97 protein-coding genes, 17 tRNA genes, 2 rRNA genes and 1 riboswitch (1 of these 117 only partly in view) are annotated in these 115,343 nt (G+C 52.5%); of the genes, 26 read left to right on the forward strand and 90 right to left on the reverse strand.

What is annotated here, in order from left to right; genetic code table 11:
- Nucleotides 1-97: 97 nt before the first annotated feature.
- From DVH26_RS31650 to DVH26_RS31660, 3 genes are all read right to left on the reverse strand, one after another.
- Nucleotides 98-1,489, reverse strand: a complete 1,392-nt coding sequence (locus DVH26_RS31650; protein ID WP_239629281.1) for a rhamnogalacturonan lyase family protein — start codon at nt 1,487-1,489, stop codon at nt 98-100.
- A 55-nt stretch (nt 1,490-1,544) separates the two neighbouring features.
- Nucleotides 1,545-3,077, reverse strand: a complete 1,533-nt coding sequence (locus DVH26_RS31655) for an extracellular solute-binding protein (RefSeq protein ID WP_239629284.1) — start codon at nt 3,075-3,077, stop codon at nt 1,545-1,547.
- Nucleotides 3,078-3,209: 132 nt separating this feature from the next.
- Complete coding sequence (locus DVH26_RS31660) at nt 3,210-5,342, reverse strand: helix-turn-helix domain-containing protein (RefSeq protein ID WP_239629286.1); 2,133 nt, start codon at nt 5,340-5,342, stop codon at nt 3,210-3,212.
- Between the two features lie 235 nt (nt 5,343-5,577).
- On the opposite strand from DVH26_RS31660, the gene DVH26_RS31665 reads away from it, so the two are divergent.
- From DVH26_RS31665 to DVH26_RS31675, 3 genes are all read left to right on the forward strand, one after another.
- On the forward strand, nt 5,578-6,537 hold the full coding sequence (locus DVH26_RS31665) for an ABC transporter permease (protein WP_239629288.1): 960 nt from the start codon (nt 5,578-5,580) through the stop codon (nt 6,535-6,537).
- Between the two features lie 20 nt (nt 6,538-6,557).
- Nucleotides 6,558-7,412, forward strand: coding sequence for a carbohydrate ABC transporter permease (locus tag DVH26_RS31670; protein WP_239629290.1), 855 nt, complete (start codon nt 6,558-6,560; stop codon nt 7,410-7,412).
- 614 nt (nt 7,413-8,026) lie between these two features.
- Nucleotides 8,027-9,397 carry a rhamnogalacturonan lyase family protein gene (locus tag DVH26_RS31675; protein ID WP_239629292.1) on the forward strand — a complete coding sequence of 457 codons (1,371 nt, stop codon included), beginning with the start codon at nt 8,027-8,029 and terminating at the stop codon, nt 9,395-9,397.
- A gap of 687 nt (nt 9,398-10,084) precedes the next feature.
- Here the strand turns inward: DVH26_RS31675 and pflA are convergent.
- From pflA to adhE, 3 genes are all read right to left on the reverse strand, one after another.
- On the reverse strand, nt 10,085-10,822 hold the full coding sequence (pflA, locus tag DVH26_RS31680) for a pyruvate formate-lyase-activating protein (RefSeq protein WP_239629294.1): 738 nt from the start codon (nt 10,820-10,822) through the stop codon (nt 10,085-10,087).
- 540 nt (nt 10,823-11,362) lie between these two features.
- Entirely contained in the window at nt 11,363-13,633 is a 2,271-nt protein-coding gene (pflB, locus tag DVH26_RS31685) for a formate C-acetyltransferase (RefSeq protein ID WP_239629296.1), read from the reverse strand.
- Nucleotides 13,634-13,853: 220 nt separating this feature from the next.
- Nucleotides 13,854-16,469: a bifunctional acetaldehyde-CoA/alcohol dehydrogenase gene (gene adhE / locus DVH26_RS31690; protein WP_239629298.1), complete on the reverse strand. Its 2,616-nt coding sequence runs from the start codon at nt 16,467-16,469 to the stop codon at nt 13,854-13,856.
- A gap of 814 nt (nt 16,470-17,283) precedes the next feature.
- Here adhE and DVH26_RS31695 point away from each other — a divergent pair.
- The gene (locus DVH26_RS31695; protein ID WP_239629300.1) at nt 17,284-18,297 is read left to right on the forward strand and encodes an acyltransferase family protein; all 1,014 of its coding nucleotides are present in this window, start codon (nt 17,284-17,286) and stop codon (nt 18,295-18,297) included.
- A gap of 986 nt (nt 18,298-19,283) precedes the next feature.
- Here DVH26_RS31695 and DVH26_RS31700 read toward each other — a convergent pair.
- Both DVH26_RS31700 and DVH26_RS31705 read right to left on the reverse strand, forming a co-directional pair.
- Nucleotides 19,284-20,135, reverse strand: coding sequence for a formate/nitrite transporter family protein (locus tag DVH26_RS31700; RefSeq protein ID WP_239629303.1), 852 nt, complete (start codon nt 20,133-20,135; stop codon nt 19,284-19,286).
- A gap of 59 nt (nt 20,136-20,194) precedes the next feature.
- Nucleotides 20,195-20,719 carry a hemerythrin domain-containing protein gene (locus tag DVH26_RS31705; RefSeq protein WP_239629305.1) on the reverse strand — a complete coding sequence of 175 codons (525 nt, stop codon included), beginning with the start codon at nt 20,717-20,719 and terminating at the stop codon, nt 20,195-20,197.
- 331 nt (nt 20,720-21,050) lie between these two features.
- Between DVH26_RS31705 and DVH26_RS31710 the strand changes: the two genes are divergently transcribed.
- The 3 genes from DVH26_RS31710 (at nt 21,051) to DVH26_RS31720 (ending at nt 23,405) form a co-directional block, all read left to right on the forward strand.
- Complete coding sequence (locus DVH26_RS31710) at nt 21,051-22,556, forward strand: tagaturonate reductase (RefSeq protein WP_239629307.1); 1,506 nt, start codon at nt 21,051-21,053, stop codon at nt 22,554-22,556.
- 83 nt (nt 22,557-22,639) lie between these two features.
- The gene (locus DVH26_RS31715; RefSeq protein ID WP_239629309.1) at nt 22,640-22,957 is read left to right on the forward strand and encodes an ArsR/SmtB family transcription factor; all 318 of its coding nucleotides are present in this window, start codon (nt 22,640-22,642) and stop codon (nt 22,955-22,957) included.
- Complete coding sequence (locus DVH26_RS31720) at nt 22,950-23,405, forward strand: SRPBCC family protein (RefSeq protein WP_239629311.1); 456 nt, start codon at nt 22,950-22,952, stop codon at nt 23,403-23,405. Before DVH26_RS31715 ends, DVH26_RS31720 begins: the two co-directional genes overlap by 8 nt.
- A gap of 190 nt (nt 23,406-23,595) precedes the next feature.
- On the opposite strand, the gene DVH26_RS31725 is transcribed toward DVH26_RS31720, so the two are convergent.
- Nucleotides 23,596-24,105: a hemerythrin domain-containing protein gene (locus DVH26_RS31725; RefSeq protein WP_239629314.1), complete on the reverse strand. Its 510-nt coding sequence runs from the start codon at nt 24,103-24,105 to the stop codon at nt 23,596-23,598.
- A gap of 169 nt (nt 24,106-24,274) precedes the next feature.
- Nucleotides 24,275-24,727, reverse strand: coding sequence for a Fur family transcriptional regulator (locus tag DVH26_RS31730; RefSeq protein ID WP_239629316.1), 453 nt, complete (start codon nt 24,725-24,727; stop codon nt 24,275-24,277).
- Nucleotides 24,728-24,990: 263 nt separating this feature from the next.
- On the opposite strand from DVH26_RS31730, the gene DVH26_RS31735 reads away from it, so the two are divergent.
- Complete coding sequence (locus DVH26_RS31735) at nt 24,991-27,051, forward strand: methyl-accepting chemotaxis protein (protein ID WP_239629318.1); 2,061 nt, start codon at nt 24,991-24,993, stop codon at nt 27,049-27,051.
- Between the two features lie 63 nt (nt 27,052-27,114).
- Here DVH26_RS31735 and DVH26_RS31740 read toward each other — a convergent pair whose 3' ends face one another.
- From DVH26_RS31740 to DVH26_RS31765, 6 genes are all read right to left on the reverse strand, one after another.
- Nucleotides 27,115-29,490: a discoidin domain-containing protein gene (locus tag DVH26_RS31740; RefSeq protein ID WP_239629320.1), complete on the reverse strand. Its 2,376-nt coding sequence runs from the start codon at nt 29,488-29,490 to the stop codon at nt 27,115-27,117.
- A 366-nt stretch (nt 29,491-29,856) separates the two neighbouring features.
- Entirely contained in the window at nt 29,857-31,074 is a 1,218-nt protein-coding gene (locus DVH26_RS31745) for a M24 family metallopeptidase (protein WP_239629322.1), read from the reverse strand.
- Between the two features lie 41 nt (nt 31,075-31,115).
- Nucleotides 31,116-31,868 carry an amino acid ABC transporter ATP-binding protein gene (locus DVH26_RS31750; RefSeq protein ID WP_239629324.1) on the reverse strand — a complete coding sequence of 251 codons (753 nt, stop codon included), beginning with the start codon at nt 31,866-31,868 and terminating at the stop codon, nt 31,116-31,118.
- A gap of 12 nt (nt 31,869-31,880) precedes the next feature.
- Complete coding sequence (locus DVH26_RS31755; RefSeq protein WP_239629326.1) at nt 31,881-32,525, reverse strand: amino acid ABC transporter permease; 645 nt, start codon at nt 32,523-32,525, stop codon at nt 31,881-31,883.
- 27 nt (nt 32,526-32,552) lie between these two features.
- Complete coding sequence (locus DVH26_RS31760; RefSeq protein WP_239629328.1) at nt 32,553-33,422, reverse strand: transporter substrate-binding domain-containing protein; 870 nt, start codon at nt 33,420-33,422, stop codon at nt 32,553-32,555.
- 31 nt (nt 33,423-33,453) lie between these two features.
- Entirely contained in the window at nt 33,454-34,035 is a 582-nt protein-coding gene (locus DVH26_RS31765; protein ID WP_239635553.1) for a TetR/AcrR family transcriptional regulator, read from the reverse strand.
- A gap of 612 nt (nt 34,036-34,647) precedes the next feature.
- Here DVH26_RS31765 and DVH26_RS31770 point away from each other — a divergent pair.
- A complete protein-coding gene (locus DVH26_RS31770; RefSeq protein WP_239629330.1) occupies nt 34,648-35,673 on the forward strand; it encodes an alpha/beta hydrolase family protein in 1,026 nt (341 codons plus the stop codon).
- A 35-nt stretch (nt 35,674-35,708) separates the two neighbouring features.
- Here DVH26_RS31770 and DVH26_RS31775 read toward each other — a convergent pair whose 3' ends face one another.
- From DVH26_RS31775 to DVH26_RS31800, 6 genes are all read right to left on the reverse strand, one after another.
- A complete protein-coding gene (locus DVH26_RS31775; protein WP_239629332.1) occupies nt 35,709-38,018 on the reverse strand; it encodes a helix-turn-helix domain-containing protein in 2,310 nt (769 codons plus the stop codon).
- Between the two features lie 177 nt (nt 38,019-38,195).
- Nucleotides 38,196-39,701: an extracellular solute-binding protein gene (locus DVH26_RS31780; RefSeq protein WP_239629334.1), complete on the reverse strand. Its 1,506-nt coding sequence runs from the start codon at nt 39,699-39,701 to the stop codon at nt 38,196-38,198.
- 62 nt (nt 39,702-39,763) lie between these two features.
- Complete coding sequence (locus tag DVH26_RS31785) at nt 39,764-40,852, reverse strand: mandelate racemase/muconate lactonizing enzyme family protein (RefSeq protein WP_239629336.1); 1,089 nt, start codon at nt 40,850-40,852, stop codon at nt 39,764-39,766.
- 69 nt (nt 40,853-40,921) lie between these two features.
- Nucleotides 40,922-41,800: a carbohydrate ABC transporter permease gene (locus DVH26_RS31790; RefSeq protein WP_239629339.1), complete on the reverse strand. Its 879-nt coding sequence runs from the start codon at nt 41,798-41,800 to the stop codon at nt 40,922-40,924.
- A 21-nt stretch (nt 41,801-41,821) separates the two neighbouring features.
- Nucleotides 41,822-42,775: an ABC transporter permease gene (locus tag DVH26_RS31795; protein ID WP_481857563.1), complete on the reverse strand. Its 954-nt coding sequence runs from the start codon at nt 42,773-42,775 to the stop codon at nt 41,822-41,824.
- Nucleotides 42,776-42,790: 15 nt separating this feature from the next.
- The gene (locus DVH26_RS31800; RefSeq protein WP_239629341.1) at nt 42,791-44,101 is read right to left on the reverse strand and encodes a Gfo/Idh/MocA family protein; all 1,311 of its coding nucleotides are present in this window, start codon (nt 44,099-44,101) and stop codon (nt 42,791-42,793) included.
- A 351-nt stretch (nt 44,102-44,452) separates the two neighbouring features.
- On the opposite strand from DVH26_RS31800, the gene DVH26_RS31805 reads away from it, so the two are divergent.
- A complete protein-coding gene (locus tag DVH26_RS31805; protein WP_239629344.1) occupies nt 44,453-45,232 on the forward strand; it encodes a fumarylacetoacetate hydrolase family protein in 780 nt (259 codons plus the stop codon).
- A gap of 5 nt (nt 45,233-45,237) precedes the next feature.
- Entirely contained in the window at nt 45,238-46,671 is a 1,434-nt protein-coding gene (locus tag DVH26_RS31810; protein WP_275590434.1) for an NAD-dependent malic enzyme, read from the forward strand.
- A gap of 219 nt (nt 46,672-46,890) precedes the next feature.
- On the opposite strand, the gene DVH26_RS31815 is transcribed toward DVH26_RS31810, so the two are convergent.
- From DVH26_RS31815 to DVH26_RS31830, 4 genes are all read right to left on the reverse strand, one after another.
- Nucleotides 46,891-49,074 carry a malate synthase G gene (locus DVH26_RS31815; RefSeq protein WP_239629347.1) on the reverse strand — a complete coding sequence of 728 codons (2,184 nt, stop codon included), beginning with the start codon at nt 49,072-49,074 and terminating at the stop codon, nt 46,891-46,893.
- 253 nt (nt 49,075-49,327) lie between these two features.
- Nucleotides 49,328-50,071, reverse strand: coding sequence for an IclR family transcriptional regulator (locus DVH26_RS31820; RefSeq protein WP_239629350.1), 744 nt, complete (start codon nt 50,069-50,071; stop codon nt 49,328-49,330).
- Between the two features lie 338 nt (nt 50,072-50,409).
- Nucleotides 50,410-51,228 (reverse strand): TrmH family RNA methyltransferase, encoded by an 819-nt coding sequence (locus DVH26_RS31825; RefSeq protein WP_239629352.1) that lies wholly within the window; start codon nt 51,226-51,228, stop codon nt 50,410-50,412.
- A gap of 8 nt (nt 51,229-51,236) precedes the next feature.
- A complete protein-coding gene (locus tag DVH26_RS31830) occupies nt 51,237-51,896 on the reverse strand; it encodes a potassium channel family protein (protein ID WP_239629354.1) in 660 nt (219 codons plus the stop codon).
- 180 nt (nt 51,897-52,076) lie between these two features.
- On the opposite strand from DVH26_RS31830, the gene sspI reads away from it, so the two are divergent.
- Complete coding sequence (gene sspI / locus DVH26_RS31835) at nt 52,077-52,280, forward strand: small acid-soluble spore protein SspI (RefSeq protein ID WP_239629357.1); 204 nt, start codon at nt 52,077-52,079, stop codon at nt 52,278-52,280.
- 97 nt (nt 52,281-52,377) lie between these two features.
- Here sspI and DVH26_RS31840 read toward each other — a convergent pair whose 3' ends face one another.
- The 4 genes from DVH26_RS31840 to DVH26_RS31855 all read right to left on the reverse strand — a co-directional run bounded on the left by DVH26_RS31840 (nt 52,378) and on the right by DVH26_RS31855 (nt 56,567).
- Nucleotides 52,378-53,481, reverse strand: coding sequence for a Gfo/Idh/MocA family protein (locus DVH26_RS31840; protein ID WP_239629359.1), 1,104 nt, complete (start codon nt 53,479-53,481; stop codon nt 52,378-52,380).
- Between the two features lie 73 nt (nt 53,482-53,554).
- Nucleotides 53,555-54,274 carry a ThuA domain-containing protein gene (locus DVH26_RS31845; protein ID WP_239629361.1) on the reverse strand — a complete coding sequence of 240 codons (720 nt, stop codon included), beginning with the start codon at nt 54,272-54,274 and terminating at the stop codon, nt 53,555-53,557.
- Nucleotides 54,275-54,289: 15 nt separating this feature from the next.
- On the reverse strand, nt 54,290-55,450 hold the full coding sequence (locus DVH26_RS31850) for a Gfo/Idh/MocA family protein (protein ID WP_239629364.1): 1,161 nt from the start codon (nt 55,448-55,450) through the stop codon (nt 54,290-54,292).
- 43 nt (nt 55,451-55,493) lie between these two features.
- Nucleotides 55,494-56,567 carry a LacI family DNA-binding transcriptional regulator gene (locus tag DVH26_RS31855; RefSeq protein WP_239629366.1) on the reverse strand — a complete coding sequence of 358 codons (1,074 nt, stop codon included), beginning with the start codon at nt 56,565-56,567 and terminating at the stop codon, nt 55,494-55,496.
- Between the two features lie 148 nt (nt 56,568-56,715).
- Between DVH26_RS31855 and DVH26_RS31860 the strand changes: the two genes are divergently transcribed.
- Both DVH26_RS31860 and DVH26_RS31865 read left to right on the forward strand, forming a co-directional pair.
- Nucleotides 56,716-57,426, forward strand: coding sequence for a response regulator transcription factor (locus DVH26_RS31860; protein WP_239629368.1), 711 nt, complete (start codon nt 56,716-56,718; stop codon nt 57,424-57,426).
- Nucleotides 57,427-57,428: 2 nt separating this feature from the next.
- Nucleotides 57,429-58,889, forward strand: coding sequence for an ATP-binding protein (locus tag DVH26_RS31865; RefSeq protein WP_239629371.1), 1,461 nt, complete (start codon nt 57,429-57,431; stop codon nt 58,887-58,889).
- Between the two features lie 74 nt (nt 58,890-58,963).
- Here DVH26_RS31865 and DVH26_RS31870 read toward each other — a convergent pair whose 3' ends face one another.
- The 5 genes from DVH26_RS31870 to zwf form a co-directional block, all read right to left on the reverse strand.
- Nucleotides 58,964-59,731: a YheC/YheD family protein gene (locus DVH26_RS31870; RefSeq protein ID WP_239629373.1), complete on the reverse strand. Its 768-nt coding sequence runs from the start codon at nt 59,729-59,731 to the stop codon at nt 58,964-58,966.
- Nucleotides 59,732-60,133: 402 nt separating this feature from the next.
- Nucleotides 60,134-60,649: a CcdC protein domain-containing protein gene (locus DVH26_RS31875; protein WP_239635556.1), complete on the reverse strand. Its 516-nt coding sequence runs from the start codon at nt 60,647-60,649 to the stop codon at nt 60,134-60,136.
- A 65-nt stretch (nt 60,650-60,714) separates the two neighbouring features.
- Complete coding sequence (locus DVH26_RS31880) at nt 60,715-62,292, reverse strand: peptide chain release factor 3 (protein WP_379462851.1); 1,578 nt, start codon at nt 62,290-62,292, stop codon at nt 60,715-60,717.
- A gap of 31 nt (nt 62,293-62,323) precedes the next feature.
- Nucleotides 62,324-63,385: a metallophosphoesterase family protein gene (locus tag DVH26_RS31885; protein ID WP_239629377.1), complete on the reverse strand. Its 1,062-nt coding sequence runs from the start codon at nt 63,383-63,385 to the stop codon at nt 62,324-62,326.
- 214 nt (nt 63,386-63,599) lie between these two features.
- Nucleotides 63,600-65,120, reverse strand: a complete 1,521-nt coding sequence (zwf, locus tag DVH26_RS31890) for a glucose-6-phosphate dehydrogenase (RefSeq protein WP_239629380.1) — start codon at nt 65,118-65,120, stop codon at nt 63,600-63,602.
- 236 nt (nt 65,121-65,356) lie between these two features.
- On the opposite strand from zwf, the gene DVH26_RS31895 reads away from it, so the two are divergent.
- On the forward strand, nt 65,357-65,689 hold the full coding sequence (locus DVH26_RS31895; RefSeq protein ID WP_239629382.1) for a hypothetical protein: 333 nt from the start codon (nt 65,357-65,359) through the stop codon (nt 65,687-65,689).
- 120 nt (nt 65,690-65,809) lie between these two features.
- On the opposite strand, the gene DVH26_RS31900 is transcribed toward DVH26_RS31895, so the two are convergent.
- Nucleotides 65,810-66,259, reverse strand: coding sequence for a GNAT family N-acetyltransferase (locus DVH26_RS31900; protein ID WP_239629385.1), 450 nt, complete (start codon nt 66,257-66,259; stop codon nt 65,810-65,812).
- A 289-nt stretch (nt 66,260-66,548) separates the two neighbouring features.
- On the opposite strand from DVH26_RS31900, the gene DVH26_RS31905 reads away from it, so the two are divergent.
- Nucleotides 66,549-67,277 carry a hypothetical protein gene (locus DVH26_RS31905; RefSeq protein WP_239629387.1) on the forward strand — a complete coding sequence of 243 codons (729 nt, stop codon included), beginning with the start codon at nt 66,549-66,551 and terminating at the stop codon, nt 67,275-67,277.
- Here DVH26_RS31905 and DVH26_RS31910 read toward each other — a convergent pair.
- From DVH26_RS31910 to DVH26_RS31930, 5 genes are all read right to left on the reverse strand, one after another.
- Nucleotides 67,272-67,559: a hypothetical protein gene (locus tag DVH26_RS31910; RefSeq protein ID WP_239629390.1), complete on the reverse strand. Its 288-nt coding sequence runs from the start codon at nt 67,557-67,559 to the stop codon at nt 67,272-67,274. The genes DVH26_RS31905 and DVH26_RS31910 overlap by 6 nt on opposite strands.
- 285 nt (nt 67,560-67,844) lie before the next feature.
- Nucleotides 67,845-68,807 (reverse strand): ABC transporter permease, encoded by a 963-nt coding sequence (locus DVH26_RS31915; RefSeq protein ID WP_239629392.1) that lies wholly within the window; start codon nt 68,805-68,807, stop codon nt 67,845-67,847.
- 1 nt (nt 68,808) lies between these two features.
- Complete coding sequence (locus tag DVH26_RS31920) at nt 68,809-69,885, reverse strand: ABC transporter permease (protein WP_239629400.1); 1,077 nt, start codon at nt 69,883-69,885, stop codon at nt 68,809-68,811.
- Nucleotides 69,886-69,888: 3 nt separating this feature from the next.
- Nucleotides 69,889-71,430 carry an ABC transporter ATP-binding protein gene (locus DVH26_RS31925; protein WP_239629403.1) on the reverse strand — a complete coding sequence of 514 codons (1,542 nt, stop codon included), beginning with the start codon at nt 71,428-71,430 and terminating at the stop codon, nt 69,889-69,891.
- Between the two features lie 99 nt (nt 71,431-71,529).
- Nucleotides 71,530-72,591: a BMP family lipoprotein gene (locus DVH26_RS31930; RefSeq protein WP_239629405.1), complete on the reverse strand. Its 1,062-nt coding sequence runs from the start codon at nt 72,589-72,591 to the stop codon at nt 71,530-71,532.
- Between the two features lie 532 nt (nt 72,592-73,123).
- On the opposite strand from DVH26_RS31930, the gene DVH26_RS31935 reads away from it, so the two are divergent.
- A complete protein-coding gene (locus tag DVH26_RS31935) occupies nt 73,124-73,738 on the forward strand; it encodes a TetR/AcrR family transcriptional regulator (RefSeq protein WP_239629407.1) in 615 nt (204 codons plus the stop codon).
- Here DVH26_RS31935 and DVH26_RS31940 read toward each other — a convergent pair.
- The 7 genes from DVH26_RS31940 to DVH26_RS31970 all read right to left on the reverse strand — a co-directional run bounded on the left by DVH26_RS31940 (nt 73,716) and on the right by DVH26_RS31970 (nt 78,626).
- On the reverse strand, nt 73,716-74,318 hold the full coding sequence (locus DVH26_RS31940) for a response regulator (protein ID WP_239635557.1): 603 nt from the start codon (nt 74,316-74,318) through the stop codon (nt 73,716-73,718). The genes DVH26_RS31935 and DVH26_RS31940 overlap by 23 nt on opposite strands.
- A gap of 25 nt (nt 74,319-74,343) precedes the next feature.
- A complete protein-coding gene (locus tag DVH26_RS31945; RefSeq protein ID WP_239629417.1) occupies nt 74,344-75,438 on the reverse strand; it encodes a sensor histidine kinase in 1,095 nt (364 codons plus the stop codon).
- A gap of 71 nt (nt 75,439-75,509) precedes the next feature.
- Entirely contained in the window at nt 75,510-76,175 is a 666-nt protein-coding gene (gene liaF / locus DVH26_RS31950; RefSeq protein WP_239629437.1) for a cell wall-active antibiotics response protein LiaF, read from the reverse strand.
- A gap of 206 nt (nt 76,176-76,381) precedes the next feature.
- On the reverse strand, nt 76,382-77,080 hold the full coding sequence (locus DVH26_RS31955) for a PspA/IM30 family protein (RefSeq protein WP_239629439.1): 699 nt from the start codon (nt 77,078-77,080) through the stop codon (nt 76,382-76,384).
- A gap of 2 nt (nt 77,081-77,082) precedes the next feature.
- The gene (locus tag DVH26_RS31960) at nt 77,083-77,595 is read right to left on the reverse strand and encodes a PspC domain-containing protein (protein ID WP_239629441.1); all 513 of its coding nucleotides are present in this window, start codon (nt 77,593-77,595) and stop codon (nt 77,083-77,085) included.
- Nucleotides 77,592-78,281, reverse strand: coding sequence for a PspA/IM30 family protein (locus tag DVH26_RS31965; protein WP_239629444.1), 690 nt, complete (start codon nt 78,279-78,281; stop codon nt 77,592-77,594). The genes DVH26_RS31960 and DVH26_RS31965 overlap by 4 nt, the downstream gene beginning before the upstream one ends.
- A 42-nt stretch (nt 78,282-78,323) precedes the next feature.
- Entirely contained in the window at nt 78,324-78,626 is a 303-nt protein-coding gene (locus DVH26_RS31970) for a LiaF transmembrane domain-containing protein (protein WP_239629446.1), read from the reverse strand.
- A 254-nt stretch (nt 78,627-78,880) separates the two neighbouring features.
- Here DVH26_RS31970 and DVH26_RS31975 point away from each other — a divergent pair, with 254 nt between their 5' ends.
- Complete coding sequence (locus DVH26_RS31975) at nt 78,881-79,357, forward strand: hypothetical protein (RefSeq protein ID WP_239629455.1); 477 nt, start codon at nt 78,881-78,883, stop codon at nt 79,355-79,357.
- 4 nt (nt 79,358-79,361) lie between these two features.
- Here the strand turns inward: DVH26_RS31975 and DVH26_RS31980 are convergent, their stop codons facing one another.
- A complete protein-coding gene (locus DVH26_RS31980; RefSeq protein ID WP_239629457.1) occupies nt 79,362-80,561 on the reverse strand; it encodes a GNAT family N-acetyltransferase in 1,200 nt (399 codons plus the stop codon).
- Nucleotides 80,558-81,910: an ATP-binding protein gene (locus tag DVH26_RS31985; RefSeq protein WP_239629460.1), complete on the reverse strand. Its 1,353-nt coding sequence runs from the start codon at nt 81,908-81,910 to the stop codon at nt 80,558-80,560. The genes DVH26_RS31980 and DVH26_RS31985 overlap by 4 nt, the downstream gene beginning before the upstream one ends.
- 246 nt (nt 81,911-82,156) lie before the next feature.
- Here DVH26_RS31985 and DVH26_RS31990 point away from each other — a divergent pair, with 246 nt between their 5' ends.
- Nucleotides 82,157-82,249 carry a YjcZ family sporulation protein gene (locus DVH26_RS31990; protein ID WP_239629462.1) on the forward strand — a complete coding sequence of 31 codons (93 nt, stop codon included), beginning with the start codon at nt 82,157-82,159 and terminating at the stop codon, nt 82,247-82,249.
- 60 nt (nt 82,250-82,309) lie between these two features.
- Here the strand turns inward: DVH26_RS31990 and DVH26_RS31995 are convergent, their stop codons facing one another.
- From DVH26_RS31995 to DVH26_RS32010, 4 genes are all read right to left on the reverse strand, one after another.
- Complete coding sequence (locus tag DVH26_RS31995) at nt 82,310-83,560, reverse strand: molybdopterin molybdotransferase MoeA (RefSeq protein WP_239629465.1); 1,251 nt, start codon at nt 83,558-83,560, stop codon at nt 82,310-82,312.
- 6 nt (nt 83,561-83,566) lie between these two features.
- Complete coding sequence (moaA, locus tag DVH26_RS32000; protein ID WP_239629468.1) at nt 83,567-84,571, reverse strand: GTP 3',8-cyclase MoaA; 1,005 nt, start codon at nt 84,569-84,571, stop codon at nt 83,567-83,569.
- Between the two features lie 83 nt (nt 84,572-84,654).
- Nucleotides 84,655-85,317, reverse strand: coding sequence for a molybdenum cofactor guanylyltransferase (gene mobA, locus DVH26_RS32005; RefSeq protein WP_239635558.1), 663 nt, complete (start codon nt 85,315-85,317; stop codon nt 84,655-84,657).
- An 8-nt stretch (nt 85,318-85,325) separates the two neighbouring features.
- Nucleotides 85,326-85,970, reverse strand: a complete 645-nt coding sequence (locus DVH26_RS32010; protein ID WP_239629471.1) for an MOSC domain-containing protein — start codon at nt 85,968-85,970, stop codon at nt 85,326-85,328.
- A 184-nt stretch (nt 85,971-86,154) separates the two neighbouring features.
- Between DVH26_RS32010 and DVH26_RS32015 the strand changes: the two genes are divergently transcribed.
- A complete protein-coding gene (locus tag DVH26_RS32015; RefSeq protein ID WP_239629473.1) occupies nt 86,155-87,294 on the forward strand; it encodes a GerAB/ArcD/ProY family transporter in 1,140 nt (379 codons plus the stop codon).
- Between the two features lie 17 nt (nt 87,295-87,311).
- On the opposite strand, the gene DVH26_RS32020 is transcribed toward DVH26_RS32015, so the two are convergent.
- From DVH26_RS32020 to DVH26_RS32030, 3 genes are all read right to left on the reverse strand, one after another.
- Nucleotides 87,312-88,631: a molybdopterin-dependent oxidoreductase gene (locus DVH26_RS32020; protein ID WP_239629476.1), complete on the reverse strand. Its 1,320-nt coding sequence runs from the start codon at nt 88,629-88,631 to the stop codon at nt 87,312-87,314.
- A 213-nt stretch (nt 88,632-88,844) separates the two neighbouring features.
- Nucleotides 88,845-89,651 (reverse strand): pyruvate, water dikinase regulatory protein, encoded by an 807-nt coding sequence (locus DVH26_RS32025; protein WP_239629479.1) that lies wholly within the window; start codon nt 89,649-89,651, stop codon nt 88,845-88,847.
- A 39-nt stretch (nt 89,652-89,690) separates the two neighbouring features.
- Complete coding sequence (locus DVH26_RS32030) at nt 89,691-90,317, reverse strand: helix-turn-helix transcriptional regulator (RefSeq protein WP_239629482.1); 627 nt, start codon at nt 90,315-90,317, stop codon at nt 89,691-89,693.
- A gap of 259 nt (nt 90,318-90,576) precedes the next feature.
- Between DVH26_RS32030 and glpX the strand changes: the two genes are divergently transcribed.
- The 3 genes from glpX (at nt 90,577) to DVH26_RS32045 (ending at nt 93,554) form a co-directional block, all read left to right on the forward strand.
- Entirely contained in the window at nt 90,577-91,548 is a 972-nt protein-coding gene (glpX, locus tag DVH26_RS32035) for a class II fructose-bisphosphatase (RefSeq protein WP_239629485.1), read from the forward strand.
- A 66-nt stretch (nt 91,549-91,614) separates the two neighbouring features.
- Nucleotides 91,615-92,424 carry a sulfite exporter TauE/SafE family protein gene (locus DVH26_RS32040; RefSeq protein WP_239629487.1) on the forward strand — a complete coding sequence of 270 codons (810 nt, stop codon included), beginning with the start codon at nt 91,615-91,617 and terminating at the stop codon, nt 92,422-92,424.
- An 86-nt stretch (nt 92,425-92,510) separates the two neighbouring features.
- Nucleotides 92,511-93,554 (forward strand): polysaccharide deacetylase family protein, encoded by a 1,044-nt coding sequence (locus tag DVH26_RS32045; protein WP_239629489.1) that lies wholly within the window; start codon nt 92,511-92,513, stop codon nt 93,552-93,554.
- An 83-nt stretch (nt 93,555-93,637) separates the two neighbouring features.
- Here the strand turns inward: DVH26_RS32045 and DVH26_RS32050 are convergent, their stop codons facing one another.
- Nucleotides 93,638-93,931 carry an alpha/beta-type small acid-soluble spore protein gene (locus tag DVH26_RS32050; protein WP_239629491.1) on the reverse strand — a complete coding sequence of 98 codons (294 nt, stop codon included), beginning with the start codon at nt 93,929-93,931 and terminating at the stop codon, nt 93,638-93,640.
- Nucleotides 93,932-94,070: 139 nt separating this feature from the next.
- Between DVH26_RS32050 and DVH26_RS32055 the strand changes: the two genes are divergently transcribed.
- Nucleotides 94,071-94,292, forward strand: coding sequence for a hypothetical protein (locus DVH26_RS32055; RefSeq protein WP_239629494.1), 222 nt, complete (start codon nt 94,071-94,073; stop codon nt 94,290-94,292).
- An 86-nt stretch (nt 94,293-94,378) separates the two neighbouring features.
- Here DVH26_RS32055 and DVH26_RS32060 read toward each other — a convergent pair.
- The 22 genes from DVH26_RS32060 to DVH26_RS32165 all read right to left on the reverse strand — a co-directional run bounded on the left by DVH26_RS32060 (nt 94,379) and on the right by DVH26_RS32165 (nt 103,396).
- Nucleotides 94,379-94,458, reverse strand: a tRNA-Leu gene (locus tag DVH26_RS32060).
- A gap of 5 nt (nt 94,459-94,463) precedes the next feature.
- Nucleotides 94,464-94,540 (reverse strand) — tRNA-Arg (locus DVH26_RS32065).
- A gap of 20 nt (nt 94,541-94,560) precedes the next feature.
- Nucleotides 94,561-94,649 (reverse strand) — tRNA-Leu (locus tag DVH26_RS32070).
- Nucleotides 94,650-94,656: 7 nt separating this feature from the next.
- Nucleotides 94,657-94,730, reverse strand: a tRNA-Cys gene (locus DVH26_RS32075).
- A 9-nt stretch (nt 94,731-94,739) separates the two neighbouring features.
- A tRNA-Gly gene (locus DVH26_RS32080) sits at nt 94,740-94,814 on the reverse strand.
- A gap of 8 nt (nt 94,815-94,822) precedes the next feature.
- Nucleotides 94,823-94,894, reverse strand: a tRNA-Gln gene (locus tag DVH26_RS32085).
- Nucleotides 94,895-94,904: 10 nt separating this feature from the next.
- A tRNA-His gene (locus tag DVH26_RS32090) sits at nt 94,905-94,980 on the reverse strand.
- Between the two features lie 13 nt (nt 94,981-94,993).
- Nucleotides 94,994-95,067, reverse strand: a tRNA-Trp gene (locus tag DVH26_RS32095).
- Nucleotides 95,068-95,074: 7 nt separating this feature from the next.
- Nucleotides 95,075-95,160: transfer RNA gene (locus tag DVH26_RS32100), tRNA-Tyr, on the reverse strand.
- A 32-nt stretch (nt 95,161-95,192) separates the two neighbouring features.
- Nucleotides 95,193-95,268: transfer RNA gene (locus tag DVH26_RS32105), tRNA-Thr, on the reverse strand.
- A gap of 13 nt (nt 95,269-95,281) precedes the next feature.
- Nucleotides 95,282-95,357: transfer RNA gene (locus tag DVH26_RS32110), tRNA-Phe, on the reverse strand.
- A gap of 17 nt (nt 95,358-95,374) precedes the next feature.
- A tRNA-Asp gene (locus DVH26_RS32115) sits at nt 95,375-95,451 on the reverse strand.
- A gap of 15 nt (nt 95,452-95,466) precedes the next feature.
- Nucleotides 95,467-95,543, reverse strand: a tRNA-Met gene (locus DVH26_RS32120).
- Between the two features lie 13 nt (nt 95,544-95,556).
- A tRNA-Val gene (locus DVH26_RS32125) sits at nt 95,557-95,632 on the reverse strand.
- Between the two features lie 18 nt (nt 95,633-95,650).
- Nucleotides 95,651-95,725: transfer RNA gene (locus tag DVH26_RS32130), tRNA-Glu, on the reverse strand.
- A gap of 9 nt (nt 95,726-95,734) precedes the next feature.
- Nucleotides 95,735-95,823 (reverse strand) — tRNA-Ser (locus DVH26_RS32135).
- A gap of 3 nt (nt 95,824-95,826) precedes the next feature.
- Nucleotides 95,827-95,902, reverse strand: a tRNA-Asn gene (locus tag DVH26_RS32140).
- Nucleotides 95,903-96,002: 100 nt separating this feature from the next.
- Nucleotides 96,003-98,924: ribosomal RNA gene (locus tag DVH26_RS32145) — 23S ribosomal RNA — on the reverse strand.
- Nucleotides 98,925-99,241: 317 nt separating this feature from the next.
- Nucleotides 99,242-100,774 (reverse strand): 16S ribosomal RNA (locus DVH26_RS32150).
- Together the 16S and 23S rRNA genes with 17 tRNA genes alongside form the textbook arrangement of a ribosomal RNA operon.
- A gap of 433 nt (nt 100,775-101,207) precedes the next feature.
- Entirely contained in the window at nt 101,208-101,981 is a 774-nt protein-coding gene (locus DVH26_RS32155) for a thiazole synthase (protein ID WP_239629496.1), read from the reverse strand.
- Between the two features lie 53 nt (nt 101,982-102,034).
- Entirely contained in the window at nt 102,035-102,235 is a 201-nt protein-coding gene (gene thiS, locus DVH26_RS32160; protein WP_239629498.1) for a sulfur carrier protein ThiS, read from the reverse strand.
- Between the two features lie 109 nt (nt 102,236-102,344).
- Nucleotides 102,345-102,480: riboswitch (TPP riboswitch) on the reverse strand.
- A gap of 46 nt (nt 102,481-102,526) precedes the next feature.
- The gene (locus DVH26_RS32165; RefSeq protein WP_239629501.1) at nt 102,527-103,396 is read right to left on the reverse strand and encodes a nucleotidyltransferase-like protein; all 870 of its coding nucleotides are present in this window, start codon (nt 103,394-103,396) and stop codon (nt 102,527-102,529) included.
- Between the two features lie 120 nt (nt 103,397-103,516).
- Here DVH26_RS32165 and DVH26_RS32170 point away from each other — a divergent pair, with 120 nt between their 5' ends.
- Nucleotides 103,517-103,870, forward strand: a complete 354-nt coding sequence (locus DVH26_RS32170; RefSeq protein WP_239629504.1) for a DUF2614 family zinc ribbon-containing protein — start codon at nt 103,517-103,519, stop codon at nt 103,868-103,870.
- Between the two features lie 98 nt (nt 103,871-103,968).
- Here the strand turns inward: DVH26_RS32170 and DVH26_RS32175 are convergent, their stop codons facing one another.
- The 7 genes from DVH26_RS32175 to DVH26_RS32205 all read right to left on the reverse strand — a co-directional run bounded on the left by DVH26_RS32175 (nt 103,969) and on the right by DVH26_RS32205 (nt 110,250).
- Nucleotides 103,969-105,642: a glycosyl hydrolase family 18 protein gene (locus DVH26_RS32175; RefSeq protein ID WP_239629507.1), complete on the reverse strand. Its 1,674-nt coding sequence runs from the start codon at nt 105,640-105,642 to the stop codon at nt 103,969-103,971.
- Nucleotides 105,643-105,918: 276 nt separating this feature from the next.
- Nucleotides 105,919-106,356, reverse strand: coding sequence for a peroxide-responsive transcriptional repressor PerR (gene perR, locus DVH26_RS32180; protein ID WP_239629510.1), 438 nt, complete (start codon nt 106,354-106,356; stop codon nt 105,919-105,921).
- Nucleotides 106,357-106,460: 104 nt separating this feature from the next.
- Complete coding sequence (locus DVH26_RS32185; protein WP_239629513.1) at nt 106,461-107,714, reverse strand: DUF4097 family beta strand repeat-containing protein; 1,254 nt, start codon at nt 107,712-107,714, stop codon at nt 106,461-106,463.
- Between the two features lie 28 nt (nt 107,715-107,742).
- Complete coding sequence (locus DVH26_RS32190) at nt 107,743-108,378, reverse strand: DUF6677 family protein (protein WP_239629515.1); 636 nt, start codon at nt 108,376-108,378, stop codon at nt 107,743-107,745.
- A gap of 78 nt (nt 108,379-108,456) precedes the next feature.
- Entirely contained in the window at nt 108,457-108,930 is a 474-nt protein-coding gene (locus DVH26_RS32195) for an anti-sigma factor family protein (protein WP_239629518.1), read from the reverse strand.
- Nucleotides 108,875-109,483 carry an RNA polymerase sigma factor gene (locus DVH26_RS32200; RefSeq protein ID WP_239629520.1) on the reverse strand — a complete coding sequence of 203 codons (609 nt, stop codon included), beginning with the start codon at nt 109,481-109,483 and terminating at the stop codon, nt 108,875-108,877. Before DVH26_RS32200 ends, DVH26_RS32195 begins: the two co-directional genes overlap by 56 nt.
- 77 nt (nt 109,484-109,560) lie before the next feature.
- Nucleotides 109,561-110,250 carry an MgtC/SapB family protein gene (locus DVH26_RS32205; RefSeq protein WP_481857626.1) on the reverse strand — a complete coding sequence of 230 codons (690 nt, stop codon included), beginning with the start codon at nt 110,248-110,250 and terminating at the stop codon, nt 109,561-109,563.
- 216 nt (nt 110,251-110,466) lie between these two features.
- On the opposite strand from DVH26_RS32205, the gene DVH26_RS32210 reads away from it, so the two are divergent.
- On the forward strand, nt 110,467-112,173 hold the full coding sequence (locus DVH26_RS32210) for a hypothetical protein (RefSeq protein ID WP_239629526.1): 1,707 nt from the start codon (nt 110,467-110,469) through the stop codon (nt 112,171-112,173).
- 95 nt (nt 112,174-112,268) lie between these two features.
- Here DVH26_RS32210 and DVH26_RS32215 read toward each other — a convergent pair whose 3' ends face one another.
- The 3 genes from DVH26_RS32215 to gatA all read right to left on the reverse strand — a co-directional run.
- Entirely contained in the window at nt 112,269-112,763 is a 495-nt protein-coding gene (locus tag DVH26_RS32215; RefSeq protein WP_239629528.1) for a GNAT family N-acetyltransferase, read from the reverse strand.
- A 138-nt stretch (nt 112,764-112,901) separates the two neighbouring features.
- Nucleotides 112,902-114,347: an Asp-tRNA(Asn)/Glu-tRNA(Gln) amidotransferase subunit GatB gene (gene gatB, locus DVH26_RS32220; protein WP_239629531.1), complete on the reverse strand. Its 1,446-nt coding sequence runs from the start codon at nt 114,345-114,347 to the stop codon at nt 112,902-112,904.
- A gap of 27 nt (nt 114,348-114,374) precedes the next feature.
- Nucleotides 114,375-115,343: the 3' portion of an Asp-tRNA(Asn)/Glu-tRNA(Gln) amidotransferase subunit GatA gene (gatA, locus tag DVH26_RS32225; RefSeq protein WP_239629533.1), read on the reverse strand. The gene runs 489 nt beyond the window's last position; only the last 969 of its 1,458 coding nucleotides appear in the window; its start codon lies beyond the right edge, outside the window; the stop codon is at nt 114,375-114,377.

Raw genomic sequence — 115,343 nt, forward strand, 5'->3', positions numbered from 1 at the left:
ACTTTGCTGGGAGCCCCGATTACAAATGCTATATAGGATAAAAAGCCGAATGCCGCAGCATTCAGCTCTCCAGCCTACACATATAAACAAACACGTTCTACAATCCGCTGATAATGTACAAGTTATAACCTACGCCGTAGGCGCGCTGGCAGGCACGGTAGTAAGGATGGGCATACCGCTCTGCCGCTTCTGCGCCATCCTCCGCGTTCCGGTCCGCCCACATTTGCACGGTGCCGTCCGGGCGGAACGACAGCAATTGCTCGCCTGGCAAGTCTAAGAAGCGCGAAGCCATAGCGACCGTACCGCCAACATTGCCAAGCATGCGTCCATGCCGGTCAAACAGGCTGCCGTCCCCTCCGGGCATGCCCCTCACCAGCTCGTGATAACCGTCCCCGTTAATATCGACGGGGATCGTCCGGTATGCGCTGAAAGGGACAGCGTAAGTCCGGCCGGATCCGGCTTCATACGTGAACTCATCCATGTTCTGATGGAAGCGCCCGTCCGGACCGCACGTTTTGGCTCCGATGCGAATGGCCATCGTTGCATGCGACCGGTCGTCGAGTATTCGTGCCGCCCAGCCGATATCGATGTGGCCTTCATCCACATCGCCCCACAAGCGGCGGCCCTGATCGTCGAACATGACGACACGAGGGGTCGCCTGCGGGTCGGACTCGCGCACCGTGAAGATCGACCAGCGCCCGGTCGCCCGATCGAGAATCGGCTGGACGACATCGGAGTGGCCCCGATACACATCCCGGTCTGCACAAAACAGCTCCTTGCCCGTATCCAGCTCAATGCACCGTTCCCCCCACAGCAGCTCATCTACGCCGTCGCCGTTAATATCCAGGATCGGCGTAATATGGCTGCCGCGCGCGCCGGGATCGTCCTTCCCGATATCGATGCGCCAGCGCTCCGTCATATCCGGGCTCCACGCCTGCAAGTGCATGCTCCAATAAGTTCCTTGGGCGGTAATCAGCACAGGCTCACCGTGCGCGTAGCCTCCAAGGATAAAATTGCGGAACGTGCAGCTGAGAGGCTCCTCCTTGCCGCCGTCGTTGTTCCACGGCCATTGTCCCGTCGTTTGCCCCGTTATGGCGTCGATTCTCTCCAGCCGGTACTGCCCTACGCAGAACGGATGCGTTTCATTCAGGTTGTTCACGAACCACAGCTCATCAATCCCGTCCCCGTCCAGGTCGAACGGATATACCGGACAAAACCAGATGCCCGGCACGACAGCGCGGCCGAGGTCTCTTTTCCACAGCACTTCGCCTTGATCGGTGAAAAGCATCATCTTCAACGTATCGGAAGGATAGTAAAACATATTGACCGAAGGGTCCACATCGAAATCCGCCCCGTAAGTGGCCAAAAAAGCCCGATTCCCGCTCCCAAGCTGAACCGGGAAGCAGCGGAGCTGCCCCAGCTTCTGGCCAAGCGACAGCTCCAGGACGGTTTCCAATCTGATCTGTTTATCTGATCCGGTTATAGCCATAGCCTGCTGTACCTCCCATTATCGATTTTCGCTGCAAACACGATTACGCTCACACTTACTTCACTATGGACTTCCCTTCCTTGTTATACCAATCCGTCCAAAATTGAATCGCCTTATCCCCGCCCGCCGATCTCCAGCGGCTAACGTAGTCGTCCCATGTTTTATCGACGTCGGCGTTGCCCAATATCGCTTTGGTCGTGTATTCGTCGACGATTTTGGTCAAATTGAAGCCCGAGAGCTCAGGATAATAGGGCAGCGCCGATCTTAGCAGGTCCGGCTTGCCGATTTTGTTGGCAAGAGTCAGGTTGTCGACGGCTTCCTTCGGATAGACGACGCCGATATATTTCTTAATGTCCTCGTTCAGCTGGCCGGTCCGGACGAGCGAGAACGACCAGTGAATCGGGGCCAGCTGCTGGGCGGCTTCGATAGTGCCGTTCGTTTCCTTGTAATTGACATTCGGAATGCCCAGGAACGAAAATTTCATGCCTTCCGGCGAGACGGCCCAATCCATAAACTTCATCAGCCGGTCGATGTTTTTGGTATTTTTCGGTATGGCGATATAGTGCCGGTTCAAGCTGGCGTAAGAGAATACGGAGGGAGAGCCGTCCTTATGAGGCGGCAGCTCGACGGCGATGTATTTGTCCATGACCTCCTTCGGCAGCTCGAGCCCGGACGGGTAATGCCAGAAGCCGGAAATGACGCCGTATTTGAGCGACTTGAATTTTTGCTGGAAAATCGGTCCGGTCACCGTCGGAAACTCCGGATCCAATATTTTCTCGGAGACGAGCTTATTCATAAATTTCAGAAACTCTTTGTGCTCCGGAGTGATTTCCGGAGGCGTCACTTTGCCGTCGCGAATGCTGTAAGCTTCCGCATTGAACGCCGCTTTGAAAACGCGCGCCCCTTGATCGACGTTGTTGCCCGTCAATAATCCGAACGTATCCTGCTTCCCGTTGCCGTCAGGGTCCTGCTGTGCAAACGCCTTCATTACCTGGTAAAACTCGTCGATCGTCTTAGGCTCCTTCAGGTTCAGCTTCGTCAGCCATTCCTTGTTAATATAAACGACCTGGCTTAAGCCGTCCGGCCGGCTGTACGGGAACGCCCACACTTTGCCGTTTTCCGTTACGGGCAGCCAAGAGCTTTCCGGCATCACTTTTTTTATATTCGGATAGTTGGCCGTATCATTAATATAAGGCGACAAGTCGGCAAGCAGACCGTCCTTCGCATATTTCATAATCAAATCGCGGTCGGATACGGCGAACGCATCCGGATAGTTGCCCGAGGCCATCAAAACATTGATCTTGTCGATATACCCCGCCGATCCCGGCGAATTGAGCTGAATTTCTACACCCGTCTTTTCTTTTAGAAAACGGATGTATTCATTGTCCGTAAGCGACATCCCTTTCGGGTCGACGTTATAATCGAACAGTACTTTAAAGGTTACTGACCCCTCCTCCTTCTTCCCGTCCGTACCGTTCAGCGTCTCCGGCGGCGAAGTTCCGTTTCCTCCACTGCAGCCGGCCGCCATAGCCAAAGCCAATGCGACAATGGCCAGAGCTGCCGTTTTCCCCTTTTTGAACCAACTCATCCGTACAACCTCCTTAAGTTCGATTCGCTTTCCATTCCATTGTTAAGCGCTAAGGAAGGCACTGGCAATGAACATTATCCGCGATCGTGTAAAAAAACCGGGGCCATGCCATGTTCATTTTTTTGTACATCGTCACTTTTGCTGCAATTTGCTGCGGTATTCGGATGGGGTGAAGAAGTGGATTTTTTTGAAATTGCGGATAAACGAATGGACCGTATCATAGCCGCATTCTTCGGATATTTGTTTGATGGGCTTATGCTTGTTCTCAAGCAGCAGCAGCGCTTTCTTGATCCGAAGATGGTTCAAGTAATCTACGAAGCCGTAGCCGAGCTCATTTTTGATTAAGGAACTGATGTAGGAAGGGTTAATGCCGAGGCTGTCGGATACGACGGTTAGCGAGATCGCCTTGTCGAAATTGTCTTCGATATACTCTTTGATCATTTGGAACGTTTTGTTCTGGCCGGTTTTTCGAACGTGAACATGGTCGGATACCGTCTTGGCGATGTAGACGATGTATGTTTTTTTATCCTCAATGAATTCGTAGCTGTACAGCTTCATAAACATGTTCTCCTGCACCATGCCGGATATGTCTTGCCGCAATTCAAGCGCGAGCTTGACGATGCCGAACAGCAGATTCGACAGCGCCGCATTCAGCAGCTCCAAGGAAAACCTGCCTTCCGTCGTCATCGTCTTGATCATGCTGTCCAGATTGGCCTCGAATTGCACCATGTCGCCTTCTTTCATGCAGGCTATCAATTCATTGATGTCAAAAGTGGGGAACAGCCCGTCTTGCTGCTGCTTATGCGGAATGCTCTTCGAATGGATGACCGCATCTCTGCCGTAAATCACCTTGTATTCTATCGCCTGCAGCGCTTGAAAGTAGCCGTCGTGGACGGTTGCGATGGAAGGAACGACCTGGCTGACCCCGGCACAAACGGTCAAATTGCACGTATCGCGTATTTCCTTTTGCAAATAACGGACGGTTCCTTCCACGCTGGATATAAAGGAGTCTTCCTCCACATGCTCCGGCAAAGAAATAAGTATCGCCATTTTATCCGGCTCCGCTTTGACAGGATACGCCGCATATCTGGTCTTAAACATCCATTGAAAGGCGTTGTAGATCGTTTTATCCATAAAAAACCGTTCGTCCTTCTCCATATTGAGCAAATAACGGTAGTAGTCATCGATTTGAATTACCACCACCATATATTTGGAGGATGCGAGCTTCAGGTTCATTTCCCGCATGGGTCCGGCCATATCCTGTTCCTTAAGCTTCCCCGTCAGCAGGTTGAGAACGAAATGGGTTCGCAAATCTTCGAGATTCCGATGGTAGCGGTTCTCATATTGAACGATTTTCTGAAAATACGACTTGCGCATAAATACATACAGACCGATGCCGCTCGCCAAAATGACGGACATCAAAAGCAAAATCATTTGCTGGCGATGCCTGTATTCCGGCGTCAGTTCGATGCGCGGGACATAAGAAATCGTCTTCCACTCGCCCGGAGACTGATCGGAAACCATCGCCAGCACGTTATCGACAGGGTGAGGAGCTTCGGCGTCCATCCCTTCCTGCATGATTTGGTTCAGCTTCTGCGAATCCATCGGCACCGGCAGCCCGCTGCGGTACGTAATGACCTGACCGTCTCTGCTCACGAGCAGCATATGATGGCTTTCCGGAAAATCGGCGAACAGCTTCTGTTCGTCCACGTTGATCGCCACCCAGCCGAGACCTCTCAGATTTCCGACGAATGTAATAATCGTCTTGGCGTTGCCGTAGCTTGCCTTCTCCAGTCTTGCCTGCACCCACCGTCCGCTGCCTTCGGGCTTGCCGTCGAACAAGGCTTTGTCCGGAAACTGCTCCAGGCGGGTAAATTCATAATTGGTAGACAGCACCGTGTCGTTGGACTTGTTATACAAATAGATGGATACGATGAGCGGGTTGCTGTTAATTGTCTTGAGAAACTGCTGTTGAATCTCCCTCAGCATATACATGTTGTGGACACCCGATTCCGACTGCTGCAGCCATTCGAACAAGGGGTCGTCCAGCGACATCTGCATATAGACGGAATGAATCTGGTCCTGGAGCACGAACAAGACGGAGGAAAGCTTCTCGTGCGTTTGCCGGAACGAATTGGTGAACTGCTTCCCTTCATCATAGTGTGCCTTGGTCAAATAGACGAATCCGGTTAAAGCGCCTGCCATGATCAAAATTAAACAAAGCAACAAGAGCCTGCGTAACGTTTCGGGCTGCCATCTCCACATTCCCTCTCACCATCCCAATTTTGATCAAGCCTTACCCCTTAATTTCGAAAGCGCTATCATTCACCCTGACCAAATTATATCACCCTGCAAGAGCTAACCAATGTGCATTTTTGCGATTTTGTAAAATACACATCCTCCTTCCAAAGATTTGTACATCATCAAAAGCAATCGTCATTTCGTCTGCCCTGCCGCCCCCCTATAATAAGGGCAAAACAAACGAGGGGTGATGACCGAAATGAAAGCATCCGCTCATCAAGGGGAGCTGACGATGCCGAAATCCGCTTACCGGACCGGCTCCTTCCTGATGCAAATCCGCAAAAACAAATATTTGTACCTCCTGCTGTTTCCCGGTGTCTTATGGTATTTCGTGTATAAATATTTGCCCATGTACGGCGTTATTATCGCGTTCAAGGAGTACAACTTTTCCAAAGGTATTTGGGGCAGCCCATGGGTGGGGCTGAAGCATTTTCAGTTTTTGTTCCGCAACGACGATTTCCTCAACATTGTGAAAAATACGCTGCTCATCAACATTTACGAGCTGCTGTTCGCCTTTCCGGTCCCGATTGTTCTCGCCCTGCTGCTCAACGAGATGAAATCGATGCTGTTTAAAAGGACGATTCAGACCGTCGTTTATTTCCCCCACTTCTTGTCCTGGGTCGTCTTCGGGGGCATCATTATCCAGCTGCTGTCGCCCAATGAAGGGCTGGTCAACAACCTGCTGCGCTTTTTCGGGGTAGAGCCAATCTTCTTTCTGTCCAAGTCCGAATATTTCCGCCCGATCGTCATCGTGTCTTCCATTCTGAAGGAGGCCGGATGGGGAGCCATCATTTATTTGGCTGCGCTCAGCAGCATCGATGTCGATCAATACGAAGCGGCAACCATCGACGGGGCGAACCGTTGGGATAAGCTGATACACATTACGCTGCCGGGCATCCGGAATACGATCGTCCTCATGCTCATTTTGAAGGTCGGCTACTTGCTGGATGTCGGCTTCGAGCAAATTTATATTTTGTATAATCCTTCGGTTTACGATGTCGGCGATGTGCTCAGCACGTACATTTACCGGATCGGTCTGCAAGGCGCGCAGTTCAGCGTCACTTCGGCGATCGGCTTGTTCCAGTCCGCCATCGGCTTCCTGCTCATATGGGGCACGAACCGGATAGCCAAAAAATTCAGCGAGGTGTCGTTATGGTAAAAAGGGTGGGGACATTGGCTATGCTCAAGCAACCGAATATATGGATCGGCGGGATTCTTCTGCTGTTCGCGATCGTTACGTTTTTCCCGTTCTACTATGTCATTCTCGCCTCGGTCAGCGACGCCAATCTGATTAAAGAAGGCGAATTGCTGCTCACGCCCAAAGGCTTCAACCTGAGAGCTTACGCGATGATCTATGAAAATGAAAAATTCATCCATGCGTTCCTCGTCACTGTATCGCGTACACTGCTAGGGCTGTGTATCAGTCTAACGCTGCAGCTGACCGTCGCCTATGCCTTGTCTCGTGCTTATTTGCCCGGCAGGAAATTGTTCATGCTGTATATCATTGTCACCATGATGTTCAACGGCGGCATCGTGCCTACATTCCTGATCGTGAAGGCCACCGGGCTCATCGATACGATATGGGCGCTCGTCATTCCTTCCGCTATCAGCACGTGGAACGTCATTTTGCTGCGCAGCTTTTTCGAAGCTGTACCGGATAGTCTGGAGGAATCGGCCAAAATGGACGGGGCCAACGATATCGGTATTTTTCTAAGAATTTATTTGCCTTTATCGCTGCCTGCGATCATGACGATCGGACTGTTCATAGCGGTCAGCCATTGGAATGCATTCATGGATGCCGTCATCTATACGAATTCCGATAAGCTGCAGGTGCTGCAACTATTTTTGCGCGATATGGTCATTCATTTGGAGATGGCGACGCTCATGGGGGAAGTATCAAACTCAACCGAGGTATCTTCGCTGTCGCTGCGGGCCGCCTCCATCTTCCTCGCTTCGCTGCCCATTATTGCGGTGTATCCTTTCATCCAGCGCTTCTTTATAAAAGGAGTGATGATCGGTGCGGTCAAAGGCTGATCATTCGTGAGATGGCGGTTGACAATGGCCGCGTACCCGGATGGAATGTCGTTGCCGGATGACTGCAAGCATGAACAGAGTATCGTCATAGCCTGAGTCCTTGGATGTGGCGCCCTTGTCGGATGGTTACAAGCGAGAACAGAATGACGTCCAAAACCGAGTCCATGGATGTAACGCCCTTGTCGGATGGTTACAAGCGAGAACAGAATGACGTCCAAAACCGAGTCCATGGATGTAACGCCCTTGTCGGATGGTTACAAGCGAGAACAGAATGACGTCCAAAACCGAGTCCATGGATGTAACGCCTTCGTCGGATGGTTACAAGCGAGAACAGAATGACGTCCAAAACCGAGTCCCATGGATGTAACGCCTTCGTCGGATGGTTACAAGTGAGAACAGAATGACGTCCAAAACCGAGTCCTTGGATGTGGCGCCCTTGTCGGATGGTTACAAGCGAGAACAGAATGACGTCCAAAACCGAGTCCTTGGATGTAACGCCCTCGTCGTTTGCTTGCTCCTCGTCGGGGCGCGTTTATCATAGAAGATTCTTACAGCCCGAGTATGTATTCGGATCTGAACTAAAGCCCACTATTTATTCAAGGAGGTTTACCCGCATGACATCGACCGTTCAATTGAAGCAAGTATTGGAGCTCTCTCTAGGTTCGCCCGTAGGGATGCTTAGAGCATTTCCTGTCCATCTGGATGGGGAAAAAGCTATTTGCGCCGTGTACAGCGCCGATTTCGACATCGATCCGTATACGGAAATGTTTTTCTTCCCTACGGATACGTTGAAGCTCGCTTTGTTCACCACCGACGGGCAAATTCGCTGGAGGCGCGACTTGGGGCCGGGCGTGATCCCGGGCATCTGGTTCGTGCCGTTTTATCCGTTTGATCTGGATCAGGACGGTACGGATGACATCTGGTTCGTTCACAATCTGAACGAGAAGCATCCGTTAAGCGTACGGGAAAGCGTGCTGGAGCGGATCGACGGTAAGACCGGACAAACGATCGATCAATACCCCTGGGTGTATGAGGAGCAGCAGCAGCCGATCTCGCAGCTGTTCCGCAACTTCATTGCGGGCGGTTACGTAAATGGCCGGCCGGTGCTTGTCACAGCGCAGGGGACGTACGGCAGCATGTACCTGCAAGGCTGGAATGCGGACATGACCTTGCGGTGGAAGGCGGAGATTCCGAGGGATGTTCCCGGCGCTCGAGGCAGCCATATGTGTCCTGTCATCGACGTGAACGGCGACGGTGTGGATGAGATCTTCTGGGGCGAGCGCTGCATCGAGCTCGATCGTGGCACGGAGCTGTTCTGCGCGGACCGGGACCATTATCGCGGTCATTCGGACGTGATTCAGCCGATCGTCCACCCGGGATCGGGCGAGATAAGCATCTGGACGGTGCGCGAAAGCGACGGCCAGGTTCAGCCCCGCGTCGCGATGTTCGACGCAGAAGGGAACCGTGCATGGGGCGATGTGGACACGGGCCACATGGATATGGGGTGGTCGGCGCGTCTGCATGACGATCAGAGCCATATCGTGATGGCGATCCGTATCGGCCAAAAAACATGCGGGCCGGACGGGCGCTATCATCAGGATATGGATGAGTTCACTTACGACGCGTTGACCGGCCATCCGGTGCCTCTGCCCTACAGCGTCTACCGGACCGTCCCCGTCGATATGAACGGGGACGGCTACCACGAGCTGGTCAGAGGCATTCCCGGCGGAGACGGCGAAGTCTTCGACCGGCTCGGTCATTCGTTCGGCCATGTCGGCGGCACAGTCGCGATGGCCTCGAAGTTTATGAATTTGCCGGGCGAGCAAATTCTATGCTTTTATCCGGACGGCACGATCCGGATATGGGCGGATGAGCATGCGGCCGACAGCGACGCGGCGAAAGCGCGCTATGTTCATCCGTTCTACGCCGCCAGCCAGAGGTTGACCGGTGTAGGGTACAACCTGTGCCTGATGGCGGGGCTGTAGAGATGAGGAAAAGCCGGGGGAGTTGTCCCCGGCTTTTTCTATGCGATGGCGCGAGCCAGCTAGCCTGCGAGACCGGCGAGTCTGCGAGACCTGCGAGACTGCGGGCCCGGCGAGTCTACGAGACTGCGAGATTACGAGTCTGCGAGGCTGCGAGCCCGGCGAGTCTGCGGACCCAGCGAGTCTGGGCGGCTCTGAAGCCTAGCGGACCGTGGATCCGCTATTTGTTCTAAAATGGCATCAAAATGGATTGATGCGGACACAGGATCCGTTATTGCCCTATAAATCAACCAATTTCCTTGAAATTGGGTGCAATAGCGGATTCCCTGTCCGATCCGTGCCAAAATCGGGGTGTTTTTTGCAAAATAGCGGATCCTGTGTCCGATCGAGTAGGTGGGTGGAACGTTTCATGCTATCTCAGTTACTCCTACTGCTTCGAGTTACTCCTACGACTTAAGTTACTCCTGTTGCTCAAAGTCACTCATGCTGGCTCATGTTGCTGCTACTGAACCAAGTTACTCCTGTTGGCTCATATTCCTTTTGCTGCTCATCTTACTCCGCTGATTCATGTTTCTCCTGCTACTTTAAATCACTTGTGCTGCCTAAAGTCTCTCCTGCCACACAAGTTGCTCCTGCTAGATTTACCTGGGCCTGCAGCATGTCGCGCAGAACACATCCTGCTTCTCTTATTCATCCACACGTACAAACCGCTTGCCTCCCCGCTTCTATAAGAGCAAGCGCTCGCTGCACCTCCCGATCGGTCGGCTCCGGCACGCCGTCCAGCGGATAAGCTCGCTTCAGCTCCTGCCACTTATAGACGCCCATCCGATGATAGGGCAGCAGTTCAAACTTCTTCACATTGCCCAGGCTGCCTATAAAAGCACCCAGCGCCTCAAGATCCTCGCGTCCGTCTGTGATACCCGGCACAAGAACATGCCGGATCCATACCGGCTTGCCGATATCCGACAGCCACTTGGCGAAGTGCAATATTCGCCCATTTGGCTGGCTCGTCAAAGCCTCATGCTTGATGCAATCGATCTGCTTCAGATCGAGAAGCACCAGATCCGTGACGTCCATGAGCTCCCGTACATGCTCCGTCTCACAAAAGCCGGAGGAATCCAGCGCGGTATGGAGGCCCCATCTGCGCTTGATCTCCTTGAACAAGGCCGCGAGGAACGGAGCCTGCAGCGTCGGCTCCCCTCCCGTAACCGTGATGCCGCCGCCCGAGCGGCGGTAATATTCCAAATACGGCTCCATCTCGCCGATAATGTCCTGAACTTCAACCACCCGGCCTTTGGAGGGATCCCAAGTGTCCGGATTATGGCAGTACATGCATTGCAGCGCGCATCCTTGCATGAAAAGCACGAAGCGTATACCCGGGCCGTCCACGGTCCCGAAAGTTTCAATGGAGTGAATTCTACCTTTCATACCGGTACGCTCCTTCTCTATTGTCCGTTGCACACAGCTGCTCCTGCAGGTTAATAAGGTTTTGGTACTTCACAGCCAGTATCTATCACTACCATTCCGTTGCACACCCCGTTGTTACCATTTCGACGCTCAGCCAGCATTGCCACTGCACCGTTACCATTACCACTGTTCAGCCGCATTACCGTTTCTAGACAGTCAACATTGCCGCGTTACAACTGCCCGTCTACGACCATCACTGCCGTGCCGCAGGAACCTTGCTTTTGCCTTAACCTCGACGGCTTCCCACCAAACTGTTCCATGAAACGTACAGCTGATGGCATCATCTGCTGCTTGCAGGAAGCTTCACGAAGAGCAAGTAACATTCCGCTTCACAACCAGCATTGCCATCCTACCGTCACCGTCACCATCACCACTGCAGCCGCATTAGCGCTGCTGCATAATGCATAATCAACATGACCTCGCTCCAGTTACCATAGAATGTCCATGCCCATGTCTGCGGCAGATTCCCTGCCGTTCTCAGGACCTGCTTCAGCCTTCACGTCAAACCGTTCCATGGAACGTACGGCTGATGACGTCCAGCTGCTGCTCTCGGGTCAGCTTCACGAAGTTAACCGCATAGCCAGAGACACGGATGGTCAGCTGAGGGTAGTTCTCCGGATGCTCCATCGCATCGAGCAAATGCTCGCGGTCGAACACGTTGACGTTCAAATGATGCCCTCCCGTGGCGGCGTAGCCGTCCAGCAGGGATACCAGATTGTGAACCCGTGCCTGCTGCTCTTTGCCGAGCGCCTTCGGAATGATCGAAAAGGTGTTCGAAACGCCGTCCAGGCAGCTCTCGTAAGGAATTTTGGCTACCGAAGCCAAGGAAGCGAGCGCCCCTTTGCGGTCACGGCCGTGCATCGGGTTGGCCCCAGGTGCGAACGGTTCGCCTGCTTTGCGGCCGTCCGGCGTGCTGCCCGTCTTTTTGCCGTAAACGACGTTGGAGGTAATGGTCAGCACAGACATCGTAGTCAAAGCATCGCGATAAGGCTTGTGCTTGCGCAGCTTGTTCAGGAACCGTTCCGTCAGCTCCACGGCGATCCGGTCGACCCGCTCATCGTTGTTGCCGTACTGCGGATATTCGCCTTCGATCTCGAAATCCACGGCTATTCCCTGCTCGTTGCGGACAGCCTTGACTTCAGCATATTTCAAGGCGCTCAAGCTGTCGGCAACTACGGACAGTCCCGCAATACCGCACGCCATCGTACGCAAAATATCCTTATCGTGCAGCGCCATCTCAAGCCGCTCGTAGCAATATTTATCATGCATATAATGAATTACGTTCAATGTATTCATATACAGCTTGGCCAGCCAGTCCAGCATCAAATCGTACTTCGGCATCACCTCGTCGTAAGTAAGCCGTTCCCCGGTCAGCGGGGCAATGGCAGGACCGACCTGAATGCCGAGCTTCTCGTCCACGCCTCCGTTAATGGCATAGAGGAGAGCTTTGGCAAGGTTGGCGCGAGCGCCGAAAAACTGCATCTGCTTGCCGATCCGCATTGCAGATACGCAGCAGGCGATCCCATAATCATCGCCGAATTGCGGCCTCATAAGATCGTCGTTCTCGTATTGAATCGAGCTTGTTTCGATAGAGACCTTGGCGCAATACGCTTTAAAAGCTTCCGGAAGCTGTGTGGACCACAGCACTGTCAAATTCGGCTCCGGAGCCGGCCCCAGATTGTACAGCGTATGCAATATGCGGAACGAGCTCCTAGTAACGCGAGGGATTCCGTTCAATCCCATCCCTCCGACGGATTCCGTCACCCAGGTCGGGTCGCCGCTGAACAGCTCGTTGTAGTCGGGCGTACGGAGAAACTTGACGATGCGCAGCTTCATTACAAAATGGTCCATCAGCTCCTGAGCCTGCTCCTCCGTCAGATGTCCCTCGGCCAAATCCCGCTCGATGTAAATATCGAGGAAGGTGGATACCCGGCCCAAGCTCATCGCGGCCCCGTTCTGCTCTTTGATGGCTCCCAAGTAGGCAAAATAGAGCCATTGGATCGCTTCCTTGGCCGTCGCCGCAGGCCTGGAAATATCATAGCCGTAGGAAGCGGCCATCCGCTCCAGCTCCCGCAGGGCGGCTATTTGCTCGGACAGCTCCTCGCGGGCGCGGATCACCTCTTCGGTCATCGCGTCGACTTCAAGCTGGAGCAAATCGTTCTTTTTCGCTTCGATCAGACGATGAATGCCGTACAGCGGAACCCGGCGGTAATCACCGATGATTCTCCCCCGACCGTAAGCATCCGGGAGCCCGGTAATGATCCCGGCTTTGCGCGCGGTGCGCATCTCAGTCGTGTAAGCGTCGAAGACGCCCTGGTTGTGTGTTTTTCGAATTTCGGTAAACAGCCTTACCATTTCATCTGGCAGCTGGAATCCATAGGCCTCGCACGCATCCGCGACCATCCGGATCCCGCCGAACGGTTGAACCGAGCGCTTCAACGGCGCATCCGTCTGCAGGCCGACGATCTGCTCCTTCTCTTTATCGATATAACCGGGCGCGTGGGAAGTGATGGTGGACACCGTGTTCACATCGACATCAAGCACGCCGCCATTGCGGGTTTCCTGCTTCATAAGCTCGCGGATTTGCTGCCATAATGCGTTGGTCGCTTCCGTCGGACCCGCAAGGAACGATTCGTTCCCGCTGTATGAAGTCAAATTCCGGTTGATAAAATCATTGACATCAATATGCTTCTGCCATTTGCCGCCTTGAAACCCTCTATATACGTCCTCTCGCTGCATGCTGCTGCCCAAATCCGATTCTTTTACTGCCATTTCGCATGACCTCCTCGCCAAAATAAATCGTCGTAGAACCTGAATCCGGCCTTAGCCGGCTTGCACCAAGTACAATGAATACCTATAAAATAAATCCTCATCGCCGCACCATGAATCGTTACCGCATCGTATGATTTCCAACGCTCACGAATCCGAACGCGGGTAGCGGCGATGAGAGGCGCAGCTCGAAGCGTGCACTTAGCTGCAGCTTAAGCAAGCATTATTCGAACTTTCCGTAAAACGCTTTGCGGTACAGCTCCGCAAGCTCCGTCACGAGCGGCATCCGCGGATTGGCTGTCGTGCATTGATCCTCGAAAGCCCGGTCGGCCAGCTCGTCGACGCGAGCCTCGAACCGCTGCGGATCGATGCCGAGCTCAGAGAACGACGCCGGGATGCCGAGCGACTGATTCAGCTTGCGCACCGCGGCGATCAAGCTTTCGACGCCTTCTTCCGTCGTCCGAGCCGACAGGCCGAGGATGCGGGCGATTTCCGCGTAGCGCTGATCGGCGATAAAATGGCCGTACTTCGGAAACGACGCAAACTTGGTAGGCATTTGCGCGTTGTAGCGGATGACGTGCGGCATAAGGATTGCATTGGTACGTCCATGAGCCGTATGGAATTCGCCGCCCCATTTGTGCGCGAGGCTGTGGTTAATTCCAAGGAACGCATTTGCGAACGCCATGCCGGCAATTGTCGAGGCATTGTGAATTTTTTCCCTGGCCAGCTCGTCTCCAGTGGAGTACGACCGTTCAAGGTACTGGAACACAAGCTGAATCGCTTTGATCGCCAAGCCGTCCGTGTAGTCGTTGGCCATAACCGATACGTAGGCTTCTATCGCATGCGTCAGCACGTCCATGCCCGTATCCGCTACCGCTGTCTGCGGCAGGCTGTATACGTAATCCGGGTCGATGATCGCTACATCTGGCGTAAGCTCGTAATCGGCCAACGGATATTTCGTATTGCCCTCCCGCTTATCGGTAATAACCGCGAAAGAGGTTACTTCCGAGCCTGTCCCCGACGTTGTAGGGATAGCCACGAACTTGGCTTTGCGTCCAAGACGCGGGTATTTGTACACCCGTTTGCGGATGTCCAAAAACTTTTGCTTCAACGATTGGAAGCTGGTATCCGGGTATTCGTAGAACAGCCACATCGCTTTCGCGGCATCCATCGGAGAGCCTCCGCCAAGAGCAATGATGCAGTCCGGCTGAAAAGCTTCCATAAGCCGGGTGCCGCGTTCCACCGTCTCGACGGACGGATCGGGCTCCACATCGGAGAACACTTCGATATAGACTGGCGTCTGCCGTTTGCGCAGGTAATACTCCACCCGCTCTACATAGCCCAGCTTGACCATCATCGGGTCGGTTACAATAAGGACTCGGGAAATGTCCGGCATTTTTTGAATGTACTGCGTAGCGCCTTTTTCGAAATACACTTTAGGCGGTATTTTAAACCACTGCATGTTGACGGTCCGGTATGCGACCCGCTTGATGTTCAACAGATGGACGGCCGTCACGTTCGAGGTCGTAGAATTATGACCGTAAGAGCCGCATCCCAGAGTCAGGGACGGAAGGTTCGTATTGTAAATGTCTCCGATGGCTCCATGAGTCGAAGGAGCGTTGACGATGACCCGGCCGGTCTTTAACGCGGCTGCAAAGTCCGCAATCACCCGTTCATCCTTGGAATGGATGACCGAGGAGTGCCCCATCCCGCCATAAGCGACAACCTCCGTTGCCCGAGCGATGCCTTGGGCAGGATTCTTCACCTTGTAGCAGGCAAGCACCGGACTCAGCTTCTCGGCGGATAATGGATAAGCGTCGCCGACCCCGGCAAGCTCCGCGACCAGTACCTTCGTTCCGGCAGGAACCCGGATACCGGCCATATCGGCGATCTTGACGGCGGACTGTCCTACAATGACGGCGTTGACGGCGCATTTCTCGGGATGAATGACCAGCTTCGAAACCGCCTCCGTCTCCTCCTTGTTCAGGAAATAGCAGCCCTTCTCGCTCATCAGCTGCTTCACCTGCGCAAAGACCGGCTCCTCGATTATGACCGACTGCTCGGACGCGCAGATCATGCCGTTGTCGAACGTTTTGGACAAAATCAAATCGGTGACGGCTTGCTGCAAATCGGCCGTTTTCTCGATAAAGCAGGGAACGTTGCCGGGTCCGACACCCAAGGCGGGCTTGCCGGTACTGTAAGCAGCCGCAACCATGGAGGCCCCGCCTGTCGCCAATACAAGAGCTACGTCGGGATGGTTCATCAGCTGATTCGTCGCTGCTAGAGATGGATGCTCGATCCATTGAATGCAGCCTTCCGGAGCGCCTGCCTTGACGGCAGCCTCCATCACCGTTCTTGCCGCCGCTTCGCTGCAGCGTTGGGCGGACGGGTGAAAGGCAAAAATAATCGGGTTGCGGGTTTTCATCGCAATCAACGCTTTGAACATCGTGGTGGAAGTAGGATTCGTTACCGGAGTGACCCCGGCGATAATGCCTACGGGCTCCGCCACCTTTTGATAGCTTTCATAGACATTGTCTTCGATAACGCCGACCGTTTTGTCGTATTTGATGCTGTGATATACGTACTCGGATGCGAACAAATTTTTCGTCATTTTATCCTCGTATACGCCTCGCCCAGTCTCTTCCACAGCCAGCTTCGCAAGAGCCATATGCCGGTCCAGACCGGCCAACGCCATTTGCTGCACGATATGGTCTACCTGCTCCTGATTTAACTGCATGAACGCTTGCAGCGCCTTCTTCGCCTTCTCCGCCAACCGATTCACTTCATCGTGCGCTTCCGGAGTTTCTCCCGCTGCATTCTGCTTCTCTTTTACAGCCATTGTCCCAGCCTCCATTCGAATAGGTGCTTTGCTTCGGATACTACTATGTTACTTTTTTCACAAACTATTCGATATAACATTTATCACAGTCGGCCACTGCTTATTGCTTATTGCTTACCAGCAGCTCCGCCTCCTGCAATATCACCCTGCAACCTTGAGCCCTCCTCTTCGTCAGCTGCTGCTTGCCTCTAGAGTAATGCCAAATACAGGAAATGTATGTGCGATTCATCACAGCCTGCTGATATTTGCCAGATTCAGCCTATGAGAAAGCCTCCTATCGAAGCACTTCGAGGCTAAGCAACCTTAAAGTCCTGCTTAACAAAGCCCGCTTCGCTAGCAGGGTAAGTTTTATCGCTTATATAGAACTTACATCGGGTTAACTCGGAATCTTATCCATTCTATTGTGGGATAAAAAAACACCTGCCTGGTCACAGGCAAGTGTCCTTGATGAATTAACCGTACCGGTCAATCCTCTTCGTCCCATTTGCGGGAATAAGCTTTTTTCGTAATCCAAAACGTCAATCCCAATATGATGATAAGGGTTATGATGCCCAAAATGATCGCTACCGTCACTTGCTGCACTCTCCTCACGGCTTGTTCAATAATTGGCGCCGAGCTTACGTTCTTTCGGCCCGATTGCGGAAATTGATTTCATTATAAGCCATTTGTCCGGTAACATCCAATGGAAACTTCAGCATTTGACCGTGACCTGCGTCACTGCAGTGATCTGACTTCGAATGTAAGCTTTTTTTATAGAGAGCAGGAACGGCCTCACAAGCCGGATCCGCGACAAAAACAGGCGGAGGGACGCACGATGGCAACCGAACGGAAACACGAGCTGAATGTCTATTTTCTCAATGTCAAATTTGTGCTTATACTGCTGGTGGTGACCGCCAACCTGCTGGAGCCGATGATCGGCGGCAATCTGTATGCTAATGCGGGATATGAAGCGATTTACACGTTCCATATTCCTGTATTCGTTCTGGTGATGGGGTATTTCTCCAAGCCGTTCAAGCTGGATTCGGAGGGCCTGAAGGTCATGAGCACCTTGCTTTATCAATATATCTTATTTCAAACCTTGTACAGTGCGGCCGATTACTTGTTGTTCCGGGCTGCGGGAGTCGTTCACTCGTTTTTCATCCCCTATTCGATGCTGTGGTTCGTGTTGAGCCATTTGTTCTGGCGGCTGCTGCTGCTTCTGTTCGTCCGGTTGCCCCATCCGATCGTGTTGGCCGTGCTGCTCGGCATCGCCGTCGGTTATTGGCCGGATGCCGGCGGCTGGATGAGCATCTCAAGAACGTTTGTGTTTTTTCCGTTTTTCCTGGCTGGGTACTCCATTCGTTTGTTTAAAGATTGGACGGCGCTGTCCCGCCTCATCCGTCCCTTTGCCGTTATCGCGTTGGCTGCATTGACCACTGCATTATGGATGGGCGTACGCATCGATCCGGGCTGGTTGTACGGCAATACTAGCTACAGTGCTCTTGGTCATACGGAATGGTATGCGGGTGTATTTCGTGCAGGCACGTATTTGCTGCAAAGCGCCGCAGCCGTATGCTTCCTGGCTTTGATCACATGGAGAGCGGGCCGGATAACCGAATGGGGCAAACGAACCGTCTATGTTTTTCTCTTGCAAGGCTTCGTCATCAAAAGCTGCATCGCGCTTGGCTTGTTCTATCGAATTGAAACTCCGCTCGAGGTTGCCTTCATTCTGCTTGGGGGAGTCATGCTGACGTTGCTGTTATCGACGCGCCGGGCATCCGCCCTCGGAAAGCCTTGGATCGAACCGGACTTCAGGCTGCTCAATCGAACGGCATTGGCCAAAAAATAGTACGCTCCATGCGCCGGAAAGCCCCTTTGCATTAGCGGAGGGGCTTCAGGCGGTTCAAGAAAACATCAGAACTGAAAAAGAAAGCTGTAAGTGTGCTCCACTCCAGCCGCTGTTGGTTTGTTAATTTATCAGTCAATTTTTGAAAACAAAGGCGGCCGCCGCAGTAAACCTCGCCTGTTGATAAACTTGGTTTACCCAAATACGTTAATGTGAGGCTAGGCGGTATCTACAGGTGGGGTGATAAGGTTTGTTTTCTGGACAGTGACGCTGGAAAGATACAAGTGAACACAAGGTTCCGGTAGAGGTCCGCCGTCGGGGTCCCGCTATGCCTTTGTTCGGTTTCACAGGGCGAATCCAATTCGATTCCTTAGTTTGCCTGTCCGTTGGAGAACGTTACCCAAAACGGTTCGGACCGTAGATCCTCTATTTTACCAAAAGTGGTTCTATTGGCAGGGTGATCGGACTACAGATCCTTTATTTCACGAAAATACGCATGTTTTTCCTGTAAAATAAGCAAATAACGGACTCTCGGTCCGATCGCACTCCAAAACAGGCATCATTTCAGGCAATAACGGATCTCCTGTCCGATCTTCATCGTCCTGACTGGAGAGGCGTAACCATCGGAGTATTCGATTACCCTCGGTTTCTCAACAAGCTCAATTTTCCGCAGGGAAACTAGTAAGTATCGTAAGACGAGATGCCACCCTCCTTATTTATTGGGGTAAAGCGGATTTATCGTTAAGCTCAAGCCCTTTCGCATTAGCGAAGGGGCTTTTAGCTGGCTGCGGTGAGCGTGTTCCGGTTAGCCTTTACCATTGCCGGTTTGGCACAACATGAGCAGCACCCTCTGTGCAAAGGGTGACTCCGCTGGCTGTTCAAAAAGCAAAAGCAGCAAGCCCGTCTGTTCTTCACAGACCGCCTGCTGCTTCCCTCTGACTATTTCCCCAGACTTTTGCCTTGTGCCCTCGCGAAGGTGATTCCCATCGCTATGTGCCGGTATTGCTGCCGGCAGCTTTGCTGTATATCGCTTCATTGGCTTTTGCTGACGTTTCCTTGGCTTTGCCCGCTTCTTCTACCGACGAATAAGCGAGCCGGTATAGTCCCGCTACGAACAAGCTCCCTCCCACTGCATTGCCGAGAAAGACGGGAACCGCATTCGCGGCAAATTGCGCCCATGTCGCCTCACCGGCAAAAATCGCCGCAGGGATCAGGAACATATTCGCGACGATGTGCTGGAAGCCCAAAGCGACAAAAGCCATCGTCGGGAACCAGATGCCGGCGATACGGCCGGCGCCATCCTCGGCGCCGTAGTTTATCCACACGGCGAGTGATACGAGCCAGTTGCACCCTATCGCGGAGATAAACGCGACGAGAAAAGGCTCTTCCAGCTTCGCATGAGCAAGCGCAGCGGTTTGCGCCAAATACGGCCCGTGCTCCGTCATGCCTGCCAAATGACCGAACACGTAGGCGACGAACAGCGCACCGGCCATATTAGCGGTGCCGATAATCGCCCAGTTGGCCGCCCAGCGGCGATAGCTAACTTTGCGGGCATAGCAGGCGAAGGGCACCGCCATCATATTGCCCGTGAGCAGCTCTCCTCCTGCGATGAGGCACAGAATTAGCCCGAGAGGGAATACAGCCGCTCCGGCTAAACTGCGCAAGCCTCCCCAGTCCGGCGGAAGCGAGCCGCTCACCCTGATGGCAAGAAGAAAGCCGAGCGCGATGAACGCCCCGGCGGCGAAACCAAGCGGAAGCTGTGTTTTTAGCGGCATGTACGCTTTTTTTATCCCGGCTTGAATAGTACGAAGAGCAATCTGCTCCGGCTTGGCGAATCCCATGGCGCACCTCCTTTCGGATACCTGTTACTTCAACCTCCACAGCACGTCTGCTTCCGTATTTAGAAGCCGTATTGGTTCGAACGGTCGGCCAATGCCTCGATCATATCCTCCTCTTGACGAAAATGATGCTTGAGCACCGCACATGCCTGCATCAAATAAGAAGCCAGCTCCTTGGCTTCCAGTGAAGCGACAGGCAGTACGATTCGTTCTACCCTCGTCACGAAAGCCGCTATGAATTGATCGGCTATCACATGCTCCTGCTCCATCTCGCTGTATAATTCCAGCACGTTCGCTTCATCTCCGAAGTACCATGCCGCCATAGGAAACATCGTTTCCGCTTCCCATTTTGCGTGTGCATCCAAGTCTTGTTGAAACACGATCGTCTTGTCACGTAAAACATGCAGCACCCGAGCCCAATCCACCGAATCGTCGGCAAGCCCGATCGCTTTGGCCATTGCATGCAGCTCCGTTAAGGCTTCGTCCAGAAGCACGTGCTCCTCTTGAAGCCGCTGGACCGCTGCATTGAACTCGTATAACGGGTGGCCTAACGTTGTGAATGTATTTTGATGCATTTGCGGTTTCATATCGTTTTCCTCCGTTTCCCGGGGGGAGACCCCTATTTGAACCAAGTATAGCTTACGGGAACGTTCTTGTACGTGAAATTAATCACAAACTATATTCTTTTCTAAAACTCTTTCTCAGCCCGGTGCAATATCCATACACAGAACGAAAAACCATTCCCCTTTCACCATGCCAAAAGAAAGATTCGAGGCGGACCTGTGAGCAATATCATTTCGCTTCCATCAGATGGCATTTAAGATGAAAGGTACTTAACCTTACCCTTGGGAGACACTCCTTAGCGTGAAAACGGAATTAGATGGAGCCAATACATTTTTTGAAATGGAGGTTTGTGTCATGAAAGGCAAAAAGAAGCCTGCCCCCATGCATCCCGAGCGGGTGCTGCAATTTGGAGACGGTGTTTTTCTGCGCGGATTTGTCGACTGGATGCTCCACCATATGAACGAGCAAGGCCTGTTTAGGGGCCAAGCGGTGGTTGTGCAGCCCTTTGCGGAAGGCTCCGCTGATGAAATCAACGAGCAGAACGGGATGTATACGCTGCTTCATCGCGGTATATGCGATGGGAGGACCGTCGACGAGGCCGAGCTGATCGGATCGATTCGGCGCGCCATTAATCCTTACTCCGATTACAAAGCTTTTTTGCATTGTGCACTTAACCCGGATTTGCGCTTTATCGTTTCGGACACTTCCCCTGAGGGAATCGTCTTTACAGAAGACGATCATTTTACGGATTTTCCGCCGAGCAGCTTTCCGGCCAAGCTGACGGTCTTTTTATACAAACGCTTCAAAGCGTATCACGGCAAGGCGAGCAAAACGTTCGTCATCCTGCCCTGCGAGCAAATAGACCGCAATGGCGACGTACTGAAGCAAACCGTGCTGCGCTATGCCCGCAAGTGGCATTTGGAGCAGGAATTCGTCTGGTGGATCGGGCATAACGAATTTGTGAATACCGTTGCCGACCGCCTCGTGACCGGCTATCCGCAGGACGAGATCAAGGAGCTGACCCATCGTATAGGGTATGTCGATCATTTGATCAATACCGCCGAGCCATTTCATCAATGGATCATTGAGACGGCCAACCCCCGTCTGCCGGCGGAGCTGCCGCTGGCCCAGGCCGGCTTGAATGCCGTATGGACGAATCAACTGACGCCTTACCATACCCGCAAGGTGCGTATTTTGGACGGGATGCAGACGATCCTCACATTGACGGCGTTTTTGTGCGGCAAACAGACGATGAAGCAGGGGATGGACGACTCGCTGCTCGCCGCTTTTGTTCATAAAGCGATTTCGGAAGAAATCATCCCGTCACTCGATCCCGAGCTCGCAGCATCGGAAGCTACGAAAGCCTACGCGGATCTGGTTCCGGAACGTCTGGCCAACCCCTTATTGCAGCGTCAGCTTCACCGCTTAGTAAACCATGCTGTGGCTCAATTCAGGAGGAGCGTGCTGCCCTCCCTCCTCGAATTCCGCAAACGCCATCAATATCCTCCCGCGCTTCTGTGCTTTTCGCTTGCGGCTCTGATCCTCTTGTACAAAGGTACGGCGCTGGATAACGAGCGGCTTGCAGCAAGACGCGCTACAGAGGTGTTTATCGTTGAAGAGGAGACGGACCATGTGGCGACGTTCCGCGACTTCTGGTCGGCCTATGAGGGAACACCGGCCTCTGCGTGCCAGCTCGTCTCCCGCGTACTGAAGCATGAGCCTTTCTGGGGAATGAGCTTGGCTAATACCGACGGATTGGCTGCTCAAATCAGCACATCGCTCGTGCTCATGATAAACAAAGGAATCCCGGAGGCCCTATGGCTCGCGCTTCAGGGAAAGCCGGCCATTGCTGAGGCTTAGCGGCTTGTTCTGACGGACTGCGGCGGGAACAAATGACCGGTGGCGATTAGACATGCAGCCAAATGGTTGCATATAATAGGGACATGGACAACATTTTCAAGGCACTTGCCGATTCCACGAGGAGGCAGCTCCTCGATCAGCTTTTTGTGAAAAACGGCCAAACGTTAAGCGAGCTGTGCGATCGTCTCGAAATGACCCGTCAGTCCGTGACCAAGCACCTTCTCCTTTTGGAGGAAGCCGGCCTGGTCATTGTCGAGTGGCACGGCAGAAATAAGCTTCACTACCTTAACGCCGCTCCCATTGGAGAGATATACGACCGTTGGATCGGTAAATACGACCGTCATCGGGTCGAGGCCTTGCGCGAGCTGAAGAGCAAATTGGAGGAGGATCACCATGTCTGATACGACTTTTGTTTATGTGACCTACATCGCAACGACACCGGAGAAGCTGTGGGAAGCTTTGACCAGCACCGAGTTTACAGAGCAATATTTTTTCGGAAGCAAGATTGAATCCGATTGGCAGGAAGGCTCGTCAGTCACTTATTCGCGTAACGGGAAGGTTACCGATTATGGAACCGTGCTGAAGGCCGAACCGCACCGCCTTCTTTCTTTTACATGGACTTATGTAGGCGACAATACGGTTCGTGAGCAGCCGACACGGGTTACCTTCGAGCTGAAGCCGATGGGGACGACGGTCAAATTAACGCTTAAGCACGACAAGCTGCTGCCAAGCGATATCGTGGAGAAGGACGATACGTTCGAAGGGTACAATAACGGATGGCCTGCGGTGATGAGCAATTTGAAGACGCTGCTGGAAACAGGAGCTACGCTGCCGGTAGTTACCGTGTAGCTGCACCTTCCCTTAGCACAGAAAAATCCCCGATTCACCTTATTGCATCGACGGACTTGAACGTTCCCACGCGGGAAGACCTGTGTCGACGCCTGTCAAAGATAGCGCTGGTTTGCAGAGTAAAAAAGCTGTCCTCCCTCATCCCGGGCTGACAGCTTTCCATTTGTTAGCGGTTTGGCGGCGGCTAATGTCAGCCCTCTCCTGTCGCAAGCAAAGGCAGCAGCATCTCTTCCTCCGACTCCAGATGGTCCCGCACGACGCGGCATGCCTGGTACAAATGGTTCAGCGCCTGACCCAGGCACGCCTGGCCCGGGCAATCTTCAATCACCTGCATCTCCTTGTAAAAAGAAGCAAAAAACACATCGGCAAGCTGATGCTCCTTCTCCAGCATCCAAAGGGAGGTCACATACTCCGGCCCTCCGACGGGCTGCTCGGTCAGCATAGGGAACAATTCCGACGCTTCCCATTCCGAATGCCGTTCCAGTTGCCTTACGAGCTCCTCGGTTTCCTTGATCAATGCCATCAGTTGCACGCGGGACGGCGTTTGCCGCTGATGCTGCATCGTTCTGGCGTTTCGCTCCATATTGTGAATGATTTCACGCAATTGCTGATGCTCGCAGCGCAGCTGCTCCAGAGCACCGTCCCATGGTTTCGGATCCTCTTTTTCGAACTTTCCGGCAAACAAAACATTCATAGTCATCACAGCGCTCCACCCCTAGTTAGAAATGGCTTTCTAAGTCCAGTGTAACGGATCGCCGTTCGCTTCGCTGTGCGAAGCATCACGTTCTTATGACATTTTTTCCGCTGATCGTGTGCATGAGCAAAGTGCACAATTGCGCTGCCTTGAACACGAACTTACCTCTTACCTCTTACATCGCAATGGCCAAATTACTGCTCTGCTTGGCGCGGCAGGACTCGCAAGTACCGGATATTTCCACATAGACGTGGTCGACCTGAAATCCCGCAGGCGCCTCCTGCTGGATCCAAAGTGCCGGTACCACATCGGAAATGGAACCGCAGCATGTGCAATGCAAGTGATGATGAGGATGAAGCAGCTTATCGTACCGGGCGATACCGTTCTGTCCGATATACAATTCGTTCAGCAGTCCGAGCTGCCGGAGCACGCGGATATTTTTATACACGGTCGGCAAGCTGACCACTTTGGGGTGATCGGCGTATATCGTTTCAAAAAGCTGCTCCGCGGAAGGGTGCGACAATGCCTTCTCTCCATATACATATTGCAAAATCAGCTCACGCTGCCTTGTAATACGAATTCCCTCCTCTACGAGCCGCTCGGATGCATATTGTAACGTTACGTTCATACCGATTCCCTCCTCAACATCCTTAATTTATATTTAGACTTAATATAAATCATTGTAACACTTCCCTTTTCCTCCAACATGAAGAATAGATGAAGGTTTGATGAAATGGGCTTGCAGACCCGCCCCTCAAGCTCCCCACTCCATAAATACTATTTTAATCCAGGTTTTTCAAAGTATTACCTCAGTCCCTCCTCTCAAAGTACATGTCCTGGATGCCGATATAATCCGTTAGAACTATAAACCATCTTGGGAGAGAGAACAGCATGACTAACAACAGGAATTGGATCCATCGAATGAGCAACGTATCGCTGAAAGTAAAGCTTCCTCTTTTTATCAGTCTGCTGGTAGTCGCAGCGCTGCTCGGCACGAGCATGTCGGTGTACAATTTCGGAAGCCGACTTATCATGAGCGAGGCCAAAGACAACATGGCATCAAGCGGCGACCGGATCGGCGAAGGCTTGTGGACAGCCGTGCAATTGCAGGAGCAATCGGTCTATCTCGCATCGGCTCACACCACATTCAGTGACCTGCTGACAACCCGCGAGGCGATGCAGAGCAATGAGAACGCCTTTTTCTCCAGGGATAATGCGATTTGGGTTAAAGCGAACGAAACGTTGGCAGCGAGCCTCAAGGGGGCGCCCGACACCGAATTGTTTGCCGTGTTGGATTCCAAGGGAGTCGTCGTCGCCAGTACGGACGAGAACGTGATCAAAGCGAGTATGGCCGACAGGGAGTATTTTCAAGAAGCCGTTAAAGGAAAGCGTTTTATTAGCGATGCGGTCGTGTCACGCAGCAGCAGCAAACTGGTCGTACCCTTCGCCCAGCCTATTTTCGATAAATCCGGTAAGGTGCTAGGCGTCTACATCGCGACGGTTAACAGTCAATTTTTCACGTCCAAATTGGAAGGCATCCGAATTAATGAACATGGTTACGTAACCATTATGAGCCGGTCCGGCATTACCTTGTATCATTCGTTAAATCCAAGTCAAATCGGTAAACAAGTGGAAGCGGATGGCTTGAAGGCATTCTTGGCGCAAAAAGCAACAGACGATATCATCCAAGGCGATATAGAAGCAGGCGACTCCTATATCCGTTATACGAAAATTCCGTCATCCGACTGGGTCGTCGTAGTGTCAGACACATACGATGACATCAATCAGCCGATGTACAGCATGATGAACCGGGTTATCCTGATTACCGTCATTGCCCTGATCTCGGCCATGGTAATCGGACTGCTCCTTTCCCGATACATCACGAGCCCGATCGTCAGATTGACTCAAGCGTTCAAGCAGCTGGCTCAAGGGGATTTGACAGTAAGGGCAACCGGTAAGTATTCAAGCGAAATGAAGCAGCTGGCCGACAGCTTCCATACGATGATCCATCAGCAAAAGATGCTGATTACCAATATGAACAACTCGATTCATGTGTTGAACCAGAGCACTGACGAGCTGGACCATTCCGCCAAGCAGACCGCCGTTTCCATTGCCGAGACAACGACTACGAGCACGGAAATCGCGAATGCCATGGAATCGCAAGCTCACGATACCGGACAGATTGTTGAGAAGTTCTACAGTTTCGGCGAACAATTCGGCTTTCTTACCGAGAAAGCGGAGTCGATTCGGGAACGGGCGGAGCACATTGCCGAGGTATTTCACTCGAGCGAGGACGTCGTCAATCAACTGATTCAAATCAAAAATAGCAACGAACAGGAAGTCCAGACGATTTCGGAGATTACCCACAATCTGCAGCACAGCTCGAATCAGATCAGCAATATTACAGGCACTATCGCGGACATTGCCAATCAGACGAATTTGCTGGCATTGAACGCTTCGATCGAAGCGGCGAGAGCAGGGGAGCATGGCCGCGGCTTCGCTGTCGTTGCGTCGGAGATCCGCAAGCTGGCGGAGCAAAGCTCCAAGCAGTCTAACGAGATTCACGTCATTATCCAGCAGAACCTCTCGTTCGTCAGTCAAAATAACGCGAGCGTAGATGAAATCCGCAAGCTGGCCGCATTGCAGGATCAGTATGTGGAGCGGACAAGCGAGGCTTTCCGGACCATATTCCGGAACATTTCCGAGATCAAAGACCAGATTGCCGGCATGGCCGGCGATGTATCCGGAATGGCAAAGGAAAAGGACGAGGTGCTCGAGTCCGCACAAAGCTTGTCCGCTACCGGCGAGGAGGTATCCGCCTCCGTGGAGGAAGTGACCGCCACGATGCAGGAGCAATCCGCCATGGTGCAGCAGCTCGCCGGCATGGTCGAGACGATAGACTCCTTGACCAAGGAGCTTGCCGAGGCGGCGTCGAAGTTTAAGACGGAGTAACGATCCGGTTATAACACAACAAGCAAGGTTCGGAGGCTTATACCCCCGAACCTTTTTTTCTGCTTATTGGTAGTACACTTCCATTTCATTAATGGACGGCTCGTTGGTGGCTGTGCCGATGTACAGACGTACATATTGGGATGTCACGGCAGGGAATGTTATGGTTTTGCTCGTGCCGATCGTCGTACCGGCTGTGCCCGGGATATCCGTGAACGTGGTGCCGTCATTGGACGACTGCAGCTTGTAAGACGTTACTCTCTGAAAAGACGTCTCTTTAATGACAACCCGGCTGAACTCGGAGCCTGCGCCCAAATCAACCTGAAGCCATTGATCGTTGAAGCTGTTCTGCGCTGAAGACCAGCGGGTAGAGGTGCTGCCGTCAAACGCTTTGTCCGCGGCATAAGTCGTGCTCCATGAAGTGGAAGAATTATAAGCTTTGTTTAAAGCAAGGTTGCCGTAAATACGGTACACTTCGATTTCATCAATCGTCGGAACGGCGCTTGCCGTAGGGATGAGCACTCTCAAGTAACGGGCGTTCGTTTCGGCGAAGTCAATCGTTTTGCTGGCACCGATAGTCGTCCCTGCCGTACCGGCAATATCGGTAAACGTAGTGCCGTCATTGGACGATTGGAGCTTGTAGGAGGTAACGCGCTGAAATGTTGCTTCCTTGATCACGGCACGATCGAACGGGATAACGGCGCCGAAATCGATGGTCACCCATTGATTCGACGTCGAGCCGCTCGCAGCGGACCATCTTGTTCCTATGCTGCCGTCAAACGCTTTGTCGGCACTATACGTTAAGCTCCAGGTGGACGATGCGCTGTAAGTACGGTTCAACGCCAGGTTCGTCGTCGGGCCTGTCGGCTGAGTCGTGGCCGCAGCCGTATTGCTGACAGGCGATATGTTCCCCGCCGCGTCTCTTGCTTTGACGGAATAGCTGTAGGAGGTCGAAGTAGTCAGCCCTGTATCGCTGTACGAAGTGGCCGAGGTAGAAGCGATCCGAACCGTTCCGCGGTAAATGTCATATAGGAATACTCCCGTATTATCCGTAGATGCGGTCCAGCTCAAATTAATTTGCGTAGGCGTCGCCGGCAGGGCTGTCAAATTGCTCGGAGCCGTCGGCTGCTGCGCGTCGGTGATGCCGTTGACGTACCGGTAATTTTTGGCCCATAGCATTCTGGAGAAGGTGTCGGTGCCGGTAGTCTGGAAATTCGGCACATTCGCGTTGGCCACCGTATAATACATATCCGGACGCAAAGACGACATGAAAATGAATCCCGCTCTCGCGTAAGAGGTCGAACCGCTGTTGCCGGAGCCGTCCGTCCCGTTAATTCTTCCCGCGAAATAATTCGGTCCCTTGATCATCACATCGACGAACGCGTTGGCAATAGGCTGCAGCATCGCCGGTGTAATTCCGTAACGGCCGCTTAAATAAGCGCGGTAAAAGCCGGCTGCATCCAGGCTTCCATGGCTGCTGTCTTCACCTGTAATTAACCCAGGGTTGTAGCCCCAGTCGTAAATCGTTCTGCCGGTAGGGCCCGTTAACGTCTGCTTCACCGTGCTATCGTTGAAAAACCAGTTCATGCTCGTCTGCACAATGCCGTCGTATTGGGCGACCTTCGCCGAATTGCCGCCGACAAGCTGATAGGCTTCGGCAAGATTTTGGAAGCCGTAATTAATCATCATTTGCTGATTCCAAGGCAGCGCGCCGCCGGTCATATAAGGAGATGCTGCCGAAAAATATTGCTTGTTGCCATTGGACAAGTCAAGCAGGTCCGACAAGATGAAATTATTGGCAACATAATCGGCTTCCGCTAAAAATTTATCCGCACGCTGCTTGTACGTAGCGCCGTAGCCGAACGTATCGCCAATCGGAACCGTTGTGTTCCAGATTGTAGGCGTTTTCAAAATATACTTGGCGCAAGCGGCAAGATGTCCGACCGGATCACCATTGGCTGAATCCGCGCTCGCAACGCCTGTCTCGTTGCCCGGCCATACGGGAGCAATCGTATTGGTCCACACCGTGCGTTGTCCGTAAGGAGCGGCGAGCAGGTCATTACGTTGCGATAAGAGCACGTCGCAGAAGTAGATCATCCGGTCCAAAATCTGCGTATCGCCGGACAATTCGTACACGAGTCCCATCGCTTTGATCGCTTCGCCGCTTTTGCCTTGGGCGTATTCGGTCTGCATTCGGGTCGTATTAGGCCAAACGACAGGCTGAAGGTCGTTCACGTAAGCTTTAAACGAATTGATTTCGTTCTGAGTGACGGGGCCTGCGTAGCTGTCCATCACCATCGGTCCGGCCGCTTTGACGGGATTGCCCGGAAGAAGCGCAAGAAAGGCAAGCATAAGCCCTAGCGCAACGACGAAGGCTTGGCAGGCAAACGATTTGCGCCGGGAGCTTGTGCCGTTTAACCTTGCTTTGAAAGTCAACATCATCGATCCCTCTTTGTTTGGATCTCCATCGGCTGGAGGATTGGCTGTGCTGCTGACTGCATGTCCGTTAATCTTAAACCAAGAAAAGTAAGCGTTTTCAACAATGAGAAAAATAGTATTCGGATTGCCTATGACTCCTGTGCAAAGAGTCGGAATTATACCATCCTTCCACCTCCCATCAGTTTCATAAGCACATTGTATCTTGAGTGAACAAAGATGGATATAGTTAAAATATCCTTCAATTTGTATTAAATTATCTTCGTGGAAACGTCCCAAAAAAAACTCTATCGAAGTCCATCCCGACAGAGGATCGACCCCGACAGAGGTTCGTTTTACCCTAGATTGAAGCCGCGGTAGAACGCAGCGATTTTATAGCGAAACTAGATCCGTTGTTAGCCGGTTAAGCCTCTCGCAGCCATTCTCGGTGACCAGCACCATATCCTCGATCATGATCGAGCCTAAACCATGGCCGTAGTACGGCGTCTCCAGGCAAATGACCATGCCCGGCTGAAATACGGCGGCCTCGGACGGACTGAGGAAAGGCGCCTCTTCGGCGGCTAGGCTTAAACCCGCGCTGTGGCCGAGATGGCCGCGGTTGTAATTGTCCAAGCCCGAGGAGCGAATCAGAATCATGACCTCCTCAAAGGCTCTCTTCATCGGCATCCCCGGCTCGATCACCTGCAGCAGACGGTCGTGTCCCGCCCTTAATGCGCTGTAGATCCGCTTCACTATATCCGATGGAGGACCAAGCACGAAGGTGCGGGCGATATCGGAGCCGTATCCGGCCACATCGACGCCGACGTCAAACTTAATGAGGTCTCCTCGTTCACTCGGACGGGTATCGAATACATGCGCCGGAGCAAAATTGGCTCCTACGGAAACCATATGAAACCGTGCGGTCGAGCCATCCGGATTCTTCAGCAAGGCTTTGCGGAAAGCTTCCACGATCTCCGCGGCGGAGCTGCCTACCTCAATTTCACGCACCGTGGTAGTGATACCTGCCTCCGCATAATCGCAAGCCTTACGCAGCTGACTGATTTCCCAAGGCGTTTTTATCGCGCGCAGCTTGGTGAATAGAGGACCGGCTTCCACCAGCTCCGCTATTTCCGGACAGGACTTCCGCAGCGCCATGACGGACGGGTATCGCATCGAGTTTAGCTCGACGGCGATTTTTCCGCGGGAAATTCCGTAATCTTCAAGAACTTGATTGAGTACCCCGAACATTTCCTCGGCTTGGGGAGAAACCGGCCGTTTGCCCTCGAACTTCTCACCGATCAAACCTAACGGGTCATCCACATCCACCCAGGTAGGGTATGTTCGTACTTCGCATTGGGACAAATCGTTCGGAACCCCGGCCGCTTCGAAATCATTCATGATCAGCATCGTCTTACGGGACGGATCGCGAAACAGGACGGCAAGCGCCACCTCGCTCATGCGCAAAGTATACATAAATGCGCTTTGGTGACCGGAAAGGTAGTAAAAGTTTTCACAGCTTGAAGCAACCAGAGCGTCGATCTGTTCGTTCTCCATAATCAATCGGGCTCGCTCTGCAATGTTTGTTAAATGATCCGGATCGATATGGACCACAATCTCAACTCCTTCGGATTGGGCTGTCCCATCTCCGTTTGTTAATCTGACTCATGTGCCATCTGCCGTAAAAATTTACGAGCCCGCTCGGTTTGCGGCTTGGCAAAGAACTCATCCGGAGCTCCTTCCTCCTGGATGACTCCTTCGCTCATAAAGATAACCCGGTTCGCCACCTCTTGGGCAAATTTCATTTCGTGCGTAACCACTATCATCGTCATGCCCTCGGTAGCGAGTTGCTTCATTACCGCCAGGACCTCGCCGGTCAATTCCGGATCGAGCGCGGAGGTCGGCTCGTCGAACAGCATGATCTGCGGCTGCATCGCCAGCGAACGGGCAATCGCAACCCTTTGCTGCTGGCCGCCGGAGAGGCGGGAAGGATACTCATGCTTCTTCTCCGCAAGGCCGACTTTGCTCAATAAGGATTCGGCGAGCTCGATTGCCTGCTCCTTGGACATATTTTTCACAGTCACGGGAGCGGTAATTACATTCTCCAGCACGGTCATATGCGGAAATAAATTAAAGGACTGAAACACCATCCCGGTTAAACTGCGAATATCCCGAATGGCTTGCTTCTTCGCCTGAGGCTTCATTGTGCCATCCCACAGGACATCGCCTACGCGAATCGATCCTGAAGTAGGCTCTTCAAGACCGTTCAGGCATCGAAGCAGCGTGCTTTTCCCCGAACCGCTGGGACCCAGAAGGACAACAATTTCTTGCGGACGAATTTGAAGATGAATATCCTGCAGCACCGTCAATGCATCGAATTGTTTACTAAGATGGTTTATTTCTATCATACTGACACACCCTTAATAAGCCTTTGATAATTTTTTCTCGATGCGGTCAAGAATGTTGGAGAAGAACATGCTCATCAGCCAGTACATGAGAGCAATCGCAATGTAAAAAGGCATGGCGACATAATATTGCGCAATAAGCAGCTGGGCTGAGCGCAGCAGCTCGGTCACCGTCACGATGGAAACAAGCGATGTCTCTTTCAGCATGCCTATAAAAGTATTGCCCATGGGCGGAATCGCCACTCGCGCCGCCTGCGGAAGAATAATCTTACGCATCGTTTGCCAAGGGGACAAGCCCAACGATAAAGCCGCTTCCGTCTGTCCTTTAGGCACAGACAGAATTGCACCCCGGAATGTCTCGGACAGATAGGCTCCGATATTGATGCTTAGTGAAATATAGGCCGCTGTGAGCGGTCCCAGCGTAATACCGTAATCCGGCAGACCGTAATAAATAATGAAAATTTGTACGATGATCGGTGTTCCCCGGATGATAGAAACATATCCTCGCGCCAAATTGCGAATCAGCCCGTTTCCTTTCAAACGGGCGATAGCAACGATCAGAGCGATAAAAAATCCGAAGAACATCGAGACGGCTGTGATGAGCAAAGTATAATAGGCGCCTTTGAGCAGATAGCCTATGTTATCTAAAACGAGTTCCATTCATGCTGCCTCCTAAGGCATTATTGCTTAAAAGCTCGGATCGACCCCAAACCATTTCTGGTGAATTTGCTTGAGCGTTCCGTCGGTTTTCATTTCGTTCAAGGCTTTGTTGACGGCCTCCACCAATTCCGGATTGTTTTTGCGGGTAGCTACCCCTGCGAAATCTTCCTTGATCGGCTCACCGACCGCTTTAATATTTAATTTGTTTTTCTCGATCAGAGGCTTCAGGGCAAACATATTGTTGATAGTCGCGTCAATTCTTCCGACGTTCAGGTCCGTCAAGGAAGTAATGACATCGTTGTACGTGGCGATTTCAAAATTGCCGACCTTCGGCATAGCGACTTCACGCAAATATTTCTCATCGTTCGTACCTAGGCCGATCCCGATCTTTTTGCCTTTGAAATCGTCAACAGATTTAATGGCCGTATTATCGTTCTTTACTACGACATTTATCGAGTTCTTGATGTAAGGAATGGAGAAATCCATTGTTTTCTTGCGGTCATCGGTAATGGTTACCTGGCTTATCAGAACGTCGTACTTTTCCTTTTGCAGCCCTTCGATCAGCCCGGAAAATTCGCCGGTAATGAATTCGGCCTCTACACCAAGCTTCTTAGCGACATTCTTGGCAATGTCGGCATCATAGCCGTCCACTTCCTTCTTGTCATTCAAAAAGTTATATGGAGCGTAAGTACCCATCAAACCGACTTTGATTTTGCCGTTTTTCTTGATTTGCTCAAGCAGGTTCGCTGAAGCCGGAGATGCGGCTTGCGTGTTTTTATTGTCTCCTGCAGGATTGGCCCCTGGCTGCCCGGCTGATTTTCCGCAACCCGCTAAAACCAGACCGACGATAGTAAGCAGCGATACAGCTTTAAGTATTGGTTTCACCTTGAATGACATCTTCTGACACCCCTATATGTTATTGTATTTGTTAACCTAACAATCCCCGGAATTCGAATCGCGCCGTTTCCTCGGCAATTTCCGAGGGCGAGTACGCGGAGGTATAATCCACATCGTGCATAGGCCCGAACAACCACTTGGTAAGAACGCCTGTTATTAAGGAAACGAGTATATTGACTCGAAGCGATACGTCTGTGAACTGCGGGAGCATCTTCAGCTCGATGGCGCGGTTTACATTGCTCTTGAACGCTTCCTCGAAGGCAATCCATGTCTCCGACACCGCTTCCCGGACTAACGGGTCTGCGCCTTGGCCTTTGATAAGTAAAAATGCCATCAAATTCCGGTTGCTGTCGGCGAATTCGAACAAATCCGTCAACAATCTTGCAGAAGAGCTGATCATATCGTCCACGGAGCCTGCATGGTTACGATAGCCTTGTTCAATGACTTGGGTCAGCTTCTCTCTGCCGTTCTCGATCAATCGGACCGCCATCTGCTCTTTGCCTTCAAAATACCAATAAAACGTTCCCTGCGACACGCCCGCTGCTTTGACCACGTCCGAAATCTTCGTATTGTGATACCCTTTGCGTGCAAACAGCTCTAAAGCCGTATCCATCAAAATCTGCTCGCGAGCCTGTTCTTCGTACAATTGTGATGACAGTTTCATAAGCCCCCTTCTATTAACTGACGAGTCAGTTAAGTCTAAATCCGATAGGGTTACTATAGTATAAGAAGTTCCTATAGTCAAGTAATAATATGCTCAATGCACCGACACCACATTCATAATGGTTGAAAAAAACGTTACAAGCTGATAACGCTTCTGCTCATTGCCCAGTTAGCAAAGTCCGTCTAAATGATGAAAAGAGGCTTCTTGATGAGAGCCTCCTTTTCACTAAGCTGCTATTTTATAAGTGCATTTTCCGGGTTGATTAGTTGGGTTACTATTTTGGATCCGGCTGTTGCCGGAGTAGCGCTTGTGGTCAACCGCTACGAATTGCTCATCCCCTTCCCGCTTCCGACGGATCCCTCCTCTCTATCATGATTATTACGCTGTCATCTCAGGATTATCGAGAGGCTGTCCAAGCGGCAATTCGTCAGGCCGGCAGGGGATTTGCAATGTCCCTGTAATGATTATTTCATGTACGGAGGGATGCCGGTACAATGATAGAGGATGCCGAGCCGCGTGCAATCCTCTCGGCCATTATATCGAACAGGGAGAATGAACCGGATGTGGAACCCCGACGCCTTTCTTGAGCAATTGGTATTCAGTGAACCGCCGAAGTACAGCTTCAGCGCCGTCGACCAAGAGCAGTGGAGCGAATGGAGAGCCTCTCTAAAGGAAGTTCTTGTTCAAAAGCTCGCCTTGCCCGATCGGAGCCGGGCATCGTTAAGCCCCGTCCTGCTCGAAAAGACGGATTGCGGCGACTATGTGCGCGAGCTCATTCAATTGGAAACCGCCCCTCACCTGACGATGCCTTGCTACGTGCTGAAGCCGAAGAAGCTTAAGGCTCCCGCAGCGGCTGTCATTGCCTGCCCCGGACACGGCTACGGAAGCAAGGAGCTCGTCGGCTTACTCCCCGATGGAAGCACCCGCAGCGGCGAACCGGGTATTTACAAAGACTACCCGATTGAACTGGTGCGGCGCGGGTGTATCGTCGTCGTCCCCGAGATGCTCGGTCTCGGCAGCCGGCGGACGGCGAACGACGCCGGCAAAGAAGCGAAGGAGACGTCCTGCTTTCGGCTGGCGACAAACCTGCTGATGATCGGCCGGACATTGGCCGGCTATCGGGTGCACGAAATGATGTGCTGCGTAGATTACTTGCAAGAGCAACCGGAAGCCGCTGCAGACCGGATCGGCTGTATGGGCTTCTCCGGCGGCGGTCTTGTCATGGGGCTGACGGCGGCTGTGGACGAACGAATCCGCGCGGCGGTCATCAGCGGGTACACGAACACGTATCGCGACAGTCTGTTGGCCAAACCTCATTGCTCCGATAATTACATACCGGAGCTGCTGAGCTATGCGGATATGCCGGACTTGTTCGGGCTGATCGCCCCTCGCCCGCTGTTTATTGAAACGGGACTGGAGGATGCCGGCTTTCCCGTAGCCGGCGCAATGAAGGCGATCAAGCGGCTCCGGACCGTATACAGCGTGTTGGGCAGCGATAGCCGCCTCGAACAAGATATTCATCCCGGCAAGCACGAGGTGTCCGGACGAGCTTCCTTCGACTGGCTCGTACGGCAGCTGATGGCTTAGGCGGTCCATAACAAAAGCAAAGCGGAGAGCGCATGCTACGCATGCTCCTCCCCGCTTTGCTCGCTGAGCCACTTTCCTCTGTATTGTCCCGGCGTCATGCCGGTAGCTTTCTTGAAATAGCGGATAAAGTTTTGCGGGTTGTTATACTGCAGCCGTTGTGCAATATCCGCCACCTTCATTTCCGTCTCTGTCAGCCATTTCTTGGCGATGTCCATCCGATAAGCAAGCAAGTATTCCGTAAAATTAACGTTTAAGCTTTTCTTAAGCGCTCGCCGTAGATAGCTGGAATGGTAATTCAGCCGCGACGCGCACTCCTCCAACGTCAGAGCTCGGTCGTATTCCGTCTGAATGATACGTATCACTTCGTTCGATATTTTTTGAAACGGCGCTTCCTTGTTGTCCTCTTCCGTCTCAATAATGGGCAGGATGATTTGCTCCTTGAACCATTGCTCAATCTCCTCTACCGTATTCAGCCGCTTCAGCTGCTCATACAAAGGCAGCGCGCTCTTCTTATCGAGAGGCGAGAATGTCGCATTCGGCTGATCCGGGATGTAGAATAAATCGAGCAGCAGCTTCATGAGCCAATTTTGCATCTGATTGTGGCTTAGCTCGCGATTGGACAAAATTTGCAGAAACTCCCGCAGCAGTTGATGAGCGCGCTTCTCGTCCGCAAATTTCACCGCTTCGACCAGCTGCTTCACCAGGTGCTCGGGAAACAGCACCATTTGAGTTTCCGGCTCCTCGGCCTCGATAAACAGAATCGATTCCGATTCCTTCGTAATCCGGTATTTCAGGGCGTTCAGCCCTTCCGCATACGCTTTGGGCGTTTCTTCATACGACGTATACGGCCGGCTAATTCCCGCGCTGATCGGAATACCGAGATACGTCAGCACGTTTTCTTGAACCTGCTCGATCAGGCTGGACAACGATCGCTTGAAGTCGTCGATCGAATCGCTGCGACCGCTGATCACCGTTATTTGCGACTGATCCATGACGATCGGATGCAAGCGCTGATCGGACGGAATCGTATCCTCTACGATGTTGCCTATAGCATATAACAGCAGCTCCCGATCGCCTTCCCCGAACCGTGTGCCTGCGAGCGAGCCGATCTGAATGGCCGCTACCGCGAGCCATTCCGGATGCCTCTGCCGATCTGGCAGCTGCAGCTGCTCGGGAATCTGCTTCGCTGGCAGCTCGCCCTTAACCAGCTTAAGCATCGTGTACGGCTTCAGCTCGAGCCGGAGCTGCTGAACGTGGCTGCTTATGTCCAGATAGCTCTGCGACATGCGATTCATTCGGCGCTCGATAACCTGAAACTCATCCTGCCCGTCCTCTTGTCCTGCCGTTGCTTCCTCCGTACTTGCCGTCTTCTGGTATAAAGATCTAAGCGGCCTGTACAAGTTGTTAGTCCCGCTCAGAGACAGCAAGATGACCAGCACGATGATCACGATACTAGCCCAGAAGGTTGCCCATCCGATCGATTTGGATTCGCTTTTCATACTGTCAAGAGATACGATGGACAAGTACGTCCAGCCGTTATAAGGAGACTTGCGGAACGTAAACCCGAATTCCTCCTGTCCGATCTGACCGGTTAAGTAGCCGCTCGGCTGGGAAGTATGCCGTATGTCTTCCATAACAGGAAGCCCCCGCACCGTGTTTTCGGCATCTGACGTCATATTCGTCTCCAGAACGGCTCCTTTGTCGTCCAATATCATGATGGAGCCGAGCTCGCCGCTCTTCGGGAGCGTTCGAAATAGCTCCTGCGTCGACATTTGCGTAACGAGCATGGCGACGGCGGGCGAGGCATAATTCGGGAACCGTTTGACCAAATAAATGACCGGGCGCGCCGTATTGCTCTCTGTATCTTTCGACGGCAAAGTCACCCACTTGATCGGCTTATCCGACTGGGCGAACAAAGCCGAATAAACGGGTTTGACCGGCTCCTCCAGCTTAGTGTAGCCCTTGTTGTTAATAATCCAATGCTGATCCATATGGATCAGCTCCATATCACGAATGCCCAGCTCGTAAATTTGAATGCGCAGCATCGACTCGAGCAAATTATCGACTAACGAATAATTTCTGGCCTCGATCGGAGCTCGGAGGACATCCGTCACCTGCTGGGAAATACTGAGCTGGAAAATCGAAAAGTCTATAATCTTCAGCGTGTTTTCCAGTTGTGTTTGCGTTTGCAAAAGCAGCTGGTCGTTCCCTTTCAGCACCTTGCTCTCGATCAGCGCAGACGATTTCATAAACGAGAACACGCCCAGCGTCACAACAGGAATGGCGCCAAGCAGCAAGCATAACGTAAACAGCTTAACTTGATAACGAGATAGCTTCAGCTTCAACACATATGCTCATTCCTTCATGGAGGTTCGATATCTGTACTAGATTATCGCATCCGGACGAATAAAATCAAATAATCATTAGCGATACAATTCAGGAGAACCGCCCGGTATGACGTTTTGAAAGTTTAAACACCGCCCGGAATTGTCCGGACGGTGTCTTGGAGCTTTTTGCAGCCTTTACTTCTTTTGCGTTTTTTCGTATTCGGTCTTATATTCGTTCATGACTTGGTCGCCGCCCTGCTTCTGCCAGTTGGCCACCGCCTGATTGAACCCGGCCTCGTCCAGCTCTCCCAATATAAATTTGGTTCTCGCATCGGTAATGATCTGATCCAGCTGTTTGCCCTTCTCCATATACGTTTTGGACAGAAGCGGCTGCGCCGGATTCGGCACGGCGTACTTCTCGTTATCTTGAATGAGCTTCGTATATTTCTCCACGCTCGGATCGAGCTTGCCAGGGAGCGCCTTGCTGCCGTCAAATGTCATCATTTGAAACAGCGTATTGTACACTTCATCCGTATACTTTTGCTCATCGATCCGCACCGCCTGGCCGTTCTCCAGCTTGTAGTGCTTGCCTTCGATTCCCCACGTTATCAGGTTCTGAACCTTCTCGTCGCCAAGCTTATCGATAAACGACAGCACCTGCTTCAGCTCAGCTTCGGTTTTCACGCTTGTCTGCGGAATCATGAACACGCTGTTATATCCGGTTCCGCCTTGTATCTTGATGCCTGTCGGACCGCTGATGCTGGCAACCGTATCAAGCTTGGCCGTCGGATTCGCTTTGTACAGATCAGTAAACCTTGCATTCAAATCGTCAAGCGCGCCGATATATACGCCGACCTTCCCTTGGTTGACGAGCACCGTCCGATCCTTGACTACCGGGAAATCGCTGTTGAACAGTTTGTCCTTGAACATTTGCTGGAGCATCTTCATCGTGTCGATGTACGGCTTCGTCATAAAGTCCGGCGTCATTTTGCCGTCTTTATAATCCCAAGTGTTCGGTGCCCCCAACACGGACAAGAAGTGATAAATTTGCGCGCTGTTGGAGTCGAACGAGATGCCGAACGTATCGTTCTTGCCGTTTTTATCCGGATCGTTGTACGTGAACGCCTTGATCACATTCAGCAGCTCGTCGATCGTTTTCGGTTCCTGAAGCCCCAGGTTGTCGAGCCAGTCCTTACGGATAATGATGCCGTTGCGTCCCATCGCCCGCCACCGGAATACGCCGTACACTTTGCCGTCGACCGAGATATTGTTTAAGCGCGTAGCGTCCAAGCTTTTCAAATTCGGATAATCCTTCAAATACGGGCCAAGCTCCCAGAACAAGCCGGCGCGGGCGGCATCGATGATCGCCGGGTTGCGGTCGTCCTTTACGAGCAGCAGCTGCGGCAAATCGCTCGCAACGGCAATGGAAGCCGTAACCTTCTCGCTGTAGCTTGCGCTCGGCACCCAAGTCACCTTCAAATTCGTGTTTGTATATTGCTGCAGCAGCTTCATCGGCTCGCTGTCCATCTTCGGCGGCTCCGCCGTCAAATATTGGTTCATCATCGTAATTTCTACCGGTCCGGACGGCGCCGCCGTATTATTCTGCTTGCCGGCATCCCCGCTGCTGCAGGCGGAAGCCACGACCAGCGAAAGCGCCACGGCAGCCCCCGCACCCGCTTTAAGTACACGTTTCGTTTGCATTCTGTACAACCTCCCCATGATTATCTGTTTATTATGAACGTCAATGAACTGCGAATCAGCCTCTAACGGACAATATCCAGCGTCGCTTCCATGAGCTCCTCGTCAAGCTCAATGCCAAGCCCCGGCTTATGCGAAACGTGCACATAACCGTCCCTTACCTCGAATGGCTGCTTCAAATAGCGTTCGCGTGTACTGTTTTTCTCAATGTTATATTCATAATAACTGCTGCACTCCGGCGAGCTTGCCGCCAGATGAATCGCAGCCGCGAAGCCGACGCCCTTCGTTGTGTTATGCGGGACGTAATGAATGCCGAACGCCCTGCACAACGCCGCCGCCCGCTTCGCGCTGGACAAGCCGCCGCACTTGACCGGATCGGCCGCGTACAGGTGACAAGCGCCCTTGCTTATAAAATCCCGGAACGTATACAGGTTCCAATCCTGCTCGCCGACGTGGATCGGCACCGGAAGCGTGCCAGCCAGCTTAATATACGTATCGATGTCATAATACGGGCAAGGCTCCTCGAAATGATGAATGTCGTACTGCTTGATCCGCTCGAACAGCTGCACCGCTTGTATATACGTATACGAGCTGTTGCCGTCAATCATCAGCTTCACATCCGGGCCGATCGCCTCGCGGGCCGCTCTAACCTTCATCTCGTCGTCCTTCAAATCGACCGGCAAGCCTGTACCGTAGCGCGGTCCGACTTTGATTTTTACCGCTTTCACTTTGAGCCGTTCGATAGCATCGCGGATTTTGTCAGCCTCTTCCTCATGCGTTAAATCGCGGCTCATACTTGAAGCATACAGCGGAATGCTTTCGCGGTACAACCCGCCCAGCAAATTGTAAACCGGCTGGTTTAAATAGCGTCCCTTCAAGTCCCACAGCGCGATTTCGAGACCGCTGAACGCGGAGGCAAGCAGCTGCCCCGATATTTTATAGTTTCTGCGCAGAACCGCTTCTTCAATCCGCTCCAGCTGGAACGGGTCCATACCGATCACCTGCGGCTTGATCACGGTGTTCATAATTTGCAGCAGCACGTCCGGACGCATCGGACTGGATTCTCCGAAGCCGTATACGCCTTCGTCGGTATCCACTTTCACATAGAACAAACCCATTTCTTTTTTGTAGCACGTAATGTTTGTAATTTTCATAAGAGCCTCCCGGGAATGAATTGGTATTGGCAAGCCCGGCATAAGAGGAAAGCGGAGGACAAAGCCTCTTTATCCTTTCACCGAACCGAGGAGCACGCCTTTGGCGAAATGCTTTTGCAGGAACGGATACACGAGCAGGATCGGCACCGTCGATACGACGATAACGGCCATCTTGATCACTTCTCCCGGCGGAGCGACAAAATCGCTGCCCATCTGCTGGGAGTCGCCGACCCCTCCCTGCGACAAAATGACGATTTGCCGCAGCCACACTTGAATCGGCCACTTCGTGCTGTCGTTAATATACAGAACCGCGTTAAAGAACGTGTTCCAATGGCCAACCGCATAAAATAGAGAGAATGTCGCCATAGCAGGTAAAGATAAAGGAAGCACGATTCGGATTAATATTTGGTAATCGTTGCAGCCGTCTATTTTGGCCGATTCCTCCAGTCCGTCCGGCAGCTGCTGGAAGAAGTTGCGCAATATAATTAAGTTAAATGCGCTGATCGCTCCGGGAATAAGCAGCGAGCTGTAGCTGTTAAGCAAGCCAAGCGACTTGACGACGAGAAACGTCGGAATCATGCCCCCGCTGAACAGCATTGTAAACAGGACGAGCATCATGATCGGGCGGCGTCCGACAAACTCTTTTCTGGCGAGCGGATAAGCCATCAATGTCGTGAAAATCAGATTGATCAGCGTGCCAATCACCGTAATGAACACGGTCACGCCCAAGCTCCACAGAATCGTATTGGTGGAAAAAATATACCGGTAGCCGTCCAGCGAAAACTTCGTCGGAAACAGGACGACTCCGCGCTGAAGCAGCTCTTCCGAGGCCGTGAAAGACCCGGACAGTACGAATAGAAACGGCACGATTGTAAATATAGCGAACGCGAGAAGCAGCATAATATTAATCGTATCGAACAAACGCGAGCCTAGAGACGGTCGTACCATCGCTATCGCCTCCCTTACTTGTTAATAGACGCCTTCTTCCCCAAGCTTCTTCGCAACCTTGTTGGCTGCATACACCAGACAAAGTCCGACCAGCGACTTGAACAGACCGACCGCCGTACTGAAGCTGAACTGCCCCTGCTGCACCCCATTCACATATACGTACGTATCGAACACCTCTCCCACCTGACGGTTCGTCGAGTTCAACATCAGGAAGATTTGCTCGAAACCCGTATCCAGGAAGTTGCCGAGACGCAAAATGAACAGAATGACGATCGTACTGCGAATGGCGGGAAGCGTAATGTGCCAAAGCTGGCGGAACCTGCTGGCGCCGTCCATTTTGGCCGCTTCGTATAAGGTTGGGTCTACGCCCGCCAGTGCCGCAAGGAAAATAATGGTCCCCCAGCCGGACTCCTTCCAGATCACTTCCAATACGATCATCGGCCGGAACCAATCGTTCGACATCAGGAAGTTCGGCACCGGCATCCCTGCCTGCGCAAGCATGCTCGTAAAGATGCCGCCTTCGGAAGAGAAAAACGTATACACCATCCCGACTACAACGACCCACGAAACAAAGTGCGGAATATAGACGGCTGTCTGAATCGACCGTTTAAACCATTCCACTCGAAGCTCATTGAGCATCAGCGCGATAATGATCGGAACCGGGAAGAAGAACACGATGTTATAGACGGCGAGTATGAACGTATTTTTGAGCAGCAGCCAAAATACGGGATCATGGAAAAAGCGGTCGAAATGCTTGAACCCTACCCAAGGACTGTTCCAGAAGCCGCGGTACGGTAAGTAATCCTTGAAGGCGATCAGCACGCCCCACATCGGCAAATATTTGAACAACAGGAAATAGAGCAGCCCCGGTGCGACCATGACGTATAAATGCGGGCTCTTCCATATTCGTTTCGTCAGCAAGCCGAGCTTACTGCCGAAGCTGACTTTCACGCCTGGAGCCGTTTGCGTTCTCAATCGTCATCCCTCCCTTCATGTGGCTGTTGTTGCTGCCGTATCCGCCCTTAGCACCTCATCGATACGAATCGGGCGGTTTTCCTTCACCGACCGCCATACCGCTTCACCGGTGCCGATGGAATAGGCGCCGTCCTGCGAGCCGGATAAGATCGGGTACGCCCTGCCAGGATCTGGCCCCAAAAAAATGTCTTCCAGCAGCACCGGGTCGCCTCCGCCGTGTCCTCCTTCGCGGTGAACGACATGGATCGTTTCTTTCGAGCCGAACAGCGGGAAGTAGTCGATCGTCTGAACCGGAACCGGGAAAGGTACACGGCTGGCCGAGTGGAACTCCGTCGTTTCGATGCGACCTTTGGTCCCGTTAATCGCAAGCCGGTAGCCTTCATAAGGAAGCGAGAAGTTGACCGAGTACGACAAAAGCGCCCCGCCGTCGTATTTCACGTTGACGGAATACGTATCTTCAATATTAATGGCGGAATCGTAAATACACGCATCCGGGCGGTATTCGCTGTAAGGGGCAACAGCGAGCCCGGAGCTGACGGCACCGAGATGATCGTCCTTCACCGTCACTTCCCTGCTTCGCGTCGACCAGCGCATAAAGTAGCTGCAATCCGGCTTGACCGTACACGTCTCGCAGTGACGGCCGTCCTCCTTCTTAGGGTTCAGCGGTCCTTCCGGACCATAATAATTTAGCGCCCCGAAGGCGAATACTTGCACCGGCTGCTGGCCGATCCACCAATTCACCAGGTCGAAGTGATGTGAGCTCTTATGAATGGAAAGCCCTCCGGAATGCTCGCGATTGCGGTTCCACCGTTTGAAATAGCTGGCCCCGTGATACGTATCGATGTACCAGTTCAAGTCAACGGATGTGACCCGGCCGACTTTGCCCTCCAGCACCAGCTCTTTGATCCGGCTGTGAATCGGGGCATACCGGTAGTTGAACGCGACCGTGACCTTGCCTTTGCTCCGCTGTTCGGCGTCGAGGATTCGGCGGCAGTCCGCGCCGGTCGTCGCCATCGGTTTCTCCGTGATAACGTCCAGCCCATGCTCCAACGCTTGTAAAATGTAAGTCACATGCGTATCGTCGCGCCCCGTTACAATGATGACATCAGGCTTCGTCTGCTTCACCAACAGGTCAAACTGATCGGGACCGTACTCCTTAACGTCGTTCAGCTGCGGGAATTTCTCCTTGCATACCTCGAACCGTCTCGGATCGATGTCAAGCAGGCCGACAATCTCCGTCTGAGTGGAGAACGTTTTCAACATCGGGCCGATGAACATCTTCATGCTCCGGTTGCTGACCCCGCATATGGCGTATTTTTTTTTCATATTAAGAGGCACCTCATTTCCCCGTTTCTTGTTTGCATTTCCTCTTCGGGATGGCTTCATTATTTCTCACATCGGGGTAAAAGGCTACAATCCTAATAGAGATAGTTCGACAAGCGTGCGCAGCCTGGCTTCAGAAGTGAAAAAACGCGCCGCTCCCGCCCCGATAATCCTGAGCGCTGCATGTCATACTCCTTAGAGATACCTGAGCAAATAACGTCCGCCGCTAACGATCATCGGCATTGAATAAACATCTCGCTGAAACCCATTGACACCAAACCGAATGTGTAAGACACTATATTTTGTACTATATATTAAACATCGTTCATCATTATGAACAAAGAGGTGATTGTTATGAAATTCATTCGCTTCACGATTCCCGGTGACACTGCGGTGCGCAGCGGTACGGTCGAACATTCCGTCATTCGCGAATTCACGGGAGACTTGTTCGGTCGCTTCGATTACACCGGCCGGCAATATGCTCTCCAGGATGCCCGCCTGCTGGCGCCTCTGCTGCCGAGGCATATTATCGGCGTAGGGAAAAATTTCGCTGCCGACCATGCGGAGAAGCCGCCTGTCCCCGAGCTGCCGGTGCTCTTCTTCAAGCCGCAAACGAGCGTGATCGGGCCTGGAGAACCGATTGTGCTGCCCCCTGTTCCGGGCTCGGTCAAGTATGAGTCTGAGCTCGCCGTCGTCATCGGGCGAACGGCCCGGAACATTTCGGCGGAAGACGCCGCCAGCGTCATTTTCGGTTTTACCGTATCCAACGATGTAAGTGCTTCAAGCTACTATCATTCGGACGGACATTGGACGATCGGCAAATCCTTCGATACGTTCTGCCCGCTCGGACCGGTTATCGAAACCGAATTCGATTACCGGAACGCCCGGATTCAATCGGAGGTCAACGGCGTTCTCAAGCAAAACTGCGCGATCGAACGGATGATTACGCCGATCGATCAGCTGATCGCCTATATAAGCCGCTTCATGACATTGTCTCCGGGCGACGTTCTTTTAACCGGGACGCCGCCGGGAGCCGTCAACATCCAGCAAGGCGACCGTGTCGATTGCATCATTGAAGGCATCGGACGGTTAAGCAATCCGGTTCAAGCATCGCAAATTTCGGAAACGGAGTGATTCTGATGGCTATCCATACAAGCGTTATTTTTCGCATGGAAATTGAGAAAGCGAAGCTGTCGTTCGGGGAGCTGGCGACTGCGATTAATGCGTCCGGCGGAGACATTATCGCAGTCGATGTCATTCGGGCCGGCAAAGATGTCACCGTACGGGATATTACCGTACAGATGAACATAGACATTCACGACCGGTTAATGGAATCCATCGAAGCGCTGCCTGGGGTAAAAATCGTTCACATGTCGGACAGCACCTTCCTTGCGCATCTGGGTGGCAAAATCCAGATGACGCCGAAGACGCCGATCAAAAACCGCGACGACTTATCCAGAGTTTATACGCCGGGAGTAGCCAGAATAAGCAGGGCTATTCATGAAGATCCGAGCAAAGCGTTCTCGCTGACGATCAAGCGCAATACCGTAGCCGTCGTGACCGACGGCACGGCTGTGCTCGGCTTGGGCGACATCGGTCCCGAAGCCGCTTTGCCCGTGATGGAGGGCAAGGCGATGCTGTTCAAGCAGTTCGCCGATATCGACGCGTTTCCGATATGCTTGCAGTCCAAGGATACCGACGAAATCGTCCGAATCGTCAAGGCGATCGCGCCGACCTTCGGTGGAATCAATCTGGAGGACATCAGCTCCCCGCGCTGCTTTGAGATTGAACGCCGTCTTCAGGAGGAATTATCCATCCCGGTATTTCATGACGATCAACACGGCACGGCTGTCGTCATTTTAGCCGGCTTGCTCAATGCGCTGAAGCTTGTCGGCAAAGCGATTACCGACATCCGCGTCGTCGTCTGCGGAGTCGGCGCTGCCGGCGCGGCCTGCATCGAAATGCTGCTCGCCGCCGGGGTCAAACGGCTGATTGCCGTCGACCGCCCCGGCGCGCTCGTGCCCGGTGTCAGCTACGATCATCCCACTCTGGATCGAATCGCCAAAGTGACGAATCCCGAAAAGGCGCAAGGCTCGTTAAGCGATGTGATTCAAGGAGCCGATGTGTTCATCGGCGTATCCGGCCCGAATGTATTGAAGGTCACGGATGTACAAAGCATGGCGCGCGACCCGATCGTATTCGCCATGGCGAATCCGGAGCCCGAGATCGATCCCGAGCTCGCAGAGCCTTATATCCGAGTGCTCGCCACCGGCAGAAGCGACTACCCGAATCAAATCAACAATGTGCTCTGCTTCCCCGGCATTTTCCGCGGCGCACTCGACTGCCGGGCTTCCCGCATCAACGAGGAGATGAAGCTGGCAGCCGCTCGGGCGATCGCCTTGATCGTGAGTGAGGATGAGCTGAACGAGTCATACATCATTCCGAGCATCTTTAACGACCAGGTGGTGCGAAGCGTACGCGATGCCGTCGTGCAAGCCGCCATCGATACGGGGATAGCGACCCGGATTCCGAAAGAGTTTCGCCCCGATAAGTCCGCCGTTGCCATGTCTTAGCCGATTAAGGCGCGTTCCATACGCAGAAGAGCCTGCCGGGCGGCAGGCTCTTCCTCGTTCGTAATATGATGCGAGCTCGCAAGTGCAACCCGCGTCTGTGCGGGACCTCTGCACAAAGATGAAAAGGCCAGCCGGATCATCTCGGCTGACCGTGTAGGTGAGGCAGCTGACCGCCTCGACTGAAAGACACCTGCAATGGCGCATAGACAGCCGTTCGAGCTACACCCGCAGCGATGCTTGCTTAGCCTTGAACTCCCTGCGATACTTGTGCAAAATCGGCTCCGTATAGCCGTTCGGTTGCTCATAGCCTTGAAGCACCAGCGCAAGTGCAGCCTGGAACGCTGCGGAAGCCTCATAATCGTCCGACATCCGGCGGTAGGCGGCGTCGCCTGCATTTTGCTCGTCGACCACTTGAGCCATCCGCTTCATCGTAGCAACGACCTGCTGCTCCGTACAGATGCCATGAAGAAGCCAGTTCGCCATATGCTGGCTCGAAATCCGCAGCGTAGCGCGGTCCTCCATTAGTCCGACGTTGTTGATATCCGGCACCTTGGAGCAGCCGATTCCTTGCTCTACCCAGCGGACGACATAGCCGAGTATGCCCTGTGCGTTGTTATCGAGCTCCTGCTGAATGTGCTCCGACGTCCATGCCCGGTCCGCACTTACCGGAATGTCCAATATTTGATCGGTATAGTCCGCCTTCGTAAGCTTCAGCCTGTTCTGCACTTCTCTCACATCGACTTGATGGTAATGCATCGCATGCAGCACGGCGGCCGTGGGCGAAGGCACCCATGCGGTCGTACAGCCCGCTTCCAACTGGCCGATCTTCTGCTTCAGCATCTCCTTCATCAAGTCCGGCATTGCCCACATCCCTTTGCCGATTTGAGCCCGGCCCTGCAGGCCGCACGCCAAGCCGGTCGCTACGTTCGAGCGCTCGTACCCTTGGAGCCATGCCGCTGCCTTCATCTCGTTTTTCCGAATCATCGGCCCGGCTTCCAGTGAGGTATGCATTTCGTCCCCGGTACGGTCCAGAAAGCCTGTATTAATAAAGACGATTCTTTCCTTCACCTGAGCGATACATGCCTGCAGATTGAGAGAAGTCCGCCGCTCCTCGTCCATCACGCCGATTTTGATCGTGTTGCGCGTCAGCCCGAGCATATCTTCCACCCGGTTGAACAACGTATTGGCGAATGCCGCTTCCTCCGATCCGTGCATCTTCGGCTTCACGATATAGATGGAGCCTTTCGTGGAGTTCGCAAGGGTGCCGTTTCTTAGCAAATCGTGCTTGGCGATCAGGCTTGTCACGACGGCGTCGAGGATGCCTTCCGGAATTTCGCGGCCGTCTCGATCCACAATCGCGTCAATGGTCATCAAATGGCCGACGTTGCGTACGAATAAAAGCGAGCGGCCGCGCAGCTCGAGCGGTTGTCCGGCAATCGAGGTGTAGCTGCGGTCCGCTTGCAGAGACCGGGTCATAACGCCGTCCCCCTTCTTAAAGGTCGCGGTCAATGTTCCCTTCATCAAGCCAAGCCAGTTGCGGTATACTTCGACTTTATCCTCCGCATCTACAGCCGCCACGGAATCCTCGCAATCCATAATCGTCGTAACGGCCGCTTCCAGCACGATATCTTTCACACCGGCGGCATCGGTGCAGCCAATGGCGTGATGACGGTCGATTTGAATTTCGATGTGCAGGCCGTTGTTAGTCAGCAAAATAGCCGTAGGCTCGCTCTCGCTGCCCCGATAGCCGACCAGCTTGGAGGCATCCTGCAAACCGGCGGTATGACCACCGCTCAAAGCAACCGCTAATTGCCCGTCGACAATCGCATAAGCAGAAGCGTCCTGGTGGGAAGCTCCTGCCAGCGGAACAGCCTGATCGAGGAACGCTCTGCCATAAGCAATGACCTGCCGGCCGCGAACCGGATTGTACCCTTGCGTCCGTTCGGCGCCGTCCTCCTCGCCGATTACATCCGTACCGTACAGCGCATCGTACAAACTGCCCCAACGGGCGTTCGCCGCATTGAGCGCATATCTGGCATTGTTAACGGGGACAACCAGCTGCGGTCCCGCCTGAAGAGCGATCTCATCGTCGACCTGTTCCGTGGTCACCACGCAATCCGTTGGCGCCGGTTCCAGATAGGCGATTTCGTGGAGAAACGATTTATATGCGGCAAAATCGAACGACTCCCGGTTCCGTTTGTGCCACTCGTGAATCGCGTCCTGCAGCTCGTCGCGCTTCTCGATCAGACGTTTATTGACCTGCGCCAAATCTGCGATCAGCTCTTCGAACTGCTGCCAGAACAGGTCGGCATTCAGCCCGCTTCCGGGAAGCGCTTCCGCTTGAATGAATTGATACAAAGCATTGGCTACTTGCAGACTGCCTACTTGGATATAAGTTTCCATAGAGCATCTCCTTCATAGTAGGTTTACATTGAAAAAAGTCCAAGTTTATTGTTCGTTATTTTGAACAATGTTCATAATAACACTTGTTTTTATCTTCCCATACCCAGTTACCGTTGTCAATACTTTCACTTTATCTAGAAGATCGAACAATCAACGAAGCTTAAACTTTCTGAAACTTTTAACAACAAAAAAACCGGCCTGCCATCGGGGGCGACCGGTTCATTCGTGTATCATGCATTCTGATGTTACTTATTCATCGCGACGATAGCTCCGCAGCGAGGCTGCGTATTTCCCGAAGCGCCTCCGCTTTCCCCGTTTCCCAGTTGTAAAGCGGCAGCGAGCAGCTGACCGCCGCAACAATTTCGTTGCGCCGGCGAATCGGAGCGGAAACGCAGCAGAAGCCCATAACCCCTTCCTGCTCATCAAGCGCATAGCCGTCAAGGTGAACCTGCTCCAGCTCACGGATAAATTGCTCTCTATTGTCTATCGTGTGCGCCGTACGTTTGGGAAGCTGCTCTTCGGGCAGCAGCAGGCGCACCTGCTCGGCGCTCATGTCCGACATAAGCGATTTGCCGAGTCCGGTGGAATGCGCGGGCACCCGGACACCCGGCCCGGACACCATCTGTACGGGCGACGGCGCCTCTACTTTAGCCAAATACAGCACATCGCTTCCGTCGAGCCGGGCCAGCTGGATCGACTCCTGCAGCCTGCGCATCACCGGCTTGGCGAGCCGTCTGAATTCCTCGATCAGATCGAATTGACGAAAGTAGGCGCTTCCGAAATCGCCGACCGATTTGCCGATCGCATACGTCTCGTTCGAGTCGCGGTTAATCCACTGCAGCCGTTCCATCGTCTGCAGTAATGAGTACAGCGTGCTTTTGCTGATGCCAAGCTCCCTAGACAAGTCCGACAGCTTCCATTGATAAGGCTCCTCGCTAAGCAGACCGAGCACCGCATGTGCCCTGTCCAGAGCAGGGACCGCATATTTTACGTCCATAAACATCACGTCCTATGTGAATTGTGATCATCGGGAAGGACAATCTATTCCTTCGATCGTATCACGGCCCGTAATGCGGGTCAATGCAGATGCCGGAACCCGCTCCCGGAACGGCTGTCGTTCGCTTACCAATCGTCATGCCGTGCTTGGAAGCACCTTGCCGCCGCCGCAAACATCTCATTCGGATCTACCTATGACCGGAGCTCATTCCATCCAGCGCCCGTGCAATCGCGTTCAAATACCCTTACCATAATAAACCCAATGGCAGCAAATCCTTGTATGATAAGGGTTTTGCTGCCATTTGGTTATCTCACTTATAACTGACAAATATGTATTTATTACTTAACAGCCCGCCGCTGCCGCATCGCTTCGAACAGCACAACGGTTGCGGCCATCGCCGCATTCAGCGACTCGGCCGGGCCCTGCATCGGGATCAGGATATGCTCCGTAGCCAGAGCGGACACTTCCGCCGAGACCCCCTGCCCTTCGTTGCCGACAACGAACCAGACAGGGCCGCGAAAGTCGTAATCGTAGCAGCTTGCCTTGCCCTGCAAGCTGGTCGTCACGATCGCGGCGCCTTGACCCGCCGCCAGCGGGAGCTCCTCGCGCAGATCCCCCAGCGCGATCGGAAGATGAAACAGCGACCCCATCGTGGAGCGGACGGTCTTGGGGTTGTACAAATCGACGGTGCCCTTGCCGAGCAGGACACCTGTAGCTCCTACGGCATCCGCGCTGCGGATAATCGTCCCGAGATTGCCCGGGTCCTGGATGCCGTCGATGACAACAACCAGGCTCGGCGCCGTTGCGTCGCCCGCCAGGTCGTCCGGCGTCCACGCCAGCTTCGGCAGGACGGCGAACGCAGCCTGCGGCGCCAACGTGTCGGTGCACTTGGCGAGCACCTGCTCCGTTACGGCGATGCACTCCACGCCTGCCGCGACTGCCTGCTCCAGCAGGCCGGCAGGCAGCTCGCTCTGCCGCTCCTCCGCCACGACAAGCGTTTCGATCGCTTGCCCCGACGCCAGCGCCTCCTCTATGAGGTGCACCCCTTCAATAATAAACAGGCCTTGCTTGTCGCGGCCTTTTTTGTCCAGCAATTGAGCCCATGCCTTCACGCGGGCATTGTGAACGGACGTAATCGTTGAATCCAGCAATCTCATACTACAGCCTACTCCGCAAATGTTTTTTCAAAATGCTTCAAATCTTCGTTTTTCCCGACGATAACAAGCACATCGTTCTCCTTGATCAAATCCTCCGCATTGGGAGCGATATTCATCTGAGTGCCCGTTTTGATGGCCATGACATTGCAGCCGTATTTGGCGCGGATGTCCAGCTGCCGCAGATTTTTGCCTGCCAATCCTTTTGCAGCCTGCACTTCGATAATGCTGTAATCGTCGGATAACTCGATATAGTCAATAATGTTGGATGAAATCAAATGATGCGCCACGCGCTGCCCCATATCCCGCTCGGGGAAGATGACTTTGTCGGCTCCGATTTTTTTGACGACTTTCCCGTGAAGCTCATTTTGCGCTTTGACGACGACCTTCGGTACGCCGATTTCCTTTAAAATAATCGTCGTCAGGATGCTGGACTGAATATCCTGTCCAATGGCGACGATAACGACGTCAAAATTCCGCAGCCCCAAGGCACGCAGCGCTTCCTCGTCCGTTGAATCCGCTTGGACGACATGCGTGACGATATTGGAAATTTCCTGAGTGCGCTGCTCGCTGCTGTCGATTGCCAAAACCTCATAACCGAAGTCGGATAACGTCTTCGCTACGCTTGAACCAAAGCGTCCCATTCCGATAACGGCGAATTGCCTTTTCATGGAACCATCTCCCAAGTGTTAATCGTAGTGATGCCGGAGATCGGCGATCATTTGTTCATGAAGAATTGCGTGCGAGATTATTATACCATAAAATGCCCGAATCAAACGAAGGCATGAACCCGGTGCTTTTGGTGCATAGTAATCGGGTAGACCATGTGAGGAAAGGGCGAAACAACTTCCATGAACTTAAACCTGAGACAGGCCATCATTCAACGCGTGACAGACAAAAGCAATGAGGAGCTATTCGGGGTAATCGAGGATTCCATCGGAGGACAGGAGCAGGTGCTTCCCGGGCTGGGCGTTCTGTTCGAAATCATCTGGCAGCACAGCAACCAGGATACGCAATCACAACTCGTTTCCACATTGAAGGATCATTTGTCATAGAAAAAGCCGCGATGCACGGAGATTCGCCAATACATAGGCGCAGGATCTTCCAAGCTTTCGCGGCTTTTTAATACCTTTTAAAATTATTATCTGCAAATTAGTCCAGAACGCCTTTTACGAGACCCGACGGCATCGGCTTCGGTTTTTCGCAGCTGCTGTGCATCACGTAGTGCTTGCCTTCGCGGGATGCGTCATGGAACCCGTGCATCGCTTCCAGCACGTGATAAGCCAGCTCACCGTTCGCCCGGTTGATTCGCTTGTTGCGGATGGCATAGGCCATGTCCAGTACGCCCAAACCTCTGCTGTTGTCCGCATAGCCGAACATAAGAGGAATTTCACTGAACTCCTTGGCATCCAGCCTGCGAACCAGAACCGGTCCTCCGAACGTATTCGGATCCGGTACGCTAAGCGTCCCTTCGCTGCCGTAAATTTCAATGCGCGGCACTTGAGCCCCGCCGAAAGCATCGAAGCTTGTGATGATCGTTCCGATGGCGCCGCTGTGAAAATCGATGACTCCCGCCACATGGGTAGGCGTCTCGACCTTGATCTTCTGTCCGAATTTCGGCTGGCTTGTGATCGTCCGTTCGGAATAGCTTGCCTTCGCCGAGCCGGTTACCCGCTGAATCGGCCCGAGCAGGGCGACAAGCGCCGTCAAATAATACGGCCCCATATCGAACATCGGCCCGCCGCCCGGTGCATAATAAAACTCCGGATCCGGATGCCAATGCTCATGTCCTCGTCCGATCATAAAGGCGGAAGCGGCTACAGGCGTTCCGATCCATCCGTCTTGAATCAGCTTGATGCAGGTTTGAATGCCGCCTCCGAGGAACGTATCCGGCGCGCTTCCTACCAGCAGCCCCTTGCTCTGAGCCGTGGCCAAAATGCGCTGTCCTTCCTCGCGTGTCACCGCCAGCGGCTTCTCGACGTAGACATGCTTCCCGGCTTCCAGCGCCTGGATGCACACCTCGGCATGTGCGGCAGGAATCGTCAGATTGATCACCAGATCGATATCCGGGTCGGCCAGCAGCTCTTGCACCGAGCAGGCTTTTGGAATGCCATGCTCCTCGGCGCTTGCTTCGGCGCGGGCCAGATTCAAGTCCGCGCAGGCTGCAACCTCGAGAGCTTGGAACGACTTGCAATTTTTAAAATAGATGCCGCTTATTTTGCCGCAGCCGATAATCCCTACTCTTACCTTCTCCATGACAAACGATTCCTCCCTGATCATCATTAGATCTTGGCTTATTCTTAAGCTGAGCCTACTGGTTTAAGCTCTCTTACTGGCTGTCGCCCATTCCCGTATACTTATTCTCCGCGGACGAGCCGCCGCCGTCCGCCTTCTTGCCTTCGGCCGTCCACAGGAAGCCTCGGCGCATCAGCTCCTTCACCTGCGGCATGTCAACGATATCGGCATGATGCCCGAGTGAGCAGTAGTACACTCTTCCGACGCCCCACCGCTTCGTCCATACCACGGGCATATCGACGGCCTTATTGAGCGAATGCGGCCCGCTTACGACCGGAAAGCGCGTTGTAGCGAGCACTTCCACAGCCGGATCGATATGTAAGTAATACTGCTCGCTTTTTACGGTGAAATCTTCAATGCCTTCCACCAGCGGACTGGAGCTGTGCTTGATGTTGACTGCATACTCGACTCCGTCGTTGCCTGGATGGGCGACCCATTGTCCGCCCGTCATAAACTGCCAATCGACGTTGTTGCGGAACGAGTCGCACATCCCGCCGTGACAGCCCGCCAATCCGACGCCGCTTTGCACCGCTTCGGATACATTCTTCACGAGCTCCTTCGTTATTTCTCCCATCGTCCAGACCGGAACGATCAAATCGAGTGCCCGCAGCTTCTCCCCGTCGGCGAACGCCTCCAGCGTATCGGACACTTCCACTTCAAAGCCCTCTTCCTCAAGAATGCCGCGGAATATAGCGGCCACTTCCTTCGGTTCATGCCCTTGCCAGCCACCTTGAACAATCAACGCTTTTTTCACGGATGCACGCTCCTTTTACATTTCCTCGATTTTGACCCAGCGGCGTTCGGCAATCGAACGGTCGACCGCTTCCAGCACTTCCTGGCATTTGACCCCGTCGACGAAGTTCGGAACCGGCTGCCGGTCCTCCTCCAGCGCCTGCATCAGCTCCACTACTTCATGCACGAAGGTGTGCTCGTAGCCGATCGTGTGCCCCGCCGGCCACCATGCATCCATATAGGCGTGCGCCGCATCGGTTGCGAGCACCCTGCGGAAGCCCTGCACATCCTCCGCATCGCCGGTAAAATACACCTGCAGCTCGTTCATCCGTTCAAAGTCGAATTTGACGCTGCCTTTGCTGCCGTTGATTTCAAAAGAATTCGTGCAGCGATGACCCGGAGCGAACCGCGTCGCCTCGAAGCTGCCGAGCGCGCCGCAGGCGAACCGGCTCATGAACAAGGTCGCGTCGTCCACGGTAACCGCTCCGCGCGGAGCGTCTTTGCTTCCTTTGGCACTCAAGCCGGTCATGGTTGTAGGCAGCGGCCGCTCCTTCACGAACGTCTCGCTCATCCCGATCACTTCGGTCATCTCGCCGACCAGGTAATGCGCCAGGTCGATCAGATGGGCGCCCAGATCGCCATGCGAGCCGGAACCGGCTACTTCCTTCTGAAGCCTCCAGACGAGCGGAAAATCCGGATCGACGATCCAATCCTGCAAAAACCAGGCCCGGAAATGATAAATTTGGCCGAGCCTTCCTTCTTCGATCAGCTTCTTGGCCAGCTGCACAGCCGGAGCAAAGCGGTAGTTGAAGCCGACCATATGCTTCACGCCGGCTTCTTCCGCCGCGCGCAGCATCTCGCGCGAATCTTCGAGCGTCAGCGCGAGCGGCTTCTCGCAGAATAGATGCTTGCCGGCTTGCGCTGCGGCAATCGCGATTTCCTTGTGCGCGTCGCTCGGCGCGTTGATGTCGACGACATCGATATCGTCGCGCTGGAGCAGCTCGCGCCAGTCGGTGACGTAGCCTTCCCAGCCGAACTGCTCGGCGGCCTGTGACACTCCCGCTTCGTCGCGCCCGCAAATAAGCTTCATCGACGGCTTCGGCACGCGCGGAAAAAACATATGCAAATCACGGTAAGCATGACTGTGGGCTTTGCCCATAAATTTATAGCCGACCATCCCGATACGGATCTGTTTCATCGTAAAAGTCCTCCCATTTGTACAGGTTAGGATAATGCTCAGATCATGGCCGCTTCCGGCTGGACTGCCGAAGGACGAGCTCCGTGTCCAGCTTCAGCCGGAAGCTTTCCTTGTCGCCGTTCAATTGCGCGAGCAGCCGCTCGGCGGCAAGGCTGCCCATCTCGTAGAACGGCGCGCCGACGCTGGTGAGCGGCGGGTCGGTAACCCGGGCGGCATCGGAATTGTCGCAGCCGATGAGCGCGTAATCCCGGCCTGCCTCCCAGCCTCGCTCCCTCAAGCCCTGCATTAGACCGGTAGCCATCCGGTCATTGGCGGAGAAGACGGCATCGATCTCGTGCCGATGCTCGTACAAGGCCTCGGCGGCCCTATAGCCGCTGGTGCGGCTGTAGTTCCCCTCATAGTACCAGTGATGGTACTGATCAGGATCGACCCCCGCTTCGCTCAACGCGCGCCGGTAGCCTTCTCTTCGGTCGCGGCTGCTTGAGAACTGCGGCGAGCCGTTCAAGAAGGCGATGCGGCGGAAGCCCTGCTCCAGCAAATGCTTGACGGCCTTGTAGCTGCCAGAGATATGATCCGCATCCACCTCGTTAAAGCTCTCGCCCGGATAATGCTGATTCACGAGGCAGAACGGATGCCCGGCATCCTGCAGCCCTTTCAGCCGCGCCCGTTCCTCAGGAGTATCGCCGGAGCCGAGAATAATGCAGGCGTCTACTTTTTGCGAACGAAAAATATCAATGTAATCGCTTTCCTCTTCGGGAGACCGAAGCATCAACAGCAGGTCATAGCCTTTCTCCCGCACCTTCGAGCCGATACCGCTCAAAATTTCGGAGAAAAAGTACGTTGAAAATACATGCACCTTAGGCACATAGGGAAGAACTACGCCCAGATTTCCACTGCGGCGTCTTGCGAAGTTCTGAGCAATCGCGTTGGGATGATAGTTAAGTGTCTTGGCTGCTTCCAGCACCCGCTGCTTCGTCTCCTCCTTCATCGGTCCAATGCCGTTGAAGACTCGGGAAACGGTCGCCTCGGATACTTGCGCAAGCTCAGCAACTTCCTTTCGAGTTACGATACGGGTTCCCCCCTTCTTTTTATTTCCATTTAATGTACACGCGTTCATTTTCTCATGTCACAATGCAGATGTCAATTGCCTAATTTGCCGACCAATGGGGGTATCCTGCACATCTTGCTATTCCGGAACGAAGTGACTATGCTGAAAGTATCCGATCCATTTTATCCAAAGTACACATTCGAGGAGTGTTATTTCTGTGAAGCTGCTTGTTGCCGAAGACGATCCTTCCGTTTGTGAAATGCTGCGCATTTTTTTTCAGAAGGAGCAATACGATGCGACCTTTGTTCATGATGGCCTTGCGGCGCAACGGCTTATCGATAAGGAGAGTTGGGACTTCGTCATTCTCGATTGGATGCTACCGGGCAAGGACGGCGTTCTATTGTGCCGGGACTTAAGGAAAAGCAGCCCGACGCCGGTCATTCTGCTCACCGCACGGGATCAGGAGCAGGACCGGATTCTCGGTCTCGAGCTCGGCGCCGACGATTACGTAACGAAGCCGTTCAGTCCGATGGAGCTCATCGCCAGGATCAAAGCGGTAATGAGACGATACCATATCGGCGTGACGAGCGGACAGCTCCCTCCATCCCGAACGGAAGAGGAATCCGGAACGACGCAGCTGCGCCATAAGCATATAACCGTTTACCTCGAATCACGGTCCGTCATGATCCATAATCATGAAATTACGAACCTGACGCCGAAGGAATTCGAGCTTTTTTGCCTGTTCGTTCGTTATCCGAGAAAGGTGTTTACCCGCGAGCAGCTGCTCGAGAGCATTTGGGGCTACGATTATATCGGCGAAGAGCGTACGGTAGACGTGCATATCAAGCGTCTGCGCAACAAGGTTTCCACACCGGACCATATGCTCATCGCAACCGTATGGGGCGTAGGCTATAAGCTGGAGGAGTAAGAATGAAGAGAATACCGTACCGGTTCACCTTGTTCCAGCGGCATTTTATAAGTCATCTAATCGTATCGCTGCTTTCGTTGGGACTGCTGAGCCTGGGCTTCTCCTACTATAACAAGCAGCAAGCGGACAATAACCGGACGGTCGAGCTAACCAATGCATCCAAAGTGATCGCAAAGCTGCTGCTCCGCGAAGAGGAAGATCCCGCTCCCCAGCTTCAGGCATACCGGAATTTGCTGAGCGAGAGGCAAATTTCGTTCCTTGTTTTCGATAAAAAAGGCGAAATCTTGTACCGCGATCCGAAGATGACGGGAGCCCTTCGTTCCAAGCCGTTTGTCGACGGCCTGCGCGCCAAAATATTTTCGGTCAAGGACAACGAAAGCTTCACGGTCAATACGAATACGGACGACCCTCTTATCGTAGTCAGCAAGCCGGTCCGGCCCAAAAGCCAAAAGGGCGATATGTACTTGTTCGTGTTCTCCCCGCTGGACGGCTATGAGGAGATGATGAAATCGTTCAACCGCTCGCTGCTTTACATGATTGCCGTCGTGCTGTTTCTCGCTGTGCTCGTAAGCTGGCTCATCTCCCGCAATTTGAGCAAAAGCATTCGGCCGCTCCGTTCTGCGACCCGGCAAATCGCCGCCGGACATTACTCGACGCGGCTTCCCGTCAACCGTACCGATGAGCTTGGCGATCTGTCGGTTGATTTCAACGCCATGGCCGTCCAGCTGGAGGCGACCTCCCAGAAGCTGGAGCAGTACGAAACGCGGCGGCGCCAGTTCATTATGGATGTGACACACGAGCTTCGCACTCCTCTGACCTCGATCCGCGGGATTATTGAAGCTTTGAAGAACGAGCTGGTATCCGAGCCCGAGGATACGCACAAATATTACGGCATAATCGAGAAAGAAACGTTCCGGCTCATTCGTCTCATTAATGAGCTGCTCGACATGGAGAAGATCGAGAACGGAATGATAACGCTGAATAAAACTAGCACTCCTCTGCGCGACCTGCTGGAGATAGTAAACGAATCGCTCGATGTGCTAATCGAAGCCAAGCGTCTGCAGCTTGTAATCGAATGCGAGCCGGAGCATATGGTCTACGGCGATTACGACCGGTTAACGCAAATAATGATTAACCTGATTAAGAACAGCATTCAATTTACCGAATACGGCTCCATCCGGATTATCGGATTGGAGAGCGAAGAGAAGACGATCATCGAAGTAACGGATACAGGTCGCGGAATGACTCCGGAGGAAATGGAGCTCATATGGGAGCGTTTCTACAAAGCGGACGCTTCCCGCGCCAAGAGCAACAGCGAGACCGGACTCGGCTTGTCCATCGTCAAGCAGCTCGTAGAGGCGCATCAAGGAACGATTGAAGTGCAGAGCGTGCCCGGCCTGGGCTCCACCTTCCTGATCACCCTTCCCAAAGAGCCGTCAATTACCAAGGAAGCAGCGTCTTGAAATAAAAGAACATAACGCCCTCCAATGTAAGCCGGAGTCGCGTTATGTTCTTTTTCCGCTTTGAGCCCTCCCGCCTACACTCTTCCGTAAGCTTTGGCGTAACGGTATACTTTTTTGTACATCGTTTTGTCCTTTAATTTTCTGAAAATGTAAGGGTCCGGATTCGTATTGACCTCAAGCAGCCAAGGATTCAGCTTTTTGTCCAGCGCCACATCCAGTCCGATCTCCTTAATCCCGACAAATTTCTCGTGCAGCTCCTTGGCGATCAGCAGGCCGAGGTTCTCCAGTCCGCGAATGAAAATCCGCTGCTTATCCTTGGGCAAATAAGCGCCGAGCAGCTGTTCTATGGATTTGATGGTCCCGCCGTTATGAACATTGGTAACGACCTTTTTCGGGTCGCCTACACGCCCTATTACCCCCGTTGTTTCCCATACATGACTAGGCGATTGCTGTACGTGCACGCGGATATCGAAGTTCTTGTTCTTATATTTGGTCAGATGAATGCCCATTTGTACAAGGTACAACCGGTTCTTTGTTTTTTCCAAAATCGAATCATACATGTCGTCATAAGACGAGAATTGTCTGATCTCCACTCCGCTCTGGTATCGGTATGCCGTTCTGGAGTTCTCCTTGACCAGCTCCACCCGCATGACGCCATTGCCGAAGGTACCGAAGTCCGGCTTGATATACACCATTTGATACCGGTTCAGCATGTTCCACAAGGATGAACGCGTCATTTTCTCCGTATCGGGAATGAATGTACGGAGCTTTGGATTTGCCAGCAAAACGCTCGTCTTTTTCCATTTACTGGCAACATAACGGCTGTGCTTGACTTTAACCATGGGATCCACCTTTCTTTTCCTTTAGCTGCAGCTGCAGCACTCCACTTGATCGTTATAAGATCGGGACGCGATTATCTATTTGGATCAGGTCGCATTTAGGTTCCCGCAACTTTACCTCTTGTCGCCTCTCTCATGAATTCCGGCCAGCCGCAGCACCAGGGCTTGCGCGCACCGTTGCAATAATCCCATTTACGCAACTGCTCCTCACGAACCATTCCCGGAAATCCAAACATCATATTGTATGCAGCGGAGGCTCGGGTGGTTAGGGTTTTTGCTCGAAAAGTGCCGCCAGCCCGCGCCCGGTACAAACACAAAAAACCCCATCGATAAGATGGGGAGAAAGGTAACGGCGTCTTGAACGAAGCATCGCTTCGCTTCAAGTCGTGTCACTTACATGGCGATTCAAGACAACGCCGAAGAATCGGTACGGTTCAGTTCCTTGTGTTTGAACAGCAAAAAGGTGAAAAAGCGGATATAGTAGGCAACCAGCACGAAGAAAATACCGATCGTCAGCGGATCGCTGCCGTACATTTCAATTGGATTCACCGGCGCAGGCGCAGGCGCATTCATCGCGCCATGGTAGAGCAGCTTATACGCAATCCGGCCGATGAACAGGGCCATAACGGCTATGTTGACCCATAGGGACGTACGGTAATACCATCCGTCTGTCCTCTTCTCAAATTCCGTATGCTTCACCGCATAAAACGCAAGAACCAGGCCGCAAGCAAGACCAACGAAATCAGCGATGAAATTCACCGGATGAAGGAAGCTTGCATACAGAAACATACAGCCGATAATACCAAAGACGATCGTACGGAACCAAAGTCTGGAGCGTACGAGCTTTTGTGCTCCGATCGTCCTTTTGGTCCTCCGGTACATCATCAGCCCAATGAGAAGGGCGATCAGCAGAGTAGGCACCAAGTGTTCGATGACATCTCACTCCTTATGTGATCATTTTGATATAAGAGACGAAAAGGTAACCGTTACGGAGCATTCTCCAGAAACTTCGCGTTCGGATTTTTCTCCATCGCCGAACGCATGGCATATTCGCTTTCGAACAAAGCGACATAGTTATCGTTCTTATCCTTGACTAGCTGGGAGTTGATACGGAACTTGCCCGGATCGATATTTTCATCGACAATCCACCGGGCGAACTGGAAGTTCGTCCGCTGCAGCTGGACATCGACCCCGTACTCCCCTTTCATCCGGTATTCGAACACTTCGAACTGGAGCTGGCCGACAACGCCCAGGATCAGATCGTCGAACCCGATCGTCCGGAACACCTGAATCGTGCCTTCCTCCGTCAGCTGGTCGACACCCTTCTGAAATTGCTTATGCTTCAGCGCATTTTTCACCGTAACCTTGGAGAACAGCTCCGGCGAGAACGTCGGAAGCTCGTTAAATTCGATATTCCCCGCTTGGCTGAGCGAATCGCCCAGGCGGAAAATGCCCGGATCAAACAGACCGATAATATCACCCGGATACGCCTCTTCGACGATATCGCGGTCTTGCGCCAGAAACTGCTGCGGCTGGGCGAGCTTAATATCTTTGCCGGCGCGCACGTGCTTCACCGACATGCCCCGCTCGAATTTGCCCGAGCAAATGCGGAGGAACGCAATCCGGTCGCGGTGCGCCGGGTTCATGTTCGCTTGAATCTTGAAGATGTAGCCGGTAAACTTCTCGCTCATCGGATCGATAGCACCTGCGCTGCTGCCGCGCGGCGTCGGTGTCGGGGCAAGCTGCAAGAAGTTCTCAAGGAACGTCTGCACGCCGAAGTTATTGATTGCGCTGCCGAAAAATACCGGAGTCAGCTCACCGCTTTTGACTTTTTCCAGGTCGAACTCGTCGCCTGCGACATCAAGCAGCTCCAAATCCGAAACGAGCTGGTCGTAGAAATAGTCTCCGGCGATTTCCTTCACGATTGGATCGTCGTATCCGCTCACCTTGCGGACTTGGATCTCCTTATGATCGTCGCCCTGGAACAGCTCCACCTGCGTCAGCTTGCGGTCGTAGACGCCTCGGAACTGCTTGCCCGAGCCGATAGGCCAATTCATCGGGTACGAGCGGATGCCGAGCACCTGCTCCAGCTCTTCCAGCAGGTCGAACGGATTTTGCCCTTCCCGGTCCATCTTGTTAATGAACGTAAAGATCGGAATTCCGCGCATGCGGCATACCTGGAACAGCTTTTTCGTCTGCGCCTCGACCCCTTTGGCGGAGTCGATCAGCATCACGGCGCTGTCCGCAGCGGTCAAGGTGCGGTACGTATCCTCGGAGAAATCCTGGTGACCCGGCGTATCGAGAATGTTGACGCGATGTCCTTCATAATCGAACTGCATCACGCTGGAGGTAACCGAAATCCCTCTTTGCTTCTCGATTTCCATCCAGTCGGAGGTCGCATGCTTGCTCGCTTTGCGTCCTTTGACTGTACCGGCGAGACGGATGGCGCCCCCGAACAGGAGCAGCTTCTCTGTTAACGTCGTTTTCCCCGCATCCGGGTGAGAAATGATGGCGAACGTACGCCGTTTATGAACTTCTTCTATCATTTTTTGCTTCGTATCCATACTCATCTGCTTTGCAAATCCTTCCTTGTCATTAAGTTAGCTTCAAGCTCCAGTCCGCTTCCTTCAGCCACGTACGGTTACTGAATTCACGGCCTCTTACGTGCACTCTGTCCTTATATACCTGAACATACAAGCCTTGTGACTTGTCTTGGCCCGCATTTTGAAAATTCCGGTTCAGCACGCGCCCCACCGAGGAGTTGTGGAAATAATGAAACGTTTCCTTCACATAGTGCTCCGCACCGTTCTGAAAGTCCTGATGCCGGTGGCCGCAGAAAACGAACACATTCGGATACGGCTTCAACATATCGCGGAATTTCTTCGCTCTGATCAGCTGATGCGTGCCTCCGTCGGAGCCGATGGCCGGCAGCGGCTGGTGCGTCATGACGAATATCGGCTTGCCGTCCTTGTGCTTAGCCAGCTGCTGCTCGAACCATGCGAGCTGTTCATCGGAGTACCATGCCCCTTCTCCCACTTCGGGCTTCTCCTGCACATAGGCTTCCTGCGACAGCAGAATGACCGGATACCCGTTAATCGACGCCGCACTATATACTTTATCCTGCTTAAAAAACTTTTGAAACCGTTCGCGCGCCTGCCAGTCCGTCTTGCCGTTTGGCGCCGTATCCTTGTTGAAGGCACCCTTCTTATCAACCCAAATATCATAGTAATCGTGGTTGCCCATATTCGCATACAGCGGAGGCAGCTTGTAGCCGGACAGCAGCTTTTGCAGCTCCTTGTAGCCGTCCTCGCCTCCGAAATCGGTCAAATCCCCGGTAATAATCACCGTATCGATCGGGGCTTCGAACTGCTTGATATCCTCCAGCGCTTCCTTCATATTCTTAATCGTATTGGGATCGTACACCGAGATATGAAGATCGCTTAATATCATAAAGGAAAATACCGGACCGTTCCCGTCCGTAGACGACGGCTTGGGTGCAGGCTCCGGCTTGCCCGGCAGCAGATCGCCTAGCCCGCCGCCCCCGTCGGTCTGCTGGGAATCGATAGAGCGCTGCAGCAGCTTGAACAGCCCGGTTAAAGCAGCCGCAATAAGCGCGAACAGAACGACCATCCAACGTATGAAAATTCGACGCGTCATGTTGTTATGAACCCCCTACTTATCTATGGTGCCACGTACTATCTCTCTCTTTAAGCTATTATAAACTCAACCTGCAAGACTCGCCTCTTTATTATAGCTATTTATGTGTCTGCGTGCACATTTTTCCGATGGCAAAAAAGAAATGGGCCCGTACCCGTTACAAGTACAAGCCCATCGGTTATAAGAACCTTTACACGGCGGCTTTGCCTTAAGCTTAGCGCTGGATAAACTCCCAGGCTACCTCGCCCTCATCCTGCCCGTTAACCGGCCACCACTTGAACCCGTCCTCGGACAACAGCTGCTGCGCCTGATCCGGTCCCCATGTTCCGGCAGGGTACAGATGCAGATTATCCGTGCGCTCGCCCCATGCGGCTGCAATCTTGTCTACAAATTGCCAAGCGAGAGCCACTTCGTCCCAACGGGTGAAGTACGTCGAATCCCCGCGCGCCGCATCATGCAGCAGCCGCTCGTAAGCTTCCGGCGTATTCAAGCCGACCTGGCAGCTTTGGCAGAAATCCATGGCCACCGGCACGATCGTCCCTTCCGATCCGGGCTGCTTCGCGTTCATTTTGAAGTAAATGCCCTCCATCGGATTGACGCGGAATACAAGCAGATTCGGCTCCAGCTTATGCTTTTTCGCCAAATAAACGTTATTCGGCACATTTTTGAACTCGACGACGACTTCCGTCGTTTTTACCGGCAGCCGCTTGCCTGTACGGATATAGAACGGCACTCCGGCCCAGCGGAAATTGTCGACAAATACCCGCGCGGCAAAATACGTCTCCGTTGTCGATTCCGGATTAACGGATTCTTCCTCGCGGTAGCCCGGCACTTGCTTCCCTTTCAGGTTGCCGGCAGCATATTGCCCGCGAACCGTATTGGCACGCACTTCGCTTGCCGTTTGGAAGCCGCGCAGCGAGCGGAACACCTTCACCTTCTCGTCCCGGATATCTTCCGGAGACAATCGGCTAGGCGGCTCCATAGCCATCATGGCGAGCATTTGCAGCATATGGTTTTGCCCCATATCGCGCAGAGCGCCGGAATGATCGTAATATCCGCCGCGCTCTTCCACTCCGACGGTTTCGGACAGCGTAATTTGAATATTGGAAATATATTTATTGTTCCACAGCGGCTCGAAGAAGGCGTTCGCGAACCGGACGACGCTAATGTTCTGAACCATTTCCTTGCCTAAATAATGATCGATGCGGTAAATGTCTTTTTCCTCAAACACCTGGCGGATTTCCGCATTCAGCTTCTCAGCCGACGGCAGGTCGTAGCCGAACGGCTTCTCGATGACAAGGCGAGCCCAGCCCGACGTTTCCAACAGACCTCCGGCCTGCAAATTGTGCGAGACGCTGCCGAACAGCTCCGGCGCCAAAGCCAAGTAAAACAGACGGTTGCCGCCGACGTCGAACTTGTTGTCCAGCCGCTCCGCTACAGTGCGCAGCTCCTTGAACGATTCCGGGTTGTGAATATCGAGCGGCATATACTCGAAATGCTCCGCAAACGATGCCCACTGCTCGTCCTTCGTTACGTTATACCGCGCGAATTCTTTGATGGAATCTAGCACGTCCTCGCGGAACTGTTCATTCGTCTTCTGACGCCGCGCCAATCCCACTACAGCGAAGCGATCGCCCAGCTTGCGCTCGCGGTACAAGCTGTAAATCGCAGGAAACAGCTTGCGGCGTGCCAAATCTCCGGTTGCCCCAAAAAGGAAAAATACAGTATTGGTCATGTTCATCATTCTTTCATATGTATTTTTTCACGCTTTTTTTCCATAAAGTACGAACCCCTTTAGCATAACGAAATCCGCTGAAGGATTCAATATTTTCCTGCAAACTCGTAACAGGTTGCCCCGGGCGTCCGGGCTTTATACACAAAATGGGCTTTCGCTCGATGGGCTTTTGACCAGTCGCCCTTACCAGGAACGCATAGACTGGAGTGTAGATAACAATTATGGAGGTGCAAACGATGAAACATATTACTCCCATTAATGAACAATCGTGCCGGGAGCATTACGGAAAACCGGTCCTCGTTGTATTGAGGGACGGCAGTGAGCTGGTAGCTACGTTGAGCAGAATGGACAAAAATAAAATCATGCTGAACGGTGAAGAAGAGCAGCCTTCCATCACGTTCGGATTAAACTCGAGAAAATCTTCGACCCGTTCCGGGAAAAACAAAACCAAATCAAGGGCTTCTGTGAAAACGTACACGCAACCGGAATTCGAGCCCGGATTCGGGCCGAACGGAAGAGGGCTCGCACTGGACGTATCCTCGGTAGCGCTGATGTTTTCTCTTACGTAGCCGATCGTTCCCGAAGGCCGGTGGCCCCTGCAGCTCCACCGGTTCTTCCGGCGTCCGATAACGATGCGTTTAGACACTTCACCGCAGCAGCCCTGCCGGGCCGTGCCCGATCTCTGTGGATCAATCCAGCTTCACTTCTTTGGACATCAAATAACAGCGGATGACGTTATTGTGATGCAGCGTCGTATACTGCTTGGAAGCATAAAAGCGCTGCGCCTGCGTATTCGTATCGTCGACCCATAGCCGCAATTCCTTAAAGCCCGCCAAAACGGCGGCACGCTCGGCATGCTCCATCAGTCTCGAGCCGACTCCCCGCCCCTGTGACTGCGGATGAACCGCCAGCATATCGATATACATAACGTCCTGCACTTTTCTCAATGCAATAAAGCCTTGCGGGGCACGGCCTGCATGAACGGACACGTACGTGCTGCAAGGTTTCAGCCTTTGCTTGATCGTAGACATATCGATACGCAAGTCAGGCTGGGTCAATCTGGCATAAGGAACCAGCAGCATGTCTACCAGCTGCAAAATGACCTTATCGTCCTGACGCGGAATACGTTTGCGGATCAATTCACGTCGCCTCCCGGATAAAGAGTTACTTTATCGTATGAAGCGAACGCGAACAATGCTATTATTTCAAATATTTTTTACCGACAAAAGCTAAAAAGAGCACGCTCACGATGACGACAATCACGATAACGGCCGTTTGTACCCAATCCATGACAAAATGCCCCTTTTAATCAAAGTTAATAAAATATCATACAGGACTCCGGAACGAAAAGTCAAGAACCAATTTACGACAATTCAATCTCATTGTATAATGAATGCAAACTACCGTGAGGGCCGGAGGTGTCGGCATTTGCTTGCTCATGTCGCTCAAGTAACCCGTACATATCGTACACATATTTTATGGCATTCGGAAAATGAATCCTGGAAGCGGAAGAGCCGTCCGTTCCGCGCTTATTCTTCGGCTGCGCCTGCCGTCCCGTTCAAAAGCAATGCCTTTGACCCGCTGGCCCGTTTTGCCGCGCAGCGGCTCTCGGAAATCATGGATACGGCCAGGCAGCTCAAGGATATCAGCGAATCGCTGCTCAAGGAATACGACTTCACCGCAGCCGTCCCGCTGCAAGATCCGGCAGAGCCTTCATCGCCTGATCCGATCCGGCGGCAGCTTAAAGAGCTGGTTGCAGGGTACAACCAGCTCTATCTTGCATCCGACAACAGCTACGGGACGATTAACGATCAAGCAGCCAAAGAGGCCCTCGGCGAGCTTCCTTACTCAGCGCTAGAGCCGCTCGGCATCCGGCCCGATGCAGCCGGACTGCTTCAGCTCGAGGATGCGGAGGAGGAGTCGCCCGCCGTTTCGTCCGAGCCTCTTGCCCTCGAGCCGGTGATCCTTCATATGGCCTCGGCGGTTAACAAGGCGGCGGAGCGCATGCTGACCCTTTCTCCGGATCAGCTGCTGAACAAAGGCGAGCTTCCGCTGCAGGCTTTCTCGAAATACCGCCACCAGCAGTGGCAGAACAACCGGATCCATACTTATTTCCCCGTTCCGTTCACCGGCTTCCTGCTCAACTACTATTTATAAGGCCTGGCTCAGCGCTCGTTTGCGATATTCAAGGGAATGCCTCATCGCTTCCCGCTTCGCCTTTGCCAAACGGCAGCTGTCCGGCAGCCCGAACCATTCGGCGCAATGGTACAAGGCCGCAAGCGTATGCTTCGCGGCCTCGGCGGCCTGCTTCTCCTCCCTCAGCATGTAAAAGGCAACCTGGTAGCAGACCGCTTCGTATGCCCGCAGCACCATAGCTTTCTCCTGCGGCACAACCCGGCAATCTCCCGGATCCGTGGCCAGCTTCATTTGGACAGCCATTCCTTCTCTCCCTCCCGTACCGCTTCATCTCCATATACATCTCCGCGACCATTGGATCGACGATTGAATTATTTTTGCACAATTTATTTTAGATAAGACTTCGGCAAGTTTCATTCCTACTTATATAGACGATTCGAATGACGATTTTCTTTCACTTTTTTTGAAAACATTTTTGGAATAATTAGAGACCGCTCCCTGGGAGCACTACACTGCTTGGTATAAGCAATAAGCAGCGCAAAAACGCCGTCCCCGTAACTACAGGAACAGCGCAATTGGACCTGTCTCTTATCTTTTGCCCGGATCATACGGCTCGCCCAGTGCGGAAGGGGCGTTCGCCCGGCCGACGGCACCGGCCAGCACGAGAATAGTCAATACATACGGCAGCATGTAAAGGAACTCGACCGGCACGCTCTTAGCGAAATCGAACAGCTGAACGAAGTTGCGCACCGCCTGGGCCAGTCCGAAAAATATCGCCGCCCCTAGAGCCCCGACCGGATGCCATTTGCCGAAAATCATAGCCGCCAGCGCGATAAAGCCTTGCCCCGAAATCGTATTGTGAGAGAAGCTGCTGGTCGTCGTCAAGGTGATCGTCGCTCCTCCGAGTCCTGCAAGAGCTCCGCTTAACAGAACTCCGATATAACGGATCCGCTTTACCTTAATGCCTACCGTATCCGCAGCCCCCGGATGCTCCCCGACCGAGCGGAGACGGAGACCGAACGGGGTTTTGAACAAAATGTAGTAGGTCAAGGCCACGAGGATCAATGCCAGGTAGGTCGTCGGATAAGCGTTAAAAATCGCTTCACCCAAAAACGGAATCGACGAAAGCACAGGAATGGCCACTTTGGAAAATACCGCATTCAATGTCTCCGTTTGCCCCGAGCCTTCATATAAGATCTTGACGAGGTAGACGGTAAAGCCGGCCGCCAAAAAATTGATGACGACGCCGCTTACTACCTGGTCGGCGTTAAACGTCACCGTTGCTACAGCGTGAACCAGCGAGAACAAAACGCCGAATAGCATCGCGGCCACGAGCCCGAGCCATGGAGCCGCACCAGCCATACCCGCCTGCTCCACCGCATGCGTAGCAACGGCCGAGGCGAAGGCGCCGGAAACCATTAGCCCCTCCAGTCCGATATTGACGACCCCGGACCGTTCGGAGAAGATGCCGCCCATCGCAGCAAAAATAAGCGCAGTGGAGAACACCAAGGTTGTATTCACAAGCTCACCGAGTATTCGCAATGTTTCCATGCTAGGCCACCTCCTCTTTTTTGCGTTTGGCCATGAGCGGCTTCAGCACCCAGCGGACGATGCCGTGGGAGGCGACAAAAAAGATGACGGAAGCGATAACGACGCGAATAATTTCGGGCGGTACGTCCGCCCCGAAGCTCATTCCCGCCGATCCGTACGTGAGCATCCCGAACAAGACGGCAGCCAGCACGACGCCCAATGGATGATTGCCGCCAAGCAGCGCTACGGCGACACCATCGAACCCGTAGCCTGGTGTCGATGCGGCAATGACCTGGTAGTGGAATACACCGAGCGTTTCCACGACACCGGCAAGACCGGCGAAGATGCCGCCGATCACCATCGCCTTAATAATGTTGCGGTTCACGTTCATGCCTGCATACTGCGCCGCATGCGGATTGTGGCCGACAGCCCGCAGCTCGTAGCCCTGCTTCATTTTCCAGAGCACGACATAGAAGATTACCGCACCGGCGAGAGCAATGAACGTTCCCCAGTGCATCCGTGAATTGCCGAATAATTCTGATAACCATCCAATCGATAACGACGCGGAATCCTGAATCATGTACGATCGCTGCTGTCCGGGCTGAAGCAGAAACCGGTTGACAATGTAATTCGACAAGAACAAGGCGATCCAGTTTAGCATAATGGTCGTAATGACCTCATTGACACCGCGGCGGGCCTTCAAATACCCGGCGATGCCGCCCCATAGCCCTCCGAGCAGCCCTCCGACAATAACCGCGAGCGGAGCATGAATAAACCAGGGCAAGCTCAGCTTGACCCCGATCCAGGTCGCCCCGGTCATCCCTATCATGAATTGACCTTCGGCGCCGATGTTGAACAAGCCGGTTCGAAAGGCAAATGCGACGGACAGTCCGGTCAAAATAAGCGGCGTAATTTCCCGGATCGTCTCGCCCATGTTGTACGGATTGCCGAACACTTTGCCTAATAACGATATGTAGGCGGCAACCGGATTGTAGCCGCCAAGCAGCATGACGAGAGCCCCGAAGAGCAGACCGAGCACGATAGCGACCAGCGGTACCAGCGCCGTGTCCTTTACGAATACTTTGGTAACCTTGTCCATGCTTTAAGTCCCCTCCGCATCTTTGGTATCCGTCCTGTGGCTTCCCGCCATCATCAATCCAAGCTCTTCGTCGTTCGTCCGCTCCGGCAGCACCTCCCCGACGATTTGCCCTTCGTAAATGACGGCAATCCGGTCCGATACGTTCATGATTTCATCAAGCTCGAATGAAATGAGCAGCACGGCCTTGCCTTTGTCCCTCTGCTCGATCAGCCTTTTATGGACAAACTCGATCGCTCCTACATCAAGTCCGCGGGTTGGCTGAGCTGCGATCAGCAGGTCAGGATTTTTGTCAATTTCCCTGGAAATAATCGCTTTTTGTTGATTTCCTCCCGACAAAGATCTCGCTTTGCTGTAGATGCTTGGAGTTCTGACGTCGAATTCCTTGATCAGCTTTTCCGCGTGCTTGTCTATCGCATCATAATCGAGAAAGCCGCCTTTGTTGTAGGCCGGATAAAAATACGATTTGAGCACCATATTCTCGCTCATCGAAAAATCGAGCACCAGACCATGCTTGTGACGGTCCTCGGGAATGTGCGCGATCCCCGCCTCCGATATCGTCCTCGGGTGCTCGTTGGCAACATTGCGTCCATTGAACAGAATGGACCCTCCCTGCACTTGTCGAAGACCTGTCAAAGCCTCAATCAGCTCGCTTTGTCCATTGCCGTCGACGCCAGCAATACCCAGTATTTCGCCGGCCCGTACCTTCAGGCTTAGCTCGCGCAGGGTGGGAACCCCTTGGTTGCCTTGGGAAGACAACCGTTCGATCTGCAGCACGACGTCCCCCGGTACCGCCTGTTTCTTGTCCACTTTGAAAGAGACGCTTCGGCCGACCATTTTTTCCGCCAATGCTTTGGGAGTTGTCTCGCTAACCTTTACCGTGTCGATAACGCGGCCACGTCGAATGATAGTTACGGTATCGGCAATACTCATAATCTCCTTCAGCTTGTGGGTGATCAAAATAATCGACTTGCCCTGCTGGACCAAGCTTTTCATGATCTCCATCAGCTCTTGAATTTCCTGCGGCGTGAGCACGGCGGTCGGCTCGTCGAATATTAAAATGTCGGCTCCCCGGTAGAGCGTCTTCAATATTTCAACCCGCTGCTGCATTCCTACGGAAATGTCCTGAACCAAAGCATACGGGTCCACTTTCAAGCCGTACTGCTCCGATATGCTTTTAACTTTCTGGGCTGCGGATTTGTAGTCTATCGACATTCCGCGGGTAGGCTCGATGCCGAGAATAATATTCTCCATAACCGAGAACGGCTGAACCAGCTTGAAATGCTGATGCACCATGCCGATGCCTAGATCAATCGCCTTATTGGGATTGTCGATCGAGGTTTGGCGTCCGTTGATCCATATTTCTCCCTCATCCGGCTGATACAGGCCGAACAGGATGTTCATTAATGTCGATTTCCCCGCTCCGTTCTCCCCCAGCAGCGCATGGATTTCTCCTTTCTGCAGCTGAAGGCTGATGCTGTCGTTGGCAACGATCCCAGGAAACCGCTTCGTGATATTGCGCAATTCGACAACCGTAGTTGAACTCATCGGAACCTCCTGCCCATCCTTTAAGTATTAGTAAATGAAACAACAAGGCCAGTTTGTAACCAGCCTTGTCGGGCCATTCGAAAGCTGCATGAGGATGCTTTATTTTTCAGGCACTTTGATTTCGCCGCTTTTGATTTTTTCCTTATATTCATCTACTTTCTTCAACACGTCCGCAGGAACGTTCTTCTTGGATGTCTCCGGCAAGCCGACTGCATCTTCCTTCAAGCCCAGCGTAACGACTTGACCGCCTTTAAACTTGCCGTCGATCACATCGTTAGAGACGCGAATGACCGCTTGATCGACTCGCTTCAACATGGAAGTCAGCGTAACGTCATCGCCGAACTCGAGAGATTGGTCTTTATCCACGCCGATAACCCACACCTTCTTACCGGCTTTCAGACGGTCTTTAGCTTCATTAAATACCCCGTTGCCAGTCGCGCCCGCTGACGGAAAGATAATATCCGCGCCGTCATTGAAAATTGTCGCCGCAGCGGCTTTACCGAGATCGGGCTTGTCGAATGCGCCGGTATAGTTGACCGTCACCTTCGCGTTCGGATTCACTGCCGCCACGCCGGCCTTGAACCCTGCTTCAAAACGCTTGATTACCGGGATTTCCAGTCCGCCTACGAAACCGATTTTATTCGATTTGGTCGTCAGTCCCGCTACAACGCCGACCAGATAGGAGCCCTCATGCTCGGCGAATGTAACCGATTCGACATTGGGAAGCTCCACAACGTTGTCGATTAGCGCCAGCTGCGCCTTCGGATTTTGCGAGGCTACCGTTTTGACCGCATCGGCCATCAGGAACCCGATTCCCCATGTGAGATTGTAATTATCTTTAACAAATTGATTCAGATTCGGTATGAAGTCCGCGTCGCCTTTACTTTGCAGATACTTCACATTCGCTCCGGTTTGCGATTTAATTTGCTGAAGCCCTTCCCAGGCGCTCTGATTGAACGATTTGTCATTGACGCCGCCGATATCGGTAACCATGCCAATGTTGAATTTCTCGCCTTTGTTGGATGCAGCTCCTCCGGCTCCCGCCTGTGTCCCCGTCCCTCCTCCGGTGTTCGTTCCGGCATTGTTTTTGGTTCCGCAGCCTGTCAAAGCTATCGCTGAAGCAAGCACCAGGCTAGTCGTTACCGCCACCCATTTTTTCATTTCGTAAACACCCCTCATTAGGATTAATTCATTCATGACCACCATTTTCAATTTATAATGCCACATCCGTGAGCCATTTTATGTATGCAGCCCTAGTATTTTCTCATCACCGTTTCATCCTGTCCCGGTTCCGTAACGAAGCTTAGACATGCTGGTTTGAACTTATTGTATTAACCGTTCAGGCAATATATAACAGAAAATGATGCTTGCGGGTCCCATATCCTTACACGTGTAAGCTTCCCTCCCTGCCTTTTAGCCCGATAAAGCAAAAAGCCCTGTGAAGACAAATCCTTGTCCTCACTGGCTTTCTACGGCTTTTACGGAATAAATCAACCCTATTGCCACACGGTAAAAACCCTATCCTTTCTGAAATCGGTCTCACTAATGAAGTTGCCTTATCTAGAATGTGAAAATAGATCACATACAAACAATTTTCATTGTTTTTTGTTAAAACGATATTGATTCACCATAATTTCATGTTATTATATATTACACAAACTAACAATTTATCATCACGGAAGGAGCCTCGTATATGACTTCAACCGCCATTAAGACGGTTGCTCTACGCCACTTTGCCAAAAAGGGATACGAAGGTACCCCTCTCTCGGATATCGCCAAGGATGTCGGTATCAAAACCCCTTCTCTCTATGCCCACTTTCGCAGCAAGGAAGAATTATTCCTTAGCGTATTCCAGGATGTACTGCAAGAGCATGCATCCCGTATCGATCAGCTCATTTCCTCTATCAGCCATTTACCTATCGAAGAAAAACTTTACACCATACTGCGGGATTCGTGCGAAAATTATTTGCTGGATGAAGAGAAAATCACCTTTTTAAAAAGAGCGATGCTGTTCCCGCCTGCGTTTTTACAGGAAGACTTAAGGGAGCAGTTCATGGAGACCGAACGTGTTCTTGCCGGCCGGCTGTCCGCCCTGTTTGCGAGCGGAATACAAAAAGGACTCATCCGCGATGAGCCCGTCAATGAATTGCTGGCGTCCTACTTAAGCTTGTTGGACGGTTGCTTTGTTCAGCTGTTTTATTATGGCCGAGACCAATTCGAGCAGCGCCTTTCTTGCGTTTGGCGAATTTATTGGGACGGCATTTCGGCGTCGAAGCCGGTGGCTACTACTCCACAAGCCCGTTCTTGAAAGCGTAAATGGCAGCCTGAGTACGGTCTTCGACTCCGAGTTTGGCCAAGATATTCGTTACATGAAATTTCACGGTCTTGATGCCGATGAACAGCTCGTCAGCCACATCCTGGTTCGATTTGCCCGACGCGATGAGCCTCAATACTTCCATCTCTCGTTCCGTCAATTCCTCATGAGCCGGGGCGGATGGCTTCGGCTGACGGAAACGGTTCATGATTTTCGAAGCGACCTGCGATTCCAAAATCGATTGTCCTTTCACAGCGGCGCGAATCGCCTGGGCAATCTCTGCGGCTCGCGACGTTTTCAGCAAATAGCTGAAGGCGCCGGCTTCAATGACCGGATACATCTTCTCATCGTCCAAAAAGCTCGTCAGCACGATGACCTTGCATTCCGGATACAGCTGAAGCAGCTTGCGCGTCGTTTCGATTCCATCCATGCCCTCCATCACCAAGTCCATCAACACGACATCGGGCTTATACTCCTGGGCCAAACGAATTCCGTCCGCGCCGTTGCTCGCTTCACCGACAACCTCGATATCCTCCTCGGTGCTGAGCACTGCCGCCAAGCCGATTCTCACCATCTCATGATCGTCAACCAGTAAAACCTTAATCGCCGTCTCGTTCTCCACTCAAGCTTCCTCCTTCCGCTAGGATAGGTACGCGGATATCGATCCTTGTCCCTTTGCCCGGCGCCGTTATCAAATTCAGGGAGCCGCCAATCTCGTTGACCCTCTCCCTCATCGTTACTATCCCGTAGGACGCATGCTTCTTGGCATCCATATCGAAGCCGACGCCGTTGTCTTTAATAAGAAGACGTATCGCATCGGACGAAGGTTGCGTAAGCCGTACCTCCAGCTTCGTCGCCTTGGAATGCCTGAGTGCATTGGACATCGCTTCCTGGACGATCCGGAACAGATGATCCTCGATCCCCTTCGGCAGCCGTACTTCTTCATCGAGCTCCCACATCATCTCCATCGGCACCTTGGCCATCAGTTCCTGCAGCAGCTCGAGCAGACCTTCGGCGAGCCGTTTGCCTTCCAGATGGACCGGCCGCAAGTGGAGCAGCAGCGCGCGCATTTCCGATTGGGCGACGGATGCCATCTCTTCAATCAGATGAATTTGCCGCTTCGCCTTCTCAAAGTGCGCTTTATCAAAGTCCTTGTCCAGCGTCCGGCCGACCGCCGTAGCCGTCATCGAGATAGCGAACAGCTGCTGGCTGACCGCATCATGGAGCTCTCTGGCAAGCCGCTGACGTTCTTCCACGATGGCGGAATATTTCGCCTTCTGCGCCAGCTGCGCGTTGTTGTTGGACAGTCTTTGAAGCGACGTCACTTGGTCTTCCCACTTCTTCGTAATCTGGTTCAGCTGGTCTCCGAGCCGACCGATTTCGTCCTCCCCGAGCGGCGGAACCTTGCGGCTCAAGTTTCCTTTTTCCAGTGAAATCATGACTTCCCTCAGCAGTTCCAGCCTCCGCTTCGTTTTACTGCTGTTCCACAACCCATATGTACCGCCGATGACCGCAACGATGACGATCAGCGTCAGGCTCAGCTTCACGCCTTCCTGCCACGAAGCGAATTCCTCAACGAAGCCGTTATAGTGCAGAAAGTACACGATGACGCCAAACAAAAGAAGGCTGAGTACTATGGACTCGCCCATACTTCGCCATATCATGTTGGTCAGCCGTTTGTCGTGCCCTTCCATTCGCTTAAGCCCTCCAGCCTCTTAAAAAAATCCGCTGCGTTCTTTCTTGGCGGTTTCCTGCTATCCAATCTTTACACAATCTTGATATCTATATCTGCTACGACGTAAGAGATCAGCAGCTTCACCTGCGTATCCGCCGTTTCGTAGTTCTTGGATTGCCAAACGGTTTTATTCAAAATCCCGGCTTCTTTATTCGGCCCGATATCCGTTTGTCCGAACAGGACGGACGATGTAACCGATACGCCGATATCTTCCGGGACGATGATGTCTACGTCAGCGATAACCCCTTGGAGCACAATGGTCGTTTCCTGCTGCTCGAAGATAGCGTACGTCAGGTCGATTTGCAGCTCTCCGAGCACGTTCCATATGGAGCTGCTGCGAAGTACCCACGGCTCTTTTCCCCAGCGGATGCTTTCGATCAAGCTTTGCTTCCTGACATAGCTGTCATCCTTTTGCAGCTGTTTGGAGCGTATATAAAAGAACCCTAATGATATAAGAATAATGGCGATCAGCAGCGAAAGATTGCCTCCCAGCAAAATCACCAAGCCGATACCGATAAAAATATATCCTTTGCGTACAGACGACGAACGGACTTTGTTAATGCCGAAAAGAATAAATAGAAGGGCCATCACGGTGAAAAAACCGAAGTGGTCATCGATGAGAAGATAAATCCCTACACCGATCAAAATGAGCGCCACATTCCGGTTATTGTTGCGATTCAGGAAATTTCTGTTCATCCGCGCCGTCCCTCCCTTCTTATGCCGATTCATGGTCGTCTGACAACTATAGGCACAAAAGCCATAGATGACCTATGGCTTTTTGCCTTTCCTAGCATATCACAATTTACTTTTGCCTCAAAGAGGATTTTGTTATTTGCAGCGGATGCGGATCCTCAAGGACTCACACCGCATAACGGATCCTTCACTACTTGGACGGCTGCTTACTATTGTTCGGAGTTCAGCTTCTCTTTGAGCAGCTGCAGCTGATCGTCGACCTTTTGCTGCTTGGCCGGATCTGCCGGAGTGTAGCCTGCCGCCGCTCCTGCACCTGTCGAATACAGGCCGCTTACATAAGGCTTGCGGGCGATCTCCGCTTCCACTTCCATGGACATGATTTTGTCTTCCATGCGGCGGAAGCCTTTCACTGCGCTGCCGCCTTCGATGACGTTGCTCGCCGTCACTTCAGCCATTTGCTTCTTCGCTTTGGCCAATTGGGCGCGGGAGACGAGCTCGCTGCGCTTGTTGCGCATTTGGTAGAACGCATCCTTCATTTCGTGAAGCTGCTGCACCAATTCCTCCGCTTGCGCCTTGGAGCCGGCATGCATTTCCGAATACTCGGCTACTTTGCCTTCATAGTACAGCTTTTGCTCCAATGCTTGGCGTGCCGTTGCTTCCTGTCCGTTCCGAAGAGCATCCTTCGCCTGCTCTTCCCATTGAGCCGTCAGGCGGATTGCTTCATCCCAACGCTCCTTCAATTTGCGCTCGTTCGCGATTTGACGGGCAACCGTTACTTCCGCTTGAGCAATCTCTTCCTCCATATCGCGAAGATATTGATTCAGCATAATGATCGGATCTTCCACCTTGTCCAACAGCTCATGCAGCGACGCTTTCGTCATATCTTTAATTCTGGAAAATACTCCCATGGTTACACATCTCCTTTAATGTTGTTTTGTTGTTGTTTTTCGTAATTGGCGACTTTCGCCCGAAGCTCTTCGATTTCTTTCCACATGGCTTTTTTCTCGATATCCTTCATCATAGCGTCAAGATCGGAAGCCGCTTGACCTTGGGACTGCTTAGCTTGATACCCTTGGTACCCCTGCTGTCCTTCATAGGCATCGCGTCCGCTGTGTCTATCGGAGCCGCAGTGGCCTTTGCGTCCGTAGCCGCCCCATTGGGAATGGGCGCCGTCGCCGTTCCAATGGTTGGCTCCCGGTCCTCCGTAGCCGTAGCCCGGGCCGTAAGGGCCCCCGGTGTGCGGCTCGCTCGGAATGACCAGAGCGGCCAGGAAGTACAACGGGATAATAACGCCGCCCGAGAAGAATGTGGTTACTACGACAATCAATCGCAAGATGTTTGAGTCGATTCTTAATGTATCCGATAACCCGCCGCAGAGGCCGGTTATTTTGCGGTCGGTGCGTGAACGGTATATTCTGGTCATTGTCGCATCCAGCCCTCCTGCTGTAATTTCGTTTTTAATTTCGCCATTTCGTTATCCAACGCTTGCGAGACGGTTTGGCTTGCCGACAAAAGCGCATCGCGGGTTTGGGACCGCACTTCGCGAAGCGTGCGTGCCGACATTTCCAGATCGGAGACTCGCTCCTCCAGCCGGTCGAACATTCTCGGCTGCCCGGAGCCGTATCCGCCGCCCATACCGCGCAATCGCTCGTTCATGCGCTGCTGCAGCCGCACGCTCTCTATCCTTGCGATGTAGTAGCTGCGCTTGGCTGCGACTTCATCGAAGTCCGCCTTCAACTGCTGCAGCTGCTCCTCCAGCTCGACGATACCAAGCTTGCTCTGCTCGTAGAGCGCCTTGTACTGGGCGCTGCGCTCTTCCTGCTGCAGCTTCTCTTGAAGCGCGATGCGCGCCACCTGCTCCTCGCCCGCCTTCAGGGCGATGACCGCTTGCTGCTCGCGGCGTTCTTTGAGCTGCGCCGCATTCATGTATTCCTGCCTCAAGGAGGCCGCGTGCGAGAGGCACTGCTGTAGAAGCCTCTCCGACTCGCGGACTTGCTCGGCCTGCGAGTTCAAGTATTTATCGATCAGTCGTACCGGATCTTCCGATTGCTCCAGCATTTCATTAAACGTTGCTACGGTAATGTCTCTAAATCGTTTGCCAAGACTCATGCTCTAACCACCTTTTCTCCGTATTCATTTCGGTACTATATTTTAGTAAACGCCGCCGGATTTCTTTTTCAAAAGCGATATGCCGTAGCAAATGAATCCGATAGCTATGGCGATAGCGATAAATCCGGACAATTTGCCGAGCAAGATCAGCCCTCCGAATACGAGCAAGATCCAACCGATGACGGTGCGTCCGTTTTTAATCCCCAGCCAGCCTAATCCCGCGATTGCCAATGGGAACAAGTAGCCCATGATATGTCCCATATGGAAGCCAAACTTGTTCAGCAGAATGATAGCACCGAAGGAGATTAACAGAAGCGCCAGACCGCTGTGTCGATTCAGTCTCATTATGTATTCACCGCCTTTCCTTTGTGATGTCGTTTGTTCATGTCTTTATTTTAGGGTTTTCGCCCTTTTCCCAAAACGGACCTGCGTCGGTTTTTGCACCTAGACCTAAGTCGGGGCAAACGACCGACCTTAGTCAAACAACGGCGCCAGAGGCTTTTTTCTTGTCCGGACCGGGATGAACTATCTGTTGGCAAGCCATACTGAATAATAGAACCTTACCAACGGAACCATCCGAACAGGAGAGTGATTTTCCTATGCCCAGCCTAACCTTCCGACCTTACAAGCTCCGGTACGCTCAGCTCATTATTATCGTGCTGCTGTCCGCCGTTCTTTGGCTCACACCTCTATCATCCGATGCCGCCGAGCCTCAACCGCCGGTCCAGGTATTCAACGTGCAGCAGGAGCAGGTGGTCGCCACCCTGCCCAATTCCGATTCGTTCAGGGAACAGGCGGCCGCTTGGCTGAAATCCGTCAAAGGCTTATCGGCGAGGCACAATGTAGAGGCGGAGTCCGGTATCGTCGTCCATATTCCGCTCACCCCTCCGCTGCCCGTCAATCACAGCTGGCTTTCCATCCAGGCAACCGACATCTATTTATTTATCGATCCTGCGGAAAAACAAAACCCCCATCTGCTCGTATTCAGCAGTGAGGGCAAGCCTTACGTATTCGATTGTCCGAGCGATCCGGAGTCGTTCCTGAAGCAGCATGGGCTGCTGGAGTATTTGAAATAATCGTTTAGAAAAAGTCCGGCAAATAAGTCTGGTTGTCCGGAATGATCGTCTCAAGCAGCCTGACAGCGGCGCTATCGCCTTCCAGCCGGCCGATCTCATGCAGAAACGCCGGCCGCTGATAGCCCATCAGCATAGCGCTTAGCGTACCGATCCCGCAGCTAACGGCAGGGATTCCTTCGGCAGTGCCGCCTCCCGGCTGCTTATGAACGGTCACTTTGCCGGCCGCTCCGATATCCAGAACGAATTCGGCTTCGTTCCATTCGGCATGGCTGTCGCTTATCTTGAGGATGAGCTTGCCTGCCGCATCCGCGTCCGCTTTCGACGCAAACGGGTACAGCTCCATAAAGCGCTCCGCATCGACGATCCGCGCCATGAAATACGGCTCAAGCACCTGCTGGATTCGCGGATTATCGAGCAGAAAAGGCAGCCGGTCGTTCGCAGGCACGTATACTTTGACCTTCTCGATCATCGAATCGTGGTCGGCGATAAACTTCCACAGCCCTCTCCATGCCTGCTGATGCAAATATACCAGCTCATGAATTTGGCATATGCGGTCTTTCACTATGTAGTGGACATAGCCTGCCGGAGCGCCGGACTCGTCATAATAGACTGCGGCGCTCCCTTTTTTGTTGGCAAAGATCCGGTTCGTCCACCAAGCCTCGTCTCGATCCAGTGCTCCGTTATACCGTACGGCATATTGCCTGTAAATCGAATTCAGAAGCTCGATATTCTCGTTCACACGAACGACACGACCTGGTTGGGCAGGAAGCTTCGGCAGCAATGCAGTCGGAATTTCATACTTCTTCGTCTCCGTATACGTCTCCCATCCGTATTTCCGGTAAAACGCAAACTGAAACGGATGCAAAAACGAGAGGTATTGCCCCTGCTCACGCATCACCTGCAAAGCGTTGCCGATCAAGGAAGCTACCATGCCGCCTCTGCGGTATTCCGGCCATGTCGCCACGGAAGCAATACCGCCCATGGCAAACCGCTTGCCGTTTACCCATGTATGCATATCATGGATGCTCAGACGCGCAGCCAGCTTCCCTTCCACGTAAGCGCCCCAGCACTCTTTTTCCTTGAGAAGCGAAATTCGTCTCTCCCTGTCTTCCTTCGGAACCTCATATTGAAACGCAAACTCGGACAGCGACAAGCTGTCGTGAAAATCTTCTTTGGGAATGCGGTGAATTTCAAACGGTTTCATCGGGTTTCCTCCATTACGTTTTCGGCTAATAGCGGCATTCGGATCGTCACTGTCGTACCCTTGTCTTTCCTGCTGTTTAATTGAAGGGTACCGCCCGCCGCTTCTACTATTTTATAACAAATCATGATGCCGATGCCCGTTCCTTTCGTCTTCGTCGAATAAAACAGCGAGCCCAACCGCTTCAGCTCCTCCTCCGACATCCCGATTCCCGTATCGATCAGTCGGATCACGGCTTGTTCCTTCTCTCTGTACAGCTCCACGTCAAGACTCCCGCCTTCAGGCATAGCTTCGATAGCGTTTTTCATCAGGTTAACCATCAGCTGTCTTAACTTTTTACGGTCAAAATAAATCGTCAGTGACGTTTGCCAGCACGTACGGATTTCAACCTGATGCATATTGGCGAACGGCGCTACCATATGTACGACTTGGGTAAGCTGCTGAATCAATTCAAGCTGTTCCCAGGCGTGCTCTTGCGGTTTCGCAAATGACAAGTAGTCGCTTAAAATCGATTCGGCCCGATCCAGCTCTTCTATGATAAGAGGAGAATATTCGTTAAAACGTTTCAATGAAGAGTCATGTCCGTTCATCAGCTGCATAAATCCGCGCACGACCGTCATGGGATTGCGAATTTCATGTGCAACCGACGCCGCCAGCTCTCCCAGCATCTGCATTTTTTCCCTCTGCTGAATTTCCGCCTGCATTACCGCGTTCTCCCGCATTTTTTCTATAAAATAAATGCTCATGTAAGCGGATGCCGCATGAAGCAGGCCGAAAGCTGCGATATAGGATAAAGAATGGAAATCCCAGCCTATCGGCTGATTCAGCTTAAACGTATACACCGAGCCTATAATGATCATTCCGTCGCCCGCCGCAAACAATGTCCCTGCAAGCAGCTTGTTTTTCACCGAAAGAGCAGGATAATACCGGAGAAGGACGGCGATCAGCACCCATAAGGAGAAAATAATCCCCGCAATAACCCCAATATCGCTAAATCCCTGGGCTATCCGGACCAGAACAATCGTGACGGACAAGACGAGCCCTACACGCATCCCCCCGTAAAGACTGCCAACAAGCACCAGCACGCCGCTTAATTGAAACGGGTAATCGGGAAAATAACCGATAGGAAACGACATCAAGGCCAGCATACCGAAGACAAGCAATCCGGTGAATATGGGCTTATCCAGCTTCTCGTTATGATTCGGCCTGTCCAGCCACAGAACCTGGTACAAAAAGATGCATGCCCAAATGATAAGTACGTTCAACAGCAAATGATTCAACTCGTCAGCACGCCCTCCCTTCATGGACTTAGTAACTGCCGCTTTTCGATTGATGCTGCGTTGAATCACCATACCGTTATGCATCCGCCAATTGGAATAAATACAGGTATTTTCTCATTATGAAGGCAATTTGCCTATTCGTTAATAGGCTATATTCCTTAATTCTGTTTATTTTTACCACACTGAATGATTAATTCCAGATCTTCTCTCTCGTGGACAAAAAGTAGGCGATATTCCAAAGCAAAACGGGCTTTAATCCAATCAGCATTCATTCCTGTGACATATGGTATAGTATGTCTTCTGAGAGGGGGATGTCGAATGAGCGGTGTTGGCGGTCTTTTTACAAGTTCAGCGATTATTCTTGTATTGTTCATTTTGCTGGTTATCGTACTTCGTGGCTTCGTATACTAATAGCAGCTGACAAAAGCCCCCGAAAAGGCAATGCATTGCCTCTTCGGGGGCTTTTCCTATTTATTTGGCGCTTGGCCGGCCGAGCAAAAGAACACGAACCCGATCCCCGGAGGAGGCGCCTCTGCCTCCGGCCGGAATACGGATCAGGCAATCCGTATCCTTGATCGATACCATCACGCTGGATTTATCCGTCCCGGCGGGTCTTACTGCGAGCTCGCCTTGCGTCCAATCCATGGTTCCTCTTACATACCGGCTGTACGCGGATCCTTTGGCATAGTCCGCGCTCAGGCGGGCCACCGTCTCGGGCAGCAGTGGTACAGGGTGCCCTTGCATCGCCCGGAGACAGGGACCCGCGAACAGCTCGAACCCGACGAAGCACGCCCCCGGGTTGCCGGATAAGGCGAACAGAAGCTTGCCGTTCCATACGCCGGCCGATGTCGGACTTCCGGGCCGCATGGCCACTTTATTGAACAGCAAGGTGCCGTCCCATCGCTCGAATACGTCGACGAGCACATCTTTGTCCCCTACCGAGACGCCGCCCGACGTTATTATGCAATCCGCCTGAGCCAGCGCGGCTCGCAGCTCCCGCTCCACCAAATCAGGCTGGTCGGGAAGAACTGGCATAAGGATCGCTTCTCCCCCCGCATCCCGAACCTGGCATGCAACCATATAGCTGTTGCTGTTGCGGATTTTTCCCGGTGCGAGAGGACGGTCTACATCCAGCAGTTCCGATCCGGTTGGGAAAATAGCCACTCTCGGCTTACGGTACACAGGCACACTCGAGTAGCCGAACGATGCCAGCAGAGCCGTTTCGCCTGGCCCGATGCTTGTGCCGGAACGGAGCAGCAGCTCGCCTGCGGCGACTTCCTGCCCGATCGGCGTGATATTGTCCCCGGCCGTCATCCGTTTGCGGATATGGACGGTATCTCCATCCGCCGCCGTCATCTCCAGCATTATGACGGCATCCGCACCTTCGGGAACGGCAGCTCCCGTCATAATCTTTGCTGCCTGGCCTAGCTCCACTTCCTTAGCGGGCATCGCTCCGCTATATATCGTTTCGACAACTTGGAGAGGCACTGGCCGTTCAGGCGAGGCCTCCAAGCTGTCAGCCGCCCGAATGGCATAGCCGTCCATGCCCGAGCGCCGGAAATGCGGCACAGGATGGCCGGCGGATATGTCGGCAGCGAGCCGTCGGCCGAAGCTCTCGGCCAGAGCCACATGCTCCGTCTCAAGCACTTGTGTATAGGAAAGCACAGCTTGCTGGGCTTCTTCAACCTGCAGTGCCTTGCGGTGAAATCTTAATCCGGACACTCCCGACTAGCCTCCTATTTGCGACATTCTGCGCAGGGTTGGAATATGGCTCTGCTGCTCGTTAAGCAGCGCCTTGGCCATCTCGTGGCTCTCGGGCTTGACGTCGAGCGCCTTCAGGAACAAATTCGCCAGCGCCTCGTCATCGCCGATGTAGCGGCGCACATTGAACTCGTCGGACCAATACAAGCACGGCTTGATGTTCCCGTCGGACGTCAGTCTCAGCCGGTTGCACGTTTCGCAGAAATGATCGCTTACGGGATGGATCAAGCCGAACGTGCCGAGAGCGCCTTCGATCTGGAAGTTTTGCGACGGCCCGTTGCCGTAAATTTCCCCGTATGGCTGGACCGTCCATCCTTTTTCAGCGCACCGTTCCGTAACGAGGCTAAGCGGCACATACCTCGACTTCCATCCGGAATCGTCATGACCGATCGGCATATATTCAATAAATCGGACCTGCACCTTGCGGTCTATCGTCATTTGCAAGAAGTCATCTATCTCGTCGTCATTGATCCCTTTCATCAGCACTACGTTCAATTTGATGGGATCCAGACCGACACGATAGGCCGCTTCAATGCTATCCAGAACCTTGCGGATATCTCCGCCTCTGGTGATCAGCGAGAAACGGTCCGCCCGCAGTGAATCAAGGCTGATATTAATCCGCGTCAAGCCCGCGGCACGAAGCTGCTCCGCTTTGGCGGCGAAGAAGATGCCGTTGGTCGTCAAAGCGATATCTTCAATGCCGGGAATCGCTGACAAACGGGCGATCAGCTGTTCTATATGCTTTCTGACCAGCGGCTCGCCGCCGGTAATTCTCAGCTTGCGCAATCCGAGCTTGGCAAGCACCCTGACGACGTCCACGATTTCATCGAAGGTAAGCATATGCTCTTCCGGCTCGAACTGCATCCCTTCCTCCGGCATGCAATACACGCAGCGCAGATTACAGCGGTCTGTAACCGAAATTCGCAAATAATCGTGAACTCTTCCGAAACGATCCGTTAATATGACTGACACAACCGATCACCTCCATAACCGCAGACCGTTTTCTCTTATTATGTCATAATTCAATAAATATGCATAGTTTGTGTGATATAATCTCACACACCTGACTCATCCGTTTGTCGCTGCAATTTCTCGTAATCGTCCGGCCCATTGACATTAACGGCAAATCGCGGCGAAATCCCCTGGCTCGAGAAGAATTCCTCCTCTGCCGCCGTATAGTTCAGCCTGCGCAGCAGCTCCATCACTCTGTACTGTCCCTGCTCCAGAAGCTCATCTACAACCTTGCCGCATCGTCTGCGGTATACCGCATGCAGCGGATGAACCTTGCCGCCGATCACAGGTACTACCGCATCGGCGCTTTCTCTCGCATGCAGCAGCTGCGCCATCGCCCTTGCCGCCTCGGCGGAAGCGAATGGCATGTCGCATGCAACAACCCAGAGCGTCTCGGCTTGTGCGGCTGCCATTGCCGCCTGCAGGCCCGCCAGCGGACCGCTGCCCGGATGCATGTCGCGAACCGCCCTGACGGGCACTCCGCTTGGCAGCCCCGGCTGCTCCTGCGCAAGCCAGCGCTCGAATGGCGCGTGGTCATTCGCCGCAATCCATATGTCGCCGCATACTTTGGCGAGCTCTTCCAGCTGACGTTCGATGAACAAACGCCCGTCCATCGGTAACAGAGCCTTCATTCTGCCTCCCATACGGCGGTTTTGTCCTCCCGCCAGCACGACGCCGGTCATCGGTTTAACGATACCGTTCACCATCTCCACCTTTATTCCCCGCTCCCGTCCAGTCTCTTACGGAACGATTCGCGCCAGCCCTCCGCCAGCTCTTTAACCTCCAGCAGCGCCTTAATCGCTTCGAGGTCGTCTTTATCATGATATTTGAGCCGGTTCACTTCCGCCACCGATATAGCCTTCGGATGCCGGTCCACGAGCCGGATCGGCGTGCCGCCGGTGACCGCTCCCTCTTTCAACACGCGTAAATAATATCCTGTATATCCGGTGTTTTGGAATAAAAGCGGCATATCCGGTCGGTTATGCCTTACCCCTAGCTTGAAGCAGGGCCTTCTCGGCAGGCTGATCTGCACAAGGGCGCCGCCGGTTTCGAATATATCCCCGATATGCACATCCGTTTCCACCATGCCGGCTACCGTGAAATTTTCGCCGAACGCTCCATACGGCAGCTCCGCATTCAGCTCCTTCCGCCAGTAAGGGTAATGCTCCACACAGTAAACGCTGACCGCCTTATCCTCGCCTCCGTGATTCACCTTATCGGCTTGACCATCCCCCTCCAATTGGACGGAGGACAAAGTTATGGCACCTTCAACCGGTCTCTTATAAATTCCCGTCTCTACCGGCTTCCCGTTATATTGGACGACGGCGGGCTTCCCTAGGTTAAGCGACAGCAATTGCATTGGAATCAACCTTCCTTATGCTTGATCGGGCTCTCCTTGAACCGACTGCTAATAATTTCTTACTACTATAAAAGAAAACGACCCGCAAAGCCACATTATTTTTAGGAACGTTCCTCCGCCGGTTTAAGGGATTTACTTAAAGGACAAGCTGTTAAAAGTACCATGGATGGAGGTAACCGGCAGCATGATGGAGAAAGGCAAGATTACCGCATTCCAGATGGCCGTCATGATGTACCCGACAATCATTGCAACCGCAATTCTTGTCATCCCTAGAATCGATGCGGAATATTCCGGCAAGGATGCATGGATAGCTCCTATATGGGCAGCGCCGGTAGGTGTGTATCTCGTGTACATCTTATATTGGTTAAACCGGCTGTACCCGAATGAAAGCTTGATCCAATACAGCGAGCGCATTATCGGCAAAATCGCAGGAAAACTGCTCGGCCTGATTTATATATTCGCCTACTTTATTAACGACGGCATCATTCTTAGAGAATACGGAGAATTTGTCACAGGCGCTTTTCTTCAGCATACTCCGGTCATCATAGTGATGGGCAGCATGATTCTCGTATGTGCCTATGCCATACACGGCGGATTGAAGACGTTAGCCTTTTGCGCGCAAATCTTCGTACCCATTGTTATCGTGCTGATCCTGCTGATCATGTTCCTCGTCATTCCCGATCTTGATCCGCACCACCTGATTCCAATGTTTGAAAATGGTATAACACCGTCCCTCATGGCTGCTATCCCAACTCATACATGGTTTAGCGAGTTTGTAGACGTGTCATTCCTGCTTCCTTTTGTAGTCAATCGCAAAGACAGCTTCCGCTTGGGCATGCTCTCTGTGCTAGCCGTCATGATCTCGATGGTTGTTTCCAATCTGGTTGCTCTGCTTTTGCTCGGCGACTTAACGTCCGAAGTGAGCTACCCCATCATGCTTGTAGCTCGTTATATCAGTTTAGCGGATTTTCTAACGCATCTGGAATCCGTGGCTATGGCCATATGGGTATTGGCCATGTTTATTAAAATTTGCGTCGTCTATTATGTGCTGGTTCTCATGGTATCCCAATGGCTGAAGCTTCCTGATTATCACCCGATCGTACTGCCTCTCGCCTTTGCTTTGCTGCCTTTCAGCCTTTGGATCGCGCCGAACCTTCACACCTTAGCCGTCATGCTATCCACCAGTTATGTTTTCTTTTACATTTTCATCCAGGTTTTTATCCCAACCGTAATTTTCGCCGCAGCCTTCATCCGAGCACGGTTTCAAAAACAAAACAAGCCCGGGGGATCCGCCGTCCCAAGGGCTTCTTCAGAGGAGGGCTAAGCTCTCCTCTTTCTTAATTATGCCTTATAACCGTTGCTTCCGTTTACCCATGCATCGTTATCATACCCTCGAACTTCCCAATACCCCATATGCTCCTTGTCGATCAATTCGATCGCCTGCAGCCATTTCACCGACTTGTAGGCATACATTTTCGGAACGATCAACCGGACAGGACCGCCCAGCTTCTGTGGGATTGGCTGACCGTCCATAAGCACCGCGACCATGACATCGTCCATACGGGCCTGTTCCAGCGACAAGCAGTCGGTATACACCTTATCTCCGGAGTACATCTTGACGAATTTGCCGCTAGCCTTGACTTGAGCGATATCAAGCAGGTCCGACAGCAGGATGCCTTCCCATGTCATTTTATAAACCGACCAGCCGGTTACACAGTGAAAATCGCTAACCTGCACCTTCCTCTTAAGCTTCAAAAACTGCTCCCAATTCCAGGACTGCGGCTTTTCGACAAGACCGGAAATGACGAACTGCCAATTATCGCTTGTAAAAGCAGGGATATCCGTTACGGTATAAATCCGAAACTGACCCTGCCCCCCGCCGCCTACAGGCGGACTTGAATCGGGAAGCGCTTCGGGCGCGGGAACCATCCGGTTATCATCGGAGGCGGCAATGTGTTCCAGCGCAGAACCTCCGGAATCGCCCAATGTCTTCAGCCACCGGTAAAATGCGGGCCCGATTCCGAACACGATCAGCAATCCGGCCACCAGTTTAATAAAAGCCGAACGCGAAATCGGCGCCTTCTTCAAATAATCCACGAACGCCTGAGGAGAGAGGCTTCCGGTCCCGTTCCTGCGTTCCGTTTCACTCTCTGCAGGCTCAGTACTTTGCCGCGCAGCAATCGCTTCACGCTGCTCTTGCTGCCGCATCCGCTTCAGCCATCGGCTCCGCGAAACGGAGTGATAGATGGCATAAGGCACGCCGACCCAGGTGAACAGGTCGTGCAGTACGAGCGCCGCATTGCTCCATGCCGGCGGCAGCTGGCGAAATTGCCACAGGATAAGCCCTGTAATGCTCCAGCCCGCCAGCAGCAGCAGAACAATACCTAAGTTCCACCGCTGATTCGCCTGCTTCCGAATTTGCCTCCAATGCTTGGGGATTAACGGTATGTAAAAGGCGATAACTGCGATGGACACAATCCCAAGCACAATATGCAGCTGCTTCAACCATACGCGAAATCCGCCCATCTCACCGCGCAGCGCAGGGATGAACAGCACAATCCCGGTTACCGTGAGCAGCAGTACGAGCCATGCGTTCCAACTGTGGAGCTTTACCAGCTTTTTACCAAAAGACTCCTTCAACCAGCTTCTCCATGCGTCCATCCAGACACCGCCCGCCCTTCAAGATTCTTTTACCCTAATAATGTTTCCGCTCGTGGGTCATACCCAGCATGTTTTTTTGTCGCTTTCATTGTAGCATATCGGCTCTTTGGGAATATTACAAAAACATTAAATCGTATGGATTTCACATAAAAAAAGCATGCAGTCAACGCCACACAGCGTCGGTCCGCACACCTTAGTTATTCATTACTGCTCTTATTGCCGATAACCCATAATAATGCCTGCTGTTTCCTCGATCGCCTTGTCGGTCACGTTAATGATAGGGCAGCCTACTTGCTTCATCAGCTTCTGCGCGTAGTCCAGCTCCTCCATAATCCGCTCCATCGCGGCGTATTTGGCGCCGAACGGCAAGCCGACGGCCTTGAGACGTTCGGTCCGTATTTTCAGCAGCTTGTCTGCATCCATAATAAGACCTACAATCCGGTTGCCCGGCAGCATAAACAGCTCCTTCGGGGGCTTTACCTCCGGAACGAGCGGCAGATTGGACACCTTCATCCCCTTATGCGCCAAAAAAATACTCAGCGGCGTTTTGGAGGTTCTCGATACGCCTATCAATACGATATCCGCTTTCAGCAGCGAGCTCGTATCGCGCCCGTCATCGCATTTGACGGCGAACTCAATAGCTTCAACGCGCTTGAAATAATCGTCGTCCAGCTCGTGGAGCAGGCCCGGCTTTCTCTTGGGCGAGTCGTTGAACGTATCGATGAACGCCTGCATCATGGGCCCCATAATGTCCACAGCCCGGACTCCCAGGCGAACCGCTTCCTCCCGCATCATTTCTCTCAGCTCAGGCTGGACGAGCGTATAGGCCACGAAGCCCCCTCGCTTGGCCGCTTCCTCCATGATGCTACGGATCTCGTCTTCATGCTTGATGTGTCCGATCCTTTTGGTCTTTACCTGCTGAGCGTTGAACTGCCGCATCGTCGCCTTTACAACCGCTTCGGCCGTTTCCCCAACCGAATCCGAGCATATCGTGATTTCATAATGTTGGTTGTCATTCATTGTCCGGTATTCTCCTTTACCTCTTGCTTTTGCCTGGTGTTAAGGCTCCGTGGCGAGCTCCAGCAAAATTTGCGTCATGATCGTTTTCGTCACCCGTCCGACGACTTCCCAGCGATTGCGGCCTTGTACGGATTCTTGCTTGGAGCGGACTACGACTGGAAGGCTGTCAACCTGGTGATGAATCATTTTGCGTGCCGCATCAATGACGGTCTCATCCGGCTCGGCATGAATAACGTTAGGCTCTCTGGTCATTACCATACTGACCGGCATCGAAGCCGCCGCGGTGTTCCCCAGCGTGAACTTCAGCAAATCTTTTCTCGATATCACTCCGGACAAGCAGTTCTCTTCATCAACCACAATGAGACTACCAACATTTTCCATAAAAAGCGATACTACTGCATCATGCACTGAAGCATTCTCACGCACGATGACCGGCATCGATTGCACGTCTTTTACTTTCATCGTCTGCAGCTTACGGGAAGCCTGGCTTCCGGTGGACATGGCAGAGCCCGGCGAATAGCCGACCTTCGGCTTCGCATCCACATACCCCAGCATGACAAGCAGCGCCAAATCGGAGCGCAATGTCGGCCGGCTCAGCCCCAGCATCTCTGCGATCTGCTCTCCTGTGATGGGAGCGTGCTGCTTGATAATCTCTACAATCTGCAATTGCCGTGCTGTCAGTTCGATAGCCTTAACCTCCCAACCTAACCATTGTATTACTTGTATTGTATCAAATATTGAACTCTAGTTGAATAAATAATATATTAGTGTCTACAATTAGGACATAAATGACCTATAAATGTGTCGTTATTCGAAAATATATTGCACGTTTTATCGTTAATTATTATACTGTATTCAGTAATAGTATATCCTATTTTCTCATTAGATAAAAGACAACTACTAATCGGATATGGAGGCAAGCAGAATGGAAAGAGAACTGGCACTGGAAATCGTACGGGTAACGGAGCTTGCAGCATTGTCTGCAGCACAATGGATGGGCCGTGGGGACAAAATTTCAGCGGATGGAGCCGCTACAACGGCCATGAGAACGATGTTTGACTCCGTATCCATTCAAGGGACAGTCGTTATCGGGGAAGGCGAAATGGATGAAGCCCCGATGCTCTATATAGGCGAACAAGTGGGCAACGGTCAAGGACCGGAGGTGGATGTCGCCGTCGATCCGTTGGAAGGCACCGAGCTTGTTGCCAAAGGGCTCAATAATGCTTTGGCCGTTATTGCCATTGCGAACAAAGGCTGCCTCCTGCATGCGCCTGACATGTACATGGAGAAGCTCGCCGTAGGTCCAGCTTTGGCTGGAAAGCTGCAATTGAACGATCCGCTGGAGCTGACCTTGAAAAAGGCTGCCGAGTATCTGGATAAGCCTCTGAGTAATTTGACCGTAATGATCTTGGACAGGGAGCGTCATCAAGAGATGATCCAGACGCTTCGCCAGGTCGGCGTGCGCATCAAATTGCTTAGCGACGGCGATGTAGCCGGTGCGATGGCGCCAGCGTTGTCCGAATCCGGTATTGACTTGTATGTGGGCTCCGGCGGAGCACCCGAAGGGGTATTGGCTGCCGCGGCGCTCTCTTGCCTGGGAGGAGAGCTCCAAGGACGACTGATGCCGGCCAATGACGAAGAATATAACCGCTGCCTGCAAATGGGCATTATAGACCCTCTGAAGCTTCTCACTATGGAGGATATGGTGGGCACCGAGGATGTTATTTTTGCCGCTACCGGGATTACGCCGGGTGAATTTTTGGGCGGAGTGCAGTATTTGGGCAACCAGCGTGCTGAATCCCACTCGATTGTGATGAGAGCCAAAACGAAAACCGTCCGCTTCATCCGTTCCATCCATTTCTTGCCGAACAAGCCGCAAATCGGCTTCAAATTATAATCAAACGATCTTCTTCCTTGTATGATACAATGTGTTGGACATTACTACAGGGAAGAAGGTCTTTTTATGTCCATCTTGTTTTACTCGGTCATCGGTCTGCTCTCCGCTACCTTCGGTAGCCTGGTCGGATTGGGAGGCGGGGTGATCATCGTTCCTGCGCTTGTATATTTGGGCCCCTTATTGATCGGTCAAGAAGTCTCGGTCGCTACCGCCGTCGGCACTTCTCTTGCCGTTCTGATCTTTACCGCATTCTCTTCCACCCTTACGTTCTATAAACAACAACGCGTCGACTTCAAAAGCGGCTGGCTGTATTTCATCACTTGCGGTCCCGGCGCCATGCTTGGTTCCTACACGACCCAATTTGTTAACGCCAAATCGTTTCAGCTTATATTCGGCCTGTTTATGCTCCTGATGGCCAGCTTGTTAGTCGCCCGGGATTATATGAAGCCGCTCAACATTCAATGGGGCATCCAGAGGTCCTTTACGGACTCTAAGGGCAGCACGCATGAATACGGTTATGGCGTTGTCCCAGCGCTTGCTATCGGCCTCTGTGTCGGCTTTATATCCGGTTTGTTCGGGATCGGAGGCGGCTCCTTGTTCGTTCCCGCGATGGTGATCATTTTTCGTTATCCGCCGCATATTGCTACGGCGACATCGATGTTTGTTATTTTTCTTTCCTCCATTATGGGCTCCATAACCCATCTATCCTTAGGTGAAATTGATGGCTGGATGGTGCTTGGTCTGGCCCCAAGCGCACTTGTAGGAGGCTGGTTAGGCGCGAAAATTGCCAGCAAGCTGAGCAGCAAAGTACTGCTCTGGGTACTTCGAGTAACCTTTTTCCTCGTTGCTCTCAAAATGATTTGGGAAGGCGTCTGACGTATCATTATCATATTTTTTGGGAAGGATAATCGGGCTTCGCACCACCAACACTAAGTATATCACTGTGTAAGGAGGAGCCTGAAATGAAACTGACATCCCTTGGCAAAATCACTTTATCCATTACGATTGGAGCTGCAGTGGTAACAGGATGTACGGCCCAGCATCCGCAGGACGCCAGTCCGCTGCCTCCGTCTCTACATACGGAAGCCGAACAAACGAATCCACAGCCGAAGTCTGCGGCGCCGAATCGTGCCGATCTGCTGCAAAAATCGCTGACGCAGCAAGCCAAGGCCAAGGAAACGCCTGCACCAGTGACAACGCCTGCGCCAAGCCCGGAGCAGCCTCTTCCTTCCGCTCAGCCGGCCGCTCCTTCACCGAAGCCGGAACGCCAGGCGAATAAGAAGCCGATTGAGCGACGCGAAGGAAAGCCGACATCGACAGAAAGCACCAAACGCACGAGCTCCAAAGCACTAACCCTCTCCCAGCTCGTAAAAAAATATCCGAATTTGCTTCTCCTGAAGGGTTCCTCTCAAAAGAAGCAAATTGCCCTTACCTTCGATGATGCTCCGGATACAAAGTATACGCTGCAAGTGCTGGACATTTTAAAGCAGCATAATGTGAAGGCTACTTTTTTCGTAGTCGGACGAATGGCGGAGCGCCATCCGAATGTGATCAAAAGAATGAGCCGGGAAGGCCATGTGGTCGGAAATCATACGTATAATCATTCGTTATTGACCAAATTGTCCGACAGCCAGTTTCAATCGCAAATTACGAAAACGCAGAAGATTATCCAAAATCAAGTCGGCTACACCCCAAAGCTTATTCGCCCGCCTTATGGGGAAATATCGGAGAGCCAGCTTCTATGGGCTTCACGGAACCACTATGTCATTGTGAACTGGAATGTGGACTCCAAGGACTGGAGACAGCTGAGCCAGGACCAGGTGACATCTAATGTACTGGACCATGCAGGATCCGGTTCCATAATACTGCAGCATTCTGGAGGGGGACCCAATCAAAACTTGTCTGGTTCTGTCTCCGCACTCCCTGTCATCATCAAAACGCTTCGAGACCGCGGTTACGAGCTCGTAACCTTACCTGAGCTTCTTAAAGTATCCGAGCGGTTATAGCGCGACTAGCTTTTGTTTGTTTTCTGTTTTTGCATAAAAAAAGAGTCTGGCTGTCACGCCAGGCTCTTTCTTGTTGGTCAGCCTTATGTTCTGCTTTGGTTTTCCAGCAGCTTCTGCTGCGCCATGCGGATCATTTCGCGTACCATCGATCCGCCAATTTGGCCGCCGATTTTACCCGCTTGCTCCGTAGTTAGCTGTCCATTGCTTCCCGACTGTAGAGGGATCCCTAAGGAACGGGCTACTTCATACTTTACGTCCTCCGGCCTGTTCACATTGACCGTGTACCCTTGCTGCTTCATGACCTCTGCCTTGAACCGTTCCACGCCTTGAGATGCGTTAGGAACGACTAACCTGTTACTGCTCCTTCTTCTAGCCATGCTTGAGCACCATCCCTTATGTCTGCAGATTATTTATAGAATGAGCGCTTGAGCCTGACACTATACTCTACATAAAATGATTTCTTCACGAGAACACTAACGAAGGGCCATCACCTTAATACGAACGGGAGGATTAACAATGAGCCACTTATCTGAAATCATAGATAACCATGAGAACCTGGATGGATTATTTGCCATTATCAAGCATTACGGAGTTAGTGCCGAATTCGTTACCGATGCATTGGTTCAACGTTTCGAGCAGATTCAAAAGGACGACTCTTCTGAATCGAACAGCGAAGAGGAGACGGCCTATTGCGAGGAAATATTGGATTCCTTGAATCAATATTACGCCCGATTGTAGAGAGCTTAGAGAGCTTAATCATGCAGTGCAGTTTGGCAGCATAATACGAAAACAAAAAAGACCAAGAATATTCTTGGTCTTTTGTATGCCGGTGAAGGGACTCGAACCCCCACGGTTTCCCTCACGATTTTGAGTCGCGCGCGTCTGCCAATTCCGCCACACCGGCTAGTATGGCGTGCCCTAAGAGATTCGAACTCCTGACCTTTTGATTCGTAGTCAAACGCTCTATCCAGCTGAGCTAAGGGCACATATTATATAGTTGTTACTGTGGTGCCGAAGACCAGACTTGAACTGGTACGGTAGTCACCTACCGCAGGATTTTAAGTCCTGTGCGTCTGCCGATTCCGCCACTCCGGCGTAAAGATGGAGGCGCCACCCAGACTCGAACTGGGGGTAAAGCTTTTGCAGAGCTCTGCCTTACCACTTGGCTATGGCGCCAGGTAATTATGGAGCGGAAGACGGGAATCGAACCCGCGACCCTCGCCTTGGCAAGGCGATGCTCTACCGCTGAGCCACTTCCGCATGTAATACTGGGGATCTAGGATTCGAACCTAGGCATGACGGAGTCAAAGTCCGTTGCCTTACCGCTTGGCTAATCCCCATTAAGAAAGATGGGGCGATCGATGGGACTTGAACCCACGAATGCTGGAGCCACAGACCAGTGCGTTAACCCCTTCGCCACGACCGCCACAAAAGTTTATTGGCAGGGGCAGCAGGAATCGAACCCACACCAAAGGTTTTGGAGACCTTTGTTCTACCTTTAAACTATGCCCCTATAAAAATGGTGGAGGCTGATGGATTCGAACCACCGAACTCGTCAGAGAACAGATTTACAGTCTGCTGCGTTTGGCCACTTCGCTAAGCCTCCATATTCAACTCAACGCTTTACTAAGAAAGCAATGGTGCCGTCGAGAGGACTTGAACCCCCAACCTACTGATTACAAGTCAGTTGCTCTACCAATTGAGCTACAACGGCATGTAAACTTACATGGTGGCTCGGGACGGAATCGAACCGCCGACACGAGGATTTTCAGTCCTCTGCTCTACCGACTGAGCTACCGAGCCTTATAAAATTGTTAAAATGGCGGAGCCGACGGGATTCGAACCCGCGGTCTCCTGCGTGACAGGCAGGCATGTTAGGCCTCTACACCACGGCTCCACACTAGAAGAAAATTGGTTGCGGGGGCAGGATTTGAACCTGCGGCCTTCGGGTTATGAGCCCGACGAGCTACCGGGCTGCTCCACCCCGCGTCGTTGTACTATATGGTGGAGGCTGACGGGATCGAACCGCCGACCCTCTGCTTGTAAGGCAGATGCTCTCCCAGCTGAGCTAAGCCTCCATAATATATGGGAAATAGTGGTGACCCGTAGGGGATTCGAACCCCTGTTACCTCCGTGAAAGGGAGGTGTCTTAACCCCTTGACCAACGGGCCTTACTGCTACGGAGAGAGAGGGATTCGAACCCTCGAGACGCTTGTGACGCCTACACGATTTCCAATCGTGCTCCTTCGGCCAACTCGGACACCTCTCCATGTGGCTCCCCGAACAGGACTCGAACCTGTGACAACTCGATTAACAGTCGAGTGCTCTACCAACTGAGCTATCAGGGAATATTTAGTTCAAGGTTTATTCCTTGAAAACTAGATACGAAACGATGCGTGTAATGAGCAAGTGTACTGCATCTCTGACCATACTTCGTATGGCAGATCATTGGATAAGCCCTCGACCGATTAGTATTCGTCAGCTCCACACGTTGCCGTGCTTCCACCCCGAACCTATCTACCTCGTCGTCTTCAAGGGGTCTTACATACTGGGAAATCTCATCTTGAGGGGGGCTTCACGCTTAGATGCTTTCAGCGCTTATCCCGTCCGTACGTAGCTATCCAGCCGTGCTCCTGGCGGAACAACTGGTACACCAGCGGTACGTCCATCCCGGTCCTCTCGTACTAAGGACAGCTCCTCTCAAATTTCCTACGCCCACGACAGATAGGGACCGAACTGTCTCACGACGTTCTGAACCCAGCTCGCGTACCGCTTTAATGGGCGAACAGCCCAACCCTTGGGACCTACTTCAGCCCCAGGATGCGATGAGCCGACATCGAGGTGCCAAACCTCCCCGTCGATGTGGACTCTTGGGGGAGATAAGCCTGTTATCCCCAGGGTAGCTTTTATCCGTTGAGCGATGGCCCTTCCATTCGGTACCACCGGATCACTAAGCCCGACTTTCGTCCCTGCTCGACCTGTTTGTCTCGCAGTCAAGCTCCCTTATGCCTTTGCACTCTTCGAATGATTTCCAACCATTCTGAGGGAACCTTGGGGCGCCTCCGTTACTTTTTAGGAGGCGACCGCCCCAGTCAAACTGCCCACCTGACACTGTTCCCCGACCGGTTCACGGCCGCGGGTTAGAACTCCGATACGATCAGGGTGGTATCCCAACGTCGCCTCCACACAAGCTGGCGCTCATGCTTCTCAGGCTCCCACCTATCCTGTACAGATCGTACCAAAGTCCAATATCAAGCTGCAGTAAAGCTCCATGGGGTCTTTCCGTCTTGTCGCGGGTAACCTGCATCTTCACAGGTATTAAAATTTCACCGGATCTCTCGTTGAGACAGCGCCCAAGTCGTTACGCCATTCGTGCGGGTCAGAATTTACCTGACAAGGAATTTCGCTACCTTAGGACCGTTATAGTTACGGCCGCCGTTTACTGGGGCTTCGGTTCATAGCTTCGGGTTACCCCTAACCACTCCCCTTAACCTTCCAGCACCGGGCAGGCGTCAGCCCGTATACTTCGCCTTGCGGCTTCGCACAGACCTGTGTTTTTGCTAAACAGTCGCTTGGGCCTTTTCACTGCGGCCCCCTCGGGCTATTCACCCTACCGAGGCACCCCTTCTCCCGAAGTTACGGGGTCATTTTGCCGAGTTCCTTAACGAGAGTTCTTCCGCGCGCCTTAGCATGCTCTGCTCGCCTACCTGTGTCGGTTTGCGGTACGGGCACCTTCTCCCTGGCTAGAGGCTTTTCTTGGCAGCCTGAACTCATGACCTTCGCTACTGTAATTTTCGCTCCCCATCACAGACCAGCCTTACGATGTGCGGATTTGCCTACACATCAGCCTCTCTGCTTGGACGGGCATCCATCAGCCCGCGTCACTATCCTTCTGCGTCACCCCATTGCTCATAACGGTTCACGGTGGTACAGGAATATCAACCTGTTGTCCTTCGACTACGCCTTTCGGCCTCGCCTTAGGTCCCGACTTACCCTGAGCGGACGAGCCTTCCTCAGGAACCCTTAGGCTTTCGGCGGACAAGATTCTCACTTGTCTTTTCGTTACTCATACCGGCATTCTCACTTGTATGCTGTCCAGCCGTCCTTACGATCGACCTTCAACCTACATACAACGCTCCCCTACCAGAGCAGATTCATCATCTGCAATCCATAGCTTCGGTGGCGTGTTTAGCCCCGTTACATTTTCGGCGCAGAGTCACTCGACCAGTGAGCTATTACGCACTCTTTCAATGGTGGCTGCTTCTAAGCCAACATCCTGGTTGTCTGCGCAACTCCACATCCTTTCCCACTTAACACACACTTGGGGACCTTAGCTGATGGTCTGGGCTGTTTCCCTCTTGACAATGGATCTTAGCACTCACTGTCTGACTCCCGGGATAAAGTATGTGGCATTCAGAGTTTGACTGGACTTGGTAACCCTTGGCGGGCCCCGCACCCAATCAGTGCTTTACCTCCACTACTCATCTCCCGAGGCTAGCCCTAAAGCTATTTCGGGGAGAACCAGCTATCTCCGAGTTCGATTGGAATTTCTCCGCTACCCCCACCTCATCCCCGAATTTTTCAACATTCGTGGGTTCGGGCCTCCAGTGCGTGTTACCGCACCTTCACCCTGGACAGGGGTAGATCACACGGTTTCGGGTCTACGCCCACGTACTCATTCGCCCTATTCAGACTCGCTTTCGCTGCGGCTTCGGCTTCTCACCTTAACCTTGCACGGGAACGTAACTCGCCGGTTCATTCTACAAAAGGCACGCCATCACCCATGAACGGGCTCTGACTTCTTGTAAGCACACGGTTTCAGGTTCTATTTCACTCCGCTCCCGCGGTTCTTTTCACCTTTCCCTCACGGTACTGCTTCACTATCGGTCACTAGGGAGTATTTAGCCTTGGCAGATGGTCCTGCCTGCTTCCCACGAGGTTTCACGTGTCTCGCGGTACTCGGGATCCGTCTAGCGATACGTTGGCTTTTAGCTACAGGACTGTTACCCTCTATGGTGAGCCTTTCCAGACTGCTTCGCCTAACCAACTTTTCGCACATTGACGTCCCACAACCCCAGAGGGCAAGCCCTCTGGTTTGGGCTGTTCCGCTTTCGCTCGCCGCTACTGACGGAATCACTTTTGTTTTCTTCTCCTGAGGGTACTTAGATGTTTCAGTTCCCCTCGTATGCCTCTGCACATCCTATGTATTCAGATGTGAGTAACTGAGAATTACCTCAGCTGGGTTCCCCCATTCGGACATCCCCGGATCAATGCCTGCTTACGGCTCCCCGAGGCGATATCGTCGTTCGCCACGTCCTTCTTCGGCTCCTAGTGCCTAGGCATCCTCCGTGTGCTCTTATTAGCTTAACCTTGCTAATACACTTTGTTTGCTCTACGCATTTATTGATAACTGTGATCGTTTCACGGATCAAACAGTTACAACTGTTTCAGTATCTAGTTTTCAAGGAACAAGTCTGCAACTGTTACACTGGCAAAGCCATGTCAGTTGTCAGCGTGTTTTGAGATGGTTTTGGGGCACCCCGGAAAGTAATCGGAATACGCTACAGCGCTTCTCTTCACTTTTTGGGGACCATTACCCTCTCAAAACTGAACAACGAGGAGAGTGTTAGTTTGCAGTTAAACACTGCTTTATGTCCGATGACCTACAGTCATCATGGACTCCATAGAAAGGAGGTGATCCAGCCGCACCTTCCGATACGGCTACCTTGTTACGACTTCACCCCAATCATCTACCCCACCTTCGGCGGCTGGCTCCTTGCGGTTACCCCACCGACTTCGGGTGTTGTAAACTCTCGTGGTGTGACGGGCGGTGTGTACAAGACCCGGGAACGTATTCACCGCGGCATGCTGATCCGCGATTACTAGCAATTCCGACTTCATGCAGGCGAGTTGCAGCCTGCAATCCGAACTGAGACCGGCTTCTAAGGATTGGCTTCACCTCGCGGCTTCGCTTCCCGTTGTACCGGCCATTGTAGTACGTGTGTAGCCCAGGTCATAAGGGGCATGATGATTTGACGTCATCCCCGCCTTCCTCCGGTTTGTCACCGGCAGTCACTCTAGAGTGCCCAACTCAATGCTGGCAACTAAAGTCAAGGGTTGCGCTCGTTGCGGGACTTAACCCAACATCTCACGACACGAGCTGACGACAACCATGCACCACCTGTCTTGGGTGCTCCGAAGAGGGCGTCTATCTCTAGACGTTTCACCCAGATGTCAAGACCTGGTAAGGTTCTTCGCGTTGCTTCGAATTAAACCACATACTCCACTGCTTGTGCGGGTCCCCGTCAATTCCTTTGAGTTTCACTCTTGCGAGCGTACTCCCCAGGCGGAGTGCTTACTGTGTTTACTTCGGCACCAAGGGTATCGAAACCCCTAACACCTAGCACTCATCGTTTACGGCGTGGACTACCAGGGTATCTAATCCTGTTTGCTCCCCACGCTTTCGCGCCTCAGCGTCAGTTACGGTCCAGAAAGTCGCCTTCGCCACTGGTGTTCCTCCACATCTCTACGCATTTCACCGCTACACGTGGAATTCCACTTTCCTCTCCCGCACTCAAGTCATCCAGTTTTCAGTGCGATCCGGGGTTGAGCCCCGGGCTTAAACACCAAACTTAAATGACCGCCTGCGCGCGCTTTACGCCCAATAATTCCGGACAACGCTTGCCCCCTACGTATTACCGCGGCTGCTGGCACGTAGTTAGCCGGGGCTTTCTTCTCAGGTACCGTCACCCACAGGGCAGTTACTCCCCATGGCGTTCTTCCCTGGCAACAGAGCTTTACGATCCGAAAACCTTCATCACTCACGCGGCGTTGCTCCGTCAGACTTGCGTCCATTGCGGAAGATTCCCTACTGCTGCCTCCCGTAGGAGTCTGGGCCGTGTCTCAGTCCCAGTGTGGCCGATCACCCTCTCAGGTCGGCTACGCATCGTCGCCTTGGTAGGCCATTACCCTACCAACTAGCTAATGCGCCGCAGGCCCATCTGCAAGCCACAGGTTGCCCCGTGTTTCATGATTCCCTCATGCGAGGAAACCAGCTATCCGGTCTTAGCTATCGTTTCCGATAGTTATCCCGGTCTTGCAGGCAGGTTGCCTACGTGTTACTCACCCGTCCGCCGCTATCCCCGAAGGGACCGCTCGACTTGCATGTATTAGGCACGCCGCCAGCGTTCGTCCTGAGCCAGGATCAAACTCTCCATTATTAAAGTGTCGCCGAAGCGACCGTATAACAGAGCTTGTCTTAAGCTCAAAATTCAATGCTAGCGAGAATTTGCATTCTCTATTTTAACACTCACTCGTTGTTCAGTTTTCAAAGGACAATATCTCTGACATTTCGTGCAACTTCGACTGAAGTTTACTCTTTGTCATTTGTTGTCACCGTGTTTAGCAGCGACCTTTATAATATAACACATTCGCCTATCTTAATGCAAGCATTTTTTTATTTCCTTTTTCAACCAATGCTTGATATCGATTCATAATGTGCATGCCGTTTTTAGCGGCGAGGACTAATGTATCATAGCAGACTACACAAAGTCAAGTCTATTTTTCAATATAAATCTACGACACTGGAACGGTCGAACAATCAAAAGAGCACAGCCATAAAAAGGCCATGCTCATTAATAACCAGGAAACTATTTATTCAATCATTCCTTCAACAGGGCTGCTAGCGGATGCGTAGCGTTTTTTCGGAATACGTCCGGCCTGGAACCCTTTGCGGCCGGCCATAACGGCCAGCTTGAACGCCTCCGCCATCAGCACAGGGTCTTGAGCTCCGGCCACGGCCGTATTGAGGAGCACGCCGTCAGCTCCCAGCTCCATAGCTAGCGCCGCGTCGGCAGGACCGCCGATTCCCGCATCGACAATAACAGGAACCTTAGCTTCTTCAATAATAAAGCGAAGCTGATTCGGATTCGCAATCCCTTGGCCCGAGCCGATAGGCGACGCTCCCGGCATGACTGCGGCAGCGCCTGCTTCCTGCAGCTTACGCGCAAGGATCGGATCGTCCGAGGTATAGGGCAGAACGATGAATCCGAGGTCAACCAGTATTTTAGTCGCCTCCAGCGTGCCGATTGGATCAGGCAGCAGGGTTTTCGGGTCACCGATAACTTCGACTTTAATCATATCGCATAAGCCGGACGCTTTCGCCAGCTTGGCAATCCGTACAGCTTCTTCAACCGTATAAGCGCCTGCCGTGTTCGGAAGCAGAGTGAACTTTTTCAAATCCAATGTCTCCAGAAAGTTCGGAGCTTCGGGGTTGTCTATAGGAAGACGGCGGATCGCGAAGGTCAGTATCTCGGACTCGGACGCTTGGACGGCTTGACTCTGAATATTCAGATCGGAAAATTTCCCCGTGCCAAGAAGTAAACGTGACTTAAATTCATAAGGACCAATTTTTAATACGTCGCTCATTATTAATGCCTCCATATATTCATTCTAGAAATCCTGCTTCAAGGAGAAGACGCTTAGCCTCCGCCTACAAAATGAACGATCTCCAGCGAATCGCCATCGTGCAGCAAAGTGTCGGAATAAGAAGAACGTTCGATAATTTCCCGATTCAGCTCAATGACCAAAATTTTGGACTCCAGCTTGAAAGCAACCAGCAGATCGGAAATGGTAGAAACGTCGGGCAGCTCGCGCGCCTCTCCGTTAATGGTCAGCTTCATAATGATGCACCCCGCTTTCTATAGAAAAGTGTAAACACACGTCAAACACAAAAAAAAGCCAACCCGCGATAAGGAGTTGACTTGACGTAATTATACTGAATACAGCACAGTTACCGTTCGTCCACTTCCCTACGCTGGCATCATCCAGAACATGGGTTATTCCCATGCATAATCAGGTTCCAAGGGTCAAGGAATTCTGCTTCCTTTTCTCAGCCCCGCATAATAGGGCTCCCCTAGTGGCTATTCAATTATTTTGATTATAGCAGAAATCAATGGCTTTGTCCCGCATTATTACCTTGCTGTGTAACGAACCTCCAACACCGACGCTTCCTCGTCCTGCGTATGGATAACTTCCTTCGTCAAGGACTTCTTCACCAGCTTGTTCAAAATGAAAGGCAGCTCAAACCGTACCTCGGACAGCTCGTCGCATTGCTGAAGATCATGAAGACTCCAAGCCTCTTCACGGCTCGTTAGCACGGACAGCAGCACTTTACAGCAGCGCTCCATCTTGGACATGACGGAAAACTCACAGGCAAGGAGGACCAGCTGCACTCTTTGCTTCAGCGTTTCATTGCTTTGCGTGAGCTCTTCGTACAGCTTGTACACTCCGGGATTGATCGTTCTGACCTGCTTCCACACCGTAATTTCCGGATGAATGCCCGCTTCTATAATAACAATTCTTGCATAGTGGTGCAGAGCTTCCAAAATATTATTATAGGCATCAAGCAAATGATCCTCCAGCACGTGCTCCTTGCTCTCGGAATATTTTCGCAAAAACTTGGAAAACTCGATCATCAGTTTCTGCTCACGCATATCGGAAGGAAACTCCAGCATGCGATGCCGCAAGCCTTCTAAATACGTGTTTCGATCCAGAAGAATCTCTCCTTTTAAGATCCAGTAGATCAAGTTTCGGTGCTCTCCGTGCAAAATGAAGCTATGAAGTGCATTAGGATCTATCCATCTTTCTTGTATACGGCAGTTGTCTTTTATATAATGATACTGTTGATCGGTTTGCACGCCTTTATCGGCAATGACAAGCAACAGGAGATCGAATCCGTCCGTAACAGCAGAGAACAACGACGGATTGTCCACCGCCAATACACTGATGACTGCTTCATCTTCCCGGAGCCTGTCAACCCGTTGTTCCTTTAAGGCATTCATCGTTGCAGCCCCCTATAATTCGTTACACATATTACATCTTTATTTCTACACAAGTAGGCGGTTTCCTGCATCGGTTTCGTGACAAATATCACAATTTATTAAGGAAAGAAGTGACAGCAAATGAGATTCAGATCCAGTAAAGTCAACGAGTTCCGGTTATGGGGACTGCTGTTGACCATGGGCGGCATGCTGCTCATGATCGTAGGCTTGGCCGGGATTGTATTTAATTGGGGAGCTGTCGGCAAAATTATGGCGGGCATATTCATGGTGTTCGGCGCCATATCGATGCTGGCCAGCATGGCCGTATATTTCTGGGCGGGTATGATGTCTACAAGCACCACCGTGGTGGAGTGTCCGGAATGCGGCAAGCCGACGAAAATCATCGGAAAAACCGACCGCTGCATGTTCTGCAGAACGATCTTGTCGCTTGACCCTAAGCACGATCCGGATGCCAATACAATGACTAATCCTTAATTCCATCCTCCGGTAAAAATGAAAAAACTGGCCCGCTCCTTGCCCTAAGGCATGAAACGGCCAGTTTTCTTTTGTTATAGCAGCTAAAGGTGACTAGCTTACGGCTTTAACTCATCGCGGATCAAATCCCAAATAGCCGGATTCTCGTAGCCTCTTCTCCAGGAAGCGACTCCCGCCAAATTGTATTTTTTGATCAGGTCCATGCGCGCTTTCATCGAAACTTCGTCTTCGATCCATATTTTGATCAGCTTGTCTCCGTCCTTGTATTCTACATAGTTTTGGCCGGTATCGGGCTGAAAGACGGGAGTCAAATTCTTCTCCTTGATCGTCCTCTGCGGATTGTCCATAAATACCGATCGGGAGCTTACCTTCTTCTTGCCGTCCACCATTTCTTCGGTCCATACTCTCGTGTAGAAAGGAACCCCCAGAATAAACTTATCGGGAGGAATATTGTCCTCCTTCATCATTTTGACCAAATGCTTCTCCACCCAAGGCAAGGAAGCTACGGAACCCGCTATCGGGCTCGCCGCCCAAAATTCGTCGTACGCCATGATCATCATATAATCTAAAGAATCTATGAGTGCTTTTCTATCAATAAATGCAGACCACATTTCACTGTCCGATTTCGGCGTTACGGCCATCGAAACAATCAGGCCCTGCTCGTGCATTAGCGGCGTCATTTCCCTGACGAATTGAACGAGATTTTCCTTGTCCTTCGTGTACACATTCTCAAAGTCGATGTTGATTCCTTGCAATGAGTACATTTGAGCGTAGCTTAGCAGCTGCTTGATCATTTTCATCCGTTTATCGTACGTGGATAGCGCTTCGGTCGTCCGTTTGGGCTCGAATCCGTTGCTGAACAGCCCCCATACCTGGTAATTTTGGCTGTGCGCCCATTTTACATAGGCAGGGTCGGCGATGTTCTTCAAATTCCCTTGGCCGTCATCGATATGAAACCAGGTCGGACTGACGACATTGACACCGGGCATAGCTGGAATCTTGGTTGTGTCCGGATTTTTCGCAGCAACCTGCTCCCAGGTGAGATTGATCTTCCCTCCGGCCGGCTTCTGCACAACAAAGCTCGGGGGCAGCTCCTGCTTCGGAATGGTCTCGGTACGCTCCTCTGTCAGCTGGTCTTTCTTCACATAGCCCATATAACCGTTCGGGAGCTGCACTCTATACCATTCCGGCTCCTCAGACCAGATGATGACCTCCTGCTCCTGCTTCAAATCTACGAGAATCGGAGATTTAATTGAAGGCTCTTTACGCAGAGCAACGGTCTTTTCCGGTTTCTTCGGATAAGAGATCGCCTTGCCCCATCGTATCGTCTCTCCTTCCTTGAAAAGGAGAACAGCGCCGGTATCCTGCGATTCCCGGAGATCAATCCGGTAAAGCTGCTTCAGCGGGTCTATAGGCAAATACAAAATTCCGTTTGCTTTGACGAGAGGAAACTTCAGCGAAAACGGCTTCTCGTTGATCAAGCCGGTCAATTGGCTCGTTCTTAACCGCACCACTTTATCTTCCGTCGTAATAATCGTGGAGTCGCTGGACTCTTCATAGATCATAGCCGGATCGACAATTTCCTTCACGATCTCGAACGGCAGCTTCAAGCTCTCATCCTTGCCTTCCGCCGGCTTAGCGAGCATAGCGCCTTGATAGAAGATCGGCTTCGTCATTCCGTCGAACGAGGGATCCTCATGCTTGCGGGTAGGGACGTATTCATTCCAGTACAAAACCACCGCGGCACCCAAAATAACGGCGAATAATGACATCCACAGGGGCCACTTCCTTGATCTTCTTCGAGCTCTGTTCGTCATATGATCTAATGCCATTGTTTCACTCCTATGGTGACTCTATTAATCTCTGTATTATTCTAGCAAAAAAGACGTACCAAAAGCCACTTGTACGACAAGTTGACCTCAGGCACGTCCATTATACCTTACATTATGCTGAGCATTCCAATGAGAAAAATTAATAACGGATTCACTTCAAAATGAGTGACCTCAAAGCTTTGCTTCGGCAAAGCTCACTTCATGGGCAAGTGATTGTTATCTCGCTTGTTTGACAGACGCACAGTCCGAGCAAATCCCATAGACTTCAACACGATGGCTTTTTACTACAAAACCGGTCTCTCTTCCCGCCGTCTGCTCCAAATCGTCGAGCGGCTTGTAAGAGAAATCGACCAGCTTGCCGCATTCCTCGCACAAGGCATGGTAATGCTCCGACATATCCGCATCGAAGCGGCTGGAATGATCGCCATACGTCATCTCGCGTACAAGTCCGACCTCAATAAATACCTTCAAATTATTGTACACCGTAGCGACGCTCATGCTTGGAAATTTGGGCGCCAGAGCCTTATAAATGTCGTCCGCCGAAGGGTGCGCCATCGTATTTATTAAATAGGCAAGAATAGCATGTCTTTGCGGGGTCATGCGTACGCCTGTCGTCTTCAGCTTAAATAACGCTTGCTCCAATCGGGAATCCATGCTGTCTCACCGCCTAATCCGATCATAATGGTATCGTTTTATTTTACGCGGCATGGTTTCGATTTGTCAATGAAGGGAGCCCTGAATCACCCGAAATATCAGCCTTAATCCGCTTTTTGGATGGAAATCGAGCCGTTAGTATTCAATTCGATTTTGTGCTTGCCGCTGCCGATGTTCCCTTTGATCGAATCTTTATCGATTTGCAGCGGAAGTGAAGTGCGGATCGCCCCCTTCTCCCCTTCGCCATGGACGGAATAATCTCCGTTAGACGGCAGAGACAGGTTAATGCTGCCATGATTCGTCTCGATATCCCATTCCCCGTTAACGGTTCGGCTCGTCACCTCGACGGAGCCGTTGGTCGTATTGGCTTTCAAGCCGGACGGAGCTTCCTTGATCTGAATGCTGCCGTTCGTCGTCTCGACCTGCATCGCTCCGCTAACATTACTGAGTGCCAAGCTGCCGTTCGTAGACGTAATTTCTACGTCCCCCTGATGCTTGGTGACCTCCATCCCGCCGTTCGTCGATTCCAGTCTCATCTTTCCTGCCGTTTCTGAAGTAATAATACGCGCGTTGGTAGATTCCAGATTCAATCGAGGCGCCTGAACGGAAGTCAGCTGGATTTGGCCGTTAGTGGTGATGACCTGCAGCTCTTCCTTGAACTTCAGCTTCTCGGCCGTAATCTTACCGTTGGTAGATTCCAAATCCATGCTCACCGATGCTTGAGCCGGGATACTGATGATCATATCGGTCCGCACTTTGCGGTGATCCCAGAAGCTTTGTCCGTATTCCTTGCCTTCGGCCTTAATCGTCAGTTTATTTCCTTGAACGCTGTGCTCGATCTTGGACTGGGAAGCAATTTCGCTCGCCTTCTGTTCATCCTGCACCGCTACATAAACGATGGATTGAATTTGCAGCTTGTCGGAGCTTCCCGGATTCATCACGACGCTTCCGTACGGATTGATGACCTGGATGCGGTCAATGCCCCCGTCCAAAGGAATGTCCGTCGTTCCTTGATCAAACTTGCGGCCTTCTCCGTCCGTAATAGCCAGCATCGCGTCACCGAAGTCCAGATTGCCGAACCAGTTGCGGATCGTAGCTGTAGATTGGGTGCTGCCGATCACAACGGCGGATATAATAACGGCAAATATCACTCCGGTTACATCGAGCTTCAGCTGCTTCTCGCTCTCCCCGTACTTCATATTAAAAAGAATATATTCGATACCCAAGGCGACGAACAGTACAGGCCACCATTCTATCAGCAGAGAGGTCCATTGCGTCCCCATATACTGATCTGCCATAACCGCCGCGCCGACACAGATTAACAATAGAGCGGCTGTGTAGCGACCCGCTTTGCGCATGATCAAAAGCTCCTTTCTTGGTCACTGCTTATTTTTTGGTCGATTCTCTTAAGAACAGCACGATGCCGACGACTATGAGCAGTATGGCGCCGATGGAGGAACCCAGCATATCAAAAATCCGGTTCAGCCAATCAGGCTTGCTGCTGACAAGAAAGAGAAACACCCCGCCGATAATGAGCAGATAACCTAGCGTGCTGCCTTTCGGCATTCTTCTGGTTACCGGCTTGAACACCGCCTCCGCTTCACTTAACGGATCGGAATAGGGACCGCTCCACTGTCCGTTCACTCTATCGGTTTGCTGGAGGGCGTCGAAAATGTTGTAAAAATAAATAACCGGTACAAACAAAGAGAACAATACGATAAGTGGAATGCTCGAATTCGAATGCGTGGCAAAAAACACGATAGCAAAAATATCCAGTATCAAAACGAGCATGATCATCATGCCCCGCTGCATCTGTCCTAAATACAGCTGGCCTGTGCCCGGGATCAGAAAGGATAGCAGGCACGCTACAAGCTTGCTCTTGCGCGGCGTTGACCGGAACGGGTCGAAAGGCTGCTTCGTTCCCGCCGACTGACTCCACCGCTCCATCCGTTCCCGCAAAAACGCATCCTCTCTCTCCTCCTCCGGGTTACTTCGCAAAGGGTCCTTACGTTGCTCTTCCATATATCATTTACCTCCATTCACTAAGACGGCTAAATTGGGTTCGACGACAGTTGATTAGGAATACAGTATATCCGAAAGCTACAATAGAAGCTGAATGGATATGCGATGCACGATGATTCCGACGACGGCGAGCTTGCTTTGTACATCGGCTCCCAGCTGATCCGCATTGATGGACAGAAGCTTGCCCAAAATGCCGGAGGATACGAAGATGTAAGTTGCGGCCGTAGCTACAAGCCCATGCATCAATTCGGGGCGCCACCGCGATGCGCTCTTGGGTGATTGGTTAGCCGCTGACGTTTCGCGTGCTATTCTGCTCCCCTGATTCTCCATTTGAATGAAATTCATGACGCGATCTTCCAGTCCGGCGGGAGCCGCCATGACCGGCATGTCGTCCAGAAGCACTTCCATATCGAGATACGCACGAAGTCGGGTCCGGCAATCGGGACAGCCTTGAATGTGGCGACCGATTTGCTTCAGTTCCAGCTCGGAGCAGTGGTTACTTAGAAATCGTTGCAGCTGACGATCGTCCGGATGCAGATGATGTTTGTTCATTATTGCGTACCTCCTGCCATTTTTGTTTAAGCAATGCTTTTCCCCGGTACAGCCTGGTTTCGATGGTTTTGAGAGGAAGCTGCGTCACATCGGCAATTTCCTGGTAAGAGAGCTGCTTATAGTGGTATAAGTACAAAATCAGCCTGTATTTGTCGGGAAGCTCGGACAGAAGCTTCTGAACCGTCTGCTGCTCCTCCTTTTGCAATGCTACTGCTTCCGGCTCTTCCTGCCGGCTGCCGAACCAGCCCTTCACCTTATCCAATATGGCTTCATACGGCTTGCGGTGCTGAGCCCGGCGATAATCGGTAACCAGATTCACCGTCAATCGATACACCCAGGTAGTAAATTTGGCATCTCCACGAAAATGAACCAGCGACCGATACAGCTTAATAAAAATTTCCTGAGTCAAATCTTCGGCGGTTTCGCGATGCTCAACCATGCGATACACGAGCGTATAAATGTAGTTTTTATGCCGCTCGATCAAGAAGCGGTATGCTTCCTCATCGCCTTGACGGATACGGTCGACCAACTGCTCATCCGTCAAATGTTCCATCGTTTCACCGCCTTTGTTTGTTGTATAACCTATAAGACGCACGAGACCGGCGGACCCCTTCAAATTGGTAAAAAAATTTATTCACAGGAAACCGAATGAACCTCGGCTATATGCTGCAGCTCTTCGATCAGAACGACTGTTGGCTTCCCCCTCGCCATTCTGACCGTAATCGAAATGAACATGATGTGCTGCCCCTCTTCGCCTTCCTCCACGGTGAGCTTATGCATTTCGTGTCCCTGACCGCTTAACACAGCCGAGATCCGGCTTAGAACTCCCGGGTAATCGTCGGCACGAATCTGCAGCAGCCGCGGCCTTTTGCCGTTAAAATACCGCTGCTCAACGAGGTTCAGCACCCATAGGCTTAACAAGGTCAGTACACATACCATGACAGCCGGGTAATAAAAGCCTGCGCCTACGGAAAGGCCGATCGCTGCGACGACCCATAGGGAAGCCGCCGTAGTAAGGCCGGTAATGGCTTTGCCTGTATATAAAATCGTCCCGGCGCCAAGAAAGCCGATGCCGCTGATGACTTGGGCCGCAAGCCGGGCGGGATCCAGCCGGACATTGTCCGATCCGAGAAACTCCGAGAATCCGTACATGGAAAGCAGCATGATTAACGTAGAGCCCAGGCAGACAAGAATATGCGTCCGAAGTCCAGCCGCATGGCTGCTTCGTTCCCGCTCGAAGCCTATCAGCCCGCCCAGCATTAAAGAAAGCAGCAGCCGAATCGTCAATTGAAACGAATCGATATACCATGGATTAGTTATCATTGGAGACCGCCTGCCGCTTTACGGACAGCCGCAAAGCAAGAAATGGATCGGCCGGCGGTTGCATACGCTGTATATTTTATCATGCTTTCCTCCCGTTTTGACGAAAATGTTTTGCCTTCAACAGTTGACTTCGCTCCCGATGACGGTACACTTAATGTAGATGAAACGTTTAAAGATGCAGCAGTCATAGAAATGAACGGAGGAACTTCTCTAATGGTATCCACTCAATCAATGATTCAAAGACAGAATGCAATCCGCAAGCTTGCGGCGCACAAAGCGCTGGAGCTTCCTTTATTGCCAAGCGGCTTCTGGTTCCACAGCGATGTTCGCGATAACTTTTATTATGCGATACATTTGTTCGCTTATTGCGCGGATAAAGAAGAAAGTTCCGATCTTAGCGAGGAACAGCGCCAGTCTGCCGTGAGCTTGGCTTCAGACATGATCCGCAAGGTGCTCGTGCTTCAGGTGACCGACTCGGCTCATCCGATGTACGGCCATTGGCCTCTTAACCTGGGGACGGATCCTTCATCCGCTAAGCCAAACCTGCTCCCGGTAGAGCTGATGGGCTGCTTAATTATTTTATTTTACAATAAATACCAAAATATACTGCCTATCGAGCTGAAAAGCGAGCTGAATCTCGCCATCCTTCATATATATCAAAGCAGCGTCTACCGTCAGCCGCTTCAGCAAATTCACCATCACGAAGCGAAGCACACATCGCTTAAGCTGCTGCTCGGCCATCAGTTCGATGATCGCGAGCTGCTCGAGCAGGGTCTGCAATTCGCCAAACAGCAGTTGCAGCATGTGAGAACATTCGGCTTCAAGGAGTACGGCGCTCTGCCTTGGCATTGGCACTGGATTCAATCGTTCACCTGCGTATGGGAAGTGGTCGATGACGCTGCCGTACGTGAAACCGTCGGCTCTTTGCTGGACTATTTATGGAGACTGCGCGCCGACTATTATTTGAAAGGCACGTGGATCGGAGCCCAATCCCGTCAATGGCCGCATGACGGGCCGAAGGACAACAATACGCTGCTCGACTATATCCAATTCGGCGATTTCCCGCTTCCTTCTATTATTACCCGTCTGGAAGGCTCAAGCCTATACACCTACGAGGTATCGGACGATATTAGAAATAGAGCGACAGAACGCAGCGAATCCGAGGAAATCCGGCGGCGGATCCAATTTGCCGGAGCAGACGGTCAAGTAACGGAGGAGGCACACACTTACGTTTATGTGACGCCTGACTATGCCGTTGGAGGCATCTGGGAGCGTAGAGAGGAATTCGATAACGAGCAGCAGCGCTGGGATCTTACGCTGCCTTTGACCGATCCCGCTGCAGCGGTCGGGGTGAATCAGGCGTTCTTCTTCCACCCGGGCGCCAAGTACAAGGAAGGCGACGACCGGCATGCCAGCAATTACGGCGAGGTGCTCCTTCATAAGGATACCGCCATTCAGCTGTGGGATATCCCTGCAGAAGACACAGAAGCCATCCCTCATCTGGTAGGCTGCCTGCCGAAAGGGCAATGGACGTTTACCGAACGCAGCGGTTATGGAAAAATCGGCCGCGTTTACGCCGCGTTCCATTTGCAAAACGAGTTCTCGTCCGAAGAACGGGCTGACAGAATATCCATAGCTAGTCCGTTCGTGAACGGATCCAACGGCGTCGTATTCGAGGCGATGTCCGGGCAGGAGGCGTCCGGGCTAGGCATTGATAGTCTGGAGCAGTTCGCTGCCTGGATGGAAGGGAACGCTCAAGCAAGCTTCGGCGATGCCGCAGAGGCACCAGAGGCCAACGGCAAGCAAATCGCTTATACCACAAAAAGGCAGGATAAGCTGACCTTAACCTTTGCCGGCGGACAAGCCGTACCTGCTATTAACGGGGAACCCGTATGCTGGGACGATTATGTGATCGGCTAATATGTAAATCAAATAAGCCGCTCGGATTCTTACACCGTAAATGGAAGGTGATAAGTATCGGAGCGGCTTATTCATTGCGATCAGCAGGGCAGGCGTTATGGGAAGAACGCGCTGCCCTCCGGTTCACTATTTTCTCCTTCCGCCCGCTTGTAAAAGACGGTCAGCGTAACGTTCGGAGCAATTTCAATCTTTTGGCAGGGTTCAAATCCATGCTTCGTATATAACTGAATCGCGGGCTCATTGTTCGTGCCCGTAGATACTTTCACCGGCATCCCGGGAACGGCGATTTGCTCTGCGAATTGCAGCAGCTTCGTCGCAATGCCGCGGCGGAAGAATGAGGGATGGACCATCATTCTGCAGATCGTGAGCTCTTTGGGACTTTGCTTGACGGAAACCGCTCCGGCCAGGCGCCGGTCTTCATAGTAGCCGAAAAATCGCTCTCCCGACCCTTGTATCGTTTGCGGTGAATCGAACAGCGGCGGGATTTCATCGAAGCCAATACGCTCTGCTTCTACCCGATAAGACAGCTGCTGCAGCATCAGAAGCTCCAACACCTCTTGGGTGTCCGTTACATCAATGGCTCGAATCATGAGGGTCCTCCTTTTCGCAACAGCTTTAGAAGAAGTATACAACAGACCCGCCTATATTCCAATCGTTACCACTAAGTAAAACTAAACAGCCTCCCGCCATGATTAAGCATAGCGGAAGGCTGTTTTCTGCTGGTATCGTTATTGGTTTAAGCATTCCACTATGAGCTTGTTAACAAGCCCAGGGTTAGCTTTTCCTTTGGTTTCTTTCATGACTTGACCGACGAGGAATCCGACCGCTTTATCTTTACCGGCCTTAAAGTCGGCAACCGATTGAGGGTTGTTCGCAACCACCTGCTCGACAACCGCCTTGATCGCGCCTTCATCGCTGATCTGAACGAGGCCTTGCTCCTCGACAATCGTTTGCGGAGCTTTTCCGGTTTCAAGCATCGCCTTGAATACCGTCTTGGCGATTTTGCTGCTGATCGTTCCCTTTTCCATCAGACCGATCATTTCGCCCAAGCCTTGTCCGGTAATCTTCACGTCTTGAAGCTCCAGGTTGTTCGCGTTCAAATAGCCTAACAGATCGCCCATAATCCAGTTGGATACGGCTTTGGCATCCTTCGTATAGTTCAAGCTCTCTTCAAAGAAATTCGCCAGCTTCATCGAAGCGGTGATAACCTCTGCGTCGTAGCTAGGCAGGCTGTACTCGCTCACATAGCGCTTCTTGCGCGCGTCTGGCAGCTCTGGAATCGTCGAACGGACGCGATCCTTCCACTCGTCGTCGATATACAGGCGAACCAGGTCCGGATCCGGGAAGTAGCGGTAATCGTGCGCTTCCTCCTTGCCCCGCATGACAAGCGTCTTGCCTTGAGCTTCGTCCCAACGGCGCGTCTCCTGATCGACTTTGCCGCCGCTGTCCAGCACGTCGGCCTGGCGCCACTCTTCGTACTCCAGTCCCTTTTGCACGCCGCGGAACGAGTTCATATTCTTGAGCTCGGCTCTGGTGCCGAACTTCTCCTGACCGAACGGGCGAATACTGATGTTCGCGTCGCAGCGGAGCGAGCCCTCCTCCATCTTAACGTCGGACACGTCGCAATATTGCATGATCGCCTTCAGCTTCTCGAGATAAGCGCGCGCCTCTTCAGGGGAGCGCAGATCCGGCTCCGATACGATCTCGATCAGCGGAGTTCCGACGCGGTTAAAGTCCGCCAAGGACGCGTAGCCGCCGTCGACATGCGTCAGCTTGCCGGCATCCTCCTCCAGATGAACGCGGGTGACGCCAATGCGCTTCGTCTCGCCGTTCACTTCGATCTCGATCCAGCCGTGCTCGCCGATCGGCTTGTCGTACTGGGAAATTTGGTACGCTTTCGGCGAATCCGGGTAAAAATAGTTTTTGCGGTCAAATTTGCTGTCCGTAGCAATCGTACAGTTGAGCGCCATGGCCGCTTTCATCGCATATTCCACCGCTTGCTTGTTCAGCACTGGCAGAACGCCGGGGTAGCCCAGACAAACTGGACATGTATGAGTATTCGGCGGAGCCCCGAATTCGGTGGAGCATCCGCAAAAGATTTTGGACTTCGTGTGCAGTTCTACGTGAACTTCCAGTCCTATGACGGTTTCGTATTTAGTTCCGGTTGCAGACATGCTGGCTTGCTCCTTTCGTCTATTCTCTTACAGCTCAGGGCGCTGCTTATGGTGATCGGTGTTCTGCTCGTAGGCATGAGCCACGCGCAGCACGGTCGACTCATCCAGCGCTTTCCCGATAATTTGCAAGCCGACCGGCATGCCGTCAGCAAATCCGCAAGGTACGCTGATCGCAGGCACTCCCGCAAGGTTGACCGGAATGGTCAATATATCGTTCAAATACATCGTGATCGGATCATTCACTTGAGAACCGATTTTGAACGCCGTAGTCGGCGCCGTCGGTCCGATCACAACGTCGTATTGCTCGAACACTTTGTCAAAATCCTGCTTGATTAAGGTACGAACCTTTTGCGCCTTAAGATAGTACGCATCGTAATAGCCGGAGCTGAGCGCATACGTACCAAGCATGATCCGGCGCTTCACTTCCGGACCGAAGCCTTCGCTTCTCGATTTCAGGTACAAATCAAGCAGGTTTTTCGGATTTTCCGCACGTACGCCGTAACGCACGCCGTCGAAGCGCGCCAGGTTGGACGACGCTTCCGAGGAAGCGAGCAGATAGTACGCGGCCACGGCGTATTCCGTATGCGGCAGCGATACTTCCTCGACAATGGCTCCCATGCTTTCCAATACTTTCAGAGCGGCAACGACAGCCTCACGGACCAACGGATCGATGCCTTCGCCCATATATTCCTTCGGCACGGCTACACGCAAGCCTTTGACATCGCCCGTAAGCGCGCTGATATAGTCGGGAATGTCAACGTTCGCCGACGTGGAGTCCTGCGGATCGTGACCCGCAATCGCCTGCAGCAGGTAGGCGCTGTCCTCGACGTTTTTGCTCAACGGACCGATTTGGTCCAAAGAGGATGCAAAGGCAACCAAACCGAACCGGGACACAAGTCCATAGGTCGGTTTCATGCCGACGATACCGCAATAAGCGGCCGGCTGACGAATCGAGCCGCCCGTATCCGAGCCGAGCGAGAAATACACCTCGCCCGC

Source organism: Paenibacillus sp. H1-7 (assembly GCF_022354825.1).
In the GTDB taxonomy this organism is placed as follows: Bacteria; Bacillota; Bacilli; order Paenibacillales; family NBRC-103111; genus Paenibacillus_S.

Coding starts and splice junctions, on each gene's coding strand:
- DVH26_RS31650 (WP_239629281.1), bottom strand. CDS start 1,489: ATGGCTATAACCGGATCAGATAAACAGATCAGATTGGAAACCGTCCTG.
- DVH26_RS31655 (WP_239629284.1), bottom strand. CDS start 3,077: ATGAGTTGGTTCAAAAAGGGGAAAACGGCAGCTCTGGCCATTGTCGCA.
- DVH26_RS31660 (WP_239629286.1), bottom strand. CDS start 5,342: ATGTGGAGATGGCAGCCCGAAACGTTACGCAGGCTCTTGTTGCTTTGT.
- DVH26_RS31665 (WP_239629288.1), top strand. CDS start 5,578: ATGAAAGCATCCGCTCATCAAGGGGAGCTGACGATGCCGAAATCCGCT.
- DVH26_RS31670 (WP_239629290.1), top strand. CDS start 6,558: ATGCTCAAGCAACCGAATATATGGATCGGCGGGATTCTTCTGCTGTTC.
- DVH26_RS31675 (WP_239629292.1), top strand. CDS start 8,027: ATGACATCGACCGTTCAATTGAAGCAAGTATTGGAGCTCTCTCTAGGT.
- pflA (WP_239629294.1), bottom strand. CDS start 10,822: ATGAAAGGTAGAATTCACTCCATTGAAACTTTCGGGACCGTGGACGGC.
- pflB (WP_239629296.1), bottom strand. CDS start 13,633: ATGGCAGTAAAAGAATCGGATTTGGGCAGCAGCATGCAGCGAGAGGAC.
- adhE (WP_239629298.1), bottom strand. CDS start 16,469: ATGGCTGTAAAAGAGAAGCAGAATGCAGCGGGAGAAACTCCGGAAGCG.
- DVH26_RS31695 (WP_239629300.1), top strand. CDS start 17,284: ATGGCAACCGAACGGAAACACGAGCTGAATGTCTATTTTCTCAATGTC.
- DVH26_RS31700 (WP_239629303.1), bottom strand. CDS start 20,135: ATGGGATTCGCCAAGCCGGAGCAGATTGCTCTTCGTACTATTCAAGCC.
- DVH26_RS31705 (WP_239629305.1), bottom strand. CDS start 20,719: ATGAAACCGCAAATGCATCAAAATACATTCACAACGTTAGGCCACCCG.
- DVH26_RS31710 (WP_239629307.1), top strand. CDS start 21,051: ATGAAAGGCAAAAAGAAGCCTGCCCCCATGCATCCCGAGCGGGTGCTG.
- DVH26_RS31715 (WP_239629309.1), top strand. CDS start 22,640: ATGGACAACATTTTCAAGGCACTTGCCGATTCCACGAGGAGGCAGCTC.
- DVH26_RS31720 (WP_239629311.1), top strand. CDS start 22,950: ATGTCTGATACGACTTTTGTTTATGTGACCTACATCGCAACGACACCG.
- DVH26_RS31725 (WP_239629314.1), bottom strand. CDS start 24,105: ATGACTATGAATGTTTTGTTTGCCGGAAAGTTCGAAAAAGAGGATCCG.
- DVH26_RS31730 (WP_239629316.1), bottom strand. CDS start 24,727: ATGAACGTAACGTTACAATATGCATCCGAGCGGCTCGTAGAGGAGGGA.
- DVH26_RS31735 (WP_239629318.1), top strand. CDS start 24,991: ATGACTAACAACAGGAATTGGATCCATCGAATGAGCAACGTATCGCTG.
- DVH26_RS31740 (WP_239629320.1), bottom strand. CDS start 29,490: ATGATGTTGACTTTCAAAGCAAGGTTAAACGGCACAAGCTCCCGGCGC.
- DVH26_RS31750 (WP_239629324.1), bottom strand. CDS start 31,868: ATGATAGAAATAAACCATCTTAGTAAACAATTCGATGCATTGACGGTG.
- DVH26_RS31755 (WP_239629326.1), bottom strand. CDS start 32,525: ATGGAACTCGTTTTAGATAACATAGGCTATCTGCTCAAAGGCGCCTAT.
- DVH26_RS31760 (WP_239629328.1), bottom strand. CDS start 33,422: ATGTCATTCAAGGTGAAACCAATACTTAAAGCTGTATCGCTGCTTACT.
- DVH26_RS31765 (WP_239635553.1), bottom strand. CDS start 34,035: ATGGATACGGCTTTAGAGCTGTTTGCACGCAAAGGGTATCACAATACG.
- DVH26_RS31770 (WP_239629330.1), top strand. CDS start 34,648: ATGTGGAACCCCGACGCCTTTCTTGAGCAATTGGTATTCAGTGAACCG.
- DVH26_RS31780 (WP_239629334.1), bottom strand. CDS start 39,701: ATGCAAACGAAACGTGTACTTAAAGCGGGTGCGGGGGCTGCCGTGGCG.
- DVH26_RS31785 (WP_239629336.1), bottom strand. CDS start 40,852: ATGAAAATTACAAACATTACGTGCTACAAAAAAGAAATGGGTTTGTTC.
- DVH26_RS31790 (WP_239629339.1), bottom strand. CDS start 41,800: ATGGTACGACCGTCTCTAGGCTCGCGTTTGTTCGATACGATTAATATT.
- DVH26_RS31800 (WP_239629341.1), bottom strand. CDS start 44,101: ATGAAAAAAAAATACGCCATATGCGGGGTCAGCAACCGGAGCATGAAG.
- DVH26_RS31805 (WP_239629344.1), top strand. CDS start 44,453: ATGAAATTCATTCGCTTCACGATTCCCGGTGACACTGCGGTGCGCAGC.
- DVH26_RS31810 (WP_275590434.1), top strand. CDS start 45,238: ATGGCTATCCATACAAGCGTTATTTTTCGCATGGAAATTGAGAAAGCG.
- DVH26_RS31815 (WP_239629347.1), bottom strand. CDS start 49,074: ATGGAAACTTATATCCAAGTAGGCAGTCTGCAAGTAGCCAATGCTTTG.
- DVH26_RS31820 (WP_239629350.1), bottom strand. CDS start 50,071: ATGGACGTAAAATATGCGGTCCCTGCTCTGGACAGGGCACATGCGGTG.
- DVH26_RS31825 (WP_239629352.1), bottom strand. CDS start 51,228: ATGAGATTGCTGGATTCAACGATTACGTCCGTTCACAATGCCCGCGTG.
- DVH26_RS31830 (WP_239629354.1), bottom strand. CDS start 51,896: ATGAAAAGGCAATTCGCCGTTATCGGAATGGGACGCTTTGGTTCAAGC.
- sspI (WP_239629357.1), top strand. CDS start 52,077: ATGAACTTAAACCTGAGACAGGCCATCATTCAACGCGTGACAGACAAA.
- DVH26_RS31840 (WP_239629359.1), bottom strand. CDS start 53,481: ATGGAGAAGGTAAGAGTAGGGATTATCGGCTGCGGCAAAATAAGCGGC.
- DVH26_RS31850 (WP_239629364.1), bottom strand. CDS start 55,450: ATGAAACAGATCCGTATCGGGATGGTCGGCTATAAATTTATGGGCAAA.
- DVH26_RS31855 (WP_239629366.1), bottom strand. CDS start 56,567: ATGAACGCGTGTACATTAAATGGAAATAAAAAGAAGGGGGGAACCCGT.
- DVH26_RS31865 (WP_239629371.1), top strand. CDS start 57,429: ATGAAGAGAATACCGTACCGGTTCACCTTGTTCCAGCGGCATTTTATA.
- DVH26_RS31870 (WP_239629373.1), bottom strand. CDS start 59,731: ATGGTTAAAGTCAAGCACAGCCGTTATGTTGCCAGTAAATGGAAAAAG.
- DVH26_RS31880 (WP_379462851.1), bottom strand. CDS start 62,292: ATGGATACGAAGCAAAAAATGATAGAAGAAGTTCATAAACGGCGTACG.
- DVH26_RS31885 (WP_239629377.1), bottom strand. CDS start 63,385: ATGACGCGTCGAATTTTCATACGTTGGATGGTCGTTCTGTTCGCGCTT.
- zwf (WP_239629380.1), bottom strand. CDS start 65,120: ATGACCAATACTGTATTTTTCCTTTTTGGGGCAACCGGAGATTTGGCA.
- DVH26_RS31895 (WP_239629382.1), top strand. CDS start 65,357: ATGAAACATATTACTCCCATTAATGAACAATCGTGCCGGGAGCATTAC.
- DVH26_RS31910 (WP_239629390.1), bottom strand. CDS start 67,559: ATGGCTGTCCAAATGAAGCTGGCCACGGATCCGGGAGATTGCCGGGTT.
- DVH26_RS31915 (WP_239629392.1), bottom strand. CDS start 68,807: ATGGAAACATTGCGAATACTCGGTGAGCTTGTGAATACAACCTTGGTG.
- DVH26_RS31920 (WP_239629400.1), bottom strand. CDS start 69,885: ATGGACAAGGTTACCAAAGTATTCGTAAAGGACACGGCGCTGGTACCG.
- DVH26_RS31925 (WP_239629403.1), bottom strand. CDS start 71,430: ATGAGTTCAACTACGGTTGTCGAATTGCGCAATATCACGAAGCGGTTT.
- DVH26_RS31930 (WP_239629405.1), bottom strand. CDS start 72,591: ATGAAAAAATGGGTGGCGGTAACGACTAGCCTGGTGCTTGCTTCAGCG.
- DVH26_RS31935 (WP_239629407.1), top strand. CDS start 73,124: ATGACTTCAACCGCCATTAAGACGGTTGCTCTACGCCACTTTGCCAAA.
- DVH26_RS31940 (WP_239635557.1), bottom strand. CDS start 74,318: ATGGTGAGAATCGGCTTGGCGGCAGTGCTCAGCACCGAGGAGGATATC.
- DVH26_RS31945 (WP_239629417.1), bottom strand. CDS start 75,438: ATGGAAGGGCACGACAAACGGCTGACCAACATGATATGGCGAAGTATG.
- liaF (WP_239629437.1), bottom strand. CDS start 76,175: ATGAACAGAAATTTCCTGAATCGCAACAATAACCGGAATGTGGCGCTC.
- DVH26_RS31955 (WP_239629439.1), bottom strand. CDS start 77,080: ATGGGAGTATTTTCCAGAATTAAAGATATGACGAAAGCGTCGCTGCAT.
- DVH26_RS31960 (WP_239629441.1), bottom strand. CDS start 77,595: ATGACCAGAATATACCGTTCACGCACCGACCGCAAAATAACCGGCCTC.
- DVH26_RS31965 (WP_239629444.1), bottom strand. CDS start 78,281: ATGAGTCTTGGCAAACGATTTAGAGACATTACCGTAGCAACGTTTAAT.
- DVH26_RS31970 (WP_239629446.1), bottom strand. CDS start 78,626: ATGAGACTGAATCGACACAGCGGTCTGGCGCTTCTGTTAATCTCCTTC.
- DVH26_RS31975 (WP_239629455.1), top strand. CDS start 78,881: ATGCCCAGCCTAACCTTCCGACCTTACAAGCTCCGGTACGCTCAGCTC.
- DVH26_RS31980 (WP_239629457.1), bottom strand. CDS start 80,561: ATGAAACCGTTTGAAATTCACCGCATTCCCAAAGAAGATTTTCACGAC.
- DVH26_RS31985 (WP_239629460.1), bottom strand. CDS start 81,910: ATGGTGATTCAACGCAGCATCAATCGAAAAGCGGCAGTTACTAAGTCC.
- DVH26_RS31990 (WP_239629462.1), top strand. CDS start 82,157: ATGAGCGGTGTTGGCGGTCTTTTTACAAGTTCAGCGATTATTCTTGTA.
- mobA (WP_239635558.1), bottom strand. CDS start 85,317: ATGGTGAACGGTATCGTTAAACCGATGACCGGCGTCGTGCTGGCGGGA.
- DVH26_RS32010 (WP_239629471.1), bottom strand. CDS start 85,970: ATGCAATTGCTGTCGCTTAACCTAGGGAAGCCCGCCGTCGTCCAATAT.
- DVH26_RS32015 (WP_239629473.1), top strand. CDS start 86,155: ATGATGGAGAAAGGCAAGATTACCGCATTCCAGATGGCCGTCATGATG.
- DVH26_RS32020 (WP_239629476.1), bottom strand. CDS start 88,631: ATGGACGCATGGAGAAGCTGGTTGAAGGAGTCTTTTGGTAAAAAGCTG.
- DVH26_RS32025 (WP_239629479.1), bottom strand. CDS start 89,651: ATGAATGACAACCAACATTATGAAATCACGATATGCTCGGATTCGGTT.
- glpX (WP_239629485.1), top strand. CDS start 90,577: ATGGAAAGAGAACTGGCACTGGAAATCGTACGGGTAACGGAGCTTGCA.
- DVH26_RS32040 (WP_239629487.1), top strand. CDS start 91,615: ATGTCCATCTTGTTTTACTCGGTCATCGGTCTGCTCTCCGCTACCTTC.
- DVH26_RS32045 (WP_239629489.1), top strand. CDS start 92,511: ATGAAACTGACATCCCTTGGCAAAATCACTTTATCCATTACGATTGGA.
- DVH26_RS32050 (WP_239629491.1), bottom strand. CDS start 93,931: ATGGCTAGAAGAAGGAGCAGTAACAGGTTAGTCGTTCCTAACGCATCT.
- DVH26_RS32055 (WP_239629494.1), top strand. CDS start 94,071: ATGAGCCACTTATCTGAAATCATAGATAACCATGAGAACCTGGATGGA.
- DVH26_RS32155 (WP_239629496.1), bottom strand. CDS start 101,981: ATGAGCGACGTATTAAAAATTGGTCCTTATGAATTTAAGTCACGTTTA.
- thiS (WP_239629498.1), bottom strand. CDS start 102,235: ATGAAGCTGACCATTAACGGAGAGGCGCGCGAGCTGCCCGACGTTTCT.
- DVH26_RS32165 (WP_239629501.1), bottom strand. CDS start 103,396: ATGAATGCCTTAAAGGAACAACGGGTTGACAGGCTCCGGGAAGATGAA.
- DVH26_RS32170 (WP_239629504.1), top strand. CDS start 103,517: ATGAGATTCAGATCCAGTAAAGTCAACGAGTTCCGGTTATGGGGACTG.
- DVH26_RS32175 (WP_239629507.1), bottom strand. CDS start 105,642: ATGTCATTATTCGCCGTTATTTTGGGTGCCGCGGTGGTTTTGTACTGG.
- perR (WP_239629510.1), bottom strand. CDS start 106,356: ATGGATTCCCGATTGGAGCAAGCGTTATTTAAGCTGAAGACGACAGGC.
- DVH26_RS32185 (WP_239629513.1), bottom strand. CDS start 107,714: ATGCGCAAAGCGGGTCGCTACACAGCCGCTCTATTGTTAATCTGTGTC.
- DVH26_RS32190 (WP_239629515.1), bottom strand. CDS start 108,378: ATGGAAGAGCAACGTAAGGACCCTTTGCGAAGTAACCCGGAGGAGGAG.
- DVH26_RS32195 (WP_239629518.1), bottom strand. CDS start 108,930: ATGAACAAACATCATCTGCATCCGGACGATCGTCAGCTGCAACGATTT.
- DVH26_RS32200 (WP_239629520.1), bottom strand. CDS start 109,483: ATGGAACATTTGACGGATGAGCAGTTGGTCGACCGTATCCGTCAAGGC.
- DVH26_RS32210 (WP_239629526.1), top strand. CDS start 110,467: ATGGTATCCACTCAATCAATGATTCAAAGACAGAATGCAATCCGCAAG.
- DVH26_RS32215 (WP_239629528.1), bottom strand. CDS start 112,763: ATGATTCGAGCCATTGATGTAACGGACACCCAAGAGGTGTTGGAGCTT.
- gatB (WP_239629531.1), bottom strand. CDS start 114,347: ATGTCTGCAACCGGAACTAAATACGAAACCGTCATAGGACTGGAAGTT.